Genomic DNA, 115,343 nt, shown 5'->3' on the forward strand with positions numbered 1-115,343 from the left:
CCACTGCTCGGCGCAGGTCGGCGCTACCCCCTCCGGCCCTCTGGGCCACCTCCCCCAGAGGGGGAGGATCAAGAACGCGAAAAGGGCGCCGGCCCGCCAAGACCGACGCCCCTCCTCGCCGCCGCCGGGGGGGATCGGCGGCGAAGGCCGGGCGCGTCAAAGGGGGCCGACGCGCCCGGTATTCTTGAAAAACTAGAACCGCTTGCGGACGCCCAGGTAGTAGGAGCGACCCAGCACGTCGTAGTTCTGGGCGTCGTAGTTGCCCTCGGTGTCGCCCACCTGCGGCGGGGCCTTGTCGAACAGGTTGTTGACCCCGAAGCGCAGGTCGGTGTCCCACGGCAGCTTGACGCGGCCGTTGAAGTCGAAGGCGTTGTAGGAGACGACGCCGCGCGAGGTGCTGGTCGGGGTGACCACCTTGGCGGAGTTGTCCATGGCGTCGATCCAGCGCCAGCGCAGGCCCACGCTCGCCGGACCCCAGGTGTAGGTGGTCGAGGTGACCGACTTCCACTTCGGGTGGGCCGTGCCCGCGGTGCTTTCGACGCCCGTGCCGATGGTGCCGACATAGTCGTAGACCGCGGCCCCCGGCAGGCTCTGGATCTTGAACTTGTCGGTGTAGCCCAGGGCCACGTTGACCGACAGCGAACCGGGGATCTTGTCCAGCAGGGTGTCGGCGAAGTCGAAGCTCCAGTCGACCTGCACGTCGACGCCGGTGGTCTGGAACTGGCCCAGGTTCAGCAGCGGCTGCACCGGGTTGGTCGGCACGCCGCTGGCCGAATTGCGGGTCAGCAGCGAGCAGTAGTAGTTGCTCGGGTCATAGGTCGGGTTGGCGCCGCCCGAGTTGAAGCAGAACTGGAAGGCGTTGACGATCGACAGGCTGCCGATCGCGTCCTTCACCTTGATGTCGTACCAGTCGATCGAGGCGGTGATCCGGCTGAGCAGCGGCCCTTCGAACGGCGAGCGCAGCACGGCGCCGAACGAGTAGGTGTCGGCCGTTTCTTCCTGCAGGTCGGGGTTGCCGCCGGTCAGGGCGAAGACCTGGGCGGTGCCCAGCTGGTAGCTGTCGATGATCGCCGTCGGCACGCCCTGCGCCAGGCAGAGGGTGCGGACCGCCGCGGCGTTGGCGCCGGTGCGGTAGGACGAGCGGACGTCGCAGGGGTCGCCGTTGGTGGTGGTCGACGAGGCCGTGCCGATGGCCACCGAACCCGTCGAGACCGGAGCGTACAATTCGCCGACGCTGGGGGCGCGGATGGCGCGGTTGTAGCCGCCGCGCAGGCGCACCGGCTCGATGATCTTCCAGTCGAAGTCGGCCTTGTAGGTCTGCACCCCGCCCACCGAGCTGTAGTCGGAATAGCGGTAGCCGAGGTCGAGGTTGAACTCCTGGATGAAGGGCAGATCCTTGACGATCGGGACCAGCAGCTCGCCGTAGACCTCGTAGGTGTCGACCGAGCCCGAGGCGTCGCGCAGCACGCTGTAGCCGAGGATGTCGCTGGTGCCGTCGGGCTGGTTCAGCTGGCTGTCGGGCTTGAAGGTGTATTCGTTCGAGCGGTAGTCGGTACCGGCGGCGAACTTCACCGCGCCGGCCGGCAGGTCGAACAGCGTACCCGAGACGTTCAGCTCGACCATGCGCTGCTCGAGGCTGTTCTGGTTCAGCGTGCGGCGCGACATGTAGCGCACGCACTCGCCCGACGGGGTCAGGTTGCCGAAGGGGTTCCAGCCGCCGGCGCAGTATTCCGTGCCGCCGGTCGGGCTGTTGAGCAGGCGCGAGATGGCGCTGGCGCTGGCCCCGCCGGTCTGCTCGTTGTCGAACTTGGCGCGGCTGAACGAGACGTAGCCGTCCCAGGTCCAGTCGCGGAAGCCGGTGTCGCCCGACAGGCCGTTGGTGAACTGGAAGACGTCGTAGCTGTACTTCTGGACGCGCGGACCCAGGATATCGAGGGCCTTGTAGAAGGTGAAGGCGGCGTTCGGGGTCGGGCGCGAGGCCAGGATGGCCTTGAAGTCGTTGGGGATGAACGGGTTCGTCACCGGCACGGTCAGGCCGTAGACGTTCGAGGCCAGGGTCGGGTTCGACACGCCCACCGAGGTGTAGTCGGTGAAGGTGAACTGCGAGAAGAACCGCAGATTGTCGGTCAGGTTATAGTCGACCTTGGCGAAGACGGCGTAGCGGTCGAGGTCCGACTGCATCGAGCTGCCGTTGTAGCCGAAGTTGACCTGCTGCGAGGTGCCCGAGGCGTTGGCGTTGACGATGTAGGCGTTGTCGGTCTGCGGGTCGCGGAAGTTCAGGACCGGCACGCCCGAGGTCGAGAACAGGGTCTGGTCGGTGTTGAAGCCGAGCTGGCCGGTGTAGCGGCCGGCGCTGTTGCCGGTCAGGGCCGCGGTGCCGTAGGTCCCCTGGAACAGGCTGTTGATCGAGGCCAGGGTCGGCAGGTTGGCGCCGAACAGCACCGTGCCCTGCGGGATGGTCGACAGGCCCGGCGCCGAGGTGCGGAAGATGTAGTAGTCGCGGGCGCTCTGCAGGGCCCGGTCGCGGTTGGTGTAGTCGAACGACAGCACCGCCCGGCCCTTGCCGTCGGCGAAGGACGAGCCGCCAGTCACCGAGAAGCGGAACGACTCCGCGTCGCCCTTTTCGGAAATGCCGTACTGGGCGTCGGCGGTCAGGCCCTCGAAGCTGCGCTTGAGCTTGAAGTTGACGACGCCGGCGGTGGCGTCCGAGCCGTAGGCGGTGGAGGCGCCGCCGGTGATGACCTCGACGTTCTCGATCAGGGCTTCGGGGATGATGTTGAGGTCGACCGAGCCGTCGGGGTTGGACGGCTGCAGGCGGCGGCCGTCGAGCAGGATCAGGGTGCGCTTGGCGCCCAGGCCGCGAAGGCTGGCGTAGGACTGGCCGCCGTTCAGGCCGGTGCTGGTCGAGCCGGTGTTGCCCTGGCCGAACGAGCCGGTGAACTGGGGCATCTGCGACAGGGCCTTTTCGACCGTCACCTGGCCGGTGGCCTCGATGGCCGCCGCACCGACCGTCTGGATCGGGCTGTTGGCCACATAGTCCTGACGGGCGATGCGCGAACCGGTGACGACCACGGCCTCGACGGCCTGGGGTTCTTCCGGCGCCGGCGCGGCCTCCTGGGCGTAGGCGCCGGCCGCGCCGATCATCAGGGCGCCATAGGCGCAACCGCCGGCCATCATCGCTCGCAAGGTGCTGGATCGCATCGCTTAGTCCCCTTCGTATTCGGTCACGCCCCTCGCGCTTCCGAACTTCAAGACGCAGCCTGTTGCGGAACCCACATCTTCCCGACGACATTTTGCCGTAAAGCCAAGTCACGGATTGGTAAGGAGAAAATATTTTGTCGCCGAACGTGAGGAAACGTCGTGCGACTGCGTCTTGATAGATGCGGGCCGCTTAAGTCGGCCTTCTGAACAGAGCTACGGGACCGTTATGCCGGACGTGATCCAGATCCCCGCCGAACACTTCGAGCGATTGAAGAGCCGCCTGCCCGCCATCACTCGCGAGCACCTCAACAACGTCTACGGGATCAGCGAGACCACCTGGACCAAGCTGCGCCGGGGCGAGCCGATCAAGCGGGTCACCTGGGAGCGCCTCCTGAGCCGCTACGAGCGCCTGCAAAAGGCCGCCGCTTCCTGACCACGGCGCCGCAGCGCCGCTAGTTCCTGACCGGGACCGGCCTTTTCCGGCCCCGCCGTCCGCCCTTTCCCCAAAATTCACGCACCTTGCGGACGCCTTAGCGACAGGCGGCTCGCCGGCCGCATGCGCAGAGGTTCCGCCCGATGAACAAACGCTTCGCCTATCTGATCATCGGCGCGATGGTGCTGGGGGTGCTCGTCGGCTGGGGGTGCAACCAGTTCCTCGACGCCGAGGGGGCCAAGTCGGCGGCTTCGGGTCTGAGCCTGATCACCGACATCTTCCTGCGCCTGATCAAGATGATCATCGCGCCCCTGGTGTTCACCACCCTGGTGGCCGGCATCGCCCACATGGAGGACGCCGCCGCGGTCGGCCGCATCGGCGCCAAGACCCTGGGCTGGTTCATCGGCGCCTCGGCCGTCTCCCTGCTGCTGGGCCTGCTGATGGTCCACCTGCTGCAGCCGGGCCATGGGCTGCATCTCGTGGAAGCCGCCGTCTCGTCCAAGCCGGCCGCCTCGACCGACGCCTTCACCCTGAAGGGCTTCATCACCCACCTGGTGCCGACCTCGATCTTCGACGCCATGGCCAAGAACGAGATCCTGCAGATCGTCGTCTTCTCGCTGTTCGTCGGCACCGCCGTCGCGGCCCTCGACGACAAGGCCCCGCAGGTGCTGCACCTGGTCGAGCAGTGCGCCCAGATCATGCTGAAGGTCACCGGCTTCGTCATGAAGCTGGCCCCGCTGGCGATCTTCGCGGCCCTGGCCTCGACCATCGCCACCCAGGGCCTGGCCATGCTGGGCACCTACGCCAAGTTCGTGCTGGGCTTCTACGCCACCATGGGCACGCTGTGGGTGCTGCTGTTCGCCGCCGCCTTCGTGGTGCTGGGCAAGCGCGCCATCCCGCTGTTCGGGGTGATCCGCGAGCCGGCCCTGCTGGCCTTCTCGACCGCCTCGTCGGAGGCCGCCTACCCCCGCATCCTCGACAGCCTGCCCAAGGTGGGCGTGCGCCGCCGCATCGTCTCGTTCGTCCTGCCGCTGGGCTATTCGTTCAATCTCGACGGCTCGATGCTCTACTGCACCTTCGCCACCATGTTCATCATGCAGGCCCACGGCGTGCACCTGACGATCCAGCAGCAGATCTTCATGCTGCTGCTGCTGATGGTGACCTCCAAGGGCATCGCCGGCGTGCCGCGCGCCTCGCTGGTGGTGATCATGGCCACCCTGACCTATTTCGGCCTGCCCGAGGCCTGGATCGCCCTGGTCCTGGGCGTCGACCACCTGCTCGACATGGGCCGCTCGGCCACCAACGTCGTCGGCAACTCGGTGGCCGCGGCCGTCGTGGCCAAGTGGGAGGGGGAACTGGAGGACATCCAGCCGGAGGCCGAGGTCGCGAAGGCCTGACTTCACTTCCGTAAAATCCCCGCGAAAGCGGGGACCCAGGCGTTTTCTGAAACGCGCCGCGCTCTACGATAAAAAACCTGGGCCCCCGCTTTCGCGGGGGTTTTACGGTTTGGGGGGTGGGGGTTGAGCGCCCCCAATGCTCCCAACCAAACCCGCCTCCCTCGCCCTCGTGGCGAGGGCCCATGCCGGCCGCTGCCCAGACCTCGCTCCAACGCGAAAGGTCTGAGCAGGCTGAACCATGGATCCTGGGCATAAGGCCCAGGAAGGCGAAGAGGGGCCTCGGGGCCTAGCGAACCGCCTTCCCCGTCAGCGCCTCGACCACCTTCGGATCGGCCCACTTGCCCCAGGTCGGATCCAGCAGCCCATAGGGCTCCACCGCCCCGGCCGTGCGGTTGTAGCCGCCCGACTGCGTGCCGTTCAGCGGCCACCAGGCGAAGTCGATGCCGGTGTCCCGCGCATATCCCGCCAGAGCCTGGACGAAGGTGATACGGTCGCTCTTGCACGGCTGGCCGTCGGGGCCGGGCTGGGTGCAGCCGCCCCACTCGCTCATATAGACCGGCGCGGTCCAGGGCTGGCCCGGGTCACGCACGAAGCCCCAGCGCTCGTGCGAGCGGCGGGCGAACAGGGCCGGATCGGCCAGTTCCTCGGGCTTGCGGTTCCAGGCGTAGTCGTGGGCGGCGTAGACCAGCTTCCCCGGAACCGACAGGGTCACCGGCTGATCGCGCACGCCGGTCAGGTGGTTCTGGTAGTCGATGCCGCCGACGATGATCAGCAGCCTCGGATTGACCGCCAGCACGGCCTCGGCTCCGCGCATCGAGGCCGCCCGCCAGTCGGTGCGCGGATCGCCGCCGCCCCACACCGGCTTGAGGCCCAGGGAGGGATCGGGCCGGATCTCGTTGCGCAGTTCGGCGGCGACCACGAACGGCCGGTTCGCATAGCGGGCCGTCACCGTCTTCCAGTCGGCCAGCCAGGCGCTTTCGGGATAGGCGGGCGTCCACCACAGGCCATCGCCATGGGCCTCGTCGCAGCACCAGTCGCCGCGGCTGCGATGGTTGTCGAGCACCACCATCAGCCCCTCGTGGCCGAAGGCGTCGACCACCGCGTCGAACACCTGAAGCGCCGTCTTGCCCTTCAGCTTCGGATTGGCGGCCAGGAAGCGGTCCTCGACGACCGGATTGCGCTCGACCAGCTCGTTCGACCACGGCAGGCGCACCGAGTTGAAGCCGCCGGCCTTGATCGTCCTGACGATCTTCTCGAGCGGCTGCTTGTCGAGCCCGCCGACCACGAACTCGGCCGACTCCGCGCCGAACCAGTTGACGCTGACCAGCCGCACCTTCGCGCCCTTGGCGTCGACGATGTCGGGACCCCGCGTGGAGAGCGGGTATTTGGGCGCGGCGAGCGCCGGGACAGCCAGCAATGCGCAGGCCAGGGCGGCCGCGAGGCCCCGAAGGAAAGTCGAGGGGAAAGCCGACAAGAAAACGCTCCGCCACCAGCAAGGGACGGAGCGCATTCATCCTACAAATACCTTTGGACGCAAGCGGCCCCTACTTCACCGTCTTGTCGACCGTCTCGCGGGTGACCGCGTGATAGAGCGGCCGGGACTCCGCATAGATGCGCTTGGCGATCGGCTGGCCCCATTCGCCCTGGCCCCACAGCGAGACGAACAGCGGGGCGACGAACTTGCGGCGGCCCTGGCCGGTCAGGAACTGCTCCAGCGACGGCACGGCCGGCGCGTAGCGGTTGGCGATGGCCAGCTGCAGCCAGGCGAAGCGGATCTCGCTGTTGCCCTGGGCCGACAGACCGAAGGCGGCGTCGACGGCGGCCAGTTGGGCGTTCGTCAGCTTGCGCGGCAACTGGCCGACGAAGCGGACGCGCTCGGAAGTGCCCCAGCCCTTCCAGGCCTCGACCGGCGCAACGCCGCCGTCCGCGAAAGCCTTGGCGGCGGCGTCAACCGGCTCGAAGGCCTTGGACTGCACGTGGACGGCGTTCTCGGGCAGGCCCGGCTGGTAGATCCAGCGCTGGACGTCGATCTTCTTTTCCAGCGCCGCATCGCCCTTGAACAGATTGGCCCGCAGGTCGGCGATGAAGCCCTCGGCGGTCTGCGGCTGGAAGGCGTGACGGTCGAAATAGCCGCGCAGATAGGCGTCCCAGCGCTCGCGGCCGACCTCCTTCTCGATGGTGCGCAGGAAGGCCGCGCCCTTTTCGTAGGGGATGTCGGTCATGCCGTCGTCGGGATCGCGGCCGGTCAGGTCGATGTGCAGACGGGTGTCGGGACCGGTCATGCCGCCAGCCTCCTCGATCGCCTCGTGCAGGTCGGTCCAGCCGAGATCGGCCAGCATGGCGGCCGTGTCCTTGCCGTAGAGGGCCTCCATGATCCGGTTCTCGAAATAGACCGTGAAGCCCTCGTTGAGCCAGAAGTCGGCCCAGGTGGCGTTGGTGACCAGATTGCCCGACCAGGAGTGGGCCAGCTCGTGCGCCACCAGGCTGACCAGCGAGCGGTCGCCGGCGATCACCGTCGGGGTGGCGAAGGTCAGGCGCGGGTTCTCCATGCCGCCGAACGGGAACGACGGCGGCAGCACCAAGAGGTCATAGCGGCCCCAGCGATAGGGGCCGTAGAGCTTCTCGGCGGCCTCGACCATCTTCTCGACGTCGGCGAACTCCCAGGCCGCGGCCTTCAGGGCCGAGGGCTCGGTATAGATCCCGGTGCGCGGACCCAGCGGCTGGAAGGCCAGGTCGCCGATGGCGATGGCGATCAGGTAGGGCGCGACCGGCTTGTCCATCCGGAAGCGATAGGCGCGGCCACCGGCGACGGGCTCGCCGTCGGGGGTCAGCATCTCGGCGCTCATCACCGCCTTCAGGCCCTCGGGCGCGACGATGCGGGCGGTCCAGGTCTGGCGGATGCCCGGGCTGTCCTGGGTGGGGATCCAGGTGCGGTTGAGGATCGCCTCGCCCTGGCTGAACAGGTACGGCTTGACCTTGCCGGCCGTCTGCGAGGGCGACAGCCATTGCAGGGCCGCGCCGTCGGGGGCGCTCTCATAGGCGATGACGATGCGCTTGGCGCCGGCCAGGGTGACGGTCAGCGGCGCGCCCAGATGCGGGTCGAAGGCGCCGAGGGTCCACTTCAGCGGCTTGCCCTGGGCGTTGGTGATCGACTTGATCTTCAGGCCCTTGGTGTCGAGCACGACCTCCTTGGCGCCGGGCGCGAGCTTGAGGTCGAGGGCGGCCTTGCCGACCATCTTCTTGCCCGCGAAGTCGGCCGTCAGGTCGAGATCGACGTGGGTGACGCGGGCGACCTGCGGCCTGGCGTAGGAGTGGATGTCCTTGGCGTCCGAGCGGGTGGACAGCGGGGCGATCATGGGGGCCCCCGTGGCTTTCGAGACCGGCGCCGCCGAAGCCAGGGCCGGGACGGCGACGCCGCCGAGGAGCGCGGCCGCGAGCAGGGCGCGCGAGGTGTTCGAGATCAGGGACATGAGACGATGAATCCGTGGAAGCGGAACTTTGCGCCTCTTATTCCAGATACCGGGGCCTACAGATAGTCGAGCAGGCTCATACCCGTCTTGAGCGTTCCATCCGCCCCGAACATCGAGGAAAGTTTGTCCGACAGGGTCTGCAGCGAGACCATCTTGTCGTAGAGGCCCGGGGTCCAGCCGACGGCCTCGCGCTCCTCGTCGCTCATCGAGACATATTGCGAGACGAGGTTGCGGCCGAACACCGAGGCGTCGCCCGACTGCTGGGCCGACTTCCAGTTCGAGGAGACGCCCTCGCGGTTGCGCGCGCGCACCTCGTCGGCGGCTTCCTTGACCTCGTGCTCGGAGAACTTGCCGCCCTTGTTCAACGCGATCGCCGACAGCGAGCGGTCGTCGAAGCGGGTGAAGTCGATGGTTCCGGCGTCGCCGTCGGTCGCCATGCCCTCGCCGGTCGCCAGCGAGTACTGGCGGTCCAGGGCGGTGCGGACGTCGGAGGCCACGTCGGCGATGTCGCGCGAGCGCGGATTGGAGACGACGCCGCCGTTTTCCTTGAGGTAGGCGGCGACCGGATCGTCGGCGATCCCCGTGGGCGCGGTTCCGGGCTTGGCGGTCGCCTGGCGCAGGCCCTCGACCAGGGCGGCCTTGGCGTTCTGCCAAGCCAGCGCGCCCTTCTCCTCGGTCCCGGCGGCCTCGTGGCGGGTCAGGGCGGCCTTGTAGAGGCCGGCATAGTCGCCGGTGACCCGGGCGTCGGCGGCGGGTGCGGCCAGGGCTTTGTCGAGGCCGGCCTTCAGTTGGAGGCTGGCGACCACCTGCTCCTCGATCGGGAAGCTTCCGCCCTGGTTCGAAGCGACGGCGTAGAGCGATCGGCGGTCGAGGCCGGAGACGTCGATGGTCGCCTTGCCGTCCTTCAGCGCGCTGGTGGCTTTGGCGGCCGAGAGCAGGCTGTCGAGACTCTTGCGGGCGTCGGAGACCACAGTGGCGACGCTACGGCCGTCGGAACTGGCGGCGGCCAGCGCGGCCTGCGCTTCCGCCGACAGGGTGACGCTGACGCTGGAGGCGCCGGTCTTGGCCGCTTCAGCCGCTTTTGCCTGGGCGGCGGTCGTGGTTCCCGTCTGACTGCTCGTCGCGCCCGCATAGGCGTAGGCGGCGGCGTAGCCCTGAGAGCCGATCCTGGTCATCACGCACTCGAAGTCGATTCAACTACGAGTTAACGTATCAGGTCGGATGCGATTTGAAATGTTTGGAAATCAGAAGCTTGATTGGTTAACGCCCCGCCTCATAACTCCCGTCATTCCCGCCCTTGTGGCGGGAACCCCTCTGTCAGCCGCAGGTGAGAGTGAGGCGGCGTGCTCAGCACGCCGCTTGCGCCGCCCATGCAAGCGGAACCAGGGGTTCCCGCCACAAGGGCGGGAATGACGGGAGAATAAGGGAGCTTGAGCCCCTACCCCTCGTGCCCGGGCTTCCGGGGCGTCGCCCAGGGCTCGGAGACGTCGGCCAGGGCGGCTTCCACGCAGTCGACGGAGACCCGCAGGTCGCCGCCGCCGGCGAAGGTCAGCAGGATCACGCCGCCCGGGGCTTCCTCGCCTGGCTCGAAGGCGACCGACAGCAGTTCGACCACCGCTTGCTTGGCGTCGCGGCGCAGGTTGCGGGCCTGGACGCCGGTGACGTCGCCCAGCTGCAGGGCCGAGCGCACGCGCTCGCCGCCCTTCTTCTTGCCGCCGGCTTCCCAGCGGAAGCGGTTGCAGGCCAGGGTCAGGGTGCGGGCGGCCGCGTCCCAGCGAATGTCGCCGATCTTGGCGACGGCGTCCTGCAAGGCGGCCGAGATCACCGGCAGGTCTTCAGGCTCGTGGGCCAGCAGGCGGAGGGGCGCGGCGCTCATGCTCAGAGCTCCGGCTCGCCGTCGCCCTTGATGCGGCGCACCTGGGCTCCGCAGGCGCCCAGCTTCTCTTCCAGGCGCTCGAAGCCCCGGTCGAGGTGGTAGATGCGCGACACCACGGTCTCGCCGCGAGCCACCAGGCCGGCGATCACCAGGCTGACGGAGGCGCGCAGGTCGGTGGCCATCACCTCGGCGCCTTCCAGCTGGGCGACGCCGCGCACGCGGGCCTCGCCGCCGTGCACCGAGATGTCGGCGCCCAGGCGCATCAGCTCGGGGGCGTGCATGAAGCGGTTCTCGAAGATGGTCTCGCGGATGCGGCTCTCGCCGTTCGCCGTGGTCATCAGGGCCATGAACTGGGCCTGGAGGTCGGTGGCGAAGCCGGGGAACGGCGCGGTCTCGAGATCGACGGCGTTGAGGCGCGAGCCGTTGCGCTTGACGATGACGCCGTCCTCGGTGCGCACGACGGTGGCGCCGGCCTCCTCGAGCTTGACCGACAGGCTCTCGATCAGTTCGGGACGGGCCTTGGTCAGGCGCACTTCACCGCCGGCCATGGCGGCGGCGACGGCGTAGGTGCCCATCTCGATGCGGTCGGGGATCACCGAGTGGGTCGCGCCGTTCAGGCGGGCGACGCCGGTGATGGTGATGGTGGGGGTGCCCGCGCCCTCGACCTTGGCGCCCATGGCGTTCAGGCATTCCTGCAGGTCGGCCAGTTCAGGCTCGCAGGCGGCGTTGCGGATCACCGTCACGCCGTCGGCCAGCACGGCCGCCAGCATGGCGTGCTCGGTGGCGCCCACCGAGACGATCGGGAAGACGATCTCGGCGCCCTTCAGGCCGCGCGGGGCCTGGGCGTAGACGTAGCCTTCGTGCAGGTCGATCTTGGCGCCCAGGGCCTCCAGCGCCTGGAGGTGCAGGTCCACCGGGCGCGCGCCGATGGTGCAGCCGCCGGGCAAGCTGACCTTGGCCTGGCCCGAGCGGGCGACCAGCGGGCCCAGCACGTTGAACGAGGCGCGCATCTGGCGCACCAGGTCATAGGGCGCGAAGCCGCTGGTGATCTCCGGCGCGTGCAGGATCGTCTGCTGGCCGTCGGGACCGTCGTCGCTTTCGGTGACGCTGACGCCGAGGCGCGTCAGCAGCTTGCCGAGGAATCGCGTGTCGGCCAGGCGCGGCATGTTGGTCAGCCGCAGCGGCTGATCCGTGAGCAGGCTGGCGGCCATCAGCTTGATGGCAGAGTTCTTGGCGCCGCTGACGGGGATGGTCCCGTTCAGCTGCGCGCCGCCGGTGATGGCGATGCGATCCAATGAAATTCCCTCGAACGCGCGGAAAAGCCGTCTTCCACGCGGGTCACATGTGAGGTCGCGGTTCTAACGCTTGCAAGGGGGCATGCAAGAGGCCGCGCCGATTCCTATTCCGAAGCCGATTCCGGCTTGGCCGACGCGCTGGCGGGCGCCTTGCGACGGCGGAGGTTGGTTCTCAGGGCCTGGGCCAGACGCGCCTCGCGTTCGGCTTTTTCCTTGTCCTGACTGGGGTTTGGCTTCGATGACTGACTCATGTGTCCACAGGTGAATTGCCCGCGACGTTCAGTCAACGCGATTTGGGCTTTGCAATCCCCGAAATCGTTGGCTATACGCCCCTCCTCGTCGCCGCCGTAGCTCAGTGGTAGAGCGCATCCTTGGTAAGGCTGAGGTCGGCAGTTCAATCCTGCCCGGCGGCACCACGGGGACCCAGACGGAAGTCTGGGTCCCCACCACACCCCTGAAATCGCAAAGCTTTCCCAACGCCAGACGGCGTGATCGTTCGCGCGCGCGAAGTCGCGTCCGGACGGCCGAAACCGTCCGCCGAAGCTGGAAGCGCGTCGTTTAGCCGGCCGGAATCGCCCGCCGGATCAGGAGCGGCCCGTCGGGCCGCCCCTCCCCTTCGGGTCAGAACACGATCTTGCGGAAGCCGATGCGGAACACCCGGCCCAGCGGATCGAGATAGTCGGGCTGGTAGGTCAGCGGCAGGGTCCCGTCGCTGCTGGTCACCTTGGTGCGGGCGTCGAACAGGTTGGTGACCTCGGCGGTCACCCGCGCGCCCCGCAGCCACGGATATTTCTGCACCCACTCGCGGCGCTGCGAGAGGTCGGCGAACAGGCGCAGGTTCACGGTCGCCAGGTCGCCGAACTTGTAGTCCGGCGTCAGGCCATTGCCCTTCGTGACCGTGCCGGACTCCCACTTGGCGTTGACGAAGCCGCCGACGCCGCGGCGCGAGGCCCCGACCTGCAGCTTGACCTCGTGCTCGGACTCGCCGCCGGAGCCGGAGATGGAATCCCCGTTCAGCAGGTCGAGCACCGACGAGCCGTCGCGGATCGTCACCTCGTCCTTCAGCCGCCAGGTGTGGGTCAGCGAGATGTTGATCAGGCCCTGGCCGGGCCGCATCATCACGGCCGGACGCCGTCCACCGCCCGGAGGGCCGCCAGGACCCCCGCCCGGAGGACCACCGCCCGGACCGCCCACGCCGGGCGGAGGACCGCCGCCCTCGCCCGGAGGCGGACCGCCCCCTTCTCCCGGCGGCGGGCCGCCATCGGGAGGACCGCCGTCCGGCGGGCCAAAGCCCTGGCGTGGCGGAAACTGCATCGGCTTGCCGAAGGCGCGCGAGAAGGTGAAGCCCCAGGCGGCCTCTTCCTTCACTTCGCGCGCCACGTTGATCGGCCGGGCGTCGATGCTCAGCAGGGTTTCGTCGGCGGATCGGGTGAAACGCTCGGGCAGGGCCTCCTCCAGGCCGGCGGTGACGCTGGAGAAGCTGCTGATCCCGTCCAGCACCTCGGTGCGGGTCCAGTTCAGGTTCATCTGCAGGGCGTGCCTAGAAGTCGGGGTCCAGTTGACGCCGAAGTGCAGGATGCGGCTTTCGGGCGCCTCCAGGTCGGCGTTGCCGCCGCTGGTCTGGGTGACCGACACCGTCTGGCCGGTGGCGTAGTCGAACACCGCCACGTTGGGCGTGGTCTGCGTCGGATCGTTCAGCTGCGACAGGGTCGGGGCCGTGGTCTTGGTGGTGTAGTCGCCGGTGAAGACCAGTTTCTCGACCGGCGTCCAGTTGAGGCCCGCGCCGAGCGTGCGCAAGGTCCCGAAGTCCGACACCTGCGCGGCGGCGAGATTGAGGTTGGCCGAGACCGCGCCGAGCCTTTTGCCCGCGCCCTCCCCCGCCGCGAGCAGCGGCAGGTCGAAGCTGGCCTGGACCGAGCCCTGGTCGCGCGACACCTCGCGGCTGGTGGAGACGCCTTCGACCAGGCTTTCGCTGTCGAGGCTGGAGTGATCGCCGCCAACCTTCAGCGACAGGCGCATGGCGCCGGCCGGCAGCCGCAGCAGCGAGCCGTTGGTCACCACCTCGCCCGTCACGCTCTGGGCCACCGAAGCGGCGCGGGTCGGATCCAGCACCGAGAGGTAGGAGTCGAGGTCGCCGGAAAGATCGACCGTCCCGGCGTCGATCGCCGCATCCAGCGCCGTCGTGTCCAGACCCCGGCCGGTGACCGAATTGGTCTCCACCCGCTGATAGGCTAGGCTGCCGGTCGTGGCCCAGGAGCCAACGAAGCCGTCGACCAGGGCGCCCAGATCGGCGGTCGTGGTCTTGGTGCGCTTCTGCAGCGTGTCGGGCCGATCGACATAGACGTCGTCGGCGACCTCCGGCAGGCCCAGGCGGCTGACCTGGTCCACCGACTTGAGGCCGCCGCTGAGGGTCAGGCCGACCTTGTCGGTCAGGTCGCGCTTGACCACGCCCGAAAGCTGGGCCTGGCGCAGGCGCGGCGCGAGCGTGCGGTTGGTGGTGACGCCGCCGCTTTCCGAGCGGTCGATGTCGCGCTCGTCTTCATACAGGGCCGACTGGTTCTTCAGATCGAGGCTCAGCGAGGTGCGGGCGCCGCCCTGGATGCGCAGGGCGTTGGTGCGCGAGCTGCCGACCGTGCGCCCGCCGCCCTGGGGCCGCTCGGCGTCGACCTGCTCGGACAGCGAGCGGAAGCGTTCGCGCAGGATGATGTTCACCACCCGCTGGTCGGCGCTGTAGCCATAGGCCAGGGCGGTCTGCTCGGGCAGGATCTGGAACTGCTCGATGGCCTCGGTCGGCAGGCCGCGCAGTTCCTGGAAGCCCGAGATGCGGCGACCGTTGATCAGGAACACCGGCGAGCCGCCGCGCGCGCTGGCGGTCTGGGCTTCGAGCAGCTCGATCAGCTCGTCGACCGTGGCCGCGCCGAAGGCCTGGATCTGCATCGGGTCGTAGGCGACCAGCGGCGTCTGGCCGCCCCGCGCCTCGCCGCGCTTGGCGGCCTCGACGACGACGCCGGAGACGTCGGTCGGCGTCGGGGCTGGAGCCGCGTCCGGGGCCGTCGACAGGGCGGCTGCGGCCAGAATGACAAACGGTGCGACGGCCATGGTCCCTCTTCGTCCAGGATGAGCGAAGCAGGGCTCCTAAGGCGTAAGTTGTGCAGCACCATCACTGGGCGGAAACAATCACGGCGATGCTTTAGATCGTCGTCCGGATCGTCGCCCGTCCGCCGTGGAGCCCCAGCGCGCGCCTGAAGTTCCGCCTGGCCGGCCGGTCAAGCTTAGCCATTACCGACAAGCATGCGGCAAGCTTCAGCATAAGTAAAATCGCGAAGTAATTAATGACAGTTAACGCACGATAACTTCGTACGTAGACTTCACGACACAGATAACTAGCCACCTTGTGCGCTGTCCTGCCGCATTACGCGAGTCGGGCGAGCCCTATACACATGCATTAAGCATATTGCTTAACCATAGCTATTCGGGGGCGTCGATGACGTTCGATCTCGCCCGCCAGGCCATGAGCTTGGCGGCCATCGCGACCTGCTGCCTGCTCGCCGCCCCGGCCGCCGCCCAGGTTCTGGAAATCGGCGACGAAGGCCAGGTCACGCGTTTCGACGGTCCGGCCGTCTTCAACGGCGAAACGGTCGAGGCGATCAAGGCGGCCGCGCCGCCGCCCGTCGCCGTCGTCGAGACCGTGGCCAGCGACGCCGTGCGGCGCGAGCTGCACGCCGCCGCCGCCGACTACGCCCTGGATCCCAAGCTGGTCGAGGCCGTCGCCTGGCGCGAAAGCCGCTTCCGTCCCGCCGCCCGCTCGCGCAAGGGCGCCATGGGCGTGATGCAGCTGATGCCGGCCACCGCCCGCGACCTCGGCGTCGATCCGTCGGACATGACCCAGAACATCAAGGGCGGCGCGATGTACCTGCGCCAGATGCTCAACCGCTTCGGCGGCGACGTGAAGCTGGCCCTGGCCGCCTACAACGCCGGCCCCGGCGCGGTGCTCAAGCACGGCGGCGTGCCCCCCTACGCCGAAACCCAGGCCTACGTCGCCTCGATCCTCGGCCGCATGGCCGTGATGGGTCCCGCCCTCGCCCTTCCCGCCCTCGGAGCTCCAAACTGATGCGCCCCCAATTCATGCGTAAGTTTTTGAACGCCCGCGCCGCCGCCCTGGCGACCGCTCTCGCCGCCGCCGCCAGCCAGGCCCATGCCCAGGTTTCGCAGGCCGACCCGCAAGGCTCGTCGGCCGTGCTGTCGGGCGTGCTGTGGCTGCAGGGCACGCTGATGGGCAACGTCGCCACCGCCGTGGCGGTGATGGCCGTGGCCGCCGTCGGCTTCATGATGCTGACGGGCCGGATGAACTGGCGCTACGGCGCGACCGTCATCCTGGGCTGCTTCATCCTGTTCGGCGCCACCACCATCGTCAGCGGCATCCGCTCGGCGGCGGGGGCCTAAGCCGGCATGGCCGCTCCCCTCGATCGCGACGTGGTGTTCGGGGCGCTCACCCGGCCCCAGATGTTCGCCGGCGTGACCTACAGCTACTTCGTCGTCAACGGCGTGGTCACGACCGAGCTGTTCCTGATCACCAAGTCGTTCTGGGCGTTGCTCGCCGCCCTGGTGGTCCACGCGATCGGCTATGCGGCCTGCCTGCGCGAACCGCGCATCTTCGACCTGTGGCTGGCCAAGGTCAGCCGCTGCCCCCGCGTTCCCAACTTCCGGGCCTGGCGATGCAACAGCTACCAACCGTGAATCCCAAGCCCAAAGCAGGCAAGGAAGCGTCGGCCGGCAAGCGCCTGCCCTACGCCCGCCACCTGGACGCGCGGACGATCGAGACCCGCGACGGGCTGTTGCTCCAGGTGATCCACCTGGCCGGCCTGCCGTTCGAGACGGCCGACAGCGAGACGCTGAACTACCGCAAGGCGGTGCGCGACGTGATGCTGCGCGGCCTGGCCAGCTCGCGCTTCGCCGTCTACCACCACATCATCCGCCGCGAGGCCAGGGTCGGCACGGAAGGCGAATTCTCCGACGCCTTCAGCACCCGGCTGGACGCCGAATGGAGCGAGCGCCTCGCCGGCCGCAAGCTCTATGTCAACGACCTGTTCCTGACGATCGTGCGCCGCCCGCTGCAAGGCCAGGGCGGACTGATCGACAAGGCCCTGCGCCTGGCCAAGGGCTCGGCGCAAAGCGCCGGCCAGAAGACCCAGGACCGCCGCGAACTCGACGCCGCCCGCGACAGCCTGGTCTCGGCCCTGGCGCCCTATGGCGCGCGGGTGCTGGGCCAATACGAGGGTTCGAACGGGACCTGCTCGGAGCCGCTGGAATTCCTGTCCTGCCTCTATAACGGCGAGATGCGCCCGGTGCTGGCGCCGAAAGGCGACGCGGGCGAGTACCTGCCCTATCGCCGCGTCAGCTTCGGCCACGAGACGCTGGAACTGTCGCGGGCCGGCGCCCTGGCGCGCGGCTTTTCCTCGATCGTCTCGGTCAAGGACTACCCCGCCCAGACCACGCCCGGCATGCTGGACGACCTGCTGCGCCTGCCCTGCGAGATGGTGGTGACGCAGAGCTTCGGCTTCGTCGACCGCCAGCCGACGCTGGACAAGATGAACCTCGCCCTGCGCCGCATGCGCGCGGCCGACGACGACGGCGTCAGCCTGAAAGCCGACCTGATCCGCGCCAAGGACGACGTGGTCAGCGGCCGCGCGGCCTTCGGCGAGCATCACCTGTCGGTGCTGGTGCGCGGCGAGAGCCTGGAGGGCCTGGACCAATCCACCGCCGAAGTGCTGTCGGCCTTCACCGAGATGGGCGCCATCGCCGTGCGCGAGGACGTCAATCTGGAGCCGGCCTTCTGGGCCCAGTTCCCGGGCAACTTCAAGGATATCGCTCGCCGGGCGATGATCTCGACCGCCAATTTCGCCGGCTTCGCCAGCGGCCACAACTTCCCGGTCGGCAAGGCCCTGGGCAACCACTGGGGTCCGGCGGTGACGCTGCTGGAGACCACCTCGGCCGGCCCGTACCACTTCAACTTCCACAAGGGCGACCTGGGCAACTTCACGATCATCGGCCCGTCGGGCTCGGGCAAGACCGTGGTGCTGAACTTCCTGCTGGCCCAGGCCCAGAAGTACAAGCCGCGCACCGTCTTCTTCGACAAGGACCGCGGGGCCGAGATCTTCCTGCGCGCCATCGGCGGCCGCTACGAGGTGCTGCGCCCGGGCCAGGCGACGGGCTTCAACCCTCTGGCCCTGGAAGACACGCCGGCCAACCGCCGCTTCGTCGCCGACTGGGTCGCGCGCCTCGTCAGCCAGCCCGGCGAGACCCTGACGCCGGACGACCTGGCCCGCATCAAGGACGCGGTCGACGCCAACTACGACCAGGCGCCCAAGCTGCGCCGCCTGCGGTTCTTCGCCGAGCTGTTCAAGGGCTCGCGCCGTCCGGACGCCGCCGATCTGGCCGCGCGCCTGGCGCCGTGGCACGGCGCGGGCGAGCACGCCTGGCTGTTCGATAACGCCCAGGACGGCCTGGACCTGTCGGCCGCCACCCTGGGCTTCGACATGACCCAGCTGCTGGACGACCCGGCCCTGCGCACCCCGGCCATGATGTACCTGTTCCACCGCGTGGAGCAGCGCCTGGACGGCCACCCGACCCTGATCGTCGTCGACGAGGGCTGGAAGGCGCTGGACGACGACGTCTTCGTCGCCCGGATCAAGGACTGGGAAAAGACCCTGCGCAAGCGCAACGGCCTAGTCGGCTTCGCCACCCAGAGCGCGCAAGACGCCCTGGAAAGCCGCATCGCCAGCGCCATCGTCGAGCAGGCCGCCACCCAGATCTTCATGGCCAACCCCAAGGCCCAGGCGAGGGACTACTGCGAGGGCTTCGGCCTGACCGAGCACGAGTTCGAGCTGGTCCGCAGCCTGCCCGACACCGCCCGCTGCTTCCTGATCAAGCACGGGACCGACAGCGTCGTGGCCCGCCTGAACCTGGCCGGCTCGCCCGAACTGCTGACGGTGCTGTCGGGCCGCGAGAGCACGGTGCGCCGGCTCGACGCCCTGCGCGAACATCTGGGCGACGCGCCCGAGGCCTGGATGGCCAAGCTGGTGAAGGACGCCGCATGACTCCCGTCGCTTGCCCCGCCGCCGACGCCCCGCTGGTGCAGGGCCTGATCGGCTCGGTCGACTGCCAGGTGCACGGCCTGGCCCAGGCCGGCTATGCCGCCCTGGCCTCGCCCGGCTCGCCGGTCTCGATGCTGCTGACGGTGCTGATGACCGTCTATGTCGGCTTCATGGGCTATCGCCTGGTGCTGGGCCGCGGCTCCCTGCGGATCGGCGACGCCACCATCGCCGTGGTCAAGATGGCCCTGGTCGTGGCCCTGGCCACCAACTGGGCGCTGCTGGAGACCCTGGCCTACGACGCCCTGTTCAGGGCGCCGGCCGAGTTGGGCGGCCTGCTGCTGGGCCAGCTCGGCGGCGAGGCCGGACGCACCGATCCCTATGTGCGCCTGCAATCGGCCTACGAGGTCCTGCAGCAGGCGTCGCAATATTTCGTCGCCCGCGCCGGGACGCACGACTCCGCGCTGCAGGGCGGGCCCGGCTTCGCCGCCTTCGCGGCCAATGTGGGCGGCCTCGTCATGCTGCTGACCAGCCTGGGCGCGGTGCTGGCCTGCAAGGTGGTGCTGTCGTTGCTGCTGGCCCTGGCCCCGCTGGTCGCCGGGCTGCTGCTGTTCGAAACCACCCGCGGCCTCGTCGAGGGTTGGCTGAAGGCGATGATCGCCCTGGCCCTGCTGCCGATGATCGCCACCGTCGGCCTGGCGCTGGAACTGGCGATGATGACCCCGTCGCTGAAGGCCCTGGGCGCGATGAAGACCGCCCAGCAGTTCGCCGAACTCGACATCACCCCGGCCGTGACCGTGCTGATGCTGAGCCTGGTGTTCGCCGTGGTGCTCGTCGCCGGGGCCATCGCGGTTTCGGTCATGGCCGCCGGCCTGCGCCTGCCGCGCGAACAGTCCCGCGACCAGGCGGCGCCTGCGTCGCTCGGCGCCGGCCAGACCGCCGCGCCGCTGGAGCCGCCCTCGCGCGCCGCCCACGTCGCCGCCGCGGCCACCGCCCTGGCCCGACGCGAGGAACAGGCGGCCGCCGCCTCCTCGGCCTCGAGCGCGACCATCGGACCGCGCCGCCTGACCGTGGTGTCCGACCGCTCTGCGCCCGCGCCGTCGGCCTCGCCCGCTTCGTCGACCGCCGGCGCCGCCGTCCCGCTCGGCGCCAGCTACCGCCGCCCCGCCTCTCCCCGCCTCGCCGCCTCCGGCGCCCGGAGAGACCAGTGACCCCGCTTTCCCGTTCCGGAGTTTCGCCCGTGAAGCGCCCGCTTCTCGCCCTGTCGATCGCCTGCGGCCTCGTCGCGCCCCTGGCCGCGCCGGCCCTGGCCCAGACGGCCGCCCCCACCGCAGGCACGACCGTCGCGCCCGCCGTCGTGCAGCCGCCGGCCGCCAAGCCGGTCGACCCGCGCATCCGCACCCTGACCTATGACGCGGACCAGGTGCACCGCCTGACCGGCTTCATGGGCTTCCAGACCATGCTGGAGTTCGGCCCCGACGAGCGCATCGAGAACGTCTCGATCGGCGACGCCCTGGGCTGGCAGATCACGCCCAACAAACGCGCCACCCTGCTGTTCCTCAAGCCGATCGACAACGCGCCGGCCACCAACATGACCGTGGTCACCGACCGTCGCCGCTATGTGTTCGAGTTGTCGGTGGGAGCGTCCGCCGCCGCCGGCTCCGACGCGGCCTATGTCGTGCGGTTCCGCTATCCGGCCCTGGCCCCCGAGGCGACGCCCGCCCAGCCGGCCGCGCCGGCGACCCGCAACACCGCCTACCGCGTCGAGGGCGCGAAGGCCCTGGCGCCCTCCCAGGTGTTCGACGACGGCCGCGCGACCTATCTCGCCTGGCCCCAGCAGGCCGACCTGCCGGCGATCTTCGTGATCGGCGCCGACGGCGTCGAGGGCCTGGCCAACGCCGTGGTCAAGGACGGCTACCTGGTCGTCGACCAGTTGGCGCCCCGCTTCGTCCTGCGCAGCGCCAAGGCCAGCGCCACCATCGTCAACAGCGGCTGGACCGCGCCGAGCGCGGGGAAGGCCCGATGACCCAGGACATCGATCCGCGCCAGACGCCCGAGGTCCAGGACGACCTCGCCCGGGCCGACGCCAACGCCCGCCCCGTGGTCGGCAGCAGCGGCGGCGTCTCGAACGTCGCCATCCTCGCCGGCTTCGGCGTGTTCGGGATCGCGGTGTTCGTCTGGCTGTCGAGCCATCGCGCCGACGCCCACCAGCGCCAGCCCGTCGCCCCGCCGCCGGCGGCCGCTCCCGCCGCCGCGCCCGCCGCGATGCAGGTCGCCCGGGTGGAGGCCCCGCCCGCGGCCGTGCCCGCCCCGCAGTTCACCGTCGACAACAGCGTCCCGGCCGGCGAGCCGACGATGATGCCCAACGAGTTCATCCCCCCGCCGCCGCCGCCCGCGATCGTCACGCCGGCCGGCGACGACAACGCGCGCCGCCGCGCACCGGCCCTGGTGGTCGATCTCGGCGGCGGCCCCGTCGCGGGCCCCGGCCGCCCGGCCGGCGACAAGCCCGAGGCCGGCCCCAGCGTCGAGGGCCTGGACGACTCCGCCCCCGTCAAGGCCTCGGCCATGCAGGACCTGGACGCCATCGTGCCGCAAGGCGCGGTGATCCCGGCGGTCATGGAGACGGCGATCAATTCCGACCTGCCGGGCCTGGCCCGCGCCATGGTCACCCGCGACGTCAAGAGCTTCGACGGCAAGGCCGTCCTGATCCCGCGCGGCAGCCGGGTGATCGGCCAATATAAGTCGGGCGTGGCCATGGGCGCCTCCCGCGTCTTCGTGATCTGGACCCGGGTGATCCGTCCCGACGGCGTGTCGATCCAGATCGGCTCGCCGGCCGCCGACCCGCTGGGTCGCGGCGGACTGGCCGGCAAGGTCGACCGCCACTTCTTCACCCGCTTCGGCGGCTCGATCCTGACCTCGGTGCTGAGCGCCGGCGTGGCCGCCGTCAGCAACACCCGCGCCAATTCGCAGATCTACATCGGCTCGGTGTCGGAGGCCGCCAACCTGGCCAACAGCGCCAAGACGACCCAGACCTCGCCCACCATCAAGACGCCGCAGGGCGCGCCGGTGACGATCTTCGTCGCCCGCGACCTCGACTTCTCGAGCGTGCGCGGGACCAGCGCCGGCGTCGCCGGCCGATGACCCACCAGGCGCCCATGGGGGTCTATCTGGAAGCCTACCTCGCGCCGCTGGCGCCGTGGCTGGCCGATCCGGAGGTGACCGACCTCTACGTCAACGGTCCCGGCGAGCTGTGGGTCGAGCGGCTGGGCGGCGCGGTCGCCAAGGTCGCGGCCCCCGAGCTGGACGAGACCAACCTCTGGCGCCTGGCGCGCCAGGTGGCCGCCCTGGTCCACCAGGGCGTCAGCCGCGAGCACCCCCTGCTGTCGGCCGTGCTGCCCGACGGCGCGCGGGTGCAGGTGGTGGCCCCGCCCGCGACGCGCGGCGGGATCGTCATGGCCATCCGCAAGCACGTGGTCTCGGACCTGTCGCTAGACGACTACGCCGCGGCCGGCGCCTTCGACCGCGCCACCGCGCCCCTGACCAGGCCCGACGCGGCCCTGCGCGCCCTGCTCGACGCGGGCGACGTGCGCGGCTTCCTGTCGGCCGCCGTGCGCGCGGGCAAGAACATCGTGGTCAGCGGCGGCACCTCGACCGGCAAGACAACCTTCCTCAACGCCCTGCTGAAGGAAGTGCCGCGCGACCAGCGCCTCGTCCTGATCGAGGACGCGCCCGAGATCCGCCTCGTCCACACCAACGCCGTCGGCCTGGTGGCCGCCAAGGGCGACCAGGGCCAGGCCCGGGTCGGGACCGAGGACCTGCTGCAAGCCTCGCTGCGCCTGCGGCCCGACCGCATCATCCTGGGCGAGCTGCGCGGCGCGGAGGCCTTCAGCTTCCTGCGCGCCGTCTCCAGCGGCCACCCCGGCTCGATGACCACGGTCCACGCCGACGACCCGCGCGGGGCCATCGAACAGCTGGCGCTGATGGCCCTCCAGGCCGGCGCCAACCTGCGACGCCAGGACGTGGTCGACCACGTCGAACGCGTCGTCGACGTCTTCGTCCAGCTCCATCGCCAGGACGGCGTCCGCGCCGTCCGGGAGATCGTCTTCATCGACCGATAGCGGCCGCTTCCACTCAACCTCTTTCCAGTTTCAACGCGCCCGCGCCACGGGCGTGATCGGGGACCTTTGTGCAATGCGTATGAAACTTCTGGCCTCCACGGCGGGGGCAGGCCTCGCCCTCGTGCTCTCGGCCTGCGGCGGCGGCGGTGGAGGCGGCGGCTCGTCGTCGACGCCCCAGAGCAGCGGCGGCACGACGCCGACCACCCCGCCCGCGCCGGTGGTGATCTCGGCGGCCGAGGCCGCGCGCCTGGCCAAGCAGGCTACCTTCGGCCCGACGCCCGCCCTGATCGACCAGATCGTGGCGGCCAAGAGCGCCTCGGCCTGGATCGACCAGCAGTTCGCCCTGAGCGGCAGCACCTACGCCGACATCGCCGCCAAGCCGGTGGCGACCACCTTCTGCTCGGCTCAGGGCCTGACCGGGACCGACCTCAACAACTGCAACCGCGACAACTTCGGCGCCCTGCCGATGTCGATGCGGTTCTATTCCAACGCCGTGGGCAAGGACGACCAGCTGCGCCAGCGCGTGGCCTTCGCCCTGTCGCAGATCGTCGTGGCGTCGGACCTGGAGGTGCACACCACCGCGGGCCTGGCGACCTTCAACCAGATCCTGCTGAGCAACGCGTTCGGCAACTACAAGGACATCCTGCGCGAGGTCACCCTGAATCCGTTCATGGGTAACTTCCTCGACATGGTCGACAGCAACAAGTCGGCCCCCAACGAGAACTACGCCCGCGAGCTGATGCAGCTGTTCTCGGTCGGCACGGTGCTGCTGAACGCCGACGGCACCACCAAGACCGGCGCCGACGGGGCGGTGATCGCCACCTACAGCAACGCCGAGGTCAAGGAAGTGGCCCGGGCCCTGACGGGCTGGACCTACGCCCGCCTCGACGGCGCGGCGATCAGCGACGGCACGAAGCTCGACTACTCCAAGCCGATGATCGTCAACACGGCCCGGTTCGACACCAAGTCCAAGACCTTCCTGGGCGCCACCATCGCGGCCGACGCCACGCCGCAGGCCAATGTCGACACGGTGGTCGACACCGTCTTCAACCACCCCAACACCGCCCCCTTCATCAGCAAGCGGCTGATCCAGCAGCTGGTGCTGGCCAACCCGTCGCCGGCCTATGTGGGCCGGGTGGCCGCGGCCTTCGCAGACAACGGCGCGGGCGTGCGCGGCGACATGAAGGCGGTGATCAAGGCGATCCTGACCGACACCGAGGCGCGCGGCTCGGCCGCCACCCCGGGCAAGGTCAAGGAGCCGGTGCTGTTCCTGACGGGCCTGGCGCGCGGCATGGGCCTGAAGTCGGACGGCTACGCCTTCTATTACCGCGACAACGCCCTGGGCCAGATGCCCTTCCGCGCCACCTCGGTGTTCAACTTCTACCCTTACGACTTCCCCCTGCCGCTGGGCTCGGGCGAGGCCAGCCCGGTCAGCAAGCTGATGACCACCTCGACCATGATCGCCCGCCACAACCTGGCCTGGGACTGGACCATGGCCGGCGAGGCCACGCGCACCGAGTTCAAGGTCCAGTCGACCATCACCGGCTCGACCGCCGTCGAGCTGCCGTGGACCGAGTGGGAGGCCCTGGCCGCCGACGAGGCCAGGATGCTCGACCGCATCGACCTCGTGTTCCTGAACGGCACCATGACCTCGGCCCAGCGCGGCGCGCTGTCGTCGGCCATGGCCGCCGTCAAGAACACCGACCCCGCCGTCCAGGCGCGCAAGCGGGCGCAGGTCGCCCTCTACATCGTCGCCTCGTCCCCGCAATTCCAAGTCGACCGCTGAGCCATGACCCTTTCCCGACGTGACTTCGGCCGGCTGCTCGCCGGCGCCTCCGCCACCGCCGCCCTGACCCAGATCGGCATCTCGGCCGCCATCGCCGACACCTCCAGCTATCGCGCGATGGTCGGGGTGTTCCTGTTCGGCGGCAACGACGCCTGGAACATGGTCGTGCCGACCGACAGCCGCTACGCCGCCTACGCCAGCCAGCGCGGGTCGATCGCCCTGAAGCAGGACAGCCTCGTCCCGCTGACCGGCACCGCCTTCGGCCTCAACGCCGCCATGGCTCCGCTGAAGACCGCCTGGGACGAGGGCGCGCTGAGCGTCGTGCTCAACACCGGCACCCTGTTCCAGCCGCTGACCAAGAGCCTCTACCAGACCCGCCCGGACCTGCGGCCGCTGAACCTGATGTCCCACGAGGACCAGCAGAACCAGTGGCAGGGCATGCGCACGCGCGAGAAGAACCTCGACGGCTACATGGGCCGCATCCTCGACCGCGCCGATGCGGCCGAGCTGCCGCCGCTGGTCTCGATCGCCGGCTCGCAGCTGGCCCTGCTGGGCAGCCGCAAGTCGCCGCTGATCCTGCCGTCGAGCGGCGGCATCACCCGCACCGGCTACAACGCCGCCAGCACCGACGCGGCCGTCGTGGCCCGCCAGGCGGCGCTGAACACCTTCTCGGACGCCTCGGCGTTCGGCGCGGTGACCGACCTGACCGGCCGGGGCATGTCGTCGGCCTACGCCCAGGCGGCGACGGCCAACACGATCATCAGCTCGACCACCTCGGTGGTGGACCAGTACTTCAAGAACCCGACCACCGGCGCGGCCCTGACCAGCGAGATCTCCCGTCAGCTGCTGCGGGCGGCGCGGATGATCGAGGCCCGCAACACCCTGGGCCACGCCAAGCAGACCTTCTTCGTCAGCCAGGGCGGCTACGACACCCACACCAACGAGGTCGCCGTCCACGCCTCGCTCTACGCCGACCTCGCCATGGCTCTGGCCGGCTTCTACAACGCCATGAAGGCGCTGGGCCTGGCCAACAACGTCACCGCCTTCACGATGTCGGACTTCGGGCGGGTGTTCAAAGCCAACGCCAGCGCCGGCACCGACCACGCCTGGGGCTCCAACCACCTGGTGCTCGGCGCGGGCCTGGCCTCGCGCAAGGTGCACGGCGCCTATCCCGACACCGCCTTCGGCGGCCCCGACGACGCCTATAACGACGGCCGCTGGATCCCGACCATCGCGGTCGAGGAATATGTCGGGGCCATCGCCCAGTGGTACGGCGTGTCGGCGACCGACCTGCCCTATGTCTTCCCCAACTGGGCGACCTGGAACGGCGGCGGGCGCGGTCCCGTGCTCCTGTTCGGCTAGAGCTCGGCTGGAGACCGGAAAACGACGACGCCCCGGGGCCTTTCGGCTCCGGGGCGTTTCTCTTTCAGTTCTGGGCCTGGCCTTAGAACTGGATGTTGGCGCCGAAGAAGACAGTCCGGCCGCTCTTGGTGTGGTTCCACAGGCGGTGGGCGCCCGGCTGGGTCACGTTCACGCCGGTGGTCGAGTTGTAGACGTAGAAGCTGTTGTACTGCGCCTCGCGCTCGTCGGTCAGGTTCACCCCGTCCAGCGTCAGGCGGATGCGCGGGCTGACCTGATAGAAGGCCGCCGCGTCGACATAGGTGGTGGCCTCGAAGCCGCCGCTGTCGATCGTGTAGTCCGAGCGGTAGTTCGACGACACCCGCGCGCCCCACTTCGTGGTCTCGTAGTAGAGCGTGATGTTGGTGTTGACGTCCGACAGGCCGTAGATCTGGCCCTTGAACTCCTTGCCGTTGATCTTGTTGGTGGTCTCGGAGTCGATCAGCGTCAGGTTGGCGACCATGCCCAGGTTCTTCAACGGACCGGGCAGGAAGAAGAAGTCGCTCTGGGCGCTCAGTTCCAGGCCGCTCAGCGTGGCCGAGGCGTTGTTGACCGAGCGGGTGTAGATCACCGGGGTCGAGGCGGTGACGCCCGTCACCAGGCCTTCGGCCAGGCCCGTGTCGGAATAGAGGGCGTTGGACGTCGTGCTGCTGACCAGGTTGTCGATCTTCTTGTGGAAGACGCCGGCGGTCAGCATGCCGATGCTGCCGAAGTACCATTCGGCCGACAGGTCGAACTCGTCCGAGGTGTAGGGGTCGAGGTTCGGGTTGCCGCTCGACACCGTCACCGTCGAGCCGTCGACGCTGATCGAGCCGTTCATGGCGTAGGCGGCCAGGGACGGACGGTTGATGTTCTGGGCCGCGGCGGCGCGGATCTGGAACTGGTCGGTGACCTCGAGCACGGCGTTGAAGGCCGGCAGGACGCCTGAATAGCTCTTCTTGACGGTGGTCGGGGTGTTGACGCCGCGCACGGCCATCACGCCGGTCGAGGTCAACTCGGTGTCGTAGGCGCGGGCGCCGACGTTGCCGCGCAGCGGCATGCCGGCCAGCTCGGTCTTCCAGTCCAGCTGCAGGTAGCCGGCGTTGGTGTCTTCCTGCACCGCGTAGATCGACTTGGGCGCGCCAAGGGTGCGGGTGATGTTGTAGGCCGCCAGGGCCTTGTTCCAGTCGACGATCAGCCAGGACTGGTCGTCGTGCTCGCGGAAGATCTTGTAGTAGCTGTTGACGTGGTCATCGAGCGTGCCCTTTTCCCAGGCCGTCTTGTTCACGTCGTCGTTGGTCTGGGTGTAGCCCGAGTTCTCGAAGCCGCGGAACGACACGCCGCCCTTCAGGGTGAACACGTCGTCGAACTGGTAGGAGCCGTTGAACTCGGCGTTCTTCAGCTTCGTCGTCTGGTAGGTGGCCGAGAAGTCGATCTCGTGGGCGCGGTAGTTGTTGGGATCGGTGGTGTCCCAGCCGTAGATATTCTTGGCCGTCTTGCCGCGGTAGTCGGTGATCAGGTCGCCGAAGGCCTCGGTGTAGAACTTGTCCGAGATCGGGATGTCGTAGTCCGAGGTCTCCTGACCGATGTGGCCGTCGAACTTCAGCTTGTCGGAAACCTCCCACTCGCCGGTCAGGACCAGCTGCTTGAAGGTGTTCTCGGTCTCCTGGCGACGGGTCTCGGTGGCGAACACCGTGTTGGCGACGTCGGCGTAGATGATCGTATTGTACTGGTCGTACTGGATCGAGCGCAGCACCGGAGCCGCGGTCGTCACGCCCGAGTGCGGGGTGGCCGCGCCCAGGATGGTCGAGCCGACGCTGGCGCGGGTGGCCAGGTGGTTCTCGCTGCGGTCGTTGGAGAACTTGCCGTACAGGCCGTCGAGCGTGAGGGTCACGGTCTCGACCGGACGCCATTGCAGCGCGGTGGTCACGCCCAGGCGCTCGTTGTCGGCGCCCCAGACCGACAGGCGGTTGCCGCGCTGGAAGATCAGCTCGCCGTTGGTGGCCTTCAGGGCGTCGGAAGCGCTGAGGTTGACGACGTTGGCGGCGTTGGCCTTCTGCTGGCCCGCGCCGTAGGTGTTGTAGCCCTGCTCCTCGACCTGGCGCTTGGAGTAGGCGACCGAGACCAGCACGCCGAACTTGTCGTCGAAGTTCTGGCTGAACATGCCCGCGACGCGCGGCTGGAAGTCTTCGGTGGCGCTGTTGGTGCCGCCCTGCAGCGACAGCGCCATCTTGCGGCCGTCATAGGCGAACGGCTTGGCGGTGTAGAGGCCGACGGTGCCGGCCATGCCGCCCTCGTCCTGCTCGGCCGAGAACGACTTGCGCACGTCGATCTTCGAGAACAGCTCCGAGGCGAAGATGTTGAAGTCGAAGGCCCGGTCGCGCGAGGTCTGGCCGCGGCTGTCCATCGGCGAGTCGACGTTGCCCAGCACTTCCATGCCGTTCAGCTGCACGCGGGTGTAGTCGGGGCCCAGGCCGCGCAAGGACACGCGGCGGCCTTCGCCGGCTTCGCGGTTGATGGCCACGCCCGGCAGGCGCTGCAGCGACTCGGCCAGGTTGAGGTCGGGGAACTTGGCCATGTCCTCGGCGACGATGACGTCGGCGACGATGCTGCTGTCGCGCTTCATCTGGCGGGCCACGCCCAGCGACTTGCGGAAGCCCTGGACGACGATGGCGTCGACTTCGCTGGCGTCGTCGGCCGGCGCGGTGGCGATCGGGGCGTCGGCCGCGGCCTCGGCGGCGTGGGCCGGAGCCGTCAGCATGGCGAAGGCCAGGACGGCCGAAGCGGCGCTAAGCGACAGCGCCTTCTTGGTGGTGGACATGAGACCCCCTGCAACTGGATCGCCGGAAGCCTCCAGAGAGCGGGCCACGGCGCGATGGCGGGGCGGTTAGGGCGAAATTGTGACGGCGTGTTACGAGTTCGATAACGAGCGTATGAAGCGAGCGTTTGGCGGCCGACTATCCACGATTTTATTGCGTGTCGGTCGCAGATCGGGACGGCGACACTGACGTCTAACCGTCATGCGGCGCCGCTAGAGAGGCCGCTTGTTCTGGTGGAGTGCGGCCCATGTTCGGCTTGGTGGCGGTGATGGCGATGGCGGCGGCGGCGAGCGACGCCCCGCTGCGGATGAACGATCTGACGGCCGTCGGCACCCACAATTCCTACAAGCAGGCCATCCCCGCCGACGAACTGGCGGCCATGGTCGCCGCGCGCGGCCAGCCGGTGCTGGCCATCGACTACGCCCACCGCCCCCTGGCCGAACAGCTGGACGCCGGCGCCCGGCAGCTTGAGATCGATGTCGTCAATGACCCGGCCGGTGGCCTCTACGCCAAGCCGCTGACGGCGCTGGGCCGGGGAACGGTGCTGCCGCCCCGCGTCGCCGAAGCCCTGGCCAAGCCCGGCTTCAAGACCCTGCACATGCCCGACATCGACTTCCGCAGCTCGTGCGTGACCTTCGTGGAGTGCCTGTCGCAGGTGCGCGCCTGGTCGGACGCCCATCGCGACCACGTGCCGATCCTGATCATGCTCAACGCCAAGGAAGGCGCGGCCTCCATCCCGGGCGGCGTCACGCCCCTGGCCTTCGACGAAAAGGCGTTCGACGCGCTGGACGCCGAAATCCGCAGCGTGTTCGGCCCCGACCGCCTGATCGACCCCGACCTGGTGCGCGGCAAGAAGCCGACCCTGCGCGAGGCGGTGCTGGCCGGCGGCTGGCCGACGCTGGAGGCCGCGCGCGGCAAGGTGTTCTTCGCCCTCGACGAGGGTCCCGAGAAGGTGGCGATCTATCGCGGCAAGCGCGCCTCGCTGGAAGGCCGGGCGATGTTCGTCAACACCGACGAGGCCTCGCCGGCCGCCGCCTATCTGACGCTGAACGACCCCATCGCCCAGAAGGACCGCATCGCCGCGGCCGTGAAGGCCGGCTTCATCGTCCGCACCCGCGCCGACGCCGACACCTGGGCCGCCCGCAACGGCGACGTCTCCCAGCGCACGGCCGCCCTGACCAGCGGCGCCCAGTACGTCTCGACCGACTATCTGTGGGCCGACCCGCGCCTGCCCTGGAACTACACCGCCCGCCTGCCCGGCGGCGAGGCGGCGGCCTGCAACCCCGTCCGCGCGCCCAAGGGCTGCGACGGCGCGCTGGAGCTGACGGCGGGCGCCTCGGCCACCGGCTATCTCGCCCCGGCCCAACGCCCCGACCTGACCAAGGTGCTGGCCGCTCCGCCGGCCCAGGGCTCGCCCCGCGCTATCTCTGACGCCGCGATCTTCGACGCCAGCCGATCGCTGAAGGACACCCCGCGCTGGGCGCTGGCGACCGCCGACGTCAAGGGCTCGATGTTCGACCATTTCGCCGACGCCTTGGGCGTGCGCCTGACGCCGCAGGAAGCGCCGATCCTGGCCGCCCTGCTCGAACGGGCCGGCGACGACCGCTCCGTGGTGGGAACCGCCAAGACCTTCTGGGGAACCAAGCGCCCCTATATCAGCAAGGACACGGCGCCCGTCTGCGAAGCGAAGACCGACCACCTGGCCGGCAATCCCGACTATCCGTCCGGCCACTCGGCCCATGGCGAGCACGTGGCGATGATCCTGGCCGAGGTCGCCCCCTCGCGCGCCGACGCCCTCTACGCGCGCGGCCGGGAATATGCCGAGAGCCGCTGGATCTGCGGCTCGCACACGGTCAGCGCCACCGAGGCCGGCTTGCAGGCGGGGGCCGTGATCTACGCCGCCGAGCATCGCTCGGCCGCCTTCCGCTTCGACATCGACATGGCCCGCGCCGAAGTGTCGGCCGCCCTGGCGAAGACAGGAAACAAATAGCCGAACCCAACTCGTCGAACAGCGCTTGCCAAAACGATAGTTATAGCTAGCATCCTCCTCGTACGGACATGCGGGGGGTTGTAGTGCGCAAGCTGCAAGTGTTCGCCGGGGTCGCGACTGTCGCCTTGATGGCGGTCGCGACCTCTTCCAGGGCCCAGACGGCAAGTGAAGCCGCGCCGGTCGCACTCGACGAGATCGTCGTCACGGCTCAGAAACGGGCCGAGAACCTGCAGGACGTGCCGGTCTCGGTGACCGCCATGACCGGCAAGCAGTTGCAGGACCAGAGGGTCAGCGACGTGCTGGCCCTGTCGGGCATGGCGCCGGGCCTGCAGATCAAGACCGACGACAACGCCGCCAATCCGCGGATGTTCATTCGCGGCATCGGCGTCAACGACTTCAACCCGGGCACGGCCAGCGCCGTCGGCGTCTATGTCGACGGGGTCTACATCGCCTCCCCGCTCGCCCAACTGGCCGGCTTCTACGACCTGGAGCAGGTCGAGGTGCTGCGCGGGCCGCAGGGCACGCTCTACGGCCGCAACACCACCGGCGGGGCGATCAACATCGTCACCAAGAAGCCGTCGAACAGCCCGGGCGGCGACATCGCCGTCGAGTACGGCCGGTTCAACGCCGTCAACGCCCAGGGCGGCTTCGGCGGACCGATCATCGACGACACGCTCTTCTTCCGGATCAGCGGCCTCTACGACAAGAACGACGGCTACACGACCAACCGGCTGACCGGCAACAAGGGCAACGACGCCAACCGCTGGGCGCTGCGCGCGGCCCTGCGCTGGAAGCCCGACGACAAGCTGACCGCCGACCTGTCGCTGAGCCTGAACCAGTCGCGCGGCGGCTCGATCTGGACCTACAACCGCTCGATCCTGCCCCAGACGGCCGAAGCGACCGGCGCCGACGGCTTCTGCCGGGCCGGCTTCTACACCTCGGGCCAGTGCACCAATGCGCTCGGCTACGCCAACACCAGCGGGAACCTCTACGAGGGCGACTACCGGTTCGAGGGCAAGGACATCGTCAAGCTGTTCGGGGCGACGGCCAACGTCTCCTACGACCTGGGAGACATGACCCTCTACTCGGTGACCAGCTACCAGCGCGCCGCCCGCGACGACTGGGAAGACACCGACGCCAACCCGCTGCAGGTGATCAGCGCCCGCTACATCGCCCTGCAGGAAACCGCCAGCCAGGAGTTCCGCCTGCAGTCGAACGGCGAGGGTCCGCTGCGCTGGGTGACCGGCCTCTACTGGGCCAAGGACGACCTTTCCAACGACAGCCACTACGACGTGCTGGCCGACCTGCGCAATCCGACGCCCGACAACCCGACCGGCATGGATCCGGCCGCCAGCATCGGCGTGTTCGGCTGGCCCCTGACCCTGAAGTCGCGCAGTTGGGCGGTGTTCGGACAGTTCGACTACGACCTGACCGAGCGCCTGACCTTCACCGGCGGCCTGCGCTATTCGGTCGACGACAAGAGCATCCACTATGTCAGCGACGTCGACTACGGGCTCGTCACCCTGTTCGTCCATGACGGCGACAAGAGCTTCAAGTCGCTGTCGGGGCGGCTTGGCCTGCGCTACGCCCTGACCGACGACGCCAACCTCTATGCGACCTACAATCGCGGCTACAAGAGCGGCGGCTTCTTCACCGGCCAGACCGCCGACGAGGCCGACCTCGAGCCCTATTCCGACGAGACCGTCGACGCCTTCGAGGTCGGGGCCAAGAGCGAGTTCCTCGATCGCCGCCTGCGCCTGAACGCGGCCGCGTTCTACTATGATTACAAAGACCTGCAGGTCTACACGACCATCCAGCGCGGCCTGCTGACCGTGCAGTACTTCACCAACGCCTCGGCCGCCCGGGTCTACGGCGCCGAGGCCGAGGTCGAGGCCCGGCCGGCGCGGGGCCTGTCGCTGACCCTGGGCGCTGCGCTGCTAAGCGCCGAGTATCGCGACTTCCATTCGGTGGACCAGGACTATTCGGGCAACCGCCTGCCCTCGGCCCCGAAGCTCAGCTTCAACGGCGCCGTCCGCTACGAGCATCCGCTGCCGATCGGCGACTTCACCGGCCAGCTGGACTTCACCCACCGCTCCAAGGTCTTTTTCGACACCGCCAACACCGAGCGGCTCAGCGACGAGGCCCGCACCTTCGTCAACGGCCAGGTCGGCTGGAAGCTGGACGGCGGCCGCTACGAGCTGGGCGTCTGGGGCAAGAACCTGTTCGACGAGACCAACATCCTCGACATCACCGCCATCGAGGGCCTGGGCTTCGACGCCTTCAGCATGGGACCGCCGCGCACCTACGGCGTCTATCTGCGGGCCCGCTATTGAGCGGCGAGGCCGTGGAGACCGCCAACTGGATAGGTCCGGCGCCGAGCCTGAGCGAACGGCTGGCGGTGCTGTGGATCGGCGTTGTCGGCGTGCTGTTTCCCGGCGTCGGGCCGCTGCTGCTGGGCGGGCTGGAGGCGGCCGGACGCCTCAGCGCCATGGAGATCGGCCTGGCCGGCATGGCCGAGCTGGCGGCCATGGGAGTTGGGGCGGCGCTGCTCGGCCCGGCCTTCGGCGCCAGACGCCTGAGGCCGGCGGCGATCGCCTGCGGCTGTTTCCTGGCGGCGCTGAACCTGGCCTCGACGCAGGTGGACGGCGGGCTGCTGGTGCTGGTCCGCGCCCTGGCGGGCCTGCCGGCCGGGGCGCTGATCTGGGTGGTGACCGGCATGATCGTGCGCTCGCCGCGCCCCGACCGCTGGTCGGGGATCTACCTGACCGTCCAGACCCTGATCCAGCTGGCCGTGGTGGCGACCTTGAGCGCCCTGGTCATCGACCGCTTCGGGCCGGACGGCGGCTTCGTCGTGCTGACGGGCCTGGCTGTATCGGCCGTGGCGGCGGGCTTCCTGGCCCCGCGCGCCTGGACCGCCCTGCCCCAGGCCGATGACGCCCCCAAGGGTCTGCCCAGCCCGCGCGGCTGGGTCGCCCTGCTGGCGGTGTTCTGCTTCCAGGCCTTCATCCTCGCCCTGTGGATCTACGCCGAGCCGCTGTCGCGCCAGGCCGGACACGCGCCGAAGGTGGCGGGCCTGGCCTTCTCGATCTCGCTGGCCGCCCAGGTGGCCGGCGGCTCGGCGGCGACGGCCCTGGCGGGGCGGGTGTCGTGGTTCGTGTCGCTGGCCGTGGGCGTGATCGCGGCGGCGGCCTGCCTGCTGGTGTTCGCCGCCCTGCCGCCGGCCCCGGCCTTCCTGGCCGCCTCGGGCCTGTTCGGCTTCGCCTGGCTGTTCGCCTCGCCGTTCCTGACGCCCCTGGCGATCGAGGCCGACCCCAGCCGGCGCGCCGCCCTGCTGGGTCCCGGCGCCAGCCTGCTGGGTTGCGCGACCGGACCGCTGCTGGCCGCCCTGATCGTCGGCGAACACGACGTGCGCCCGGCCGTCTGGCTGGCCGGCGGCCTGGCGCTCGTCACCCTGGCCCTGATCGCCGGTCTGCACCTGACACGAGCCAAGGAACCCCGTTGAGCGTTGGCCTCGCGCTCAAACCGCCACGCCGGAAGTGATCGCTGGGGACGAAGCGAAGTTGGCCATTGCGAGCGCGGCCGCCGTCTGATAGCCATCCGCCCTCTTCGCCGACGCAGCTTGTGTCGACCCGGTGGCCCGGTGGCGGAGTGGTGACGCAGCGGACTGCAAATCCGTGCACCCCGGTTCGATTCCGGGCCGGGCCTCCACCCTCTTCCCTTCTTCGAAAACCTCGTCGCGGGTCTCCTGCGCGACGGCGCTCTCACGCCGCCGCGCGGACCATGTCAGCCGGCGGCCGGCGCGGGCTTGAGGCGGCGCTCCAGCAGGCCGTTGAGGAAGCGGCGCGCGGGCTGCTCGATCAGATAGAAGCTGACCAGGGCCACGACGATGGCGATCGGCAGCAGGGCCAGCTTGCTGACCGCGTTGTGGCCGGCCTTGTAGAACGGCTGCTGCCACAGATAGAGCGAATAGGAATAGAGGCCCGTCCGGATCAGGATCGGGTGCTGCAGGAGGTTCAGCAGCACGGCGGGCAGGCGGTGCGCCAGGCAGAGGCTCAGCGCCACGCAGGCGGTGCCCAGGCTGTACTTCACCGGGTCGGGAACCCTGTCGAAGCTGAAGACCAGGCCCAGGGCGCCGAGCACCAGCGCCGCCCAGGGCGAGGCCAGCAGGCCCGTCGGCTCCTCGCGGAGCTTCAGGTAGAAGGCCGCCGCCAGCAGGATCGAGGCGCCGCGCACGTCGCTGCGCCAGTAGACCTCGTTGTAGCCGCCGCCGGCCAGGGTCTGCAGCAGGCCGTTGACCATCGCCGCCAGCGCCAGGCCGAAGCAGATCGTCGCCACCGGGACCTCGCCGTCGCGGCTGCGGCTCCACAGGGCCACCAGACCCAGCAGAACGTACATGTGCTCCTCGACGCACAGCGACCAGATGTGGTCGAGCGCCGGGCTGCGGCCGACCAGGCCCTGGGCGTAGTTGGCGGTGAAGGTGATGGCGCTCAGATACTGCTTCAGGTCCGGCCCCTGCCCGTTCAGCAACGGCGCGGCCAGGAACATGATCGTGCAGAACACCAGCAGCGCCGGATAGACGCGCGAGATGCGGCGCGGGAAGAAGCTGGCCAGCGGGACCTGCTTGACGAACAGGATCTCGGCCATCAGCCGGCCGCTGAGCACGAAGAACAATTCGACGCCGAAGCGTCCGAGATTGAGCCACTTGGTGGTCACGAAATGACCGACCAGAACGCTCAAGATCGCGAGTCCTCGCCAGCCATCAAGATGCTGGAGGCGATTCTCGACCGTATTCGACATGGGCCACCACACACACATTCAACGGCAGGGCATGAGCCCTCACCGTTAGGCGCAATTGCGACGGCTTTATACGTAAATCGGAAAATTTTTCGCCACGCGGCGCGCTTTTCCACAGCAAGGCGCAGAATAGCGCAGCCTTGACAGGCTGATTGCTCTTCCCAGAAGCGCACAAAAGCTCAGCAATTCCAGAAAAAGTCCTGGCGCGAGGGTGATTTCTAGTCGCCCCATTCGCGCGAGATAGGCTAATTAGGGCCCAGTGCGAAAGCTCCTCCCCGAGCGTATCGAGACATCGACATGACCGACAATGTGACTGACCAGATCGATCTGGGACGGATGGCTGGCCGTCGCGTGCTCGTCACCGGTTCGTCCGGCTTCATCGGCACGCACCTGACGCGCCGCCTGGCGGCCGCCGGCGCCGAGGTGATCGGCCTGGACCTCAAACCCCAGCGCGAGACCCTGCCGGGCGTCACCTACGTCGTCGGCGACGTGCGCGATCTGGGCGCGGCCGAGCTTCCGAAGATCGACGAGATCTTCAACCTGGCGGCCGTGCACACCACGCCGGGCCACCCCGACCACGAATATTACGACACCAACGTCAACGGCGCCCTGGAAGTGGTGCGCCTGGCCGAGCGTGACGGCGTCAAGCACATCACCTTCACCAGCTCGATCTCGATCTACGGCCCCTCCGAGGAGCGCAAGACCGAGACCAGCGCGCCCGATCCCGTCTCGGCCTACGGCAAGTCCAAGCTGATGGCCGAGAAGATCCATCGCGCCTGGCTGGGCCAGGGCACGGGCCGCTCGCTGGTGGTCGTGCGTCCGGCCGTGGTGTTCGGCGCCGGCGAGGGCGGCAACTTCGCCCGCATGGCCGGCCTGCTGAAGAAGGGCGTGTTCGTGTTCCCGGGCCGGCGCGACACCGTCAAGTCGTGCATCTATGTCGAGGACCTGCTCGACCTGGTGCTGACGGCCGGCGGCCAGGGCCAGCCCCTGATCACGCTGAACGGCAGCTATCCCGAGTGCCCGACGCTCGAGAACATCGTCACCACCCTGCAGGAGCGCTACTTCCCGAAGGCCAAGCTCATCGACGTGCCGCAGGGCGTGGTGATGGCGGCGGCCAAGGGCCTGTCGACGCTGAACGGCGTGGGCATCGGCATCCACCCCGACCGCGTGACCAAGCTGGTCCGCTCCACCCACGTCTTCCCGGGCTGGGCGGTGGACAACAAGCTGTTCCCCGAGAACGGCTTCTCGCGCGGCGTCGACCGTTGGGCCGCCGCCACGGGCCAGACCTTCGTCTGACCCGGCGCGCGACCACAGCCAGAGTATTTTTTGACGAAGCAGATACCGGTTCGTCGTCAGAAAATGCGTCAAAACGAAAGACTAGAGCTTCCGTCCTGACGCCGTCAGGACGGAAGCTCTAATAGCTCGCGGTCGTGACCGTCACCTGGGTGGTGTCGCAGGTCAGGGTCCGCGTCTTGGCGCCGCCGCACAGCACCGGCGCCTTCAGGGGCGTCGAGGCGCCGGCCGGCGGCGTCTTGCCGACGATCGCCTCGACGAGGCGATAGGAACCCGGCTTCACCGTCGCGGGCAGCGGCATCTCATGCACGACAGTGCGCATCTCGCCGTTGTCGTAGCCGTCCAGCGGCGTGGTCTGCTCGGACAGCACCGCCCCGCTGCCGTTGGCCTTGATGACCGAGTAGAGGCTCTGGGTCGCGGCGACACCGGCGGGCGCGCTCAGGCGGGACGTCACCTTCACCGACGCGACGCCGGCCGGGAGCGCGACCGAGCCGCCGCTTTCGGCGTCGCCGATGGCGGCCGCGCCGAACACCGCGCGATCCATGTCGCCGGGCGCGCTGTAGCGATAGTCCGCCGGATCGGGGGTATAGGCGCTGTCGCCGCAACGCGCCCCGGCGTCGGACGCCTCGCTGAACTGGCAGACCCGCACGTAGTCGATGCTGAGGGCCTGCGGGAAATTGGAGTCGTCGATCCCGTAGCGCCCCGCCCAGCTGCCGCCGATCGCGAAGTTGAGCAGCACGTGAGCCGGCGCCGCCAGCACGCCAGACTTGTTCAGCCAGGCATAGGGCCGGCGATAGAGCACCTTGCCGTCCAGCAGCACGGTGTAGTCGGTCGGCGTCCACACCAGCCCGAACACGCGCCAGCCGTCGCTGAGATCCTCCGTGCCGACGAAGGACTTCAGCTTGGTGTTATATTCCGGATGGGTCTCGTAATAGGTCACGGCCGAGCCGCGCGGGGTGTCCACGGCGGCCGAGTGCACCATGTTCGGCAGGTCCTCCCCGCCGTTGACCACATATTCCATGATGTCGATCTCGGGCGGCCAGCTGAGGGCGCCGGAGGCGTCGTAGTCGGAATTGAGCCAGAAGGCCGGCCAGATGCCCTTGCCCTTCGGCAGCTTCACCCGCGCTTCGTAGTAGCCGTAATAGAAGGTCTGCAGCGAGCGGATCATGCCCGACTCGTAGGCCCCCTCCCCGGTCTTGCGGGCGACCAGGTCGAGCACCCCGTCCTTGACGACATGGTTGTCGTTGTCGCGGTAGCGCTGGACCTCGTCGTTGAGCTTGTCCTGCTTTTCGTTGCCGTAGATGTAGCGGGTGGCCCAGACGCTGCGGTCCAGGGTCGACCCGTCGAAATTGTCCTCAAATACCAGCTTCCAGCCGCTCGCCAGGGCGGCGGGCGGCGCCGAGAGCATCGTCGCCGCCAGGATCAGCGCCTGCCAGCGCCGCGTTGCGGTTTTCATCGAGGGCCTCCATCGCGCCGATCGCACCAGGAGCCGTTTCCGCAAATTTCCGCGCGGGGCGTTGCAGCAAATATTGCAACGCAGGGCGTATAGCCTTCGACACTTTCTTATGGTGACGCTCGAACAGGAAGTAAATTACGGAAGCAACCAAGTGAGCCGCGATTATCGCCAGGACATACGAAGGAACAAGCGTGGCAATTTTGGATTCGAAGACCACAACAAGCACGATGTTGTGAACCAAGTACAAGCTGTAGGAATAAGATGAGAAGAAATGCGCCACCTTTTTAAGCACAAAAAGTGACACACCTTTGATATCTATCGAAAACGCAAATCCAAACAACATCATAGCCATGAAGGTGGCCGTCTGAGTGCTGTAGGCGAGGTTCGACTTGTCGAGCATCTTGCCGGCGACGCCCAGGGCCCCGACGACGAGCAGGCTGGCGAAGAAGCGGCGGCTGTATTCGCGCCCCGCCATGGCCGCCCACAGCGCGCCGAAAGCGGCGCCGATCATCCAGGTCAGGCTGAGCCCCGAACCGCCGCCCGCGAACAGGTTCCAGACGAAGACCGGCAGGGCCAGGCCCGCGGCGACGGCGGCGGTCAGCCAGTTGATCCGCTGGCGGGCGACCACCAGGAACGCGAACAGGCCCGCGACGACATAGATCCAGAACTCGATGGCCACCGTCCACAGCGGCTCGGCGGCGTTGTACGAGCGCACGTAGTAGGGCCAGACGTTCACGAACTTCGACGCCGCCTGGAACAGCGGATAGTCGTTGAGCAGGAACAGGTTGCCGAAGAAGGCGGCCACCCCCTCGTTCACGCCGCGCTGTCCCCAGCGCCCGTCGATCAGGAAGAAGTTGGCCAGCACCGCCAGGACCAGCACGGGCACGAGCGGGGTGAAGATCCGCGCGATCCGGTCGGCCAGGAAGTCGGCGAAACGCTCCTCGCCCGACCGCAGGTGGTTGAACAGGGAGGTGAAGATCAGCATGCCGCTGAGCAGGAAGAACACGACCACGCAGTAGCCGCCGAGCTCCTGGATGGGCCAGGGCAGATGGAAGACCAGGCGCGTGTGGGCCAGCACGACCAGGCTGGCGGCCAGACCGCGCGCCAAGTCCAGAAACGCCGACGAGGTCTCGCCGAGGCGGACCCTTGGCGCGGGCCTGCCCCCCGCCGTCACCGCGTCCGTCATCTGCCCACCTCTATTCTCATTCGCTCGGAAGACACGCGGCGACCGCGCGCTCATATGCCTGGACGTTCTCGCCGACCGCCGCCCTCAACGGGACGGCCGTCAGGCGACCGGACGCCCTTGTATCTAGACCCGCGCCACGGCCCGCTTCAGGAAAGCGGGACGCGCCGCCGGCACGTAGCGCCACTGGATCAGCCGCGTGGCCAAGGCCCGCGGCGTCGCCGCGATCGCCAGCACCCAGAAGAACAGGACGGCCTGGGCCGCGCTCGAATTGCCCTGAGGGCGCAAGACCGCCCCCACCGCGTCACCGATCAGCTTCAGACGGCTGTCGCCTTCGATCGGGTGGTCGCCCGGCGTCAGGGCCAGGCTCGACGCGCGCAGGGCGCAGACATTGAGGCTGCCGCGGAAGGCCTGCGGACGCACGGCGACGCCGCTGCGCTGGGCCACGCCCGCGCTGAACGCCGAGCGCTTGACCGCCCGCCGCACCTCGTTGCTGAAGCGCGAAACATTCAGCGACGCCATCGCGGCGATGTTCTTGCCGTGCACGCGGTAGGAGACCAGCGGCTTGGCGATCGTCACCACCTCGCCCAGGAACGGCGCGGTGGAGAGGAAATAGCTGTCGGTCGCCCGGTCCATGGTCAGGTCGAGGGGGAACAGCTGGTCTAGGAAGCGGCGGGTGTAGACGTTGCCCGATCCAGGCGGGGTCGGATAGGAGCCCGCCGAGGCCGCCCATTGGCGGATCTGCCCGGGCGTGGGCTTGGCGCCGTATTTCGGAAACACGTTCCCCAGGGGCTTTCCCTCGGCGTCGACGGTCTGCATCTGCACCTGGACCTTGCTGGTCTGCGGCGTCAGGACGGCCGCCACCTCGCGGATCAGCGACGGATCGACCAGGTCGTCGGAGTCGAGGAAGATGATCAGGTCGCCGGTCGCCAGGGCGTAGCCGGCGTTGCAGGCCGTGGCCGGGCCGCCGTTCTCCTTGAAGACGGGCGTCACCCGATCGGCGTAGCGCTCGATCACCTGGCGCGAGCCGTCGATAGACCCGTCGTCCACCACGATGATCTCCACGTCCGGCCAATCGAGGGCCAGGGCGCTTTCGATGGCCGCACCAACGAAGGATTCGTAGTTGTAGTTGGGGATGACGACCGAGACTTTGAGAAGCTTTTCGCCAGTCATTTCAACGATCTCCAGCTGCAACATACTCACACTGCACAACCTGGCTGGACATCACGGCCACGCATCACCCATGCAGACCCTGCGAAAAGCCCCGTTAGAGGACAAACCGGGTCAAAACAATGGCGATTGCGCCGAAGTCGACGCTTCCTCCTTTTTCAGTGAAGACTACGCCTTCTGATGGACGTCAGCTTCACCGTAACCGGCAACGCACGAATGCGCCTTCGGTTCTTCATGATGGTGTTATTATTTTTCCTTCACAAGAATAGCGCGCGAACGCGGCAGATCGATGAAGCGAACCGCCGAAGTTTTGACCAGCATCTCAGTTAACCGATGCAGGCGTCGCGTCGCCGGCCACGCATCCGCGGCGACGCCCCTGCCCGGTCGGTGACGGATCAGATGCGCGAGATCGCCCGGCGCATCAGCCGCGGGCGCGACACAGGCACATAGCGCCAGAGGATCAGCGTGCGCGACATTCGCCGGGGCGCGGCGGCGATCGCCAGGACCCACAGGAACAGCGCCAACTGGGCCTTCGCCGAATTGCCCTGAGGCGTCACCACGGACCGCATCAGGTCGCGCAGCACCACCAGGCGATTGTCGCCCTCCAGCGGATGCTGGTTCGGCGTCAGCACCAGGCTCGAGGCCCGCAGCGAACAGACGTTGAGGCTGCGGCGGAACGCGTCGGGGCGCACGGCCACGCCGTTCTGCCTGGCCAGGCTGGCGCTGAACCGCGAGCGGGTGATCGAGCGCCCGACCTCCTTGCTGAAGCGCGCCTCATGGAGTTCGGCCATCGCGCCCATGTTGCGGCCGTGCACCCGGTAGGAGACCAGCGGCTTGGCCACCGTCACCACGTCGCCCAGGAACGGCGCGGTCGACAGGGTGTGGCTGTCGGGGGCGAAGTCCATGGCCGCGTCGAGCGGGAACAGCTTGTCCAGGAACTGGCGGGTATAGACGTTCCCCGATCCCGGCGGCGTCGGATAGGAGCCGGCGAACCCGGCCCACCTGCGGATCTTCGCCGGATCCAGGCTGGCGCCGTACTTCGGAAACACGTTCGAAAGCGGCCTCCCGTGGAAGTCGATCGACTCCATCTGGACCTGCACCTTGCTCACCTTCTCGGTGACCAGGGGGAAGACTTCCTTGATCAGGTCCGGCGCGACGAGATCGTCGGAGTCCAGAAACACCACCAGACCGCCGCTGCTGACCGCATAGCCGTCGTTGGTGGCGGCGACCTGGCCGCCGTTCTCGCGATAGATGGCGGTGATCCGGTTCTCGTAGCGACCGATCACATCCTTCGAATGATCGGTCGAACCGTCGTCAACGACGATCACTTCTACATCAGGCCAGTCCAGCGCCAGGGCGCTCTCGATCGCTGCGCCGACAAACTCGGCATAGTTGTAGTTCGGTATTACTACCGAGACTTTATTCAGATTGTACAACTTGCCCCCCCGGGCAGTGCTTCCGGCTGCGCTGGCTAGGCGCTGGCCGCAACGCGACGTCTGACGAAGCTAAGGCCGAAATCGACCAGCTCCTTAACCAGCGCGCGATCTAGCACGAACAATACACCTGCGAAAGCCACCGCTCCGGCCGGGACCAAGGCGAGGGCGCGGACCACGGCCGGCAGGCTGTCGGGGAGGATCAGGCGCAGGCCGTACACCACCCCGGCCATGACCAGGGCGGCCGCCAGCGGCGCCCGGATCTGCACGAACTGGTCCTTGAAGGTCAGGCCGGTCGCGCGCTTGAGCATGCCGCCGAACAGCGGCGCGTAGATGAACTCGCAGCTCACCCACACCGCCACCGCCACGCTGGCGGAGGAAAGGTGGGTCACGAAGATGGCAGCGATCAGCCAGCTCAGCCCCACCGCATAGCCCATCATGACCATGTGCGGCCGGCCCATGGCGGTCAGGATCGGGATGATGAACAGGCGCGGGGCCTGCAGCAGCACCAGGAAGCCCAGGGCGGTGACGTAAGGCGCGGCGGCGATCCACTGGCGCCCGAACAGCAGCTCCACCACCTCGGGCGCGGTGACGCCCAGGCCCACGAAGCCGGCGTACATCACCGTGCAGGCCAGGCCCACGGCCAGGCCGTAGGCGCGGCGCAGGCGCGGCAGGTCGCTCTGCAGCCGCGACATCATCGGCAGGGTCACCTGCTGCAGGGCGGTGGCCGAGATCGACCAGAAGGTGTCGATGGTCCGGAAGGCCAGGTTCACGAAACCCGCCGTGCCCGCGCCCAGATAGATGCCGGCGAAGAAGACGAACATCCGCTTGATGGCGAAGTTGACGAACAGGGCGCTGACCGACAGCGCGCCGAACGCCGTCAGCTGCTTGAACTCGACCAGGCCGAACCGGAAGCGCGGGCGGTCCTTGCTGGCGATCCACAGCACCGCCGAGCCGAGATAGACCATCAGCAGCTGCTGGGCGACCAGCGCCCAGACGCCGGCCCCCATGAAGGCGATGGCGATGCCCACCGCCGCGCCGCTAAGGCGTCCGGCGAAGGAGCGCAGCGCCAGGGCCTTGAAGCCGAACTCGCGCCGCTGGCGGGCCACCAGGGTCGAGGTCGCGCCGGCCGCCAGGAAGCTCAGGCTCATCCAGCCCAGGATCTTGCCGGCCTCGGGCTCGTGCGTCAGCTGGCTGAACAGCGGCCCGATCGCCCAGCATCCGGCGGTCAGCAGCACGCAGATGCCCATCGAAGCGGTGAAGGCGGTGTCGAAATGGCGCTCGGTGATGTCCTTGCGCTGCACCAGGGCGTCGTGGAACGCCATGTTCGACAGGATGCCGATCAGTTCGACGACGGCCAGGACCATGGCGAACAGGCCAAACTGCGCCGGCGGCAGCAGCCGCGAATAGATGATCAGCGAAGCGAACGAGACAAGCGAAAGCCCGCCGTTCTCCAGCGCGCTCCAGAATGCGGATTTCGACGCTGTCGCGCGGTCGACGGCCATGATGTCCTCGATCGTGCCGGGCGCGCGGCTCGCGGCCGCGCCCCGGTCACTGGGTAAGGGGAGCGGGGCTCGCAGGGCCGCCGCGAAGACGCGAGAGCGCGTTGCGGAGCGGTGCGAGGACTTCCGAGCGGTTGAAGCGCAGGTTGATCAGCGGCCGGGCCAGCCCCTTCGGGCAGGCCAGCAGCAGGGTCAGCCAGGCGAAATTGGCGAGCTTCGACTTGGCGCTGGCCGGCTGGGCGGCCACCAGGCCGATCGCCGTGCGCCACAGCCCAGCGACGCTCTCGCGCTCCTGGCCCGGATAGGCGTCGTCGAGCTTGCGCGCCATCAGGCGGTAGTTGACGAAGACCAGCTCGCTGTCGAGCAGGTCGCCGGCCGGCAGGGCCGCTCCCAGCGCCTGGGCGTGGTCGCGCAGGATGTCGAACTCGGCCGCGCGGAAGGCGATGCGCCGGCCAAAGTCTGGATGCCGCTTGGCCTTGCCCTTGGCGTCCTGGCGGCTGCGGTTCTGGCCGTGCAGGCGGTACTGGCCCAGCGGGCGGGCGATGGTCGCCACCTCGCCATAGAGCGGGGCCAGGGTGTTGAGCACCCCGTCCTGCGACACCGGCGGCGTCATCGGCAGCAGCTTGTCCAGGAAGCTCCGCGCATAGGCGTTGCCCGAGGTGACCGGCCACAGATAGGTGCCGGTGCGCTCGAAGGCGGCGCGCACCTCGTCCGGGCCGTAGGGCTGCGGGAAGTTGCAGAAGCGCCGGCCCAGTTGCTCGCCGGCGCCGTCGATGATCTCCAGCTCGAACTGCGCCTTGACGGTTTCGGGGGTCCAGGCGTCGAGGATCGCCTCGAGCGCGCCGTCCAGCAGCAGGTCGTCGGCGTCGAGGAACAGCACGATGTCGGCGCTCGAGCGCGCATAGCCGATGTTCACCGCCGCCACCTTGCCGGTGTTGGCCTGGATGACCGGGATCACCTTGTCGCCATAGGCGCGGATCACCTCGGCCGAATTGTCGGTCGAGCCGTCGTCAATAACGATGATCTCGGCCGCCGGACGGCTTTGCGACAGCACGCTGTCGATCGCCGCGGCGACATAGCGCTCGTAGTTGTAGCAGGTGATGACGACGGCGACGGACGGGCTTGCCTGGGTCATGACACACCTCGCTGCGACCACCGGGGAGCGGCGGTCGCCGGTTTTGGACTCGCGGCCTTGAAGGCCGCGACGGACGGGCTGAGCACCACGATCAGCAGCAGCAGGGCGCAGAAGTCCGACTGCAGCAGCAGACCGCCCGACGCCAGCCACGCATAGAGCAGGGCCAGGCGGATCGACGGAGAAAGCGCCCTGCCCGCGAACGTCGCGAACAGGAACAGCAGGATCGCGCCCGACCCGACCAGCCCGTATTCGTAGATCAGCTTGGCCCAGGTGGGGTCGAAGATCTCGAACTTGACGTTGGCGAAGACGATGGCCCGATCGATGGTGCCCGGCCCGTGGCCCAACAGCTTGGCCCACTCCGGATAGTAGAAACCGGTCTTCAGCAGGTTCACCGGCGCGACGAAGCGGGCGTAGCCGCTGGTGCCGACGGTCGAGAACTCGTTCAGGCGGCCCAGGAAGAACCACAGGTTCAGCGCGTCGGCGAACAGCAGGAAGAACACGAACGCCGCGCCCAGCACCACGAAGGCGCGGCCCATCGCCTTCACGCCGGTGGGCGCGATCAGGCCCAGCAGCAGGATCAGGATGCCCGTGCCCGAATAGGACAGGGCCATGGCCAGGGCGAACACGCCCAGCCGCTGCAGGCGCTTGAAATAGACCAGCTCGATCAGCAGGGCGATGGCGATCAGCGCCGAGAAGCTGGACGGCTCGCGCAGGAAGAAGCCGTTCGACTTCATCACCCCGCCGGCGGCGATCACGGTGTTGTAGTTGCCGCCCGCCCGCAGGAATTCGGGCAGCAGCTGCTTGATGTCGAACAGCCACGGGGCGTGGATGGCGAATTGCAGCATGAACTGCAGCATGCCCGCGAAGGCCAGGATCATCGCCAGGTCGCCATAGCGGCGCAGGCAGAATTCCATCCACTGGCGGGCGTTGATCCGCGGATGAAGCCGCAGGACGAACGGCGCGTAGAGCACCAGCAGCAGCGACAGCGATCCCGCCGAAGCCTCGGAATTGATCGCGGTCGACACCCAGGCGGCCGCCGCCAGCACGCCGTAGAACGCCACCGACGGCAGGCTGACGATGAAGTTGCGCGTCCACAGGCCGTAGGCGGCCAGGACGTAGATCGCCACCAGGCTGAACTTCAGCGGAAACCCGCCGACCGTCAGACCAAGATTGGCCAGGAACAGGATCGAGACGAAGACCGCCGTGACGACGCCCTTGGCGTTGCGCGAAGGCGCGCCGGCCGGCGCGGCGGGCCGGGCCGCCACGCGGGGCGACGGCGCATCCATCGTGATCAGCGACATGACGACGGACCTCCTGCGAGGCTGGCGGGATCGCGACGACTGGTCATCGCGCCCCACGCGCAGCGAGGAGGGCTTCGTAGAGCGCCCGCGTCGTCTCGCCAATGCCCCGCCAGGAACTATCCTCGGCGCCGGCCGTCGGAACCGAGCGGTCGTTGGCCGCCTGCACGATCGCTCCGGCCAGGGCCTCGACGTCCTCGGGCGGCGTCAGCACGCCCGTGCGGCCGTCCTCCATGGCCTCGGCGAAGACGCCCACACGGCTGGCGATCATCCACTTGTTGAACGACCGGGTCATGTAATAGACGCCGCTGGCGTCGATGGCCCGATACGGGAACAGGAAGCAGTCGGCCTCCTCGAACAGCGAGGCCATCTCGGCTTCGCTCAGCCGGCCCAGGCGCAGTTCCACCAGGTCTTCGATCCCATAACGCGCGATGGCGTCGGTGATCGGCTGCATGTCCATGTGCGCGGCGCCGGCGACGACGAAGCGGGCCTTGCCGCGCAGGTCGGCGGCCGCGCGTCCGACGGCCTCGACCAGGATGTCGAGACCCTTGTAGGGCTTGATCTGGCCGAACAGCACGAAGACCCAGCGGCCGTCGTCCAGCCGCGGCGACACGGCCGGCGGCGGCGCGCCGACCGGCAGGGGACCGTGATCGACAACCGCGATCCGCTCGGGCGCGAGGCCCCGCGCCTCGAGCGTGCGCCGGGCCGACTGCGTGTGGACGATGACCTTGTCGGCGAGCCGGATCGGCAGGTCGAAACCCAGGTTCTGGAAGAACGAGATCTTCTCGCCGTTGAACGGGTTGGTGTCGTGCACCGTCACCACCACCGGCCGGGCGCGCTTCAGCAGCCAGATGGCCGCGGCGTCGGCCAGGGGCAGCACCGTCCACTGGAAATGGATGACGTCGAACCGGCGCGCCGCGGCCAGCACGCGCAGCAGGCCGGCCAGGTGCGACAGGGCCTTGGCCGGCGCCCGCAGGGGCCCCGGCAGGAAGTCCGGCCGATCGAAACGACGGTAGAAGACCGGCGAGGCCTCGCCGGCGGGCCGGAACGCGGCTTCGCCGGCACGCTCGGGCCGCACGGCCCAGGTCTGCGCCACGCCCGCGGCCTCGAGGCCTTCCGAAAGTCCCGTGTCGTAGGGCGCGGTGAACAGGGAGGGATCAAGCAGCAGAGCGGAAAGAGGCCGCTCCGTCATGCGGCACACGACGCCGCCACGCTCTCCTCGCCCTCGGGCGCGGGCGCGGTCCAGCGCGTCTCACGAACCTTGACGAAGCCCCACAGGAAGCCGAGCGACCAGGCCGTGTGCATCACGAAGGCCGCCGGCGCCGCCAGCAGGCCGCAGATCGAGCGGTGCTTCAGCGCCAGCATGACGCCGGTGGCGGCCAGTATGGCGGTGTAGAGCACCGGCCAGGCGGCCAGCACCGGATGGATCGCCACGCCCGCGATCAGCGAAAGCGTCGCGAACACCAGGTGGACCGGCAGGGCCAGCTGCCGCAGGCGGATCGAGGTCGGATGCCGGCGCACCGTCCGCGAGCGGCCGACGCCGTAGTTGAAGTACTGCTTCCACATGCCGCGCAGGGTGTCGCGCGGGAAGTATTCCTGGCGGATCTCGGCGTCGAGGAAGATGCGCCCGCCGACGCCGCGCAGGCGGCAGTCGTACTCGGCGTCCTCGTTGTGGCTGTAGGTCTCGTCGTAGCCGCCGACGCGGCGGAAGCTGTCGATGCGGAAGGCGGCGTGGTGGCCGTGATCGACATAGCCGCTGACGCGGCCGCCGCGGTGCGCCGATCCGCCGGTGCCCACCGGGGTGTTGGACACCCAGGCCACGGCCTTCTGCAGGCAGGCCCCGCCGGTGGAATCCATCGGGATCACCACCGAGTCCGAACGCTCGCGCTGGATGGTGGTCACCAGCTGGCGCACGAAGCCGGCGGGATAGGCGCCGTGGGCGTCGCAACGGACCAGCACGTCCATGCCGTCGCCGAAGCGCTCGACGGCCAGATTGACCGCCGCGCTCTGCAGCCGGAGCGGATTGTGCAGCAGGTGGACGTCGGCGCGCTCGGCCGCGACCGCCTCGACCAGGCTGACGGTGCCGTCGGTGCTGCCGCCGTCGGCGACGACGAACGTCGTGCGCACGTCGGCCGGCAGGTCTTCGGACAGCCGCTGCAGGATGCCGCCGATGTGGCGCGCTTCGTTCAGCGTCGGGATGACGACGAGCACGCCGCCGACCGCCGGGGCCGAGCCCCGGCGTTGGCCTTCTTCTCGCGCCGACATGGGATCAGCCCTGACCGGCGACGTCGAGAACGGGCTCTTCCACGGCCGGCGCCGAGGCGCTTCCCCGGCCGATGGAGGCGTAGGTGAACCCGGCGCGCACCATCTCTGCGGGCTTGTAGATGTTGCGCAGGTCGACGACGACCGGGGCGGCCAGCAGGCCCTTGAGGCGGACGAGGTCGAGGGCGCGGAACTGGTCCCACTCGGTGAGGATCAGCAGCACGTCGGCGCCTTGCGCGGCCTCGTAGGGACCGCCGACGAACTCGACGCCCGGCAGCAGGTGTTCGGCCTCGTGGCGGCCTTCGGGATCGAAGGCGCGGACCTTGGCGCCCCTGGCCTGCAGGGCCGGCAGGATGTCGAGGCTGGGAGCGTCGCGCATGTCGTCGGTGTTGGGCTTGAAGGTCACGCCCAGCACCCCGACGGTCTTGCCCGACAGGTCTTCGGCGCCGAGCACGGCGGCGACCTTGTCGGCCATGGCCTTCTTGCGGGCGGTGTTGACCTCGACCGTGGTCTCGATCAGCCGGGTCGGCGCGCCGTAGTCGGCGGCGGTCTTCACGAGCGCGATGGTGTCCTTGGGGAAGCACGAGCCGCCGTAGCCGGGGCCGGCGTTGAGGAACTTGCTCCCAATGCGCTTGTCCAGGCCGATGCCCTTGGCCACCTGCTGCACGTCGGCCCCGACCTTTTCGCAGAGGTCGGCCATCTCGTTGATGAAGGTGATCTTCATCGCCAGGAAGGCGTTGGCGGCGTACTTGATCAGTTCGCTGGTGCGGCGGCCGGTGAAGACGATCGGGGTCTCGTTCAGGCTCAGCGGGCGATAGAGCTCGCGCATCACCGCCTGGGCCCGCTCGTCCTCGGTGCCCACGACCACGCGGTCGGGACGCTTGAAGTCCTCGATGGCCGCGCCTTCGCGCAGGAACTCGGGGTTGGAGACCACGGCGAACTGGGCGTTCGGGGCCACGCGCTTGACGATGGCCTCGACCTCGTCGCCGGTGCCGACCGGCACGGTCGACTTGTTGACGATCACCGTGAAGCCGTCGATCAGGCCGGCGATCTCCTCGGCCGCGGCGTAGACGTAGGAGAGGTCGGCATGGCCGTCGCCGCGGCGGGTGGGCGTGCCGACGGCGATGAACACCGCGTCGGCGTCCTTGATCGCCTGGGCGCCTTCCAGGGTGAACGACAGCCGGCCTTCGCGGACGTTGCGGGCGACCAGATCGTCCAGGCCCGGCTCGAAGATCGGAATCTCGCCGGCCAGCAGCCGCGAGATCTTGCGCGGATCCTTGTCGATGCACGTCACCACGTGACCGAAGTCCGCAAAACACGCCCCAGACACCAGGCCCACATAGCCCGTGCCAATCATCGCTACGCGCATCTGTTATCCCCTGCTCATCAGAGCCCCGCCAATCGGCGGCACAAAAACATCGGTGTTCGTCATTCGACATTCCGCGCCCGAAGGCAATCGTTAGTCGGTGACAATTTGAAAAGATTTCGCCGACGGCCGAAGTTTCCGGCGCCCACTCGGCCATTAGGCACAAAGGCGCGGCGCTTTTACGGCGAATGAAAAATCTGCATGAATTTAATGTGGAAGAGACGAAAGCCACCAAAAGCGAATGCTTAAAGTCAAGCTCCAGGCATGTATTTGGCTCGCCCGTTAAGGTTACTCCCAGAACGGCGAATCGAAGACAGAAGAAACCAAACAGCTGTTGGCGTGAACGTGCAGGTCTCCCGCGCACGCCGGGAAAGACCCTCTGTTGATCAAGGGTGAATGGGCGGTCTCGCCCGGCGTTGGCTCGGGCCAGGTCGGCCTGGGCTGGGTCGGATCAGGCTTCAGCATTCACCGAGCATCCCCGCCAAGGCGGGGATGCTCGGATTTGAAGGTCGCGAACAGCCGAATGTCGATCCCCGCTAGACCGTCACCTCGTAGAACAGCGGATCCTCGACGATGTCGTCGCCCTTGACGCCGTTCTCGTCGGCGCGGACCAGGGCCTCCTTGGCCTGCTTGCGCAGGGCCTCCTCCAGCGACGGCAGGGGGATGTGGTCCCAGTGCTTCTTGCCGGCCATCACCTCGTCGACGGGGTTCAGCGCGATGCGCAGCCGCTCCATCGACAGCAGATAGTCCTTCAAGGTGGCGTTGTGGCTGCCGTGGTGGCCGACCTTGTAGACGATGGTGCGGCGCACGAGGTCCAGGCCCTCGACGTCGTCGGCCTCGCCCTCGGGCTTGGTCCACTTGACGTCCTTCCAGGACAGCCAGTTGCCGACCTGGGCGTCGGCGGCGAACAGCAGGACGTCGCGGCCGGCGTCACCTCCGCCGTCCCCCGGCCCGTCCAGCTCGATGGCCAGCACCAGGCTGGTGTTGTTGGTGTCGTTGTCGAGCTTGATGGCGAAGTCGAGCGCGCTGGAGCCCACGTCGTCGATGCCCCGCCAGCCGGACTGACCGGCCTGGTTCCAGTAGTTGTCCTGGAAGAACTTCACCTCGGCGCGGGCCACGTCGAGCGGGATCGTGAACAGCGGCGAGAACGGACGTCCCTCGATCCCCGGCGGCGGCCCGCCGCCCGGCGCGTCGAGCGCCATGTCGAAGGTCTCGGGCGCCTTCTTGCTGGGCGTCGACTTGCGGATCAGGTCGTGATCGCGCGGCGGCCCCAGCACCATGATCCGGGCCTTGGCGCCCGGCGGCCGGTAGGGGTCCTGGCCGGGCTTGCAGTAGAGAAGCTTGCCCTCCGGGGCCAGTTCGCGCGCCACCTGCACGGCGTCTTCCGTCGTGGCGCGGCCGCCCGCCGCCCCGAACGGCACGTCGTCGATCCCGAAGAAGTCCATCAGCCCGGCGATCTTCTCGCCCGCCGCCGCGTCACCGGCCGCCTGCATCTGGCCCGCCACCGCCTGCAGGGCGTCGACCGCCCCGCGCCGGCCCCGCGCGTCGAGCAGCGACTTGGCGAAGCTGTCGTCCGGATCCTCGGTCCAGGCCATCCACACTTGGCCGACCTCCAGCTTGCGGAAGATCGCCTCGGCCTGGAGGAAGCCCGAGACGTGGTCGCCGTGGGCGTGGGTCAGCACCAGCAGGTCGATGACGTTGCCGGTCTCGGCGACGACGTTCTCCATCACGGCGTTGATCTTGGCGCGGGCGTCCTTGGTGCCGAGGATGACGCCGCAGTCGATCAGGATGTTGAAATCCCGGTCGCCGTCGCGCGCCAGGCGGACGAGCAGGCAGTCGCCCAGTCCGTGGCGATACATTCTCACCTTGGCGCGGTGATCGGTCACGCTCGCCCTCCCCGTCTCAACAGCAGTCGTGAAGCATGGCGAAGGGCTCGCGGTCGCCCATGACGCCGAAATAGGCGCTGCGGACGTGGCCGGTCCCGCGCGGCGGCGGGGCGGCGGCCGTCTCGGCCCAGGCCTGGGCGAGATTGGCCACCCGCTTCCGGATCAGGTAGCGGGCCTGGTAGCTCTCCAGGTCGAACAGCACCGTGCAGCCGCCCCGGCGCGTGACGCCGCCGCTGTCGGTCCATTTCTGGGTGATCTCGACGACGATGTCGCTGACCGTGACCCCGTCAGGGCCGATCCGCCGGGCGGGCCGCACCGAGTGCACCTCGATCTTGCCGATCGTCACCTCCTCGCTGAAGGTCTCGCCGTTCTCGACATAGTCGATCTTCTGCACGCCCTCGTCGCGGTAGAGGCCGAAGGCCTTGAGCTCCAGGTCGGTGGCCCGCTCGTCGAGCGGCACCTGCACCCACGCGCCGTTCTCCCAGCGCCGGCCCGAGAGCCAGGCGTGCAGGACGCGGGCGTTGTCGCGCGACAGGTTCCAGGCCTTCTGGCGGCGGTTGCGCAGGTTCCAGCCGAGATCCAGCTTGGGCAGCAGCCGCGAGGCCGTGGTGATGACCGGCGGCGGCGCCTCCCAGACCAGGCTGCCGGGCGACAGGTGCGGCACGTTCTGCGGGAAGATCCCGCGCTTGGCGAAGCCGGCGATCAGGGCCAGGCGATAGCCGCGCACGTCGTTGGGCACCACGTCGCGGTCGGCGGTGATCATCGCCCGCAGATAGTCGCCGAAGGTGGCGTCGACCGGCGGGCAGTAGTCGAGCGCGCGGATGCAGATGTTCAGCAACTGCTCGGCCAGCTTGGCCGCCACCCGCGCCAGGGCCTTGACCAGGGGCTGGGGCAGCTGGCCCTCGGGCAGCACGCCGCTGCCGCCGGTGGCCAGCACGATCACCTCTTCCTGGCGGGCGGCGTAGAGGGTCAGGAAGGCGTCGAACACCGAGGCCACCAGCATGGCCCCGCGATCGTGCGCCTCCATCGGCAGCTCGGGCGCGGCGCCCTGCAGCTCCGACAGCTTCTCCTTCGACAGGCCGTCGACCGCCTCGCGCAGGGCCTTCTGGAACTGGCCCTCGCGGCTGGTGGCGCGGCCGAACTCGACGGCCAGCTGCACCAGCGGCCCGCCGCCGGTGAGGTCGCCTCGGCTGCGGCCGATCTGGTGCTCCAGCGCCTCGGGCAGGGTGAAGTGCTGGAACAGGGCGACGATGTCGGCGAAGGCCTCGTGCAGGGCCATGGCGTCGGGATGTGTGGATTCCCGATAGCGCGGATGCAGGCCGTCGAGCAGGGCGTGCGAGGTCTCGTGGGCGACGATGTCGTGCGACAGGCAGCTGAAGGTCATCTGCCCGGCCGGCGAGCCGCGCCAGTCGCCGCCGGCGGCGGGGAAATAGCCGAACAACAGCGCCTTGCGATCGGGGCTGTAATAGGCGTTCGCCCCCCGGAAAGCGTGCGGATAGATGCGCAGGCGCTGGACGTATTCCTCGCGCTCGCGGCGCTTTGGCGGCTTGCCGACATCGTCGGGGGCCAGGGTCGGCGCATCGCCCTCGTTCAGGCGGCGCGACGACCATTGCGCCGTGCGCCCCAGGGCCCGTTCGAAATGGCCGATGGTCTTCATCGCCACCGCATAGACCATCTGCTGGTGGAAGCGCGGGTCGGAGGGGCTCGGCGACAGGCCGTCCTGGCTGAGCAGGTGCGGATGGTTGAGGTCGACCGGCGCATAGGCCGCGTCGCTGACCGGATCGACGTCGATGACTTCCAGATATTCGCCGATCGGCCCGGGCTTGAGATTGGCGTCCCAGGGCACTTCCAGCCGGGCGACATTGATGCCGGCGGTGTCCTGCGAGGCGCTGAACGACGGATCGAAGGCGTAGACGCGCAGGCGGCGGCCGGCCGGCTCGCGCACGGTCGGGTTCAGGGCGTGGTCCAGGTGCAGCCGCTCCATGTCGCCCAGGGCGGGGGCGGGAGCGGGCGCCGGCGTTGCGGGCGCGGCCGGCGGCTGGACGGTGCGGCTGTCGGACCCGCGCAGATAGGCCTTCAGCCGGCGCGAGGCGCGGGGCTGCTCGGCCAGGGCCTCGCGCAGCTTGCGGCGACCGGTCTCGGTGTCCGGCGGCTCGGCCGGATCGGGCATGATCGCCTCGATCGCGGCCGACTGCGACAGCTGCAGGATCTCCAGCTCCAGCATCCGCTGCACGGCCGGATCGACCGGTGGTCCTCCGGCCGCGCCGAGGCCGGCGGCCAGGCGGATCAGGGCGAAGGCGGCGTCGTCGGCGGGCGCCTTCTTCAGGGAACTGAAGGCCGCCGGCTTGACGCCCAGGGCCTTGTCGGCGCGCAGCAGGCCTGCGCCGAAGGTGGCGCGCGCGCCCGGGCGGGCGCTGGAGAACAGCGCCTTGCGCACGGCCTCCACCCGCATCCAGCCTTCGGGATAGGCGTCGAGCTTGGCGCGGTTCTCGGCGATCCACAGGGCCGCGGCCGCGGCGATCTGCGGCGTGGCGCAGGAGGTGCCCTGGCCGCTCCAGTCGACCAGGTCGGCGCAGCCGCCGACGGCCCAGGGAAGATTGGGCGTGCAGGCCGCCAGCGCCGTGCCCATCTTGCTGTCGGGGCCGTAGTTGCCGGCCATCCGCCCTTGGCCGAGATCGGCATAGGGCGAGCCGTCGGCCATCACCCCGCAGGCGGCGACCACCCGGTTGAAGCGGGCCGGATAGACGACGTTGCGGGTCGGGAAGTTGTTGTCATTGTTGCCCGCCGCCGTGACGATGAAGATCCCCGCCTCGTACAGCCGGTTGACCGCCTCGGCCCAGGCCTGGGAGGCCAGCCCCCCCATGCTCATGGTGATGACGTCGATGCGGGTCTTGGGGTCGTTGCGCAGGCCGTAAACATAGTCGAGCGCCTGGGCGAAGGTGCTGGAGCGGAACAGCACCACCCGGTCGGCGATGCGGATCGGCACCACCTCGGCCCCGGGCGCGCCGCCGTACTGCTCGCTGGCCAGGATGGCGATGGTGCCCATGCCGTGGCCGTCCTGCACCCACAGGCCCTCGGAGCGGTCGCTGGCGTCGCGCGGATGGTCGCGGTCGACGAAGTTGCGCTGCAGATCGAGCCGCAGGTGCTTGGGCAGGTAGCGGTGGGTCGGGTCGTAGCCGGTGTCGATATGGGCGATGCGCGCGCCCGCGCCGGTCTGGTGGCTGGCCGGGCCGAAGCCCGAATGGTCGCCGTTGCGGAACCACAGATTGTCGCTGTCGACGTGCGGGAAGTTGCGGCGCTGCGGCGTCGGCTGGGCCCGGCAGGCCGGGGCCGCGCCCATCGTCACCTCGGGCGCGGGATAGGACCAGCGCTGCTCGAGGTCGGGCTCGGCGAAGACCGGTCCGCCGCCGCCGGCCGCCCCGAGGCCTTCGCCGCCCTGTCCGGCCAGGGCGTGGCAGAGGTCCCAGAGATTGCGCTCGTCGCCCTGCTCCAGGCTGAGCTTCTGCCATTCGGCCCCGCCTCCGCCGGCCGCGGCGAAACCCTCGCCCTCGCCGGCCGGCTGGGAGATGTGCTCGAACAGGGGCTCGGCCTTCAGCCGGACGGGAGCCGCGCCGATGCCCAGGCGCAGGCTCTGCGACTTCAGCGGCGGGGCCTTGATCAGGACGGCGGGCGTGCGATCGGTCGCCATGGCGCGCGCCTCCTTAAGGCCGCGTCATGACGTGGGCGCGGAACAGGCGCAGGTAGAACAGGAAGATGATCAGCGCCCAGGCGTAGTCGAACAGGGCGAACCACAGGAAGCCGCCGCCGCAGAACACCCAGACCGTGCCCATCCAGATCCGGCCCAGTATGCCGATCAGGTTGGGGGCGCGCTTGTGCACCGGTTCCAGCAGGCCCGGCACGTAAAGGGCCGTGACCAGGATCAGGGTCGCGCCCCAGCCGCGCGTCCAGCCCGCGACGTTCGGCGCGTCCAGGCCCACCGTCTGCGAGACGAAGTTCGGGGCGAACATGCACAGCAGGCCGACCACCAGGTGCAGGAACATGTTGAAGCCGAGCACGCCGCGATAGACGTCGCGCGCGCGCCTGGCCTGCTCATCCGACCAGCCGATGCTGAGGCCGTCGCTCATCGTCGTTCCCCCTTCAGAAAGTCAGCAGATAGGCCAACAGGTCGGCCTTCTGTTCGGGCGTCAGACCCACGCCGTAGAGGTGTCCGCCATTGCCGTTGCCGGGCAGGGCCGTGTCGTAGCAGTTGGTCCCGCGCGGGGTCGGCTGACCCGGCGTGCAGGCCGTGGTCAGGAAACCGCCGTTGACCGGGTCGATCACGTCCTGGTCGCGACCGCGCAGGAAGGCCTTGGGCCGCTCGGCCGGCGCCTTCAAGAGGTCGGTCAGGGTCGGCACCGAGCCGTTGTGCAGATAGGGCCCGCGCAGCCACAGCCCGTCGAGCGGCTGGTTGGAATAGCCGTCGGTCTTGCGGAAGTAGCGGAACTGGTAGGGCGTGCCGGCGAACATCTTGCTCAGCTGCTGCTCGCGGAACTCCTTGGTGTAGGAGTCCAGCCGCGCGCGGTCGGTGCCGATCAGGGCGATCGGCGTCACCTTGCCCAGCTTCTCGGCCATGAAGACGTAGCCGCCGGCCTCCTGCCCGCCGTGACAGGCGAAGCACTCGGCCTTGTAGATCGCCTGGCCGCGCAAGGCCGCCTGGGCGTTCAGCGGATGCGGGCTGACCGGCGCCGGAAGGTCCATCAACCAACCCGCCACGCGCCGAAGCGAGGCGTGGTCGACGGTCTTGGGCGTGACGCCCGCGCCGATGGCGGCCGACAGGTTGCGTTCCTGCAGCGAGGTGTTGTTGCCGTCCCAGTGCAGCTCCATGCCCTCGCGCGGGCGCTGGTTGAAGATCGCCGGGAAGTCGGAGACCCCGTGCACCTCGGCCTCGGTCAGGCTGGCGGCCGGCGTGCCGAACTGCAGCAGCTTGTAGGGGTTGAAGGTGTCGACGCGGCCGGCTCCCCAGGGCGACTGCCGCTCCAGCAGCGGCGCCAGGCGGCCGCGCACGCGGATCAGGCCCTCGCGGAAGCGCGGCATGACGGCGGCCTGCCAGACCAGGCGGTCGAACCAGTCCAGACGCGTTCCGGCCTTCTCCATCGGCCCGAACAGGTCGGCCGCCTCCAGCCGCTCGTCGGTGGCGGCGGTGAGCAGCAGGGAGACGAAACGGTGGAAGTCGAGATTGTTGGACGGCATGCCCGGCACGACGTGGACGACGCCGCCGTCCGAGGCCCGCCAGGTGCCGGTGTGGCAGGTGGCGCAGTTCAGCCAGACCACGTCGACGCCGTTGACCTGGCGCTTGGAGACGCCGATCGGCAGCTCCTTGCGCACGCCCTTGTCGTCGGTCTCGTAGATGAAGCCGAAGGCGGTGTAGTCGTTGCGACCCTCGAACTGCTTGGGATAGAGGGCCGGCAGGGCCTTCCACACCGCATAGGGCACGCCGCTCTGCGGTTCGGAGCCGATCGAGCCGTACTTGAAGTGGTCGACGTCGCTGGCGTAGCGCGGCGTGGCCGAGCCCGACAGCCGCAGGGCCGCGCACAGGCCAAGGCCCAGCACGATCACCGCCAGGGCGATCAGCAGCGCCACCACCGCCACGCCCAGCCGAAGCTGCCAGCGCGTTGCGGCCAGATGGGCCTCGACCGCCGTCACCGCTTTGCGCGCCGCCATCCTAGAGCTCCGAAGCCAGGGGGATGCGCATGTCGGCGCGCGGCTTGTAGACGCTCATGATCTCGTCGATCATCGCCTCGCGGGACGGGAAGCGGGCCTCCTCGTAGCAGCCCATCGGGTTCTTGGGCGCGTTGGCCAGGCACTTGTTGCAGTAGGTGCAGGGCTTTTCCGGCAGGTCGTGGCCGGCCGCCCACTGCTGGACCAGGTCCTTGTTGGCCATCAGCGAGCGGGCGATCGACACCCCGTCGACCACGCCCCCGGAGATGGCGTCGCGCACGAACGAAGCCGTCTGGAAGCCGCCCGTGCACAGCACCGGCACGCTGACCGCCGCCTTGATCGCCCGGGCCTCCTCCAGGCTGACGCCCTCGATCGGATGGCCCTTCTTCATGCGGAACCAGATCCAGTGGAAGATCGGCCGCAGCAGCGGGTAGCGGAACAGCAGGAAGTTGCGGAAGCCGTAGACGCCCGAGCTGATCATGGCGTCGTAGGTCACCGCCAGGATGTCGATCGGCAGGTCGCCCGGCGGGTTCAGCGGGTGCGGGAACAGCGAGCCGGACGAGACGTGGATGGCGTCGGCCCCGGCCGCCTCGACCCACTGGGCCACCTGCACCGTGTCGGCCAGGGTGTTGCCCTTGTGCTCCCACGGGATGACGTTGTTGCGGTCGATGGCGCTGAGCTTGACCTGCAGGTGGAAGTCGCGCCCCACCCGCGAGCGGATGGCGCCGATCACGTCGAGCAGGAAGCGGGCGCGGTTCTTCAGCGAGCCGCCATATTCGTCGGTGCGGTCGTTGATCCCCGAGCTGAGGAATTGCGTGAACAGGTAGCCGTTGGCCGCGTGCAGCTCGACCCCGTCCAGCCCCGCCTCGCGCGCCCGCCAGGCCCCTGCCGCGAAGGCGTTGATCGTGTGCTCGATGTCGCCCTTGGTCATCGCCCGGCACAGGAAGCCGTGCAGGGTTTCCCTGTTGCTGGTCGAGGTCAGGCTCGGGCGCATCTGGTTGTGCACGCCCGGCAGGTCCATCTGCCGGCCCGAGTGGCTCAGCTGCATGATGTACTTGGCGTCGAAGCTGTGCACCGCCTCGCCCAGCTTGGCCCATAGCGGGATGAACTCGTCGCGGTGGACGGTGGCGTAGCCGGCGATGATCCGGCCTTCCATCAGCACCGGCACGTAGGACGAGATGATCGCCCCCACCCCGCCCTTGGCGAACTTGCTCTCCCAGTTGATCCGCGTCTGGGTCAGCGAGCCATCTTGGTTGTCGAAGATGCCCGAGATGTTGGAGCGGAAGATCCGGTTCTTGACGGTCAGGTTGCGGAAATGCAGCGGCTGGAAGATCGGGTCGCCCGCGGCCGCCGCATCGGCGGGGGTGCGGATGATCGGACCGGCGGCGGCGCGCGGCGGCAGGACGTCGGTCATGACCGGCCTCCCTTCACGGGCGCGCTGGCCTTGGCCTCGCGCCAGACCGCGCCCAGCAGCGAGGCGGTCCAGTGGTGGGCGGGGCAGCGGCTCCAGCTGTCGGTCATGAACACGATCTGGTGGCTGGGGCTGCGATAGCGGGCCGCGTCGAGTTGGAAGAGCGTGATCGCTCCTGGCTCGACCTCGCCCCACAGGGTGCTGGCCGGGGCCTTCCACTGGCGCAGCACATTGGCCGGGGCGACGGCGCACTGGCAGATCACCGCCTCTTCGGTCAGGCTTTCGCGGGCGAAGGGCTGGCGCCACAGGCCGCGCATGATCTTCAGCCCGCGCACCAGGTTATGGACCGCGACGCCGGTGGCGTGGACGGCGGCCGGATCGTTGTCGACCGGCGCGGCCAGGGTCTTGCGGGCCCGATCGACGGCGCCGGTCAGGCCCCACCACAGGATCTGCAGCGGATTGAACGAGCGCGGCGCGGCGTCCAACGTGCGGGCGGCCTTCCAGCGATCCTTGCGGGCCGCGTAGCCGGGGGCGAACAGCTCGCCGACGGCGGCCTGGGCGGTGGGACCCAGGACCCCCTCCCCCTTCTCGCCGCGCACATAGGCGGCCAGGGTCGCGCGCTGCTCGGGCGTGCCCAGCTGGGCGTTCTGCAAGCGCTGCTCCAGCAGGGCCTGGAGGCGGGCCCGGTCCTCGGCCTCGCGCGGGGCGACGGCCGGCAGCGGGTGCGAGCCGACGCGTAGCACCTTGCGGATGCGCCCGGCCAGCAGCCGGTTGATCAGCGGCCCTTCCTTCTTGAAGTCGCGGTCGAGGCGCGGATCGGCGACGATCGCGCGGATGGCGGCCGGCTCGTCGAGGCGGATCACGTCGACGAGGCCGGGAATGCGGATCCGGCTGCTCATCCCGCCGTCCCCTTGGCCCAGGGGAAGAACATGCTGCGAGCGTCGGCGAACTGGGCGGCCAGGGCCGGAACGTGGCGCTCCATCACCTGGCGCAGGCCGTTGTCGCGCACCCAGGCGAAGCCGGCCGGGGTGTAGACCTTGGCGTTGAAGTCCTCGCCGTAGAAGCGGTCGCTCTTCAGGCGGCGGGTGGCCATCAGGATGAAGATGCGGAAGGCAGTGTCGGAGAAGCCGAAGCCCGGCGGGGTGCCGTTACGCGTGCACTGGCTTTCGGCGAGGGTGCCGACCAGCAGGTCGACCTTCTCGACGTCGCCATAGATCTCCTCCAGCTCCTTCTGCCATTCCTTGTTGTCGGTCAGCTCGGCGAAGGTCTTGGGCGCGCGCATGCTCATGTGGCGCCGGAACTCGCAGTAGCGCGGCACGCCCCGCTCGCGGTCGCGCAGGATGTCGGTGGCGGCGAGATCCGTCAGCACGTCGTTCTCGCGCTTGGGCGGCAGGCTGCGCAGGGTGTTGGGGTAGTTGTGCAGGCACAGCGCGCCCGGGTGGCTGGTGGCCAGCGAGTAGACGACGTCGTCGAAGCTGGCGTGCTCGTAGACGCTGGAGGCCTGGCCGCGGGCCACGCCGATCAGGTCGCGCTTGAGCAGCTCCCTGTCGTCCACGTGGCTGCGGAACGAATAGTCGTCCGGCATCAGCGGGTGCATGCGGTAGCAGGCCGCGAACTCCTCGGTCATCGCGTAGGGCGCGTTGTGGTGGTCGACCGGCGAGCCGGCCACCCCGAACAGGATCTCGCTTTCGCCACGCCGGCCGAAGGCCCGGTGGAAGGTCTCGCCCGCCAGGCCCCACCAGTTGGCGCGCATGGCCAGGCGCCCCTCGGGGCTGTTCATCAGGGCCGGCGTCCACTCGACGGTGTGGATCTTGGCCAGCAGGGCCGAGATCACCAGACGCGCCTTCTGGAACAGCCACTCGCCCGAGGCCTCGGGGAAGTCGATCTTCAAGCGGTCGACCACCGAGTTGTGCTCGCGCACAAAGACGGTGTGCATCACCGACAGGCCGATCCACCAGTTGCCGTTGACCCCGGCCAGTTCCAGGCCCGGAATCCTGCCGGCCTCGTCGATGGGCAGGTGGCCGTTGGGCTGCAAACCGAGCTTGCCGTCGGTCAGGAACTGGCCCGTCGTCGGGTCCGTCCGCACCTTGATCTGCCGCCGCAGCGACGAGCCGTAGATCTGCGAGGCGTCCCACCAGTGGGTCTCGACATTGGTGTAGGCCTGGGGCCGGCCCGCGTCGCCCGGACGGTCGGGGTCGCGCAGGGTCTTGAGGACCTCCATCACCCCGCCCGGCCAGCTGTCGCCCTCGGGGATCGGCACGTAGAACTTGTCTTCCGGATCGTTCTCGCCGTGGCTCAGCCAGTCGTGGACCATGAACTGCAGCCAGGCGCCCGCCAGGGCGTTCAGGTGCGGGACCGGCACGAATTCCTTGCGGGCCAGCAGCCGGTTGCTGATCACCCGCGGATTGGGGGTCATCAGGGCCGGCTCTTCCTCGCCGAAGGTGCGCTCGATCGGCATGTTGCGGCCGAAACGCGCCCCGGTCATGCCCATCCAGGGCTTGGACAGGTCGTTATAGCTGCCGTCGGCGGTGCGGGCCTCGCGCACGTCGATCCCGCCGGGCGCCGGGTCGGGCGCGGCGATCGTCGGCTCCATCTCGGTGTCGAACAGGTTTTCGTGGCGCATGTTGACGCGCAGGCCCGCCAGCGTCGGCACGGCCAGCGTGGTCGGATACTTGTGCCAGGGTTGAATCCGGCTCAGCACCCGCGCCGCGCCGCCCAGCAGACTTTCCAGTAACGAACCCGCCACTCGTCGCCCTCCCCGCAGATGGGCACGCCCCACGATTGCAACCCGGAGCTAAACACGGATTCGGTGCAACCGCGAGGGGAATATCAATGTTACGCGAAGGGGAATTTCGCGCGCGCCCGCGCCCCTGCTGGCGGACGCGCGCGAGCGCCGCCGCCAGGCTTTCCAGCGACCGTCCGTGGCCGTTCGAATTGAGGCGAAGACGCCTGACGCGTCAGCGCGGCGTCAGCCGGCGTAGTGACCGGCGTACCAGCGGGCGAAGCGCTGCAGGCCCTCGCCGACCCCGACCACGGGCTTGTAGCCCGTCAGGGCCTGAAGCTTGGAGATGTCGGCATAGGTGGCGGTGACGTCGCCCGGCTGCATGGGCAGGAACACCTTCTCCGCCTCGCGGCCGAGCGCCGCCTCCAGCGCGGCGATCATGTCCATCAGCCCGACCGGATCGTTGTCGCCGATGTTGTAGATCTCGTGGCCGCCCGGGGCCGGCGGGTTGTCGAGCACGCCGACGATGCCGTCGACGATGTCGTCGATATAGGTGAAGTCGCGGGCCATCCGTCCCTCGCCGAACACCTCGATCGGCTCGCCCTTCAGGATCTTCTGGGTGAAGCTGAAATAGGCCATGTCGGGGCGCCCCCACGGCCCATAGACCGTGAAGAAGCGCAGGCCCGCCTGCGGGAAGCCGTAGAGCCGGGCGTAGCTCTGGCTGATCAGTTCGCACGAGCGCTTGGTGGCCGCGTAGAGCGAGACCGGGGCGTCGACCGGGTCGGTCTCCTTGAAGCCCGAGCCGTTCAGGGGCCGATCGCCGTAGACGCTGCTCGACGAGGCGTAGACCAGGGCCTCGACGCCGCCGTGGCGGCAGGCTTCCAGCACCGCCAGGTGGCCGGCCAGGTTCGAGCGTTCGTAGGCGAAGGGGTTCTCGATCGAGTAACGCACGCCGGCCTGGGCTGCCAGGTGGACGACCCGCTTGATGCCCGACGACCGCACCAGCTCCAGCAGCGCCTCGTGCTCGGCGATGTCCAGGCGCACCATCGTAAAGCCCGCGCGCCCGTCGAGGCGCGCGGCGCGGGCCGCCTTCAGGGCCGGATCGTAATAGTCGTTGAACACGTCGACGCCGATCACGGTCTCGCCGCGGTCGAGCAGGCGCTCGGCCACATGCATGCCGATGAAGCCGGCCGCGCCGGTGACGAGGACAGGGCCTCCGCTCATACCGCAATCCTCGTTCGTCGGCGCCTGGCCCGGCCGACGGTAAAATCATCGGCGCTCGTCATTCGACATTCCGCGTCCAAAGGCAATCTCTAGCCCCCGGCCGCGTCCCCATCGTGGCCGATTTGCGGGAAAAGCGGCGCGAACGGAGGTTTCTCTCCGACAGGCGTGGCAGGCGTTCGGCCGCGACACCATCAGGCGAAGCCGCGGCGGCTCAGCCGGAGGGTGCTTGTGCGGGAACAGCGCTGGTTCCAGTCTCAAGGCGAAGCTGGATGCCCGCGATGCGTCATCTGTCGACGTCGCTCCCCGCTATCCCCGGCGCCGCCCGTCTCGAAATCCTCAACCGGCGGATGGAGGGCCTGCGCGCCCTGGCCGAGATCCAGTCGCTGCTGGCCAGCAGCGACGTCGGCGTCGATGACTTCATGCAGATCGTGGTCGACAGCGTGCACCGCCTGATGGCCGGGCGCGGGGCCGTGGTCGAGCTCGTCGACGGCGACCAGATGGTCTACCGCGCGGTCAGCGAAGGCTATGCCGAGCACCTGGGCCTGCGCCTGCCGCGCGCCGGCAGCCTGTCGGGCCTGTGCGTCGAACAGGCCGCCATCCTGGTGTGCGAGGACAGCGAGACCGATCCCCGCGTCGACCGCGACGCCTGCCGCCGGGTGGGCCTGCGCTCGATGGTCTGCGCGCCCCTGTTCGACGGCGAGCAGGCGGTGGGCGTGCTGAAGGCCATGGCCGGCGGGGCCGCCGCCTTCAATGTCGAGGAGATCGAACTGCTGCGCCACATGAGCCAGACGCTCGGCGCGGCCATCGCCACGCGGGCCGGGGTCAGCGACCTGCGCCGGCTGTTGCAGGAGCGGACGGCGGCGCTGGAGCGGGTGGAGCGGCGCAACCAGCGGCTGGCCCAGCTGACCCTCGATCTGGCCGACGCCAAGCACGAGGCCGAGGCGGCCAACCGCGCCAAGTCGGAGTTCCTGGCGGCGATGAGCCACGAGCTGCGCACGCCCCTGAACGGGCTGGTCGGGTTTTCGGAGCTGCTGGCCCGTGACGCGCTGTCCGGCGACGAGCGTGGGCGCTATCGCGGCTTCGTGCGCGACGCCGCCCGGGCCCTGCTGGCCATCGTCGACGACATTCTGGACCTCTCCCGCGTCGAGGCCGGCAAGCTGATGCTGGAAGACGGCGTCGTGGCTCCCGCGCGGCTGGTCGACAGCTGCGCGGCCATGGCCCGTCCCGACGCCGAGGCCAAGGGGCTGGCGCTGAGCCTTCAGATCGCGCCGGGGACGCCGGAGGCGATCGCCGGCGACCCGACCCGCCTGCGTCAGGTGCTGCTGAACCTGGTGACCAACGCCGTGAAGTTCACCGCCGGGGGAAGCGTGATCCTGTCGGTCGCGCCCGCCGGAGACGACCGCCTGCGCTTCACGGTCGCCGACACCGGCCCGGGCATCGCCCCCGAGGCGCGGGAGCGCCTGTTCCAGCCGTTCGGCCAGGTCGATTCCACCATCCATCGCCGCTATGGCGGCACGGGCCTGGGCCTGGCGATCTGCAAGCGGCTGGTCGAGCTGATGGGCGGAACGATCGACGTCGACAGCGAGGTCGGCAAGGGCTCGATCTTCTGGTTCGAGATCCCCGCCCGGCCCGCCGACCGCCCGGCCGAAGACGATCCCCCCGCCATGGCCGCCAAGGACGAGGCCCTGCGCATCCTGGTCGTCGACGACGCCGAGATGAACCGCGCCCTGGCCGAGGCGGTGCTGCGTTCGGCCGATCATGCGGTGGACTGCGCCGACGGCGGGGCGGCGGGCGTCGAGGCCGTGCGCGCGCGGGCCTACGACGTGGTGCTGATGGACGTGCGGATGCCGGGCATGGACGGTCTGGCGGCGACGCGGGCGATCCGCGCCCTGCCCTTCCCGGCCAGCGCCACGCCGATCCTGGCCCTGACGGCCAATGCGGTGAAGGCCGAGATCGACGCCTGCCTGGCCGCCGGCATGGACGGCCACGTGGCCAAGCCGATCGACATCGCCACTCTGCTGACCCGGGTGCGCGACGCGGCTCGGCTCAGCCGGCCGCGGCGCTAGATTGAAGGCTTGTCATCCCGGCCGGAGGAACGCGTCAGCGGTCCGTAGAGCCGGGACCTCCCACGTCGGCAGGTTCGGCAGCGGTGGGAGGTCCCGGCGCTCCGCTTCGCTACGGCCGGGATGACAACGTAGTTGACGGCCATTGAAGGACGAGAACCACGCGCCGCCCCAAATCCGTCTCTCCCCGCGAAGGCGGGGATGCTCGGTGACAAGAGAGACGAGGAGCCTGCCGCCCCCTCAATCCCCGATGAACCGATACCCCACGCCCGGCTCGGTCAGCAGGATCTTCGGGTGGGCCGGGTCGGCCTCCAGCTTCTGGCGCAGCTGGCCGACGAAGACGCGCAGGTACTGGGTGTCGTGCATGTGGGCCGGGCCCCAGACCGAGGTCAGCAGTTCCTTGTGGGTCAGCACCTTGCCGCGCCCCAGGGCCAGGCGGGCCAGGACTTCGTATTCGCGCGGCGAGACCTTCACCACCGCCCCGTCGCGGGTGACCAGGCGCTTTTCGAGATCGAGCTCGACGGCCCCGGCGCGGATCGGGCCAGCAGGCGCCTGGGTCGCCGCCCGCTGGCGCAGGGCCACGCGCAGCCGAGCCAGCAGCTCTCCGACCCCGAACGGCTTTTCGACATAGTCGTTGGCGCCCTTGTCGAGGGCGTCGATCTTCTCGATCTCGCGGTCGCGGGCCGACAGGATCAGGATCGGCCCGTCATAGAAGGCGCGGGCCTTTTCCAGCACCTCCTTGCCGTCCATGTCGGGCAGGCCGAGGTCCAGCACGACGGCGTCGGGCGACCACAGGGCGATGCCGCGCAGGCCCTCCTGGCCGCCGTCGGCGCGCAGCGGGTCGTAGCCGGCCGCGTCGAGCGCCGGTGCGAGGAACCGGTGGATCTGCGGCTCGTCGTCGATGACCAGGATGCGGGGGCGAAGCGCGCTCATGACCTGCTCATAGCAGATGGTGGGGCGTGGCGACGCCCTTGGGCAGGCTGATCAGCATCCGCGTGCCCTTGCCGTCGTGGATCGGGCTGGCGGCGGCGATGCGCCCGCCCATGGCCTCGACGAAACCTTTCGCGATCGCAAGGCCCAGCCCCACGCCCTGGCTGGCGCCCGGCGAGCGGTCGCTGGGATCCTGCAGGCGGCGGAACTTCTCGAACACCCGCTCCAGGTCGGCCGGCGGAATGCCCCGCCCCTCGTCCTCGATGCTGATGACCACGTGGGCGCGGTCCTCGTAGGCAGCGACCTCGATCCTGGCTCCGGCCGGGCTATAGGCGATGGCGTTCTCCAGGATGTTGACCGCCACCTGCTCCAGCAGGTTCGGGTCGGCCTGGACCAGGCTCAGCGTCTCGGGGAAGTCCCGCACCAGCACCCGGCCGTCGAGGCGGCGAGCCACGCGGTCGGCGGCGGCCGCCAGCACGTCGCGGACGTCGATCCAGTCGGTGCGCAGCTTCAGCCCGCCGCCCTCGATGCGGGTCATGTCCAGCAGGTTGGCGACGTAGCCGTTGAGGCGCTCGGCCTCTTCCTTGATGCCCAGCGCCAGGTCGGCGCGCGCCGGCGGGGCCAGCTTGTCGCCGTAGTCAATCAGGGTGGTGGCCGCCCCCAGCACCGTGGTCAGCGGCGTGCGCAGGTCGTGGCTGATGGAATTGAGCAGGGCGTTGCGGAAGCGGTCGGAGCGGCGCAGGGCCTCGGCCTCGACCGCTCCGGCGGCCAGCTCGGCGCGCTGCAAGGCCACCGCGCCCTGGTCGAGCAGGGCCAGCAGCAGGCGCTCCTCGTCGGAGCCGGAGACCACGGTCCCGGCCTCGATCCCCGCCACGCCGGCGCGGGCGCCCAGGCCCTCCAGCGGCCAGAAGGTCCAGGCGGCCTGCGGCAGGGTGCCGGTGCCGGCGCCGGCCGGTTCGCCCTTCTCCCAGGCCCAGCGGGCGGCGGCCATGGGGGCGGTTCCCAGATCCGTAAGGTCGGGCGCGCCTGCGGCGGGGGCCAGTTCGTCGCCCTCCGGCAGGAAGACCACGGCCCGCGCGCCCGAGGCGGCGGCGGCCTGTTCGGCCAGGGCCTTGGCGACGGCGGCCTTGCCCGAGGCGGCGGAAAGCGTGCGGCTGGCCGCCAGCAGGCTGGTCACCCCCGCCGCCCGCTTCTGCGAGCCGATGGCCTGGTCGCGCACGCGCCCTGCCAGCCCGCCAGTGGCCAGAGCCACGGCCCAGAACACGATCAGGGTCAGCACGTCGGTCGGCGAGCCGATGGCCAAGCTGTAGCGCGGGGCCAGGAAGAAGTAGTTGTAGACGAGGAAGGCCGCCGTCGCCGCCGCCAGGGCCGGGCGCAGGCCGTGCATCACCCCGGCCGCCAGCACGGCGGCCAGGTAGATCATCCCCAGTTCCACCCGGTCGAAGGCCGTATCGAGCGCCCAGGCGACCAGGCTGGCGGCGACCACGAAGCCGCCGCCGGTCAGGTAGGCCGGCCAGTCGAAGCGGCGCGGTCTGGGAACCGGCGGCTCGGCGCTCCCCTCCCCGCCCGCGCCGGTGACCACGTGGATCGCCTCGCCCCGCGCCTCGCGCAGCAGGGCGGCGGCCAGGGAGCGGCCGGTCAGTTCCTTCCAGCGCGAGTCCCTGGATTTGCCCCCACTTCGGCCGATCACGATCTGGGTGACGTTGTTGCGCCGCGCCCAGGCCATGACCGTGGCGACGACGTCGGTCCCGGTCAGCACGACGGTCGAGCCGCCCAGCTGCTCGGCCAGCTTCAGGGCCTCGCGGGTGCGGGCGGCGGCGGTCTCGGGCGGCGGCGGACGGTCGGGACGCTCGACATGGGCCAGGGTCCACGGCGCGTCCATCATCATGTCCGACAGCCGCCGGCCGGCCCGGACCAGCATGGAGGCCATGGCGTCGCCGCCGGCCAGGACGAGGATCCGCTCGCCCGCCGCCCACGGCCCCTCGACGCCCTTCTCGCGCATGGCCGCGACCAGCTGGTCGTCGACCGTCTGGGCCGCGCGGCGCAGGGCGAGTTCCCGCAGGGCGGTGAGGTTCTCGACCTTGAAGAAATTCTCCGACGCCAGTCGCGCGGTCTCGGGCACATAGACCTTGCCCGCCGCCATCCGCTCGCGCAGCTCGTCGGGGGTGATGTCGATCAGCTCGATGTCGTCGGCGCGGGCGAGCGCGCTGTCGGGCACCGTCTCGCGCTGGCGGGCGCCAGTGATGCGCAGCACGACGTCGACCAGGCTTTCCAGGTGCTGGACGTTCAGCGTGGTCCAGACGTCGATGCCCGCCGCCAGGATCTCCTCGACGTCCTGCCAGCGCTTGGGATGGCGCGAGCCGGGCGCGTTGGAGTGGGCGTATTCGTCGACCAGCAGGAGCTTGGGCCGCCGCTCCAGGGCCGCGTCGAGGTCGAACTCCAGATAGCTGCGGCCCCGGTTCTCGACCGGACGGCGGGGCAGAACGTCGAGCCCGCGCAGCAGGCTCTCGGTCTCGCGGCGACCGTGGGTCTCGACCACGCCGACCAGCACGTCCTGGCCCTCGGCCTTGCGGCGGCGGGCGGCGCGCAGCATCTCGTAGGTCTTGCCCACGCCCGGCGCCATGCCCAGGAACACCTTGAGGCGCCCCCGACGGGCCTTGTTGGCGGCCGCCAGAAGCGCCTCGGGGTCGGGGCGGCCCCTTTCGGGGTATGAAGAGGGGTCGCCCGCCAAGGCCTAGCCGACCATCGGGAAGCGCTCGTCCAGGGCGCGGTTGACGTCCAGCACATTGACGCGCGGCTGGCCGATGAAGCCCAGCAGCGGCGGCTTCACGGCCGCCTCGATCATCCCCAGCACCTCGCCGCGCGGGGCGTTGCGGGCGGCGGCGATGCGCGGGGCCTGCAGGCGGGCATAGGCCGGCGAGACGTCCGGATCCAGGCCCGAGCCCGAGGTCGTGACCGCGTCGGCCGGAATGACCGCGCCGTGAAACTCGGCCCGCAGGGCGGCCGCGTCGGTCTTCTCGCGCTCGATCAGCTTGTCGTTCAGCGGGCCCATGTTGGAGCCGCTGGACGCCGAGGCGTCGTAGCCGTTCCCGGCGGCCGAGGGGCGGCCGTGCAGGTACTCGGCCTTGGCGAAGGCCTGGCCGATCAGCGCGGAGCCGACCACCTGGCCATGGCGATCATGAACCAGCGAGCCGTTGGCCTGGGCCGGGAACGCGGCCTGGGCCACGCCGGTGATCGCCAGCGGATAGGCCAGGCCCAGAAGGACGGTGAACAGGCCCATCGAGACGAGGGCCGGACGAAGATGCTTCAGCATGTGGGCCTCCTCTAGAACACGGCCTTGAGCGTGGCGACGGCGCGGCTGTCGTACAGCTTGCCGAAGTCATGCTCGGACGTGTCGTGATAGCGCAAGTCGAGCGCCAGCTTGTTGGTGAAATTCCAGGTCCCGCCCAGATTCCAGGTCGTGTAGTCGCCGGGGCCGGCATAGGTCTGGCGGCCCAGGGCGGCCGAGACGCTGATGGCCTTGGCCAGCGGATAGCCGCCATTGACCTCGTAATAGGTCGCCTCTTTCGCCGTGCCGAAACCGTCGGGGCTGTAGAACACCGCGGCGCCCACCCCGCCCTTGCCGGCCGGCACGCTGGCGGCGACCTTCAGCTCGGCGTTGCCGTAGTCGGCCCCGCCCGGCGCGCCGACATAGCCGTAGTAGATGACGCCCAGATCCAGGGTCGCGGGACCCAGGGTCGGCTTGTAGCCCGCATAGAGGTCCACCTCGGCGTCGGTCTTGTCGCCGAAATCGACGTTCGAGGCCCAGGCGCCGGCGTAGAACCTGCCGGCCGAGAGGTCGGCGCCGCCGAAGACCTGCGGGTCTTCATCGGTCTGGCTGACGCCCCGGAACACGTAGTCGGAGGCCGCGCCGAGGTTGAAGGTCACGCTGGGGGCCTCGGCGCGGGCGGCGCCGGCCAGGGCGAAGACGAGGCCCGAGGCCATCAGCAGCGAAGAGAACTTGGACATTGAAAGAGCGCCTTTCACGACGCGAGGAGTTCGGCGGCCTTGGCCGCCAGGAAGACGAGCCCGATCGCCCCGAGGCCGAAAACCAGGTCCGGAACGATCGGGCGGTTCATCAGGCCAGACCCAGGGTCGAGACGATCATGTCGATCAGCTTGATGCCGACGAACGGGGCGACCAGGCCGCCCAGGCCGTAGATCAAGAGGTTGCGCGACAGCAGCTTGCCGGCGCCGATGGCGCGGTACTTCACGCCCTTCAGGGCCAGCGGGATCAGGGCCACGATCACCAGGGCGTTGAAGATCACCGCCGACAGGATGGCGCTCTGCGGGCTGTGCAGCTTCATGATGTTCAGCCCGCCCAGGGCCGGCAGGGCGACCACGAACATCGCCGGGATGATGGCGAAGTACTTGGCCACGTCGTTGGCGATCGAGAAGGTCGTCAGCGCGCCGCGGGTGATCAGCATCTGCTTTCCGACCTCGACGATCTCGATGACTTTCGTGGGGTCGCTGTCGAGATCGACCATGTTGCCGGCCTCGCGGGCCGCCTGGGCGCCGGTCTGCATGGCCACCCCGACGTCGGCCTGGGCAAGGGCGGGGGCGTCGTTGGCGCCGTCGCCGCACATGGCCACCAGCCGGCCCTTGGCCTGCTCGGCCCGGATCAGCCGCAGCTTGTCCTCGGGGGTGGCCTCGGCGAGGAAGTCGTCGACGCCGGCCTCCGAAGCGATGGCGGCGGCGGTCACCGGGTTGTCGCCGGTGATCATCACCGTGCGCAGGCCCATGCGGCGCAGGTCCGCGAACCTGGCCTTCACGCCGGGCTTCACCACGTCCTTCAGGTGGATGACGCCGACCAGGGCGCCGTCCTCGCTGACCGCCAGCGGCGTGCCGCCCGAGCGGGCGATGCGGTCGACGGCGGCGGCGACTTCGGCCGGGATGCGCTTGGGATCGATGGCCAGGCTGCGATAGACCGCGTCGACCGCGCCCTTGCGCCAGGACTGGCCGGCGAAGTCGAGGCCCGACTGGCGGGTCGCGGCGCTGAAGGCGATCGAGGTCGCGCCGGCCGGAGCCTCCAGGGCCAGGCCCTGCTGGCGGCCCAGCTCGACGATCGAGCGGCCTTCCGGCGTCTCGTCGGCCAGCGAGGCCATGACGGCGGCGCGCAGGGCCGCGTCGGGACGCACGCCGGGGGCGGCGATCACTTCGGTGGCCATGCGGTTGCCGAAGGTGATGGTGCCGGTCTTGTCGAGCAGCAGGGTGTCGACGTCGCCGGCCGCTTCGACGGCGCGGCCCGAGGTGGCCAGGACGTTGACCTTCAGCAGGCGGTCCATGCCGGCGATGCCGACGGCCGAGAGAAGCCCGCCGATCGTCGTCGGAATGAGCGTGATGAACAGCGCGCCCAGCACCAGCGGGTCCAGCGCCACGCCCGAGAACTTGCCCAGGCCCAGCAGGGTGACCACCGCGATCAGGAAGATCAGGGTCAGGCCGGCCAGCAGCACGGCCAGGGCGATCTCGTTGGGCGTCTTGCGGCGGTCGGCGCCTTCGACCATGGCGATCATGCGGTCGAGGAAGGTCGAGCCCGGCGCGGCGGTGACCCGCACCTTGATCCAGTCGGAGACGACCGTGGTGCCGCCGGTGACGGCCGAGCGGTCGCCGCCGCTTTCGCGGATCACCGGCGCGCTCTCGCCGGTGATGGCGGCCTCGTTGACGCTGGCCATGCCCTCGACGATCTCGCCGTCGGTGGGGACCACGTCGCCGGCCTCGACCAGGACGAGCTCGCCCGGGACCAGCTTGTGGGCGGGCGTCGGGATCACCGTGCCGGCCTGGTCGTCGATGATCAGCTTGGCCTTGGTGGTGACGCGGGCGGCCCGCAGGCTGTCGGCGGCGGCCTTGCCCCGGCCCTCGGCCACGCTCTCGGCAAGGTTGGCGAAGAGCACGGTGGCCCAGAGCCACAGCGAGACCTGCACGGCGAAGCCGGCCGACTGCTGGGCGACGATGGCCGCCACGGCCGAGACGCTCGACAGCAGGGCCACGATCCAGGTCGCGAAGATCACCGGATTGCCGGTCAGCTTGCGCGGGTCGAGCTTGAGGAAGGCGTCCTTGGCCGCGCGGGCCAGGATCGGAGCGGAGAGGCCGCCGGCCAGGCTGGCCGGCTTGCGCCGGCCGCCCTCGACGGCTCCATTTTCGTAGGTTGTCATGGAAGTGCGCTTTCGATCAGCGGTAAGCGATCAGTGGCTCGAGGCGACGAAGGCGAGCGCCTGGAAGTGCTCGACGATCGGCCCCAGCGCCAGAGCGGGGAAGAACTGCAGGCCACCGAGGATCAGGATCACCCCGATCAGCAGGCCGACGAAGAGACCGCCGTCGGTCGGCATGGCGCCGGCCGTGGGGGCGAGCTTGGGCTTGGCCGCCAAGGCGCCGGCGATGGCCAGCACCGCCACGATGGGAGCAAAGCGCCCGAACATCATCGCCAGGCCCAGGGTGACGTTCCACCAGGGGGCGTTGGCGGTGAGGCCGGCGAAGGCCGAACCGTTGTTGGCCGTGCCGGAGACGTAGGCGTAGAGGATCTCCGACAGGCCGTGCGGTCCGGCGTGCATCAGGCCCTTCAAGGCTTCAGGCAGGATCGCGGCGAAGGCGGCGAAGCCCAGCATGAACAGCGGAATCACCAGCACCGCCAGCATCGAGAACTGGATCTCGCGGGCCTCGATCTTCTTGCCGAGATATTCCGGCGTGCGGCCCACCATCAGCCCGGCGACGAACACCGCCAGCAGGGCCATGACGACCATGATCGCCACGCCCGAGCCGATGCCGCCGGGCAGGATCTCGCCCAGCTGCATCAGGAACATGGCTGCCCCGCCGCCCAGGGGCATCAGGCTGGAGTGCATGCCGTTGACCGAGCCGTTGGAGGCCCCGGTGGTCATGGCGGCCCAGACGGCGGTCGAGGGCGCGCCGAAGCGGACCTCCTTGCCTTCCATGTTCACCGACGTGTCGACATGCGCCGCGACCTGGGCCGGCGGGGCCTGGGTCTCGGTCACGTAGATGGCGGCCGCGCCGGCGCTGAGCAGCACCATGGCCGCCACGACCAGGGCGCGGACGTCCTTCTTGGCCAAGACGCTGCGGCCGAAGGCGAAGAAGGCGGCCCAGCCCAGCACGTTGATCGACACCGCCGTGATCAGGTTGGTCAGCGGGGTCGGGTTCTCGAACGGATGGGCGGAGTTGGCGTTGAAGACGCCGCCGCCATTGATGCCCAGCTGCTTGACGGCCAGTTGGCTGGCGGTGGCGAAGAGGGAGATCTTCTGCTCGCCGCCTTCGAGGGTGTGGGCGGTGACGCCGGCGGCCAGGGTCTGGGGCACGCCCAGGGCCACGAGCACCAGGGCGACCACCACGCACAGCGGCAGCAGCACCCACAGCGTCGTGCGGATCACGTCGCTCCAGAAGTTGCCGACGTCCTCGCCCTTGCTGGCCAGGAAGCCGCGCGCCAGGGCCGCCGCGATCGCCGCGCCGGTGGCGGCCGAGACGAAGTTCTGCACCGTCAGCACCAGCATCTGGCTCAGCGTCGACATGGTGGTCTCGCCGCCATAGCTCTGCCAGTTGGTGTTGGTCACGAAGCTGACGGCGGTGTTGAAGGCCAGGTGCGGCGAGAGGCCCGCGAAGCCCTGCGGGTTCAGCGGCAGCACGCCCTGCAGGCGCAGCACGCCATAGACGAGGAAGAAGCCGACGGCGTTGAAGGCCAGCAGGGCGCCGGCATAGCCGATCCAGGTCTGGCCCTTGCGCGGATCGACCCCGCAGGCGGCGTAGAAGAGGCGCTCGACCGGGCCGAGCACGGGGTCGAGCCAGGTGCGCTCGCCGTTCCAGACGCGCGACATGTAGACGCCCAGCGGCCAGCCGATGCCGACCGCCAGGCCAAGCGTCAGGGCGATTTCCGCCCAGCCTTGCCAGTTCATGTGAGTTTATCCGAAGAGCGTCAGAAGCGGTCCGGCCGCATCAGCGCCGTGACCATGTAGGCCGCGACGACGATCGCCCCGGCTCCCCAAAGCGCGTTCACGAACAAGGTCATGCGCGCCTCAATGCGATGGCGAACAGGCCGAAGGCCGCAAACAGCCCTCCGCCCAGCGCCAGGAAAATGATGTCAGCCACGTTCGGCCTCCTTCCAGTTGGCGCGGAAGGGACCACGGAGCCGCGTAAGGGCTCCATTCGGGAGATGTGAGCCGCGCATAAGCGCCGCATAAAGACCGGCCGCCGCGGCAAGCCATGCTGCAACGCAGCGCGTTCAAGGGTCCAGCTTGGCGAGATCAAGGTTTTCGGCAAACTTTGCCGGCAGCCTTAGAAACAAGGCGTTATCGTGACAAGCGCCCGGTTTCCGAACAACTTGGCGCCGCGCGGAAATTTACTCTTGTTTGCATCGCAAAATCGCGAAACGGTGGCAGCCGATCCAAGTCACGCGCGTTCTGGGCTCATGTCACCGCTGTTTCCAACCTTGGTCATCGTGGCCCTGCTGGCTCTGCTCATCTGGCCCAGCATCGAGCCCCGCCTGCGCCGCCGCGGACGCGGCCGCAGCCGTCGTCGCAGCTATTTCCGGGATTAAGTTCCGGGATTAGGGAGGCGATGCTCCCCTCTCCGTAAAATCCCCGCGAAAGCGGAACAACTGATCCCTCTCCCCTTGCGGAGAGGGTGGCCCCGCGGAGCGGGGTCGGGTGAGGGGTCTCTCAGAAATCAAAGCTGCGTGCGGCGGTCAGGCCGGGTGATGCGTCTCAAGTTTGAGAGACCCCTCATCCGTCGGCCTTCGGCCGCCACCTTCTCCCGCAAGGGGAGAAGGAACGCGGACGGGGATAGACGAAGCTGGATCCCCGTCGATCTCGGATCAAACCCCAACCAATCCAACCCCTTACAACTTTCTCACCGCCCTCGATCAGACGCGCTCAAACCAGCCGCATAATCACTGGGTCTCGCCGCACCGAAGGGGCGCAAGGCCAGCGACCATGCGGCGGCGGGATGCGATCGAGCGGGACTGGGGCGGATTGGGAAGATCCGTCGCGTCCGGAGACCTGGCGCTGGCCAGGCCCGCCCGCCGTCGGCTTGGGCGAGGATTACAGAGCACCCCTCTCCTCGTCGCCGCTTGAAAGGGAAACCTCGAAGGCGGTCCTGGTAAGGCGTTAAGAGCGCCGCCGCCCGGGAAGCCGGCAGCCAAACGACCGCGCGGAGCGCCTAGGCTTCGTCGAAACGGTACACACAACAACACCTCCGGGCGTCGCCCGGGCGCTCCGTTCTCCTTTATCAACTCGCAGCGAAAGCGCGAGAACGAAGCGCCGTGCTCACCCCCTCCGGCCCTTCGGGCCACCTCCTCCAGAGGGGGAGGATCCTTGCGCTCCAGATGCTCCCCCTCTGGGGGAGCTGTCGCGGAGCGACTGAGGGGGTCCGCCGCAGGCGGAACCTCCCCCTATGGGGGAGGCGGCCAAAGGCCGGTGGGGGGCCGTTTTCAGCTTTCGAGGCGTCGGATATCTCGCACCACCTCCCCCCTCCGATCGCTGCGCGATCGCCTCCCCCACAGGGGGAGGTTCCTCGCGAGCGGCCGCCACCTTCTCCCGCAAGGGGAGAAGGGCCCCACCTACGACTCCAGCTCGATGTCCCAGTAGAGGTAGTCGAGCCAGCTGGCGTGAAGGTGGCCGGGCGGGAACTTGCGGCCGCGGTCCTGGAGTTCGTGCATCGAGGGCCGGCGCGCCGTGTGGAACGGGTGCATGCCCGCCTCGCGCGGGGTGCGGCCGCCCTTGGCCAGGTTGCAGGGCGCGCAGGCGGTGACGATGTTCTCCCAGGTGGTGCGGCCGCCGCGCGAGCGGGGGATCACGTGGTCGAAGGTCAGGTCCTCGGGCGAGGCGCAGTACTGGCAGCTGAAGCTGTCGCGCAGGAACAGGTTGAAGCGGGTGAAGGCCGGCGGCCGCTCCTGCGGCACGTACTGCTTCAGCGACACCACGCTGGGCAGCTTCATCTCGAAGGACGGCGAATGGACCACGTGGTCGTAGGTCGAGACGACGTCGACGCGGTCGAGGAACACCGCCTTGATCACCTCCTGCCATGGCCAGAGGGACAGCGGATAATAGCTCAGCGGCCGATAGTCGGCGTTGAGCACGAGCGCCGGCATGCCGGACGGGGGGCGGGTCAGCACCTGCATCAGGGCCTCCCGCTCATGGAACCGACGAGGTCCCTATGGGGCTGGTACGCGGTCGGACTGAAGACGGGCCTCCTTCCTACGCAAATCAGGGAATCGCCATTCACTCCCGGACGCACAGAAAGGATGATCCCAATCGGCGACAGAACCAAGACGAAGCTTGCGAAAGTTCGCCCCCTACGCCGTCAGCGTGATCTCGCCGCGCCGAACGCCGCCATAGCAGGCCCAAAGAAGATGCGCCGCCACCCCGCGATAAGGTTTCCAGGCCTCCGCCCGGACATAGGCCGCCTTCTCGTTGGGCCTGACCTCCAGCCCGTCGGCCCAGCGCATGGCTTCCTGCAGGGCGACGTCGCCGCCGGGGAAGACGTCGATGCGGCCCTCGCAGAACATCAGGAAGGTCTCGGCCGTCCAGCGGCCCACGCCCTTGATGGCGACCAGGGCCGCCACGGCCTCGGCGTCGGGCAGGGCCTTGAGGGCGTCGAAGTCGCAGGCGCCCGTCAGGTGCGCGTCGGCGATCTCGCGCAGATAGCGCACCTTGGGCCGCGACAGGCCAAAGCCCTGGAGCGCGGGATCGTCCAGGGCCATCAGGGCGTGCGGCGTCATGTCGGGCAGGCCCGCCTGCACCCGCGCCCAGATCGAGGCGGCGGCGGCCACCGAGATCTGCTGCTCGACGATCATGCGAGCCAGACCGGCGAAGCCGCCGGGTCTAAGACGCCATTCGAAGACGGGGGTCACCGCCTCCAGGCGGCCGAACAGCGGGTCGGCCTGCGCCAGGTGGGCGCGGGCGGCGGCGATCAGGTCGGGGGTGGGAGCAGAAGCGGAGATCACGCCGGCGAGGAAGCCCTCGCCGGGGATCGCTGGCAATCCGAAACTTGCGGCGGGCTCACGACCTCAGCCGATGGCGACGATCTCGACCTCGCCGCCGGCGACCATGGCGGTGTCGCCGACGCTCTTGCCCATCAGGGCGCGGGCCAGGGGCGAGACGTAGGAGACCGAGCCCTTGGCCGGGTCGGCCTCGTCCTCGCCGACGATGCGGAAGGTCTGGGTGCGGCCGTCCTCGCGGTCGAAGGTCACCGTGTCGCCGAACTGCACGCTGGTGCGGCTCTCGTCGCGCTCGACCGGCTGGGCGGTGCCACGGCGGGCCGACCAGTAGCGCAGGTCGCGGGTGGCGCGGGCCATGGCGGTGCGATCCTCCGCGACGCCGCCGGCGGCCTGGGCCGCGGCATAGGCGGCGCGGGCGGCGGCGAACTCGGCCTCGATCATCGCCAGGCCTTCGGCCGTGACGAGATTGGGCTGGGTCGAGATCGGACGGTCGGGAAGGTCGGCGGCGAAGGCCTCGGCGTCGCCTTCCTTGGTGAAGGCCACGCTCATCGGGCGTCTCGCGGGAAATGGGGAAAGACAGTCATCAGACGGAAACCCGAGGTGTCGCGGGTCGTTCCGCCGGCTCGGCTATGGCCGAGCAGAGCGCTCCGATCAAGATGGGGATCAAGTCGAGCGGCGCACCCCGGCGGCCGTCCCCGGACAGGCCGGGACGGCCGCGACGGACATTTCGTCCTTACAGCGCGATCGCGAGCACGGCGCCGGCGACGGCGAGAGCAGCCACCAGGAAATAACCGATGGCGACGCGGTCGAAGATGCCTTCGAAGGCTTCAAAGCTACGGTTGGTCATCACACACATCCTTGAAAGTTGTTTCGCGCCGACCCCCTCGGCCAGCGTGGTCCAGCGGCGGTCTCTTGATCGGCCGATCCATCTGAACGATGATTAGATAACACGGATCTGAGCGGCGTCAAGATATCTTGACAATGTTTGGATGAATTTTCGCTACGTAAGGGATAGAGTGCCGCCCGATGACTCTCGCCTCGCCCGAAGCCGCCCGTCCCTATCACCACGGCGATCTCAGCCGCGCCCTCGTCGAGGCCGCCCGACGGATCCTCGAGACCGACGGCCCGGCGGCCCTGTCGCTGCGCGCGGTGGCTCGCGAGGCCGGGGTCAGCCCCGCCGCGCCCTACCACCACTTCAAGGACAAGGGCCAACTGCTCGACGCCGTGGCCCACGAAGGCTGGGTGGCGCTGGACGAGGCGCTGATGAAGGCCCGCCACGACAGCGAAAGCGACCGCCAGCGGATGACCAATCTGGGCGTGGCCTATGTCACCTTCGCCCGCGACAACCCGGCGCTCTATCGGGTGATGTACGACTGCTCGCGCGACAAGGACGCCCTGCCCGACCAGATGAAGGAGGAAGGGGCCTACTGCCAGGTGCGCAACACCATCGCCCACCAGGCCGGTCCCGGCGTCTCCGAGATCGACCTGGAGCTGGCGACCATCGCCGCCTGGTGCGCTGGCCATGGCCTCGCCGAAATGAGCGGCTTCAAGCAGTTCGCCGGCCTGAAGGCCATGTTGGGCGGCGAGGAAGCCTTCCTGAAGGCGGTGTTCGACCACCTGGGCATGTTCGCCAAGTTCGATCGCGGATGATCTCCTCCCCCGTGAAACGGGGGACTTGGCGCGGATGAGTTTCGCCACCCGCTTCGCCCCCTCCCCCACCGGCCATCTGCATCGCGGCCACGCCTTCTCGGCCCTGACGGCCTTCGAGGCCGCGCGCGAGGCCGGCGGCCGCTTCGTGCTGCGCATCGAGGACATCGACGCCACCCGCAGCCGGCCGGACTACGAGGCGGCGATCCTGGAGGACCTGGCCTGGCTGGGCCTTGCCTGGGAGCAGCCCGTCCGCCGCCAGTCCGAGCACCTGGCCGACTATCACGCCGCTATCGACGTCCTGCGCGCGCGGGGCCTCGTCTACCGCTGCTTCAAGACCCGCAAGGAGCTCGACATCGGCCGCGCGCCGCACGAGCCGGCGCTCGCCTATCGCGGCGCGCCCCTGCCCGCAGCCGAAGAGGCCGAGCGCCTGGCGCGCGGCGAGGCCTTCGCCTGGCGGCTGTCGCTGGACGCGGCGCAAGCGACGCTGGGCGGCTTCGAGGACCTGAGCTTCGTCGAGGAAGGCGCCGGTCCCGACGGCGAGACCGGCCTGATCAAGGCGCGTCCCGAAACCGCCGGCGACATCGTGCTGGCCCGCAAGGACGTCGGCGTCGCCTATCACCTGGCCGTGGTGCTGGACGACGCCTTGCAGGGGATCACCCACGTCATCCGCGGCCACGACCTGTTCGAGGCCGCCCACATCCAGCGTCTCTTGCAGGCGCTGCTGGACCTGCCCGTCCCGACCTACCGCCACCACGGCCTGCTGGTCGGCCCGGACGGCAAGCGCTACGCCAAGCGCGACAAGGCCCAGACCCTGCGCGAGCTGCGCGCGGCCGGGATGACGCCACGGGCGTTGCGCGCGGAGATGGGCGTCTAGCCGCCGCCCGCCTGCTCCACCAGCTGGCCCATGGCCTTCAGATAGCGGGCGAAGGCCGCCCGGCCGGTGTCGGTCAGGCGCACGCGGGTCAGGGGCTTGCGGCCGACGAAGCTCTTGTCGATCGAGACGTAATCGGCCTCCTCCAGCTTGCGCAGGTGGATGGAGAGGTTGCCCTGGGTGACCTCCAGCAGGTTTTTCAGCTCGGTGAAGTCGGCGACCTCCGCGCTGGCCAGGTAGGCGACGATGCCCAGCCGCACCCGGCCATGGATGACGTCGTCGAGCCCGCTGATGTCGAACCGTTCCGCCACGCCCGCCTCAGGCCGCCGCGCGCTGGGCTTGGCGCATCAGGAAGAAGCCGGGGACCATCATGAAGCCGAACAGGCCGATGCTGGCGATCAGCAGGTAGAGGTCCGCCCGGTCGACCAGCAGGCCCAGGGCGACGCCCGAAGCCAGCCAGCCCAGCGAGACCACCAGCATCCAGGCCCGCTTGCGCAGGGCGAAGACGGCGTACCAGACCGCGCCCTGCATCACGAACACCACCGCCGGATGGAACAGCCAGTAGCGGAAGTCGTGATTGCGGGCGGCGGCCACGGCGAAGACGATGATCAGCGCCAGATTGGCCAGGCCCGCCCCGGCGAAGGCGGCGTTGATGGCCCGGTGGGCGACCCCGCCCTTGGGCTTGCGGCGCTCGACCACGATCACGATCGTCATCAGCACCAGGAAGATCAGCGTCGGCAGCCAGGCCAGGATCAGGTTGCCCAGCCCTCCCAGCGACAGGACGCCCTTCTCCTGGGCGAAATAGACCAGGGTCTGGATCCCGTAGAGCAGGCCGGCCGATCCATAGAGGGCCCCGCCAGCGACGCCGAACCCGCCCCGCTCGGCGCCGCCCTCGGCGATGCCGCGCAGGAAGGCCAGGTCGTCCTGCACCGTCTTCAGCTTGTCGTTCATGGGCGCGGCTCCGTCACGAACATCATGCAGGGTCAAAGGATTCGTCCCAACAGCGGCATGCGGCGCAGGGCCATGGTCAGGAGCCAGCTCAGCGCCATGGCTCCGACGAACACCGCCGCGCCCTTGGCCAGGCCGCCCCAGGCTTGCGGCAGCAGCATCCAGGCCAGCCAGGAGGTGAAGACGTAGTGCAGCAGGTACATGCCGTAGGCGTTGGCCTGCAGGCTGGCGCCGATCGGACCGGTCTTGCGGGCGAAGCGCAGGAAGGTCGCCAGGGCGGCGAACGACAGGGCCGCGCAGCCCAGCGCGAACATCATGCCGCCGAGCACGTCCAGCACCGGCCGGGGCGGCGGATTGGGCGAAAAGGCGACGATCAGCACGGCCACGCCGCCGACGACCGGGACGATCGGCGCCAGTTGCCAGACCCACCAGCGCTTGGCCAGCTTGCCATCAGGATCGGTCAGGCCTTGGCCGACGCCGGCCGCGCCGACGGCGGCGCCCGCCAGGAAGTAGACGAGGTAGTGGCCGATGCGGGCGGTCTGCACCGAGAACGGCCCGACCATCGTCCAGTGGCCGAACGGCGTGGTCATCGACAGCGGCAGATAGGCCGCGAGGCTTATGGCGACGAGACCCAGGAAGAACCGGCCGGGCTTGGCCTCCGCGCCCTTGGCCAGACTCCCGAGGGCGTCGATCGCGCCAGGAGCCAGGGCGTGCAGCCCCGCGATGATCGCAGCGAAGGCCAGCAGCACCCACAGGAACCAGGCCGGGCCATCGGGCCAGAACGGCAGATGGGTCCAGGCCCGCGCGAAGGCGCCCAGCGACGGCGCGCCGCCCGACTGCAGCCAGGCGGGATAGTAGGCCAGCGGGGCCAGCAGGCCGGCGCCGATCACGAACGGAACGCCCAGGCGCAGCGCCCGCCCCTTCAGGAAACCGCCCGCGCCCTTGGCCCGCAGGCCCTGGGCTACGAACAGGCCGGAGATGAAGAACATCAGCGACATGAAGAACATGTCGTTGACCAGGGTCAGGATCCCGAACGCCCCGACCTTCTGCGGATCGACGACCGGGAAGGCCGTCCACAGGATCGGCGGGGCGTCGAACGCCTTCGGGGCCGGCGCGTAGGGGTGATAGGTCATCGCCGTGTGGTGGGCGATCACCAGCAGGGTGACGAAGGCGCGCAAGGCGCCGATCGGGGCGTTGCGACCGTCAGTGACGGTCGACCTTTCCAGGGTCTTGAGCGGCGCGTGCATGGCTTCCTCCCCCACCCGTCTCGGTGGCGAGCCGCACACTGTATCAACTAGTTTGTTTTGTAAACTAGTTAGAAAACGGCGTTCAAAGTCGCACATGTCGCTGATCGAGTTCGACGAGGCGTATCTAGGCCGCCGCCTGCGCCGCCTTGGTCGCGCGGGCTTCGCGCAGCAGGCCGATGGCCCGCAGCGCCATCTCCAGGCGCGAAACGGCGAACAGGCCCACGCCCAGCACCACGAAGCCGTCGGTCAGCAGCACGGCGTTGATGTGCCAGGCCTGGGCTTCGGATTCGAGGAAGGCCTTCAGGGCGAAGCGCACGACGAACAGGCCCAGCAGGAACAGGATCGCCGCCGGCGAGGGCTTGGTGTTGAGCTCGTGGGTGTCGGGATCGATGGCGATCGGAATCAGGCGGCCGCGCCACCAGCCGATCGTCGCGCCCACGGCGAAGATCAGGCCCAGCCACAGCCAGTCGGTCCCATGCGGCGTGAACTGCACGAACAGGAAGATCGTGGCGGCGACCATGATCGCCGGCAGGATCCACATGAACTCCAGCTTCAGCCGCCGCTCCTTGTTCATGGCGCGGAAGCGCAGGGCGAAGACGATGGCCACGACCGCCGCCGTGATCCCGTAGCTGATCAGTTTCTGGTTTCCGTGATCCACGACTGTTCCCCCAACACACACGCGGCCACGCGCCGCTTCCCCGGAGCGGATGAGCACCTCAAACCGGCGCTCTCGTCAATCGCGAGCGGGCCTGCTCCAGTAGCGATAACGATAGGCCGTCGAAAAACCGCGCGCCGCGTAGAGGGCGATGGCCGGGGCGTTGGCGGCCTCGACCTGCAGATAGGCCGTGCGCGCGCCCAGCCCCTCGGCCTCGACCAGCAGGGCGTCGAGCACCCGGCGGGCCAGACCACGGCGGCGGAAGTCCGGATCGGTGCGCATGCCGAAGATCCCCACCGCCTCGCCATCGACCGCGCAGGCGCCCAGGGCGGCGGCGCGCCCTTCGACGGCCAGACGGGCGAACCGGGCGGGGGCCGGGATGCGGGCCAGGGCCTCCAGCCGCTCGCGGGCGTCGGCCAGGTCGCCCTTGGCCGAGGCGACCAGCACCGCCTCGAAGGCCGGGTCGGGCGCGGTCGACAGGGTCACGTCCGGATCGGCGAGGCCGGCGACGGCGCCGGTCATCACCAGGGTTTCGCCGTGAGTCGCATAGCCCCGGTGGGCCAGGCGCTCGGCCAGATCGGCGGGCGCCGTCACGCCCTCGGTCAGCTTGAACCGCACCGGCAGACCGCGCGCTGCGTAGAAGGCCTCGACCGCGTCGATGGCGGCCTCGGGATCACGGTCCGGCTCGCCCAGCGGCCAGCAGGCGTTGATGCGCAACGAGAAGCCGTCGGCAGCGTTCAGCCGCCAGCCGCCCAGCCGCTCCCGCTCGCGGGCCGGCCAGGCGCCGTCGGCGATCGGTTCGAGAACGTCGGGGCTCATTTCTCTTTCAACAGGGCTTCGACCAGGCCGCGGGCCTCGGGGCTGGACCAGTCGGCCTCGCCGGCGATGCGGGCCCGCTCGCGGCCCTGCTTGTCGTAGATCACCGTGGTCGGATAGCCGATCGCGCGCGGCTGAAGGTCGAACGACAGCTTGTAGGACTTGTCGCGGAACGAGACGAGCGGCGGGTTCTTGGCCATCTCGGCCTTGATCAGGTTGACGTCGTCGTCGCGGTCCATGCTGACCGGCAACACCTTCAACGGCTGGGTGGGATAGGCGCCCGCCAGCTTGGCCAGGGTGGGCATCTCCTTCTTGCAGGGCGCGCACCAGGTGGCCCAGAGATTCATCACCACGACCTGGCCCTTGAAGTCGGCCAGGGTGTGCGGTTTTCCGGCCATGTCGGTGAAGACGGTGGCCGGCGCGCCGCGCGGCGACTTGGGCACATCCAGCTTTGCTAGGGACGCCTTCTTGAATTCCGTGAGGTCGGCGGCTTCTGCGGGTTTGAACGAAGCCTGGGCGATGACGTATAGGACGCCGACGACGCCGACGAGCATGACGGCGCCGATGGCCCATTTCAGGGGGCCGGGCTTCGGCTTGGTCACCGCACCGTTCGACTGGACTTCGCTCATATGACCGACACCGCCTCCAAAACGCCCGCCGCGAACGGCCAGGGCCAAGCCATGTGGGGCGGACGGTTCTCGGCCAAGCCGGCGGAACTGATGCAGGCGATCAACGTCTCCATCGGCTTCGACAAGCGCCTCTGGGCGCAGGACCTGGCGGGCAGCCGCGCCCACGCGCGGATGTTGATCACCCAAGGCGTCATTGCAAGCAGCGACGGCGAGGAAATCCTCGAGGGCCTGGCCAAGATCGAGGACGAACTGGCCACCGGGACCTTCCCGTTCCGCGACGAGTACGAAGACATCCACATGAACATCGAGGCGCGGCTGCGCGAGCTGATCGGCCCGACGGCCGGCCGGCTGCACACCGCCCGCTCGCGCAACGACCAGGTGGCCGTCGACTTCCGCCTGTGGGTGCGCGACGCCGCCGACCGCTCGGCCGGCCAACTGGTCGCCCTCCAGAAGGCGCTGCTGGCTCAGGCCGAGACCTATGCCGACGCCCTGATGCCGGGCTTCACCCATCTGCAACCGGCCCAGCCGGTGACCTTCGGCCACCACCTGATGGCCTATGTCGAGATGTTCGGCCGCGACGCCAGCCGCTTCCGCGACGCCCGCGCCCGGATGAACGAGTGCCCGCTGGGCGCCGCGGCCCTGGCCGGCTCGCCCTTCCCGATCGACCGCCACCAGACGGCCGCGACCCTGGGCTTCGACCGTCCGACCGCCAACTCGCTGGACAGCGTCTCCTCGCGCGACTTCGCGCTGGAAGCCCTGTCGGCCGCCTCGATCACCGCCACGCACCTGTCGCGCCTGGCCGAGGAGATCGTGCTGTGGACGACGCCGATGTTCGGCTTCATCAAGCTGACCGACGCCTTCACGACCGGCAGCTCGATCATGCCGCAGAAGAAGAACCCCGACGCCGCCGAGCTCATCCGCGCCAAGGTCGGCCGGATCCTGGGCAGCCTGACCACCCTGACCGTGGTCATGAAGGGTCTGCCGCTGGCCTATTCGAAGGACATGCAGGAAGACAAGGTCCCGACCTTCGAGGCCTTCGACGCCCTGGAACTGAGCTTGCTGGCCATGGCCGGCATGATCGCCGACCTGACGCCGAACACCGAAAAGATGGCCGCCGCAGCCGGCGCCGGTTTCTCGACCGCCACCGATCTGGCCGACTGGCTGGTGCGCGAACTGAACATGCCTTTCCGTGACGCCCACCACGTGACAGGCTCGGCCGTGAAAGCCGCCGAGACCAAGGGCGTCGATCTGTCGGACCTGTCGCTGGCCGAATTCCAGGCCATCGAACCGCGGATCACCGACGGGGTCTACGCCGTCCTCACCCCGGCCGCCTCGGCGGCCAGCCGCATGAGCTATGGCGGGACCGCCCCCGCCCAGGTCCGCGCCCAGATCGCGCGTTGGAAGGAAACCCTGGCATGATCCGTCCCGCCACGCTGCTCGCCATCGCCGCCCTGGGCCTGACCGGCGCCGCCCTCTCCGCCTGCGGCAAGCAGGCCGAGCTGGAGCGTCCCGCGCCGCTGTGGGGTCCGGAGAAGAAGGCCGCCGAAGCCTCCAAGCGCCGCGAAGCCTCGGCCCAGGCCAACCAGCCGGCCCGCCCGAACGGCACCCAGGAGAACATCGACCCGGCGTCGAGCAACCGCACGACCCGCGCCGCCCCGCTGCGCGGCGCGCCGTCCGACCCGTTCGGCGGCCCGTCCGCCGCCGGCTTCCCGTCCTCGACGCCGAACTGATCTCCCCGAAAGCATTTCTGTGAACCACTTCGAATACGGCCCCGAGGGCCTGGCCTGCGAAGGCGTCCCCCTGGCCAGGATCGCGGCCGAGGTCGGCACGCCCGTCTACGTCTATTCCCGCGCCACCCTGGAGCGGCACTTCACCGTGTTCCGCGACGCCCTCGTGCAGGCCGGCGTCGTCGATCCGCTGGTGGCCTATGCGGTGAAGGCCAATTCGAACGTGGCCGTGCTGAAGGTGCTGGGCGACCTGGGCGCCGGCGCCGACACGGTTTCGGAAGGCGAGGTCCGCCGCGCCCTGGCCGCCGGCATTCCAGGCGAGCGCATCGTGTTCTCGGGCGTGGGCAAGAAGCGCGAGGAGATCGCCTTCGCCCTCAAGGCCGGCGTCGCCGAGATCAACGTCGAGTCCGAGCCGGAGATGGAGCTGATCGCCAGCGTCGCCGCCGAGCTGGGCGTGCGGGCCAAGATCGCCTTCCGGGTCAACCCGGATGTCGCGGCCGGCGGCCACGCCAAGATCGCCACCGGCAAGTCGGAGAACAAGTTCGGCGTCTCGTTCGCCGAGGCCGCCCGCCTCTACGCCAACGCCAGCAACAACGCCGCGCTGGAGCCGATCGGGGTGGCCTGCCACATCGGCAGCCAGATCACCGACCTGGAGCCCATGCGCGCCGCGTTCACGAAGATGCGGGGCCTGGTCGAGCAACTGCTGGGCGAAGGCCTGTCGGTCGAGCGCCTGGACCTGGGCGGCGGCCTGGGCGTGCCCTATTTCAACCACCCCGAGCCCCCGCCCCCGGCCGCCTTCGCGGCCATGGTCGCCGAGGTGACCAAGGGCCTGCCGGTGAGGCTGGCCTTCGAGCCGGGCCGGGTCATCGCCGCCAACGCGGGCGTGATGGTGTCGGAAGTCATCCACGTCCACGAACGTCCGGAAGGCCGGAAGTTCCTGGTCATCGACGCGGCCATGAACGACCTGGTGCGTCCGGCCATGTACGACGCCTTCCACGACATCCGGCCGGTGCTGCCGCCCAGCAAAGGCGAAAAGAGCGGCGAGACGGTCTACGACGTGGTCGGTCCGGTCTGCGAGACCGGCGACACCTTCACCCGCGACCGCGCCCTGCCGCCGTTCGGCCCGGGCGACCTGGTGGCCTTCATGTCGGCCGGGGCCTACGGCTCGGCCATGGCCAGCGAGTACAACACCCGTCCGCTGGTCCCCGAGGTGCTGGTCGATGGCGACCGCTACGCCGTGATCCGCAAGCGTCCGAGCTATGACGAAATGCTGGCCCGGGACCTGGTTCCGGACTGGGTGTAGGCCAAAGCGGCGGCGGCAAATTCTTGCGCGTCGCCGCCCTCCCCGCTCTCCGCCCGCAAAGTCTCGCCCCCAAACGCCCTTTGGGCTAGAAGCCTCGCCATGTCGCACAACACCTTCGGTCACCTGTTCCGCGTCACCACCTGGGGCGAGAGCCACGGGCCCGCCCTCGGCTGCGTCGTCGACGGCGTGCCGCCGGGCATCCTGCTGACGGCGGAAATGATCCAGGGCTTCCTCGACAAGCGCCGGCCGGGCAACGGCAAGTTCGTCACCCAGCGCCAGGAGCCGGACGCGGTGAAGATCCTGTCGGGCGTGTTCGAGGACGAGCGCACCGGCGGCCAGCGCACGACGGGCACGCCGATCAGCCTGATGATCGAGAACACCGACCAGCGCTCCAAGGACTATGGCGAGATCGCCCAGGCCTTCCGCCCCGGTCACGCCGACTACCCCTATTTCGCCAAGTACGGCGTGCGCGACTATCGCGGCGGCGGGCGCAGCTCGGCGCGCGAGACCGCCGCGCGGGTCGCGGCCGGCGCGGTGGCGCGACTGGTGATCCCGGGCGTCACGGTGCGCGCGGCCCTCGTGCAGATCGGCCCGTACAAGATCGACCGGGCCAACTGGGACTGGGCGCAGACCGAAGAAAACCCCTACTGGTCGCCGGACGCCGCGATCATTCCGGTGTGGGAAGAGCATCTGGAGAAGATCCGCAAGGCCGGCTCCTCGACCGGCGCCGTGGTGGAAGTCGAAGCCGTCGGCGTGCCGGCCGGCTGGGGCGCGCCGCTGTACGGCAAGCTCGACGCCGAACTGGCCGCGGCCCTGATGTCGATCAACGCCGCCAAGGGCGTCGAGATCGGCGAAGGCTTCGACAGCGCCGCCCTGACCGGCGAGGACAACGCCGACATGATGCGCCTTGGCCCCAACGGCCAGCCGGAGTTCCTGTCCAACCACGCCGGCGGCGTGCTGGGCGGACTCTCCACCGGCCAGCCGGTCACGGCCCGCGTGGCCTTCAAGCCGACCTCCTCGATCCTGATCCCTCGCCAGACCCTCAACGAGGCCGGCGAGGAGATCGACCTGCGCACCAAGGGCCGCCACGATCCGTGCGTGGGCATCCGCGGCGTGCCGGTGGTGGAAGCCATGACCGCCTGCGTGCTTGCCGACGCCTTCCTGCGGCATCGCGGCCAGACCGGCGGCGGCGCGTTCCTGCCGGGCGGCGGCGGCGAGCGGGTCTAGGATCCTTCGGCGCTCCCAAGGAACCTCCCCCTGTGGGGGAGGCGATCGCGCAGCGATCGGTGGGGGGAGTTGGTGCGAGAATGGCCGGCGCCTCGAAAGCTGAGAACGTCCCCCCACCGGCCTTCGGCCGCCTCCCCCACAGGGGGAGGTTCCTGGGCGTGCGGCTTCGCTCTCACGCGGTGAACCGCTGAGTTGATGGAGAGGGCGCGGGGCGTCCGGGCCTCGCCCGGATGTGTGAGTTCTAAATACCGTTTCGACGAAGCTCTGACGCCCCGCGCGATCGTTCTATCCCTCAGGCCGGGGCGCGCGGGCCTTTTCCGCCCTTCACCCCCTTCGGCGTATGCCTTCCCCGGAACCGGGCTGTAAGCTTCGCTAGCCATCGCGTGCAGACAGAAGGCGCCGGAGCGAACCCTCGGACGGGCGGGAGCCGATACAGGCAAGCTCCCGATGGATGGATTTACGTCCCCCATCCTCATTTAAGCCGTTCGGCCCTGCTCACGCAGCTCCGGCGGCCCCGCTCGATCGCATCGCCGTCGCACGCTTCGGGCCGGATCCTTGCGCCCTCTCCCTGCGACGGGACAGCTCTGATTATGCAGCGGGTTTCAGCGCGTCTGATCCAGAGCGCTGAGAAAGTTGTAAGCGGCTGGATTGGTTGGGGTCTTTGGCGCGATCGTCGGGGATCGAGGTCGCTCTATCCCCATCCGCGATCCTTCTCCCCTTGCGGGAGAAGGTGGCGGCCGAAGGCCGACGGATGAGGGGTATCTCAGATGGGAGACGCCCCGCCCGGCCTAACCGCTGCACGCGACTTTGAGGTTTGAGAGACCCCTCACCCGACCTCCCTCCGGGAGGCCACCCTCTCCCGCAAGGGGAGAGGGACCAGGCGGCTGCGCTTTCGCGGGGATTTTACGGGAGAGGAGGCTGGCGGGAACTCTCTCACATCAGAAGGACCCGAACGTCACCCCTCCCGACGTTCCGGCCACTCTTCCGGCCGCATGATCATCGACGGGCGCAGGAAGGGCGACTGGACGCGGTCGTAGTCGGCGACGTCAAGATCTCGACACAATCTGGCAAGCAGTTCTTCGCCGCTGAGGTCGGGGACGGGCTCGCCGCGCAGCTCTCGCCACAGCGCCTGGGCCTCCTGCTTGATCATGTCTTCTCGGCGGGGCATCGGTTCAAGTCTCTAGCATTCGACCAACCAACCGCCGAACTTTAGGACTCGTTCCTGATTTTTTCGTTTACAAATCTTAATCAAGCTGCACCGCCGCATTTTTACCACGAGAACTGTCGGCCTACAGACTCGAAGACCTGAAAAGTCGGCGAGACGACAGCGACCTTGCGACGCGGAGATCGTAAACCTTTATTCGGCTAGAACCGGCGGACCCTTGTTCCGCGAGTTTCTTCCCCATGCGCGTTTCCCGCCTGCTTCTCGTTCCCGCCCTGCTGGCCGTCGCGGTCGGCGCCCAAGGGTGCCTGGCCGGCGCCGTCGCGGGCGCGGCCGTCGGCACGGCCGGCGCCGTGGTCGGCACGACGGGCAAGGTCGTGGTCGGCGCCGGCAAGGCGGTGATCCCCGGCGAAAGCAAGAAGGACCGCGAAAAGCGCGAATTCCGCGAGTGGAAGAAGGCTCAGCGCGGCTGAAGACCCCCTCCGGCCCTCCGGGCCACCTCCCCCAGAGGGGGAGGATCTTCGGAGCGCCAAGATGTTCCCCCTCTGGGGGAGCTGTCGCGAAGCGACTGAGGGGGCTCTACTCCGCCGCCTGAGGGATCTGATCGCCCACGGCCAGGCCCTCCAGATACAGCGACAGCGGCCGGATCTCGTAGGCGCCAGTCGGATTGGCCTCGCCCAGGGCGCGGGCCACGTCGAGGGCCTCGTCCATCGAGGCGCAGTCGACGATGTAGAAGCCGAGCATGGCCTCCTTGGTCTCGGCGTAGGGACCGTCCATCACGATCGGCGGCTCCTGGCCCTTGACCAGGGTCTTGGCCGAGCCGGTGAAGCCCAGGCGGCCGGCCGGTCCCAGCTTGCCCTCGGCATAGAGCCGGTCGTGAACGACCGACAGCTTTTCCATCACGGCCGCGTCCTGCGCCGGGGTCCAGTTCGAGACCAGGTCCTGATCGTTGTAGCAGAGGATGGCGTAGAGCACGGCGAGGCCTCCCGGGGCGCTTATGGGCGCAAGGGGTAGCCCGATCGGCGTTCTCTGGAAAGAGGACTCAGGCTTCGGGCGGCGGCTCTGCGACCGCTTCCGACGCATCACCTTCAGGCTCAGTCTCCGGCGTCGCGGGACGCGGACGGCCCAGGCGGACGATCTTCTCCTCGGCGTTGCGGACCATGCGGGTCTGGTCGTTGAACTGGGCCAGCTGGGCGCAAACCGTGAAGAAGGCGCCGGGCATGCGGGTGTCGATCCCCTCGCTCAGCGTAATCAGGTAGAGGCCCGCCGCCTGGATCTTGCCCAGCACCTGCAGCAGGTCGACCAGGTGGGCGGCGAAGGCGTGCAGGCTGGGGACGACCAGCAGGTCGCCGGGCCGCGCCGAGGCGATGGCCGCGTCCAGCCCCGGCTTGTGTACGGCCAGGGCATAGCAGGCGTCGTGGTGCAGCGCCTCGCAGCCGGCGGCGACGAGCTTGTCCGCCAGGGGTCCGTTGAAGGTCGCGCCCCGTACGGGCGGAACCCGGAAGTAGCCGATCATGCGCATGGGCGCTGTGTGACGAACTCCGCGCCGCCGCGCCAGAGGGCGGCGGCGTCAAAGTCGGGGATAATCGAACCTCCCCCTCTGGGGGAGGCGATCGCGCAGCGATCGGTGGGGGGAGCGATTGCGAGATCGGCCAGCGTGGCGGAAGCTGAAAACGTCCCCCCACCGGCCTTCGGCCGCCTCCCCCAGAGGGGGAGGGTCGCCTCTACAGCGTCAGCGCGCAGCTCTCGCCGATGGTCGGGCGCGACAGGACCACGCGCGACAGGCCGGGGAACTGCGGCTTCAGGCGCTCGGCGAAATAGAGGCAGATCCGCTCCAGGGTCGGGCTTTCCAGGCCGGGGCGGTCGTTGAGCAGGCCGTGGTCGAGCTCGGTCGCCACCGCCTTGAGGGCGACGTCCAGGCTTTCCAGGTCGGCGACCCAGCCGGCCGCCTGCATGGAGCCCTTCACGCTGGCCTCGACGCGGAACGAGTGGCCGTGCAGCCGGCGATAACGGTGATCGTCGGAGCCTTGCTCAATGTAGTGGGCCGCATCGAAATGCGCGGCCTTCGTGATCTCGAAGACGGGTTCGGACATGGACTTCTTTTATGACTAGGCCTGGGAGGCTCTAGCGCAACGGTCCTGTCACCAAACCGAGCGCCTTATCCGTCAGGGCAGGCCGAGATACTTGTGTGTCTGGACGCTTAAACGCCATTGAGGGTGGGAAAGGCAATAGGCGACGGCCAATTGCGTGTTTGCGTCGCGGTCCGGGCCGTCCATCGGCTGGAGATAGAAGCGCTCGAAATCCAGGCTCTCGAAGCGTTCCGGCATGGCCTTTTCCTGCGGAAACACGAGCTTCAGCTCCTGGCCGCGGGTCTGCACGACGGGCGCGTCGGCCTTGGGACTGATGCACACCCAGTCGATGCCTTCCGGCGCGATCACCGTGCCGTTGCTCTCGCAGGCGATCTGGAAGCCGCGGGCGTGCAGGGCGGTGATGGCGGCTTCGTCCAGCTGAAGCAGCGGCTCGCCGCCGGTGCAGACCACCAGCCGATCGTTGGGACCGCCGGTCCAGGCGGCCTCGACGGCAGCGGCCAGGGCGTCGGCGGTGGCGAACTTGCCGCCGCCCTCCCCGTCCGTGCCGACGAAGTCGGTGTCGCAGAAGGTGCAGACGGCCTTGTGGCGGTCCTGCTCGCGGCCGGTCCACAGGTTGCAGCCGGCGAAACGGCAGAACACGGCCGCCTTGCCCGCCTGGCCGCCTTCGCCCTGCAGGGTGAGGAAGATTTCTTTCACCGAGTAGGTCATCGAGAACCTCCCCTCTCCCCTTGCGGGAGAGGGTGGCGGTCCGGAGGACCGTCGGGTGAGGGGTTGATGGCGAGATCCGCCGCGTAGGGCGGAACGATCGGGCGCGGCGTCATCGGTTTGAGAGACCCCTCATCCGACGGCTTCGCCGCCACCTTCTCCCGCAAGGGGAGAAGGAAGCGGAAGACGACCGGCCGCGTCCCACTCGACGTAGCCCTTCTCGCGCAGCTCGCAGGCCGGGCATTCGCCGCAGCCGTGGCCCCAGGGATGCAGTTCGCCCCGTTCACCCTGGTAGCAGGTGTGGCTCTCGACCACGATCAGGTCGACCAGGTCCTCGCCGCCGAGGGTCTTGGCCAGAGCCCAGGTCTCAGCCTTGGTCAGATACATCAGGGGCGTCTCGACGCGGAAGTTCCGGTCCATGCCGAGGTTCATGGCGCTCTGCATGGCGTCCAGCGTGTCGCGGCGGCAGTCGGGATAGCCCGAGAAGTCGGTCTCGCACATGCCGCCGACCAGGGCGTCGATGCCCCGGCGGTCGGCCAGGGCCGCGGCGTAGATCAGGAACACGAGGTTGCGGCCGGGCACGAAGGTCGACGGCAGGCCGCGCTCGGTCATCTCGATGGCGCGGTCGGCGGTCAGGGCGGACTCGGCGACGGCGCCGAAGCTCTTGATATCCAGGACGTGGTCTTCGCCCAAACGGTCGGCCCAGTGCGGGAAGCGGGCGGCGACCTGGTGACGGACGGCCTGGCGGGCCTCCATCTCGATCGAATGGCGCTGGCCGTAGTCGAAGCCCAGGGTCTCGACGCGCTCATAGCGCTCGAGCGCCCAGGCCAGGCAGACGCTGGAGTCCTGGCCGCCGGAGAACAGCACCAGGGCGGCGCCCGAGGGCGCGGAAGAGATGGAAGATGCGGACATGCCGCTCCTCTACACGACCTTGCCCCCGGCTGGAACGGCGGGCCGCGGCGCGACGCCGCCAGGGCTTCAACAACCAGCGTTTTCCGACTGTACCTTTTACGGGAATGCGACAAGATACAGCGTGCGGGGGAGCAGATTTTCTCCCTGTTTTCAGCAGACCGTCACGGATGACCTTGCGTCACCCGGCGGACCGTCTTTTCTAAATTTCCAATAAGCGAGTTTTCGGCGCAACAGATGACGTTGCGTCAAGTGAAAAGCCGTAACCTATCGCCGTTTACTTACAGGCGCGGCAGTTGACAGCCAAAGAACGCAAGTATGCAATCCTGCAATGCCGAAGCAGGTCTGCCGGACACCTGCCCGCCGATCTCCGCAAAGGAGATACGACAATGAAAACGTGCGGCGACGAGGAAACAACGGGACGCGGATAGGGGCCGCCAACAAGGCGTCATCGCGTCCAGGGAGGGATTTCGAATGACGCAGACCCTGCGCTTGCGCGGCCTCTTGGCCATGAGCGCTTCCGCCGCCGTGCTGGCCGCCGTGGCCGCCCCCGCCTTCGCCCAGACGTCCGCACCGGCCAAGCCGGCCCAGGACAACGTGATCGAAGAGCTGGTGGTCACCGCCCAGAAGAAGGAGGAAGCCCTCCAGGACGTACCGATCGCGGTCTCGGCCTTCAGCCAGGACAGCCTGGAAGTCCAGAAGATCGACGGCGGCCCGAACCTTCAGCAGGCCATTCCGAACGTCAGCTTCGGCAAGAGCAACTTCACCAACAGCTTCAACTTCCAGATCCGCGGCATCGGCTCCAAGGGCGTCGGCGTCTCGGCCGACAACGGCGTCGGCGTGCACGTCAACAACGCACCCCTTCAGGCCTCCAACCTGTTCGAGGCCGAGTTCTACGACGTCGAGCGGGTGGAAGTGCTGCGCGGCCCGCAGGGCACGCTGTACGGCCGCAACGCCACCGGCGGCGTCGTCAACATCATCACCGCCAAGCCGGCCGACCAGTTCGAAGCCCTGGCCCGCGCCGAATACGGCAACTACGGCACGACCAAGCTGCGCGGGATGGTCAACATCCCGATCGTCGAGGAGAAGATGGCGCTGCGGATCGCGGCCGCCTCGGTGAAACGCGACGGCTTCGTCACCAACACCTACAACAACCACAAGGTCGATGATCGCGACCTGTGGTCCACCCGCGTCAGCCTGCAGGTCAATCCGAACGAGCGCCTGCGCGTCAACCTGATGTGGGAGCACTTCAACGAGGACGACAACCGCGCCCGCATCGGCAAGCAGCTCTGCACCAAGGATCCGGGCCCGGCCACGGTCGGCGGGGTGGCCACCGGCACGTCCCGACGATACCTGACGCAAGGGTGCTCCTCGGCCAGCCTCTACACCGACGCCGCCTACGGCACGGTCAACACTTCGGGCACGCTTTACGGCGTTCTTGGAAATCTGGTGGGCTTCACCAGCGGCGACCTCAACGCCGGCGACACGGTCAGCAAGGACCTGCGCGAGATCGAGACGCTGTTCGACCCGATCTACAAGTCCACCTCGGACGTCTACCAGTTCAACTTCGCCTACGACATCACCGACAGCCTGACCTTCACCTCGCTGACCTCGCTCAGCAACGGCAGCATCTATTCGAAGCAGGACTACTTCCGGAACATCTCGCCGGGCACGTTCAACAGCACGGCCCTGACGCCGGGCGGCTTCTTCACCGATCCGCAGACCGGCACGTCCAACACCTTCCTGACCTACGACATCTCGCGGTCGACGGCCAAGCAGCTGAGCCAGGAGTTCCGCCTGCAGTCGGCCTTCGACGGGCCGATCAACTTCAACGTCGGCGGCATCTATTTCGACTACCAGGGCATCACCGACTACCTGGTGGTCAGCAACGGCCTGACGATCTCGGCCCTGGCGCTGAACTTCCAGAACACCGGCAACCCGACCTGCAACCCGTCGACCACGGCCAACTGCATCGGCATCGACACCTCGGCCACCCCGACCGGCCAGGGCCACAACTACTATGACAACCACACGCCCTATCACCTGCGGGCCACCGCGCTGTTCGGCGAGGTCTACTGGCAGGCCAACGAGGACCTGAAGTTCACGCTGGGCCTGCGCCAGACCCAGGACAAGAAGAAGTCCGACTACTATCCGACCCCGCTGCTGACCACGGGCTACGGCCTGACCCAGGGCACGCCTTCGGCGCAGTATTCCGACTTCAAGGAACTGACCGGGCGCCTGGGCTTCGACTACAAGGCCAACCTGCCGTTCACCGACGAGAGCCTGCTCTACGCCTTCTATTCGAAGGGCTACAAGGGCGGCGGCGCCAACCCGCCGGGGGCCATCGGCCTGGCCGGCGTGGCGGCGACCTACCAGCCGGAATTCGTCAACGCCTTCGAGGTCGGGGCCAAGAACACCCTGCTGGGCGGCAGCCTGCTGCTGAACGCCACCGGCTTCTACTACGACTACCAGGGCTACCAGATCTCGAAGATCGTCAACCGCACCTCGGTGAACGAGAACATCGACGCCAAGGTCTGGGGCGTCGAACTGGAAACCCTGTGGCAGCCGATCCACGGCCTGCGCCTCAACGCCAATGTCGGCTATCTGCACACCGAGATCGGCGACGGCGTCACCTCGATCGACACCATGAACCGCACCCAGGGCGACGCGGCTCTGACCCTGGTCAAGGCCGCCCGGCCGACCGCGGCCCTGGGCAGCAACTGCGTGCTGACCACCGCGGGCGTCGCCACGGTCCTCAGCGCCGGCCTCGGCGCCACCCTGCCGCTGGCCTGCGCGGGTCCGGGCACCGGCGCCAGCAGCTACTACAGCAACCTGACCAACACCCTGCTGACCCTGGCCACGACCAGCGGCGGCGCGGGCCTGACCGCGGCCCAGGCCACGGCCGTCCAGACCATCCTGGCGGCGGCCGGCGGCCCGTCGGCCGGGGCCAGCACCCTGGTCGGCGCCCTGATGTCGAACGGCTTCACCTCGACCCAGGCCACCGGCCTGGTCACCGTGGCCCTGACGGCCAACACGATCGCCAACGGCACCGGGCTCTACAACTACGCCACCGGGGCCTCGATCGACGGCCGCGCGGCCGACCTGTCGGGCAACGAACTACCCAACTCCCCGCACTGGACCCTGTCGCTGGGCGCCCAGTACACCTGGGACCTGCCGTCCGGCTGGTCGGCCACCGTGCGCGGCGACTATTACCGCCAGAGCGAGCAGTACGCCCGCATCTACAACACCGAGTACGACCGGCTGAAGTCGTGGGAGAACGTCAACCTGACGCTCAAGATCGAGAAGCCGGAGCTGGGCCTGTCGTTCGACGCCTACGTCAAGAACCTGCTGAACGACACGCCGATCACCGACGCCTACACCACCGACGACACCTCGGGCCTGTTCACCAACGTCTACACGCTGGAACCCAGGCTGTACGGGATCAGCATCACCAAGACCTGGTGATCCGGCTGAACCAGGTTCGTTGAAAAAACGAGGGCGGCGGGTGCAAATCCGCCGCCCTTCCTGCTTTCAGGCCTGTGACTTAACGACTCTGCAAGGCCAAGTCGTCCAAGCTGTGAACTCAACGTCGTCCAGCCCCCGGCCGCATGGAAACGCTCGCCCGCCTCATCGATCGCCGTGAACCGGTCGATCCTCAGACGTCCTGCCGGACGGTGCTGGAGATCTTCGCGAGCGAACCGCGCCTGGCGGCCCTGGCGGTCACGCAAGGCCGCGAGCCGATCGGCCTGATCTATCGCGACGTCTTCGTCGGCCAGATGCTGGTCGCCGCCGAACACCTCAACGAACGCCCCGTCACCGAGGTCATGGACCCCGAGCCGCGCAGCGTGCGCGTGTCGATGGACCCCGGCGTCTTCGTCGACGCCCTGGCCCAGAGCGCCACCCCCGTCTTCCGCACCGCCTTCGTCGCCACCGACGAGCATGGCGACTATGTCGGCGTCGGGGGCCTCGCCTCGCTGCTGGCCTCGCACCGTCGCAAGCAGCGCGAAGCCCGCGAGGCCATGGGCCTGGTCGAGCGCATGGCGCACGACATCGGCCTGCACCTGGACGGCGTCCAGGCCTTCACCGACCGGCTGGAACAGCAGCGCCTGGCGCCCGACGCCGCCGCCTGCGTGCGCGCCATCAGCGACACCAGCCGCGACATGAGCGACATCCTCGGCCGCGCCATGGACCTGCACCGCGCCGCCACCGGCGGCCTGGCCCTGTCGCCCGAGCCGACCCGCCTGCGCGACCTGGCCGACGCCGTCGAGGCCCGCTGGGCGCCACGCGCGGCCGAAGGCGGCTCGACCCTGCTGTTCTCCTACGACGGCGAGCCCGAAGCCGCCGCCCTGATCGATCCCTCGCGCCTGCTGCAGGTGTTCGACGCCCTGATCGACGGCGCCCTGGCCCACGGGCGCGGCGTCATCGAGGCCAGCCTGCGGGCCCGCCTCGACGGCGACCGCCTGCGCCTGGAAGGCGACGTGCGCGACAACGCCGCCGCCGTCACCGCCGAGGAACGCCTGGCCCGCGTGTTCGACCCGCTCGGCGAAGGCCGGATGGACGACCGCGCCGAGATGGCTCTCGGCGTCGGCATGGCCCTGGCCCACCGGGTGCTGCGCGAGATGGGCGGCCAGGTGCGCGCCGAGCCCAACCGCGGCGCCGGCCTGACCCTGCGCTTCGCCCTGACCGCCCCGGTCGCCGAGGCGCTGTTCGACGACGCCGAGGAGGTGACCGTCTCGGCCCGCCCCGCCCACATCCTGATCGTCGACGACAACGCCACCAACCGCATGGTCGCCGAGGCGCTGTGCGAGATGTTCGACTGCACCTCGGAGCAGGTGACCGACGGCGTCGAGGCGGTCGAGGCCGCCCGCACCGGCCGGTTCGACCTGATCCTGATGGACATCAAGATGCCGCGCATGGACGGCGTGGCCGCCACCCGCGCCATCCGCGAACTGCCCGGCCCGGCCGGCGCGGCCCCGATCGTGGCCCTGACCGCCAACGCCGGCCCCGAGGACGTCGCCGTCTATCTGGCCGCCGGCATGCAGGACGTGGTCGAAAAGCCGATCAAGCCCGAGCGCCTGGCCGTGGTGCTGAGCGCCCTGCTCGCCGGCGAAGACGAGCAGGAAGCGGCCTGATCCGCCCTGGCTGATCAAGCTCCGCAAGACTCAACCTCTACGAAACTCAAAGACACCGAAAGTTGTCTCAAGATCTGGCTTGAGTAGAGCCCGCGACAGATCGACGCCGCTACTGGCCTGCGCGCCAAAGTAGCCCTAAGTTGTTGTGCGAGCGGGAGACGAGAGCGTCGTGTTGAATTCGGCCGAACAGCAGGCTTGGGATTTCCTGAGCAAGGCGCCGCACTACGGCGCGCCGGCCGAAGTCGAAGAGCATTTCGGCCGCGCCCTGGCGGCCTTCGGCTACGAGCGCTTCGCCGCCACCCTGGTCAACGCCGAGCGCTACGGCAAGGAGCCCCCGGCCCTGTCGCGCCAGGACTTCGAGGCCTGGGACAGCCGCTATTGGGGCGAACGCTACGTCGTCCACGACCCGTGCGTGAAGCTGCTGCTGAAATCGAGCAAGTCCTTCGCCTGGACCGACGCCAAGCCGCTGGGCGACCAGCGCGCCCATGCCATGTGGGGCGAGGCCTCCGAGTTCGGCATGAACGACGGCTATGTGGTGCGGGTGTTCGGCCCGGCCGGCCACGAGGTGCTGATCCGCATGGCCACGGGCGCGCCCGACACCGACCCGGCCGCCCGCGCCGTGGTCGAGAGCCTGGCCACGGTGTTCGGCACCATCATGCTCAAGCATTGGGAACTGCAGGACGACAATCCCGACTACGGGGTGATCTCCGAGCGCCAAGCCCAGTGCCTCTATTGGGCCAGCCGCGGCAAGACCGACTGGGAGATCGGCGCGATCCTCGAGCTCTCGCCCCGCACCGTCCACCATCACGTCGAAGCGGCCAAGAAGCGCCTGGGCGTGGTCAAGCGGCAGGAAGCGGTGATGAAGGCCGGCGAACTGGGCCTGCTGAAGGCCGAGTGACTCCACACGCGTAACGTCGATACGCGAAATTTCACAACCTTGAATATGGTTCGGTGATCTGTTAGGTCTTCGACATAGTCGTTTTGCGCCCGCGCGGAACGCTAATTTCGGTCGTGTGTGCGCCAGCGCACAGACCAATTCCCTTTAAAAACTGGAAATGCCTCACGGACTGAGGCGGCGTGCGCATAGGCCGTTTGGCCTATCGGTGATTGGGCGGATCATACTGCCTAATGCGAGCTGTCCAGAACGGGGGACAGCATCGCCATGATCCACATCGTCACCTGCGAAAATCGCCACCTCTACGGCCCCCAGCTGTGGGCCATGCATGAAGAACGTCGCAAGCAGTGCGTCGAGAAGAACGGCTGGGTCGACCTGGTCGTGCTCGACGGCGGCGAGGTCGACGACTACGACGACGCCCGCGCCATCTACCTGCTGGGCTTCGACGACGACATGCAGCTCGAGGTCGGCCTGCGCCTGCGGCCCACCGACGACCGCTGCATGCTGGCCGACAAGTTCGGCCATCTGATCGCCCCGGGCGAAAGCCCCAAGAAGGGTCAGGACGTGTGGGAGGCCAGCCGCCTTTTCACCACCGAGGCCTATCGCGCCAAGAAGGGTCCGGGCCGCGGCACGCGCGTGTTCGAAGCCTGGGCGGCGGCCATGGAGCTAGCGCTGGTCAACAACGTCACCCGCTTCGTCGGCATGATCGACATGGCGCTCTATCCGGGAATCATGAACTCGCCGATCGACACCCGGCTGGTCGGCCTGCCCCGCCCCTACGAGTACGGCGTGGTCGCCGGATCGGAAATTCTCCTGTCGCGAGAATTGCTCCAGCGGGTTCGCGAATCGATCGCCATCGAATCGACCGTGGGCTATCACGTCGATGAACTTGACCTGCGGGCCTTCGGTGATCTGGTCGCCGTGCAGCGCCAGGTGCTGCGGGCGATGACGCCTCAGATTCTTCCGGGTTCGGAGCGTGACGAAACCCTTTCCGCGGAAGCGCTTTTCCGCTTGCACGACGCAAGCGGCCAAGCTCGGCGGATCTGGAGCGATCGCGGTCAGAAATCGGAGTTTCAGCTTAACGCTTAGGCGGAGCATAAGCTCCACCTCAGCGACGTAGCGCCGCACCTGAGCTAGCTCGACTTTCGCCAACGCCCCGGTCGTGTCATTTTACACAAACAACCGTTGGAGGCGAAAAAGTTGAGTGAAGAAACCGAAGGCCGGCGACCCAACCCGGTCGATCTGCACGTCGGCGGACGAGTCCGGATGCGTCGTAAACTCCTGGGCGTGAGCCAGGAGCAGCTGGCCGATTCCCTGGGCCTGACCTTCCAGCAGGTCCAGAAATACGAGCGTGGCGCCAACCGCGTCAGCGCTTCGAAACTGTACGAAATCGCCCGCACCCTGCAGGTGCCGGTGTCCTTCTTCTTCGACGGCCTCGCCGACCCGATGAACGGCGCCGAAGAGGACGAAGTCGGTCACCACGCCGAACGCGTCGTTCAGGAATTCCTGACCACGCCGGAAGGCCTGGAACTGGCCGAGGTGTTCCCGAAGATCAACCGCGGCCGCGTCCGCCGCCAGGTGCTGGACCTCGTCCGCGCCATGGCCGAGGAAGCCGCCCGGGCCGACGCCTGATCCGAGCGATCACCGAGTAAACTGCTTAGAAGAGCCTCGCCTCCCCCCAGGCGAGGCTTTTTCTTGGTCTGTATATCAACGCCTGCATGTCAGCCGGCGTTGGCGCGGCTCTGGGCCGCCAGCCAGATGCGCTTGGCCGTCTGGGCCCCGGCGGGGGCCAGGCCGCGCAGGTCGTGGCTCTTGAGGAAGGTCAGGCCGATCTCGCGGTCCTTGCGCCAGGCCACCTTGGCGTCGTGGGCGAAGCCGCCGACCAGGTCGACCAGCTGGGCGCTCGCCGGCGGCGTCGAGCCCGACAGCATCTGCACGCGGGCTCCGCCGTCCGACATGTCCTTGATCACGCAGTCCCAGGCGAAGGCGCCGCACAGCACCTTGCCGGACCTGTTCGTGGACAGGCGCGGCGAGGTACGCCGGTCAGCCCCCGAACGTGAATCGAATATCGACATGCCTCAAGGAACGCACGGCGCGGTTAATCGGCCGTCTGTTCCAAAGGTTTTTCCGATATTTACCTAAAGCTTGAGCATACAGATCAGGCCGCGTCGCGGTTCGCGTCGGGCCGCCAGCCGTTGCTCAGCAGGTCGATGGCCATCAGGTGCGCCAGCTCCAGCACCTGCTCCTCCAGGCTGTCGAGCAGGGCCAGCCGCCGGTCGGGCGACGGGGTGTGGGCGTAGAGCGCGCACAGCACGTGCAGGCGGGCGCGGATGCTGGGCGGCTGGAAATCCGAATGCAGCAGCGAGGGCCCGGCCATCTCGGCCGCCGACACCCCGCGCCGGCCGAACGGACCGGTCGGAAGATCCTCCGACGCGTCACCGAGACCTGGCCACTGCTGCGACGGAACCGACTGCCTGGACATGACTGAACTCACGCTTTCCTGCTTGGGGTTGAACTGAAGATCAGGCCACGAGGGCCGGGGCGCCGCAGCGCATGCCGTTGGTGCGGACGTCGGCCTCGCCCAGGCCCACGCCGAGCATGCCGGTCAGGCTGTTGATCACCTGGTCGAGCGGCGCGGCCGCGGCCGCCAGCACCGGCGTCAGGGCCGTCAGCACCGCCGACTTGCCCAGGCCCAGCTGGATGCCCAGCAGATTGACGTCCAGCGTCAGGCCGGTGATCAGCGTGGCCACGGTCGTCCCGACCAGGTCGTTGGTCTTCACCGCCTTGACCGTGCGGGCCTTCACCTCGGCGCTGCTGAACACGACGTTGCGGAACGTGCCGCCGCCCAGGTCGACCTTGGACGAGCCGTCCACCGTGAACAGCGGCGCCTGGACGATGCGGCCCTTGGTCGGGGTCAGGGCCTGCTTGAAGTTCGACAGCTTGCTGGTGTCGACCTGGCCGATGGTCAGCGAGCCGACGCTGGGCTTGACCGCCAGGGTCGTGGTGCGGGCCGTGCAGTCCAGGGCGGCCAGCTTGGCCTCGCCAGAGGCCAGCTCGACCATCAGCGGCACCTTGATCTGGGCCGCACCGCCCAGCAGGCTGCCCGACCCCAGCAGCTTGGCCTCGACATAGAGCCGCGTCTGGACGGTGCGGATGACCACCGACTTGTCCTGGGTGACGGTCATGAACGGGGCGTTGTTCATCGGCTCGCCAATGGCCAGCCAGGCGTCGACGTCGGCCAGTCCCGGGATGGCGGTTCCGAGATCCAGTTGAACCTGGCGCGAGCCGTTGCTCAGCATCAGCATGGCGTTGGCCAGCTGCATGGCGTCGATGCCGACCGCCGCCCCCGCACCGCCGACCACGCGGTCCTGGCGGGCGTAGGGGCCGGCGTCGATCAGCGCGCTGAGCTTGATGCTCTGGTTGGCGTTGGTGGCCGAGGACAGCACCTTGGCCGCCGCCGAGGCGCGGGTCTGGCCGGCCGCCGACAGCACGTCCGACAGCACCGACAGGGCCTTGCTGGTCTTCACGTCGGTGGCGAGCAGGTCGTTGTAGCTGGCCGCCTTGACGCCGAGCTTGGTGTTGAGCGCGTCGAGATAGCCGAACAGTTCGACGTCGGCGCTGGCGAGGGCCTGGTAGTCCATGACCGACAGGCTGACCGAACTGCCGGTCAGGCCGGTCAGCAGGGCGTTGGCGACGCCGCCGTCGACGCTGGCCAGACGCGTGCCGATCGAGAAGCTGGCCAGATCGGCGCGGGCGGCCGTGGCCTGCCGGCGGATCGGGATCGAGGGGCGGCCCAGCAGGGCCTGGCCGAAGAACAGGTCGGCCTGGCCCTCCACCGTCACGCGGGCGGCGTCGGGCGTGGTCGCGCCGCTCTGGAAGCGCTGGGCGGCCGCCGCCTTCTGGGCGTCGTAGCGGCCCTTGGCGACCTGCACGGCCACGGTCCCGCCGACGGGGTTGACCTCGACCGTCGCGCTGGCGGCGCGATCGGCGCGGTCGAGGTCGGCCGCCGCGGCCAGGGCCGCCAGGTCGGCCACCCCCTGCAGGCGCCGAGACTGCAGATAAACCGAGCCCAGGTCGACGGCCAGGGCGGCCAGGCCGACCCCGCCGGTCAGGGCGGCGGCGGCGATGATCGCCACGCCCCCCTGGTTGTTGGAAAGAAAGCCGCGATGGGAAAGGAAACGCCGCACCATCAATACCCTCCCAGACGGACGACCGCCTGACGGGTGATCAGGCTGGACGGCATGGGAGCGATCTTGGCGAAGGCGAAGGCCACGCTGTTGGAGGCGTCGTAGGAGACCGAGATCACCGCCCGGTCGCCGCGATCGGTGACCTTGGTGGTCAACCGCGCAGCGTCGAGACCGGCGTAGTCGGTCACGCCCTCGGCGGCCGAGGCCTTGGCCAGCTGGCTCCGTTCGGTGGCGTTGAGTCCGGCCACGGCGGCCCGGGCGGCGTCGTTGGCCACCTGCTGCACCGAGTGGGCCATCCAGAAGTAGGAGCCCCAGCCGACCATGCCGATCACCATGGCGATCAGCACCGGGCACACGAGCGCGAATTCCACCAGAGCCGTCCCTTGCTGGTCGGCGCCGAACTTCCGGATCGAACGCGGCTTCCTCATCTACGCCTCCCGTACCCGGTTGGGACGAACACCCTTTGGGTTGTGAAGCGAGATTAGTTCGACCTTGGCTGTCTCCACGTTCGTACGGGTAATCCGTATTTCGCGAAGTTCACGGACATGGAACCGACGACCCGTGCGACGTTTGGCCACCCCCCAGACTGCGTTGCCCCCGTACTCAGCCGCCGGTAACTTTAGCGCGCAACTGACCAACCATTCCGAGAGTTTGCTTCAGTGAATGCGTAGCGTCCGGATTCCACGCAAATCTGGAGGGCGACATGAAGTCGCGCGACATAGCACCTGCAAGGGTGACCGCCGGAGAAATCAGCCGCAATTTCGGCCAATGGCAGGATGTGGCCCTGTCGGGGCCCGTCATTGTCACGCACCATGGCCGTCCACGGGTGGTGATGATCTCGGCCGAGCACTACGCCGCCGCCGGCCTCACCGAAGGTCCGGGCGGTCACGACAACGATTCCGAGCTGCACACGGCCGAGACCGCGCGATCGGCGATCCTGGGCCACATGAACGAGGCCTTCGTGGCCCTCGACCCCGACCTGCGCATCACCGCCGTCAATCCGGTGTTCGAGGACCTGAAGGGCTCTAGCGCCGCCCAACTGATCGGCGCGGCCTGGAACGAGGTGTTCAACGCGCCGTCCCAGGCCCTGATCGGCGAACAGTTCCGCCGCGTTCTGCGCACCGGCGAGACCCTGGAGTTCGAGTCGGAATCCACCGTCCAGGCCGGCCGCTGCTTCGGCGTGCGCGTCTTCCCCTATCCCGGCGGCGTGGCGGCCCTGTTCGTCAACCGCACGGAAGAGCGCGACCTGCGCGGCCGCCTCGACCGCGCCTCGGCCCTGGAGACGGCCCTGGCCGTGCTGCCGGGCCTGGCGACCGCCCGGCTGAACATCCGCGGCGTGCTGGCCAGCATGGACGCCGACTTCCTGACCCTGACCGGGTTTTCGGAAGCCGAACTGCGCGACTGCCGGCTCAGCGACATCGTCCGTCCCGCCGAGCGTCGCGGCCTGACCATGGCCGTCGAGCACGCCCTGCAAGGCGACCCGCCGGCCCGCCTGTCGGTGACCCTGCTGATCAAGAACGGAGCCGAGCGGACGGTCGAGCTGGGGCTGGCGACCATCCGGCGAGACGGAGCCCCCGACGGCGTGCTGATCGCGATCGCGGCCTGACCGCTATACCGTTAACTTGACCGTACGGAACAATCGCCAGCCAATGCGCTGTAAGCGCTTGTCTTTTTGATGATCACAAGGCAAACCCGAAACGTTGGTTTTCGTATACGGAAGCGGCGTCATGGCGGGCTCGCCCATTCCACATCCAGTCGACAGGCATGTCGGCGCGCTGATCCGCGCGCATCGTCGCGCGGCCGGTGTTTCACAAGAAGAGCTGGGCAAGGCGATCGGCCTGACCTTCCAGCAGGTGCAGAAGTATGAGACCGGCGAGAACCGGATCAGCGCTTCCAAACTGGTCGAGGTGGCCAGGACGCTCAACGTGCCGATCTCGGCCCTGTTCGACGGCCTCGACACGGGTCCCGACGGGGAAAACCTGATCGTGCGCTTCACGGCCCTGCGCGACGCCAGTCCGTTCATGCAGGCGGCCGTCGAGCTTCCCGACGCGATCCGGGCGGAGCTGTTCAGGCTGGCCACGGTCTACGCCGCCGAGGACGGGGCGACGTCCTGATCACAGGCCGACAACACAGCCATAGTTTACCATAACCATTTGCTCTACCTATAGTAGCCAATCCGACACATCCGGGGGGATGCGGCTATGGGCGAAGCGAAGACGATAAGGGTGCCGGCGCGAGACGGCGCCGAGATCGGCGAGGTCGCCGCCGGCGCAAGCTGGCGCTTCTCGGCCCGCGGCCGCTGGTGGGACTGGTTCGTGCCTTCGGGCGCCGGCGGCTACCGCTTCTTCCTGGCCGACATCCTGGACATCTACCCCGTGTCGAAGGGCCGGCCGTTCTTCGAGCTCACCGCCCGCGTGCGGGAACACCCCGAAACGCTCTACCCCATCGGCCGGGGCGCGACGGTCACCTTCGAGCAGGCGGGCACGGTCGAGCTCTTCGCCAACGACGTCGAAGGGTTCAACTGGAACAACAGCGGCGCCATCGAGGTCGACTACGAACCCTGCGACTGCCCCGAGCCCCTCCCCGACCACAGCCAGTACGACCGCCTGCCGGGCAAGTGGACGCTGCTGCGCGACACGCTGGACAAGACCAAGGGCGTCGGTTCCACCGCCATCCTCACCCTGGCCGCCGGCGCGGCGCTGGTCTTCGTCCAGCAGGGCCGAGACCTGGTGCGCACCGTCGCCGAGGGCGACTTCTCCGGCGACACCGCGGTGCGCCAGATCTTCTTCGCCCTGACCCTGCTGTTCCTGGCGGTGCAGACCTGGATCTGGCCCCGCCTGATCATCCTGTCGAACTACGGACGCGATCGCCAGGCCTGGACCCCCAACTGGCTGCTGCGCTGGACGCCCAGGCTGCTGGGCGTCGCGCCGTTCCTGTTCGTCATCGGGGCGTTGTTCAAGAACCCGGCCCCCAATACCGGACTGATCGCCGCCCTGGTGCTGATCGGCCTGGGCTTCTTCGCGGCGATCATCGCCCAGTACGACGCCCGCAAACGCATCAGGGCGACGGCGAACGCCAAACGCCAGACACCGCGCGAGCCGCTGCGCATCGGCCGCCTGTGGGTGATCGCCAGCTTCCTGATCAGCCTGACCGCGATGCTGTGGGCGATCTTCTTCCCCGTCGCTTTCGGCTGGACCCTGGGCGCGCCGGCCGTGGCCTTCCTCGGGGTGGGCTGCATCATCCCGGTGCTGGTCGTGATGATCCAGACCGGCGACGCCGCGCGCGTGCCGACCCTGGCCTTCCTGGTGGTCGCGGCCGCGATCTTCGGGCTGTGGATCGACAACCACCCGGTCGGCTGGCGGGCGGCCACGACGCCCTATCACGCGATCACGCAGGACCAGCGGCTGACGCTCGATCGGGCCTACGAGGATTGGGCCAAACAGGCGCCGGCCGGACCCGACGGCGCGCGCACCCTGGTGCTGGTCGCCTCGGAAGGCGGCGCGTCGCGGGCCGGCTACTGGACCGCCGAGGTCCTGGCCTCGCTGCACGAGAAGACCGGGGGCAAGCTGGCCCACAACCTCTTCGCCATCAGCTCGGTTTCCGGCGGCAGCGTCGGCGCGGTCGGCTATGCGGCGGTGCTGCAGGACCGCCCGAACCTGCAGCCGAAGGATCTGCGCGGCGCGGTCACCGACTTCGCCGGCCGGGATTTCCTCAGCCCCACCTTCGGCGGGATGCTGTTCCCCGATCTGCTGCAGCGCCTCGTGCCCGTGGCCCTGCTGCCCGACCGGGCCCAGGGCCTGGAACTGGCCTTCGAGGCCGGATGGCGCGAGCACTGCAGGGCTGTTCCGGGCTGCGACCATCCGGATCTGCTGAGCCGGAGCTTCAGCCAGTTCGGCCCGATCGACGGCGCCTGGCGGCCGCTGGTCATCATCAACGGCGCGAGCCAGGAGACCGGCCGGCGCATCCTCACCAGCCGCCTGCGCTTCAGCCCATGGGAGATCAATGCCGACGACTTCTACAACGTCGTCGATCGCGACGTTCCGGTCTCCACCGCGATCCACAACGGCGCGCGCTTCCCCTGGATCAGCCCGGCCGGAACCCTGACCCGCAAGAACGGAACCGGGTCTGGCCACATCGTCGACGGCGGCTATTTCGAAGCGGCGGGGGTCGAGGTCCTGCGCGAACTGGCGCCGGCCCTGCGGACCATCGCCGAAAAGCGCGGCGACAAGCTGCGCATCGTCTTCGTCTATATCGGCTATCGCGAGCGCACCGACGAGGCCCTGGCCAGCGCCGCCGCCCCGGCCGACGAACCGAGGGCCAACAGCTTCCTCAACGAACTGAGCGCGCCGCTGAAGGCCCTGTTCGGCAGCCGCTCGGCCCATGCCGGCCACCTGCAGCGGGAGCTCAAGCTGGAAGCCTCTGGCGATCCCCGGGACATCAACCCGATCCTCTACGCCTCGACGCCGCTGGCGCACTACGAGCCGATCCTGCTGTGCAAGCAGACGGGTCCGCGGCCCTTCGAACCGCCGATGGACTGGGCTCTGTCGGGCTGCGCCAAGGCCTATATGCGCAAGGCGGCCGGCGGGACGGCGATCGCGGAGGGCCGGCAAAGCGCCTGCCGCAAGATCCTAGACCAGCCGATCCCCTGCCAGCGCTCGCTGGACACGGCCATCGCCCGCGCGGCGCGTCAGGCGCTGGGCGGAGCGCCCGAGCCGAGAACGCCGACGGCGGTCGTCGCACAGCCTTGAATCTGATCGGCGTCGTTTCCCGAATCCGTCCTTCCCCGCGAAGGCGGGGATCCAAGCTGGCTTTCAGGATGAAGCTCGCTCTTGGGTGATCTTCCGACTCGGCTTGGATCCCCGCCTGCGCGGGGATGCTCGGTAGAAAAATGGCCGAAGTTCTTGAGCGTCGATACGCCCCGGGGCCGAGAAGACGCACGGACGCCGAGCCCGCCAGAAGCGAGCGGGGCGCATACGAAGTACAAAGCTTGTCGGGAGAAACCGTTGGTGGCTGGGGGCGGGATCGAACCGCCGACCTGTGGGTTATGAATCCACCGCTCTAACCATCTGAGCTACCCAGCCGCCGAAGCGGAGCGGGCTTATAAGCGCAAACTGACGCCGGCTTCAAGCCCGGTTTGCGATGTCATCCACAACTGCGCTGAGGCGCCGCGCGAGGCTGTCGGGACCGTAGTCGGCCAGCACCGCTTCACGGGCCTTTTCGCCAAACGCCAGCGATCCGGCGGGGTCGGCGACCAGGGCGGCCAGGGCGTCGGCCAAGGCGACGGCGTCGCCCGGCGGCAGCAGGCGGCCGCTGACGCCCTCGACGATCATCTCGTCCGGACCCGGAATGGCGCTGGCCGCGACCGGCAGGCCCACGGCCATGGCTTCGAGCAGCACCAGGGGGAAACCCTCCTGGTAGGACGGGAAGGCGAAGACGTCGCCCGTGGCCAGGAAGGCCGAGGCGTCGCGCCAGCCGACCAGGCGCACGCGGTCGGCCAGGGCGTGCTCGGCGATCAGGCCTTCCAGCTTGGCCCGCTCGTCGCCCTCGCCCGCGATCTCGACCTCGAAGGAAAGGCCCCGGTCGCGCAGAAGGGCGGCGGCGGCGATCAGCACGTCGAAGCCCTTCTTGGGATGCAGGCGGCCGGCGGCGACGATGCGTGGCGGGCGGCCAGGCTGGGCAAAGGGCGTCGCCCGCACGGTCGGGATCTTCACGGCGTTGGGCACGAAGTGCACGTGGGCGGCGGGTACGCCGCGCTCGATCGCCAGGTCGGCGAGGTGACGGCCGACGCAGATGTAGTCGGTGCGCGTGGTCTCGATGTCGAAGACCGGCTTGTGGACGCAGATCGCCAGGCGGGTCGATTTCGGGGCGGCCTTGGCGAACAGGCGCGCGGGTCGCTGGCCGTGGCTGAGGATGATGGCGGGCTTGACCGCCTTCACGATGCGGCGAGCCGCGCCCAGGGTCAGGGGGTCCCAGTCGGTGTAGGCGGGCATCGACAGTAGCGGCGGGGTGCGGCCGGCCTGGGCCTGAGCCACCTTGCTCCCCGCCCGCACCACGCCCGCGCACAGGCCGCCGCGGCGGGCCGTCCAGGTCTCGAGGATCGGCTGATAATCGAGGAACACCTGTTCCAGGCCGCCCAGACCCTTGCCCAGCATGGCGTGCAGGATGGCGGTCAAGGCGATCTCCGAAACTGACGGGAAAACAAGCGCCGGAACCTTCCCCGCGAGACCCACGCTGTCAATGCGCCGGCCGAAAATCAGGCCCGCCCCTCGCCGCCCCCTCGCCTGCCGGGAGAAAAGCCGTTTATGGTCGCCTCATGCGCTCATCCCTGATCTTCGCCGCCTCCGCCCTTCTCGCCATGGCCGCCTGCGGTCCCGGCGAGGCCCAGAACAGCGCCGCCCCGGCCGTGACCGCCGACGGCGGGCCGGTGGAGACGCGCACCGCCAACGCGCCCGACCAGAAGCCGGCCTTCGCCGGCCAGACCCGCGCGCCCCTGAAGGCCGCCGGCGTCGCCTATCAGGTGCAGGTCGTGGCCAAGGGCCTGGAGCATCCGTGGGCCATCGCCTTCCTGCCCGACGGTTCGGCCCTGGTGACCGAACGCGCCGGCCGCCTGCGCATCCTCGCCAAGGACGGAACCCTGTCGCCGGCCGTCGCCGGCCTGCCGGCGGTGGACGCCAACGGCCAGGGCGGACTGCTGGGCCTGGCGGTCGATCCGAACTACGCCCAGAACGGCCTGATCTACTGGAGCTATGCCGAGCCGCGCGACGGCGGCAACGGCACGACCGTGGCCCGCGGCAAGCTGGTTCCGGGCGCGACGCCCAAGGTCGAGACCGTCCAGGTGATCTGGCGGCAGACCCCGACCCTGGCCTCGGCCCTGCACTTCGGCGGCCGGCTGGTCTTCGCCCGCGACGGAAACCTGTTCATCACCACCGGCGAGCGCTCGATCATCGAGGGCCGGATGCAGGCCCAGCGCCTGGACGGGACCCTGGGCAAGGTGATCCGCATCAAGCCGGACGGGTCGATCCCGGCGGGCAATCCCTTCGCCGGCCAGGACGGGGCCAAGCCCGAGCTCTGGTCGATCGGCCACCGCAACCTGCAGGCCGCCGCGATCAATCCGAAGACCGGCGAGTTGTGGACCGTCGAGCACGGCGCCAAGGGCGGCGACGAGCTGAACATCCCCCGCGCCGGCAAGAACTACGGCTGGCCGACCATCACCTATGGCGAGGAATATTCCGGCAAGCCGATCGGCGACGGGATCACCGCCAAGGAAGGCCTGGAGCAGCCGATCTACTACTGGGACCCGGTGATCGCGCCGTCGGGCATGGCCTTCTACGAGGCCGACCTGTTCCCGGCCTGGAAGGGCAGCCTGCTGGTCGGCTCGCTGAAGGAGCACCACATCGCCCGTCTGACGCTGGACGGCGACAAGGTGGTGGGCGAGGAGCGCATCGCCACCGAATTCGGCGAACGCATCCGCGACGTCGTGGTCGGCCCCGACGGCGCCGTCTGGGCGGTGACCGACGAGGAAGACGGCAAGGTGCTGCGGATCGCGCCGAAGGGCTGAATTTCACCAAGGCGCGATTGACGCAGGACGACAACCTGAGACTGTGATCGCCAATCCAGTCCCGAGTCCGCATCCATGCTCGATCGCCGCCAGACCCTCGCCCTGCTCGCCGCCCTGTTCGGAGCCGCCGGGGCCAATACCGCCCTGGCCGCGGACGCCCCGACCGCCGCCCCCATCACCGCCCCCATCACCGCCAAGGTGCGGCTGCAGGGACGGCGCGTGGTCATCGATGTCCTGCTGGACGGCAAGGGTCCCTACACCTTCATCATCGACACCGGGGCGGTGATCAGCGGCATGCGGCCCGACCTTCCGGGGCAGCTGGGCCTGCGCAAGCTGCGCGACGTGCGCCTGAACCAGGGCAAGGTCTTCCCGCTCTACGCCGTCGATGACGTGGTGTTTGGCGGCGCGGTCCGGCAGTCGGGCGTCAGCCTGGCGGGCCTGACCGACGTCAAGCTGGACGGCGACGGCCTGCTGGCCGCAGGCATGCTGACCAGCTTCGACAGCGAGCTCGACTTCGAGGCCGGCCTGTGGCGGGTCTGGCCCGGCGGCCTGGCCGATCGTAGCGGCTTCACCCGCCTGGAATCGGACCTGCGCGAAAGCAACGCCGTCGCCGGCTCGCCGCGCATCGTCGCCGCCGTCGAGCTCGACGGCCAGCCGCTGCGGCCGCTGCTCGACACCGGCGCGCCTAACGCGCTGTACATGGAAAACCGGCTCGGGCGTCAGCTGGGCCTGTGGAATGACCAAACGCCCTACGCGCCAATCCGCCCGCGAGGGATCGCCGGGCCGACCAAGAACCTCTCGCGCATCGTTCGCGCCAAGCGGCTGAAGGTGGGGTCGGAAGTCTATGAGAATCCCCTGGTCGTGGTCCACGCGCCGCAGGAACTGACGTCCGGCTCGCTGATGGGCCTGCCGATCCTGCAGACGCTGAACCTGTCCTTCGACCGTGGCGACAACGCCCTGTGGGTGAAGCGCAACGGGCTGCCGGTTGCGGCGACGACCTACGCCAGATCGGGCCTGTGGGTCGATCTGGAGGGGTCGGAAGTCAGGGTCGCGGAGGTCGGCGCGGGAAGCCCCGCCGCCAAGGCCGGCGTGCAGCCCGGCGACATCGTTCGCGGCGTGAGTTCGGTGCGCGAGGCCGTGGTCATGACCAGCGGCCCGGCGGGACGCGAAGTGACCCTGCCGCTGACACGCAAGGGTCAGTCGACGGACGCCCGCTTCGCCCTGGCCGACTACCTGTAGCTAGTCGACCTCGCGCCGGGCTCGCCAGGCCTTGCGGGCCTCGGACGGCTTGCCCTTGACCAGGGCCCCGGCCGCGACGCCGGCCAGGAACGAGGCGGTGGGGTGGGCCAGGATGATGTCGGCCACCCGCTCCTCGATCGGCGCCTTGCGGTGCTTGGCCTGATGGTTCGACTGGGCCAGGGCCCAGATCGCCACCACCGCCGCGGCGATGCCGGCGACGATGGCGTGGGCCCAGGCCGTGCCGACGATCGAGGCCAGGAAGGCGAAAACCGCCATGGCCCCCGACACCGCCGCGATCGCCGCGGCCATGACCAGTCCCGCGCCTCGCACCAGGCGCGAGGTCAGCCGCTCGATGAAATCGTCCACCATCGCCCTCTCCGTGAAACAGCCTATCGGCTAACGCGCGAAGCGGGGTTTGGTGTCAGCCGGCCGACACAAGGGCGCGTGGCAGCCGAAAGTGTGAGCGGTTTTGGCGACCGCCACGGGTCAAGAAAGCAACTCGGATACGGCTTCGCCGATCGCCAACGAGCTGGTCAGGCCCGGGCTCTCGATGCCGAACAGGGCCACGAGGCCCGGCAGGCCATGCGTGTCGGCGCCGCGCAGCTGGAAGTCGGGCTGGGGCTCGTTCGGACCATGAAGCTTGGGCCGCACCCCGGCGTAGTCGGGGCTGAGGGCGCCGTCGGGCAGGCCCGGCCAGAACTTGCGGATATAGGCGGCGAAGGCGTCGGCCCGGTTCGGATCAACGGAGTAGTCGGGCGCGGGCACGTATTCGAGGTCGGGTCCGAACACTGCCTGGCCGCCCATGTCGTTGCGATAGTGGGTGCCCAGCGCCCCATGGATCGGCGGCGGATAGACCAGGCGTTGGAACGGCGCCTTGCCCATGAGCCGGAAATAGACGCCCTTGCCGTAGTGGGCGGCCGGGATCTGGTCGGCCGGAAAGCCCTCGATGCTCGCCGCCACGGCCTGGGACGACAGCCCCGGCGCGGTGACCAGCAGGCGCGTGGTCAGGGTGGTCGGTTCGGCGCCGCCGGCCCGCACGGTGAAGCCGCCGTCCTCCAGCGGGGTCGCGCCCTCGAACGGCGTGGAAAGCACCACCGCCCCGCCGGCGGCCTCGATCTCGCCCTGCAGGGCCAGCATGTAGTCGTGGCTGGCGAAGACGCCGCTTTCCGGCGACAGCAGCGCCGCGTGGGCGTTGAGGCCCGCCTCCAGCGCCCGGGCCTGCGCGCCCGTGAGCCGTTCCATGCCCTCGACGTCGTTGGCCAGGGCCTGGTCCCAGATGGCGTCGAGGCGGGCGATCTCGTCGTCGCTGGTGGCCACCACCAGCTTGCCGCACTTCTTGTAGGCGACCTTGTGGGCGTCGAGGAAGGCGTAGAGCCGCCGCCGTCCCTGCACGCACAGCCGGGCCTTCAGCGAGCCGGTCGGATAGTAGAGCCCGCCGTGGACCACCTCGGAATTGCGCGACGACACGCCCTGCCCGATGTGCCCCTCGGCCTCCAGCACGGCGACGGTCAGCCCGCGCTGGCTCAGGGCGTAACCGCAGGCCAACCCCACGGCGCCGGCGCCCACCACCACGGCGTCGAAATCGAACTCGGTCATTGAATGTTCTTCGGCAGGCGCGCGCCATGGATGACACGCTCGATGAATACGTCTTCGCCGGAAACGCGATAGAGGATGAGGTAGGGGCGAAAGGGAAGGCCGCGAACATTTGGCCCGTACAGGGGACGCAAAGGTCCCATCTCGGGCGTTTGCCGCAGGGCCTTGGCGTGCTCGATCAGTTGCTCCAGAAAGCGCCGCGCCGCCATCGGACGGTCAGCGGCGATCCAGTCGCCGATGGCCGTGAGATCCTGTTCCGCGCGACGCGAGAACCGAAGTCGCTTCAATCCCCGGCCTCGCCGAACCGTTCGCGGAGGCGCGCGAAAACAACTTCGGCGTCTTCGTAGTCGTCTTCAGCCGCCGCCTTCTCGATGGACAGACGGATCGCCTCGACATCGTCGGTGACACCGAATTCGAGACGATCGGCAAAGGCTCCGGCGGCGACGAACACCGCCTCCCCGACGCTTTCGAACACCCCCTCCTCGACAGCCGGGCGAAAGCGCTCGGCCAAGGACGGCGGGATATAATGCCTGTCTGGATGTCGAACCGGCCTGTTCATGGCTGGAAGCCTATCACGAACCTCCCGGCCCGCCATGGCTCATGGCGGGCCGGGCGCTCGCCCCTGCACCGTGCGCGGCGGCAAGGCCCGGTAGGAGGGCCTCAGCCCTCCCACTGCCCCCACAGCTTCACCGCCGTCGCCTTGGCCTTTTCGACCGCCGCCTCCTTGACGTGGCCGTAGCCGCGGATCTCGGAGGGAACCTCGGCCAGCTTCAGCGCCAGAGCCTTGCGCTCGGGACGCAGGCCGGCGACCAGGCGGTCGAGCGTGACCTCGTAGTCGGCGATCAGCCCCCGCTCCATCCGGCGCTCCTCGGTCTTGCCGAAGATGTCGAAGGCCCCGCCGCGCAGACCCTTCATGCGGGCGATCATCGGGAAGGCCAGATCCAGCATCCAGCCGCCGAAGGCGATCTTGCGCGGCTTGCCGTCCTTGCCCTTGGGGGCGATCAGCGGCGGCGACAGCCAGACCTTGGCTTTGCCGCCCTTGAAGGTTCCGGCCAGCTCCTTGGCGAAACGGCCGTCGGTGTAGAGGCGGGCGACCTCGTACTCGTCCTTGTAGGCCATCAGCTTGTAGAGGTTGGTCGCCGCCGCGCGGGTCAGCGGCAGGTCCGCCCCCTCCCCGACCATGGCGACCTCGGCATGACGCACCTTGGCGATCCGCTCGGCGTAGCGGGCGGCGTAATGGGCGTCCTGGTAGGCGACCAGGTCCTCGACGCGGCGGGCGATCAGGGCGTCCAGCGGCTCGGTCTGGGGCGTGGGGACGTCGCTCGGCTTGTCGCCGGCCGCGGCCGGGTCGAAGGCGATCTGGCGGCCCAGCTCGAAGGCCTGCAGGTTGGCGTCGGCGTCCACCCCGTTCAGCTTGATGGCCCGGTAGAGGGCGCGGCTGGAGAGCGGGATCACCCCGCGCTGCCAGGCGAAGCCGACCATGATCATGTTGGCGTAGATAGCGTCGCCGAAGCGGCTCTCGGCCAGGCGCTGGGCCGGGCAGGCGTCGAAGGCCTTGGTCGCGGCCTTGACCCGTCGGGCCATCGCCCCGCCGTCGAAGCGCACGTCACGGCTGGTGACGAAGTCGGCCGTGGGGGCGAAGTCGCTGTTGCCGAAAGCCATGGTGCGGTCCTTGGCGTAGAGCGACAGGGCCTCGGGGCTGGCGGCCACCAGCAGGTCGCAGGCGATCAGCACGTCGGCGCTGGCGGCCGGCACGCGGCCGCCGACGATGGTGTCCTCCAGTTCGCCGATCTTGACGTGGCTGAACACCGCCCCGCCCTTTTGGGCCAGGCCCGTCATATCCACGACGCTGCCGGCGCGGCCGTCGATGTGGGCGGCCATGGCCAGGATCGAGGCGACGGTGGTCACCCCGGTGCCGCCGACGCCGGTGAAGATGATCCGCCGCACGCCGTGGAATTCCTCGAACGCGGGCAGCGGCGTGGAATCGACCGACAGCGGCGCGGGCTTGACCTTCTCGCCGGCCTTCTCGGCGCCTTCCAGGGTGATGAAGGACGGGCAGAAGCCCTCCAGGCACGAATAGTCCTGATTGCAGCTGGACTGGTTGATCTTGCGCTTGCGGCCGAAGGCGGTGTCGAGCGGTTCGATCGA

The 115,343-nt window shown here is 69.0% G+C and carries 92 protein-coding genes, 3 tRNA genes and 1 pseudogene (1 of these 96 cut by a window edge); 37 read left to right on the top strand and 59 right to left on the bottom strand.

Going from position 1 to position 115,343, the window contains the following annotated elements; all coding sequences use genetic code 11:
• Window positions 1–192 precede the first annotated feature (192 nt).
• Window positions 193–3,201: a TonB-dependent receptor domain-containing protein gene (locus AC07NG_RS14470; RefSeq protein ID WP_494594737.1), complete on the bottom strand. Its 3,009-nt coding sequence runs from the start codon at window positions 3,199–3,201 to the stop codon at window positions 193–195.
• Window positions 3,202–3,427: 226 nt separating this feature from the next.
• Between AC07NG_RS14470 and AC07NG_RS14475 the strand changes: the two genes are divergently transcribed.
• Together AC07NG_RS14475 and AC07NG_RS14480 are read left to right on the top strand one after the other, a co-directional pair.
• Complete coding sequence (locus AC07NG_RS14475) at window positions 3,428–3,634, top strand: hypothetical protein (RefSeq protein ID WP_058346819.1); 207 nt, start codon at window positions 3,428–3,430, stop codon at window positions 3,632–3,634.
• A gap of 143 nt (window positions 3,635–3,777) precedes the next feature.
• Entirely contained in the window at window positions 3,778–5,031 is a 1,254-nt protein-coding gene (locus AC07NG_RS14480; protein ID WP_494594739.1) for a dicarboxylate/amino acid:cation symporter, read from the top strand.
• A 286-nt stretch (window positions 5,032–5,317) separates the two neighbouring features.
• On the opposite strand, the gene AC07NG_RS14485 is transcribed toward AC07NG_RS14480, so the two are convergent.
• The 5 genes from AC07NG_RS14485 to murA all read right to left on the bottom strand — a co-directional run bounded on the left by AC07NG_RS14485 (window position 5,318) and on the right by murA (window position 11,672).
• Window positions 5,318–6,505 carry a glycoside hydrolase family 5 protein gene (locus tag AC07NG_RS14485; RefSeq protein ID WP_494594741.1) on the bottom strand — a complete coding sequence of 396 codons (1,188 nt, stop codon included), beginning with the start codon at window positions 6,503–6,505 and terminating at the stop codon, window positions 5,318–5,320.
• 70 nt (window positions 6,506–6,575) lie between these two features.
• Window positions 6,576–8,501: a M1 family metallopeptidase gene (locus AC07NG_RS14490; protein WP_494594743.1), complete on the bottom strand. Its 1,926-nt coding sequence runs from the start codon at window positions 8,499–8,501 to the stop codon at window positions 6,576–6,578.
• A 56-nt stretch (window positions 8,502–8,557) separates the two neighbouring features.
• The gene (locus AC07NG_RS14495; protein ID WP_494594744.1) at window positions 8,558–9,676 is read right to left on the bottom strand and encodes a hypothetical protein; all 1,119 of its coding nucleotides are present in this window, start codon (window positions 9,674–9,676) and stop codon (window positions 8,558–8,560) included.
• A gap of 263 nt (window positions 9,677–9,939) precedes the next feature.
• Window positions 9,940–10,377, bottom strand: a complete 438-nt coding sequence (locus AC07NG_RS14500) for a DUF2948 family protein (protein ID WP_494594745.1) — start codon at window positions 10,375–10,377, stop codon at window positions 9,940–9,942.
• A 2-nt stretch (window positions 10,378–10,379) separates the two neighbouring features.
• Window positions 10,380–11,672 (bottom strand): UDP-N-acetylglucosamine 1-carboxyvinyltransferase, encoded by a 1,293-nt coding sequence (gene murA / locus AC07NG_RS14505; protein WP_487292323.1) that lies wholly within the window; start codon window positions 11,670–11,672, stop codon window positions 10,380–10,382.
• A 341-nt stretch (window positions 11,673–12,013) separates the two neighbouring features.
• On the opposite strand from murA, the gene AC07NG_RS14510 reads away from it, so the two are divergent.
• Window positions 12,014–12,088 (top strand) — tRNA-Thr (locus tag AC07NG_RS14510).
• Window positions 12,089–12,293: 205 nt separating this feature from the next.
• Here the strand turns inward: AC07NG_RS14510 and AC07NG_RS14515 are convergent.
• Window positions 12,294–14,771: a TonB-dependent receptor gene (locus tag AC07NG_RS14515; protein WP_494594747.1), complete on the bottom strand. Its 2,478-nt coding sequence runs from the start codon at window positions 14,769–14,771 to the stop codon at window positions 12,294–12,296.
• A gap of 385 nt (window positions 14,772–15,156) precedes the next feature.
• Here AC07NG_RS14515 and AC07NG_RS14520 point away from each other — a divergent pair, with 385 nt between their 5' ends.
• The 10 genes from AC07NG_RS14520 (at window position 15,157) to AC07NG_RS14565 (ending at window position 26,029) form a co-directional block, all read left to right on the top strand.
• Window positions 15,157–15,783 (top strand): lytic transglycosylase domain-containing protein, encoded by a 627-nt coding sequence (locus AC07NG_RS14520; protein ID WP_492853463.1) that lies wholly within the window; start codon window positions 15,157–15,159, stop codon window positions 15,781–15,783.
• A 14-nt stretch (window positions 15,784–15,797) separates the two neighbouring features.
• Complete coding sequence (locus tag AC07NG_RS14525) at window positions 15,798–16,115, top strand: TrbC/VirB2 family protein (protein WP_492853464.1); 318 nt, start codon at window positions 15,798–15,800, stop codon at window positions 16,113–16,115.
• A 6-nt stretch (window positions 16,116–16,121) separates the two neighbouring features.
• On the top strand, window positions 16,122–16,409 hold the full coding sequence (locus AC07NG_RS14530) for a VirB3 family type IV secretion system protein (protein ID WP_110121867.1): 288 nt from the start codon (window positions 16,122–16,124) through the stop codon (window positions 16,407–16,409).
• Entirely contained in the window at window positions 16,406–18,769 is a 2,364-nt protein-coding gene (locus tag AC07NG_RS14535; protein ID WP_494594749.1) for a VirB4 family type IV secretion/conjugal transfer ATPase, read from the top strand. The genes AC07NG_RS14530 and AC07NG_RS14535 overlap by 4 nt, the downstream gene beginning before the upstream one ends.
• Complete coding sequence (locus AC07NG_RS14540) at window positions 18,766–19,974, top strand: TrbL/VirB6 family protein (protein WP_494594751.1); 1,209 nt, start codon at window positions 18,766–18,768, stop codon at window positions 19,972–19,974. The genes AC07NG_RS14535 and AC07NG_RS14540 overlap by 4 nt, the downstream gene beginning before the upstream one ends.
• A gap of 29 nt (window positions 19,975–20,003) precedes the next feature.
• Window positions 20,004–20,789: a TrbG/VirB9 family P-type conjugative transfer protein gene (locus tag AC07NG_RS14545; protein WP_494594753.1), complete on the top strand. Its 786-nt coding sequence runs from the start codon at window positions 20,004–20,006 to the stop codon at window positions 20,787–20,789.
• Window positions 20,786–21,904, top strand: a complete 1,119-nt coding sequence (locus tag AC07NG_RS14550; protein ID WP_494594754.1) for a TrbI/VirB10 family protein — start codon at window positions 20,786–20,788, stop codon at window positions 21,902–21,904. The genes AC07NG_RS14545 and AC07NG_RS14550 overlap by 4 nt, the downstream gene beginning before the upstream one ends.
• On the top strand, window positions 21,901–22,881 hold the full coding sequence (virB11, locus tag AC07NG_RS14555) for a P-type DNA transfer ATPase VirB11 (RefSeq protein WP_494594756.1): 981 nt from the start codon (window positions 21,901–21,903) through the stop codon (window positions 22,879–22,881). Before AC07NG_RS14550 ends, virB11 begins: the two co-directional genes overlap by 4 nt.
• A gap of 73 nt (window positions 22,882–22,954) precedes the next feature.
• On the top strand, window positions 22,955–24,667 hold the full coding sequence (locus AC07NG_RS14560; RefSeq protein WP_494594757.1) for a DUF1800 domain-containing protein: 1,713 nt from the start codon (window positions 22,955–22,957) through the stop codon (window positions 24,665–24,667).
• Between the two features lie 3 nt (window positions 24,668–24,670).
• Window positions 24,671–26,029: a DUF1501 domain-containing protein gene (locus AC07NG_RS14565; protein WP_494594759.1), complete on the top strand. Its 1,359-nt coding sequence runs from the start codon at window positions 24,671–24,673 to the stop codon at window positions 26,027–26,029.
• 82 nt (window positions 26,030–26,111) lie between these two features.
• Here AC07NG_RS14565 and AC07NG_RS14570 read toward each other — a convergent pair whose 3' ends face one another.
• Window positions 26,112–28,865, bottom strand: coding sequence for a TonB-dependent receptor (locus AC07NG_RS14570; protein WP_494594761.1), 2,754 nt, complete (start codon window positions 28,863–28,865; stop codon window positions 26,112–26,114).
• Between the two features lie 245 nt (window positions 28,866–29,110).
• Between AC07NG_RS14570 and AC07NG_RS14575 the strand changes: the two are divergent.
• The 5 genes and pseudogenes from AC07NG_RS14575 to AC07NG_RS14595 form a co-directional block, all read left to right on the top strand.
• Window positions 29,111–30,175 (top strand): annotated as a pseudogene (locus AC07NG_RS14575) (phosphatidylinositol-specific phospholipase C1-like protein); the annotation flags it as partial.
• 198 nt (window positions 30,176–30,373) lie between these two features.
• Window positions 30,374–30,853 (top strand): phosphatase PAP2 family protein, encoded by a 480-nt coding sequence (locus AC07NG_RS14580; RefSeq protein ID WP_494594909.1) that lies wholly within the window; start codon window positions 30,374–30,376, stop codon window positions 30,851–30,853.
• Window positions 30,854–30,936: 83 nt separating this feature from the next.
• Complete coding sequence (locus AC07NG_RS14585) at window positions 30,937–33,186, top strand: TonB-dependent receptor (RefSeq protein ID WP_494594763.1); 2,250 nt, start codon at window positions 30,937–30,939, stop codon at window positions 33,184–33,186.
• A gap of 11 nt (window positions 33,187–33,197) precedes the next feature.
• Window positions 33,198–34,355, top strand: a complete 1,158-nt coding sequence (locus tag AC07NG_RS14590) for an MFS transporter (RefSeq protein ID WP_494594764.1) — start codon at window positions 33,198–33,200, stop codon at window positions 34,353–34,355.
• Between the two features lie 132 nt (window positions 34,356–34,487).
• A tRNA-Cys gene (locus AC07NG_RS14595) sits at window positions 34,488–34,561 on the top strand.
• A 75-nt stretch (window positions 34,562–34,636) separates the two neighbouring features.
• Here AC07NG_RS14595 and AC07NG_RS14600 read toward each other — a convergent pair.
• Window positions 34,637–35,668, bottom strand: a complete 1,032-nt coding sequence (locus tag AC07NG_RS14600; protein ID WP_494594765.1) for an acyltransferase family protein — start codon at window positions 35,666–35,668, stop codon at window positions 34,637–34,639.
• A gap of 276 nt (window positions 35,669–35,944) precedes the next feature.
• Here AC07NG_RS14600 and AC07NG_RS14605 point away from each other — a divergent pair, with 276 nt between their 5' ends.
• Window positions 35,945–36,943: an NAD-dependent epimerase/dehydratase family protein gene (locus AC07NG_RS14605; RefSeq protein WP_110132634.1), complete on the top strand. Its 999-nt coding sequence runs from the start codon at window positions 35,945–35,947 to the stop codon at window positions 36,941–36,943.
• 118 nt (window positions 36,944–37,061) lie between these two features.
• Here the strand turns inward: AC07NG_RS14605 and AC07NG_RS14610 are convergent, their stop codons facing one another.
• The 18 genes from AC07NG_RS14610 to AC07NG_RS14695 all read right to left on the bottom strand — a co-directional run bounded on the left by AC07NG_RS14610 (window position 37,062) and on the right by AC07NG_RS14695 (window position 62,685).
• Window positions 37,062–38,396, bottom strand: coding sequence for a glycoside hydrolase family 16 protein (locus AC07NG_RS14610; protein ID WP_494594767.1), 1,335 nt, complete (start codon window positions 38,394–38,396; stop codon window positions 37,062–37,064).
• Entirely contained in the window at window positions 38,296–39,582 is a 1,287-nt protein-coding gene (locus AC07NG_RS14615) for an acyltransferase family protein (protein WP_494594768.1), read from the bottom strand. The genes AC07NG_RS14610 and AC07NG_RS14615 overlap by 101 nt, the downstream gene beginning before the upstream one ends.
• Before the next feature lie 123 nt (window positions 39,583–39,705).
• Complete coding sequence (locus AC07NG_RS14620; RefSeq protein WP_494594770.1) at window positions 39,706–40,752, bottom strand: glycosyltransferase family 2 protein; 1,047 nt, start codon at window positions 40,750–40,752, stop codon at window positions 39,706–39,708.
• A gap of 392 nt (window positions 40,753–41,144) precedes the next feature.
• A complete protein-coding gene (locus tag AC07NG_RS14625) occupies window positions 41,145–42,185 on the bottom strand; it encodes a glycosyltransferase family 2 protein (protein WP_492853480.1) in 1,041 nt (346 codons plus the stop codon).
• Window positions 42,186–42,220: 35 nt separating this feature from the next.
• The gene (locus AC07NG_RS14630) at window positions 42,221–43,687 is read right to left on the bottom strand and encodes a lipopolysaccharide biosynthesis protein (RefSeq protein WP_494594772.1); all 1,467 of its coding nucleotides are present in this window, start codon (window positions 43,685–43,687) and stop codon (window positions 42,221–42,223) included.
• 46 nt (window positions 43,688–43,733) lie between these two features.
• Window positions 43,734–44,819: a glycosyltransferase family 2 protein gene (locus AC07NG_RS14635; RefSeq protein ID WP_494594774.1), complete on the bottom strand. Its 1,086-nt coding sequence runs from the start codon at window positions 44,817–44,819 to the stop codon at window positions 43,734–43,736.
• Window positions 44,816–46,120: a hypothetical protein gene (locus AC07NG_RS14640; protein ID WP_494594776.1), complete on the bottom strand. Its 1,305-nt coding sequence runs from the start codon at window positions 46,118–46,120 to the stop codon at window positions 44,816–44,818. Before AC07NG_RS14640 ends, AC07NG_RS14635 begins: the two co-directional genes overlap by 4 nt.
• Window positions 46,121–46,163: 43 nt before the next feature.
• A complete protein-coding gene (locus AC07NG_RS14645) occupies window positions 46,164–47,309 on the bottom strand; it encodes a glycosyltransferase (RefSeq protein ID WP_494594777.1) in 1,146 nt (381 codons plus the stop codon).
• Window positions 47,306–48,382: a glycosyltransferase family 2 protein gene (locus AC07NG_RS14650; protein ID WP_494594779.1), complete on the bottom strand. Its 1,077-nt coding sequence runs from the start codon at window positions 48,380–48,382 to the stop codon at window positions 47,306–47,308. Before AC07NG_RS14650 ends, AC07NG_RS14645 begins: the two co-directional genes overlap by 4 nt.
• A 4-nt stretch (window positions 48,383–48,386) precedes the next feature.
• The gene (locus tag AC07NG_RS14655; RefSeq protein ID WP_494594781.1) at window positions 48,387–49,748 is read right to left on the bottom strand and encodes a UDP-glucose dehydrogenase family protein; all 1,362 of its coding nucleotides are present in this window, start codon (window positions 49,746–49,748) and stop codon (window positions 48,387–48,389) included.
• 533 nt (window positions 49,749–50,281) lie between these two features.
• Window positions 50,282–51,631 carry an MBL fold metallo-hydrolase gene (locus AC07NG_RS14660; RefSeq protein ID WP_494594782.1) on the bottom strand — a complete coding sequence of 450 codons (1,350 nt, stop codon included), beginning with the start codon at window positions 51,629–51,631 and terminating at the stop codon, window positions 50,282–50,284.
• Between the two features lie 16 nt (window positions 51,632–51,647).
• Window positions 51,648–55,319, bottom strand: a complete 3,672-nt coding sequence (locus AC07NG_RS14665) for a S8 family serine peptidase (RefSeq protein ID WP_494594783.1) — start codon at window positions 55,317–55,319, stop codon at window positions 51,648–51,650.
• A gap of 13 nt (window positions 55,320–55,332) precedes the next feature.
• On the bottom strand, window positions 55,333–55,755 hold the full coding sequence (locus AC07NG_RS14670) for a hypothetical protein (protein ID WP_492853489.1): 423 nt from the start codon (window positions 55,753–55,755) through the stop codon (window positions 55,333–55,335).
• 13 nt (window positions 55,756–55,768) lie between these two features.
• Window positions 55,769–57,331: a c-type cytochrome gene (locus AC07NG_RS14675; RefSeq protein ID WP_494594784.1), complete on the bottom strand. Its 1,563-nt coding sequence runs from the start codon at window positions 57,329–57,331 to the stop codon at window positions 55,769–55,771.
• 1 nt (window position 57,332) lies between these two features.
• Window positions 57,333–58,742 carry an NADH:flavin oxidoreductase gene (locus tag AC07NG_RS14680; RefSeq protein ID WP_487288632.1) on the bottom strand — a complete coding sequence of 470 codons (1,410 nt, stop codon included), beginning with the start codon at window positions 58,740–58,742 and terminating at the stop codon, window positions 57,333–57,335.
• Window positions 58,739–59,638, bottom strand: a complete 900-nt coding sequence (locus AC07NG_RS14685) for a hypothetical protein (RefSeq protein WP_494594786.1) — start codon at window positions 59,636–59,638, stop codon at window positions 58,739–58,741. Before AC07NG_RS14685 ends, AC07NG_RS14680 begins: the two co-directional genes overlap by 4 nt.
• Window positions 59,635–61,485: a peroxidase family protein gene (locus AC07NG_RS14690; RefSeq protein WP_494594787.1), complete on the bottom strand. Its 1,851-nt coding sequence runs from the start codon at window positions 61,483–61,485 to the stop codon at window positions 59,635–59,637. The genes AC07NG_RS14685 and AC07NG_RS14690 overlap by 4 nt, the downstream gene beginning before the upstream one ends.
• A 222-nt stretch (window positions 61,486–61,707) precedes the next feature.
• Window positions 61,708–62,685 (bottom strand): NAD-dependent epimerase/dehydratase family protein, encoded by a 978-nt coding sequence (locus AC07NG_RS14695; protein WP_494594789.1) that lies wholly within the window; start codon window positions 62,683–62,685, stop codon window positions 61,708–61,710.
• Between the two features lie 278 nt (window positions 62,686–62,963).
• Between AC07NG_RS14695 and AC07NG_RS14700 the strand changes: the two genes are divergently transcribed.
• A complete protein-coding gene (locus AC07NG_RS14700) occupies window positions 62,964–64,751 on the top strand; it encodes an ATP-binding protein (protein ID WP_494594791.1) in 1,788 nt (595 codons plus the stop codon).
• A gap of 237 nt (window positions 64,752–64,988) precedes the next feature.
• On the opposite strand, the gene AC07NG_RS14705 is transcribed toward AC07NG_RS14700, so the two are convergent.
• From AC07NG_RS14705 to greA, 9 genes are all read right to left on the bottom strand, one after another.
• Window positions 64,989–65,681 (bottom strand): response regulator, encoded by a 693-nt coding sequence (locus AC07NG_RS14705; RefSeq protein ID WP_487288613.1) that lies wholly within the window; start codon window positions 65,679–65,681, stop codon window positions 64,989–64,991.
• 7 nt (window positions 65,682–65,688) lie between these two features.
• The gene (locus tag AC07NG_RS14710; RefSeq protein ID WP_494594910.1) at window positions 65,689–68,301 is read right to left on the bottom strand and encodes a DUF4118 domain-containing protein; all 2,613 of its coding nucleotides are present in this window, start codon (window positions 68,299–68,301) and stop codon (window positions 65,689–65,691) included.
• Window positions 68,302–68,412: 111 nt separating this feature from the next.
• Window positions 68,413–68,991 carry a potassium-transporting ATPase subunit KdpC gene (kdpC, locus tag AC07NG_RS14715; protein WP_494594793.1) on the bottom strand — a complete coding sequence of 193 codons (579 nt, stop codon included), beginning with the start codon at window positions 68,989–68,991 and terminating at the stop codon, window positions 68,413–68,415.
• A gap of 11 nt (window positions 68,992–69,002) precedes the next feature.
• Window positions 69,003–69,686 carry a TorF family putative porin gene (locus AC07NG_RS14720; RefSeq protein ID WP_494594795.1) on the bottom strand — a complete coding sequence of 228 codons (684 nt, stop codon included), beginning with the start codon at window positions 69,684–69,686 and terminating at the stop codon, window positions 69,003–69,005.
• 109 nt (window positions 69,687–69,795) lie between these two features.
• The gene (kdpB, locus tag AC07NG_RS14725; RefSeq protein WP_492853498.1) at window positions 69,796–71,868 is read right to left on the bottom strand and encodes a potassium-transporting ATPase subunit KdpB; all 2,073 of its coding nucleotides are present in this window, start codon (window positions 71,866–71,868) and stop codon (window positions 69,796–69,798) included.
• Window positions 71,869–71,898: 30 nt separating this feature from the next.
• The gene (gene kdpA / locus AC07NG_RS14730) at window positions 71,899–73,611 is read right to left on the bottom strand and encodes a potassium-transporting ATPase subunit KdpA (RefSeq protein ID WP_492853499.1); all 1,713 of its coding nucleotides are present in this window, start codon (window positions 73,609–73,611) and stop codon (window positions 71,899–71,901) included.
• 1,661 nt (window positions 73,612–75,272) lie between these two features.
• Window positions 75,273–75,836 (bottom strand): HNH endonuclease, encoded by a 564-nt coding sequence (locus AC07NG_RS14735; RefSeq protein ID WP_487288647.1) that lies wholly within the window; start codon window positions 75,834–75,836, stop codon window positions 75,273–75,275.
• Between the two features lie 171 nt (window positions 75,837–76,007).
• Window positions 76,008–76,694, bottom strand: a complete 687-nt coding sequence (locus AC07NG_RS14740) for a DNA-3-methyladenine glycosylase family protein (protein ID WP_492853500.1) — start codon at window positions 76,692–76,694, stop codon at window positions 76,008–76,010.
• A 27-nt stretch (window positions 76,695–76,721) separates the two neighbouring features.
• Window positions 76,722–77,201, bottom strand: a complete 480-nt coding sequence (gene greA / locus AC07NG_RS14745) for a transcription elongation factor GreA (RefSeq protein ID WP_492853501.1) — start codon at window positions 77,199–77,201, stop codon at window positions 76,722–76,724.
• A gap of 477 nt (window positions 77,202–77,678) precedes the next feature.
• On the opposite strand from greA, the gene AC07NG_RS14750 reads away from it, so the two are divergent.
• Together AC07NG_RS14750 and gluQRS are read left to right on the top strand one after the other, a co-directional pair.
• The gene (locus AC07NG_RS14750; protein WP_110117906.1) at window positions 77,679–78,302 is read left to right on the top strand and encodes a TetR/AcrR family transcriptional regulator; all 624 of its coding nucleotides are present in this window, start codon (window positions 77,679–77,681) and stop codon (window positions 78,300–78,302) included.
• Between the two features lie 34 nt (window positions 78,303–78,336).
• The gene (gene gluQRS / locus AC07NG_RS14755) at window positions 78,337–79,176 is read left to right on the top strand and encodes a tRNA glutamyl-Q(34) synthetase GluQRS (RefSeq protein WP_494594798.1); all 840 of its coding nucleotides are present in this window, start codon (window positions 78,337–78,339) and stop codon (window positions 79,174–79,176) included.
• Here the strand turns inward: gluQRS and AC07NG_RS14760 are convergent.
• The 6 genes from AC07NG_RS14760 to AC07NG_RS14785 all read right to left on the bottom strand — a co-directional run bounded on the left by AC07NG_RS14760 (window position 79,173) and on the right by AC07NG_RS14785 (window position 83,468).
• Window positions 79,173–79,484, bottom strand: coding sequence for a winged helix-turn-helix domain-containing protein (locus AC07NG_RS14760; RefSeq protein WP_494594800.1), 312 nt, complete (start codon window positions 79,482–79,484; stop codon window positions 79,173–79,175). The two genes, gluQRS and AC07NG_RS14760, sit on opposite strands and share 4 nt — an antisense overlap.
• A 7-nt stretch (window positions 79,485–79,491) precedes the next feature.
• Window positions 79,492–80,124: a hypothetical protein gene (locus AC07NG_RS14765; protein WP_487288604.1), complete on the bottom strand. Its 633-nt coding sequence runs from the start codon at window positions 80,122–80,124 to the stop codon at window positions 79,492–79,494.
• A gap of 32 nt (window positions 80,125–80,156) precedes the next feature.
• A complete protein-coding gene (locus AC07NG_RS14770; protein WP_494594801.1) occupies window positions 80,157–81,368 on the bottom strand; it encodes an acyltransferase family protein in 1,212 nt (403 codons plus the stop codon).
• A 124-nt stretch (window positions 81,369–81,492) separates the two neighbouring features.
• Window positions 81,493–82,026, bottom strand: coding sequence for a CcdC protein domain-containing protein (locus tag AC07NG_RS14775; protein WP_492853506.1), 534 nt, complete (start codon window positions 82,024–82,026; stop codon window positions 81,493–81,495).
• 75 nt (window positions 82,027–82,101) lie between these two features.
• On the bottom strand, window positions 82,102–82,842 hold the full coding sequence (locus AC07NG_RS14780; RefSeq protein WP_494594802.1) for a GNAT family N-acetyltransferase: 741 nt from the start codon (window positions 82,840–82,842) through the stop codon (window positions 82,102–82,104).
• The gene (locus AC07NG_RS14785; protein WP_492853508.1) at window positions 82,839–83,468 is read right to left on the bottom strand and encodes a TlpA family protein disulfide reductase; all 630 of its coding nucleotides are present in this window, start codon (window positions 83,466–83,468) and stop codon (window positions 82,839–82,841) included. The genes AC07NG_RS14780 and AC07NG_RS14785 overlap by 4 nt, the downstream gene beginning before the upstream one ends.
• On the opposite strand from AC07NG_RS14785, the gene argH reads away from it, so the two are divergent.
• The 4 genes from argH (at window position 83,469) to aroC (ending at window position 87,725) form a co-directional block, all read left to right on the top strand.
• A complete protein-coding gene (gene argH / locus AC07NG_RS14790) occupies window positions 83,469–84,887 on the top strand; it encodes an argininosuccinate lyase (protein WP_492853509.1) in 1,419 nt (472 codons plus the stop codon).
• The gene (locus AC07NG_RS14795; protein ID WP_199228294.1) at window positions 84,884–85,198 is read left to right on the top strand and encodes a hypothetical protein; all 315 of its coding nucleotides are present in this window, start codon (window positions 84,884–84,886) and stop codon (window positions 85,196–85,198) included. The genes argH and AC07NG_RS14795 overlap by 4 nt, the downstream gene beginning before the upstream one ends.
• Before the next feature lie 19 nt (window positions 85,199–85,217).
• Window positions 85,218–86,498: a diaminopimelate decarboxylase gene (gene lysA, locus AC07NG_RS14800; RefSeq protein ID WP_494594804.1), complete on the top strand. Its 1,281-nt coding sequence runs from the start codon at window positions 85,218–85,220 to the stop codon at window positions 86,496–86,498.
• A 99-nt stretch (window positions 86,499–86,597) separates the two neighbouring features.
• On the top strand, window positions 86,598–87,725 hold the full coding sequence (gene aroC, locus AC07NG_RS14805) for a chorismate synthase (protein WP_494594806.1): 1,128 nt from the start codon (window positions 86,598–86,600) through the stop codon (window positions 87,723–87,725).
• A gap of 955 nt (window positions 87,726–88,680) precedes the next feature.
• Here aroC and AC07NG_RS14810 read toward each other — a convergent pair.
• On the bottom strand, window positions 88,681–88,875 hold the full coding sequence (locus AC07NG_RS14810) for a hypothetical protein (RefSeq protein ID WP_233245226.1): 195 nt from the start codon (window positions 88,873–88,875) through the stop codon (window positions 88,681–88,683).
• A gap of 254 nt (window positions 88,876–89,129) precedes the next feature.
• Between AC07NG_RS14810 and AC07NG_RS14815 the strand changes: the two genes are divergently transcribed.
• The gene (locus AC07NG_RS14815) at window positions 89,130–89,360 is read left to right on the top strand and encodes a hypothetical protein (RefSeq protein ID WP_110119496.1); all 231 of its coding nucleotides are present in this window, start codon (window positions 89,130–89,132) and stop codon (window positions 89,358–89,360) included.
• A gap of 106 nt (window positions 89,361–89,466) precedes the next feature.
• Here the strand turns inward: AC07NG_RS14815 and AC07NG_RS14820 are convergent, their stop codons facing one another.
• The 5 genes from AC07NG_RS14820 to queC form a co-directional block, all read right to left on the bottom strand.
• Window positions 89,467–89,862, bottom strand: a complete 396-nt coding sequence (locus tag AC07NG_RS14820; protein ID WP_487288593.1) for a YciI family protein — start codon at window positions 89,860–89,862, stop codon at window positions 89,467–89,469.
• Window positions 89,863–89,929: 67 nt separating this feature from the next.
• Window positions 89,930–90,403 carry a recombinase family protein gene (locus tag AC07NG_RS14825; RefSeq protein WP_494594808.1) on the bottom strand — a complete coding sequence of 158 codons (474 nt, stop codon included), beginning with the start codon at window positions 90,401–90,403 and terminating at the stop codon, window positions 89,930–89,932.
• A gap of 208 nt (window positions 90,404–90,611) precedes the next feature.
• Window positions 90,612–90,980: a 6-pyruvoyl trahydropterin synthase family protein gene (locus tag AC07NG_RS14830; RefSeq protein WP_494594809.1), complete on the bottom strand. Its 369-nt coding sequence runs from the start codon at window positions 90,978–90,980 to the stop codon at window positions 90,612–90,614.
• A 72-nt stretch (window positions 90,981–91,052) separates the two neighbouring features.
• Window positions 91,053–91,685, bottom strand: coding sequence for a 7-carboxy-7-deazaguanine synthase (queE, locus tag AC07NG_RS14835; protein ID WP_494594811.1), 633 nt, complete (start codon window positions 91,683–91,685; stop codon window positions 91,053–91,055).
• A 129-nt stretch (window positions 91,686–91,814) separates the two neighbouring features.
• A complete protein-coding gene (gene queC, locus AC07NG_RS14840) occupies window positions 91,815–92,594 on the bottom strand; it encodes a 7-cyano-7-deazaguanine synthase QueC (RefSeq protein ID WP_494594813.1) in 780 nt (259 codons plus the stop codon).
• A gap of 471 nt (window positions 92,595–93,065) precedes the next feature.
• Here queC and AC07NG_RS14845 point away from each other — a divergent pair, with 471 nt between their 5' ends.
• From AC07NG_RS14845 to AC07NG_RS14865, 5 genes are all read left to right on the top strand, one after another.
• Complete coding sequence (locus AC07NG_RS14845) at window positions 93,066–96,056, top strand: TonB-dependent receptor (RefSeq protein ID WP_494594815.1); 2,991 nt, start codon at window positions 93,066–93,068, stop codon at window positions 96,054–96,056.
• 143 nt (window positions 96,057–96,199) lie between these two features.
• Complete coding sequence (locus tag AC07NG_RS14850; protein WP_492853516.1) at window positions 96,200–97,723, top strand: response regulator; 1,524 nt, start codon at window positions 96,200–96,202, stop codon at window positions 97,721–97,723.
• Window positions 97,724–97,892: 169 nt separating this feature from the next.
• A complete protein-coding gene (locus AC07NG_RS14855; RefSeq protein ID WP_487288587.1) occupies window positions 97,893–98,621 on the top strand; it encodes a helix-turn-helix transcriptional regulator in 729 nt (242 codons plus the stop codon).
• Between the two features lie 264 nt (window positions 98,622–98,885).
• A complete protein-coding gene (locus tag AC07NG_RS14860) occupies window positions 98,886–99,707 on the top strand; it encodes an acyl-homoserine-lactone synthase (RefSeq protein ID WP_492853517.1) in 822 nt (273 codons plus the stop codon).
• A gap of 111 nt (window positions 99,708–99,818) precedes the next feature.
• On the top strand, window positions 99,819–100,250 hold the full coding sequence (locus AC07NG_RS14865) for a helix-turn-helix domain-containing protein (RefSeq protein ID WP_110119520.1): 432 nt from the start codon (window positions 99,819–99,821) through the stop codon (window positions 100,248–100,250).
• Between the two features lie 89 nt (window positions 100,251–100,339).
• On the opposite strand, the gene AC07NG_RS14870 is transcribed toward AC07NG_RS14865, so the two are convergent.
• From AC07NG_RS14870 to AC07NG_RS14885, 4 genes are all read right to left on the bottom strand, one after another.
• The gene (locus tag AC07NG_RS14870; RefSeq protein WP_494594818.1) at window positions 100,340–100,693 is read right to left on the bottom strand and encodes a PilZ domain-containing protein; all 354 of its coding nucleotides are present in this window, start codon (window positions 100,691–100,693) and stop codon (window positions 100,340–100,342) included.
• Window positions 100,694–100,776: 83 nt separating this feature from the next.
• Window positions 100,777–101,100, bottom strand: coding sequence for a hypothetical protein (locus AC07NG_RS14875; protein ID WP_494594819.1), 324 nt, complete (start codon window positions 101,098–101,100; stop codon window positions 100,777–100,779).
• A 40-nt stretch (window positions 101,101–101,140) separates the two neighbouring features.
• Entirely contained in the window at window positions 101,141–102,808 is a 1,668-nt protein-coding gene (locus tag AC07NG_RS14880; protein ID WP_494594821.1) for a pilus assembly protein TadG-related protein, read from the bottom strand.
• Complete coding sequence (locus AC07NG_RS14885; protein WP_494594823.1) at window positions 102,808–103,233, bottom strand: TadE/TadG family type IV pilus assembly protein; 426 nt, start codon at window positions 103,231–103,233, stop codon at window positions 102,808–102,810. Before AC07NG_RS14885 ends, AC07NG_RS14880 begins: the two co-directional genes overlap by 1 nt.
• Window positions 103,234–103,508: 275 nt before the next feature.
• Here AC07NG_RS14885 and AC07NG_RS14890 point away from each other — a divergent pair, with 275 nt between their 5' ends.
• The 3 genes from AC07NG_RS14890 (at window position 103,509) to AC07NG_RS14900 (ending at window position 107,553) form a co-directional block, all read left to right on the top strand.
• Entirely contained in the window at window positions 103,509–104,411 is a 903-nt protein-coding gene (locus AC07NG_RS14890; RefSeq protein ID WP_487288580.1) for a PAS domain-containing protein, read from the top strand.
• A 121-nt stretch (window positions 104,412–104,532) separates the two neighbouring features.
• Window positions 104,533–104,919, top strand: coding sequence for a helix-turn-helix domain-containing protein (locus AC07NG_RS14895; protein WP_494594825.1), 387 nt, complete (start codon window positions 104,533–104,535; stop codon window positions 104,917–104,919).
• Between the two features lie 87 nt (window positions 104,920–105,006).
• The gene (locus tag AC07NG_RS14900) at window positions 105,007–107,553 is read left to right on the top strand and encodes a hypothetical protein (RefSeq protein ID WP_494594827.1); all 2,547 of its coding nucleotides are present in this window, start codon (window positions 105,007–105,009) and stop codon (window positions 107,551–107,553) included.
• A gap of 256 nt (window positions 107,554–107,809) precedes the next feature.
• Here the strand turns inward: AC07NG_RS14900 and AC07NG_RS14905 are convergent.
• Window positions 107,810–107,886, bottom strand: a tRNA-Met gene (locus AC07NG_RS14905).
• A gap of 42 nt (window positions 107,887–107,928) precedes the next feature.
• Window positions 107,929–108,978: a glycosyltransferase gene (locus AC07NG_RS14910; protein ID WP_494594829.1), complete on the bottom strand. Its 1,050-nt coding sequence runs from the start codon at window positions 108,976–108,978 to the stop codon at window positions 107,929–107,931.
• A gap of 140 nt (window positions 108,979–109,118) precedes the next feature.
• Here AC07NG_RS14910 and AC07NG_RS14915 point away from each other — a divergent pair, with 140 nt between their 5' ends.
• Both AC07NG_RS14915 and AC07NG_RS14920 read left to right on the top strand, forming a co-directional pair.
• The gene (locus tag AC07NG_RS14915; protein WP_494594830.1) at window positions 109,119–110,363 is read left to right on the top strand and encodes a PQQ-dependent sugar dehydrogenase; all 1,245 of its coding nucleotides are present in this window, start codon (window positions 109,119–109,121) and stop codon (window positions 110,361–110,363) included.
• Window positions 110,364–110,438: 75 nt separating this feature from the next.
• Complete coding sequence (locus AC07NG_RS14920) at window positions 110,439–111,602, top strand: aspartyl protease family protein (RefSeq protein ID WP_494594832.1); 1,164 nt, start codon at window positions 110,439–110,441, stop codon at window positions 111,600–111,602.
• Here AC07NG_RS14920 and AC07NG_RS14925 read toward each other — a convergent pair whose 3' ends face one another.
• The 5 genes from AC07NG_RS14925 to AC07NG_RS14945 form a co-directional block, all read right to left on the bottom strand.
• Window positions 111,603–111,971, bottom strand: a complete 369-nt coding sequence (locus AC07NG_RS14925) for a hypothetical protein (protein ID WP_110119513.1) — start codon at window positions 111,969–111,971, stop codon at window positions 111,603–111,605. It abuts the gene before it with no gap.
• 117 nt (window positions 111,972–112,088) lie between these two features.
• Window positions 112,089–113,198 (bottom strand): NAD(P)/FAD-dependent oxidoreductase, encoded by a 1,110-nt coding sequence (locus AC07NG_RS14930; RefSeq protein ID WP_494594834.1) that lies wholly within the window; start codon window positions 113,196–113,198, stop codon window positions 112,089–112,091.
• Entirely contained in the window at window positions 113,195–113,482 is a 288-nt protein-coding gene (locus AC07NG_RS14935; RefSeq protein WP_494594836.1) for a type II toxin-antitoxin system RelE/ParE family toxin, read from the bottom strand. The genes AC07NG_RS14930 and AC07NG_RS14935 overlap by 4 nt, the downstream gene beginning before the upstream one ends.
• Window positions 113,479–113,706: a hypothetical protein gene (locus AC07NG_RS14940; RefSeq protein ID WP_494594838.1), complete on the bottom strand. Its 228-nt coding sequence runs from the start codon at window positions 113,704–113,706 to the stop codon at window positions 113,479–113,481. Before AC07NG_RS14940 ends, AC07NG_RS14935 begins: the two co-directional genes overlap by 4 nt.
• Before the next feature lie 149 nt (window positions 113,707–113,855).
• Window positions 113,856–115,343 carry the end of an indolepyruvate ferredoxin oxidoreductase family protein gene (locus AC07NG_RS14945; protein ID WP_494594840.1) on the bottom strand. Its footprint extends 1,953 nt past the window's final position, so 1,488 of the gene's 3,441 nt are visible here — the last part of the coding sequence; its start codon lies off the right edge, out of view; it ends in the stop codon at window positions 113,856–113,858.

This window comes from Caulobacter sp. GW821-FHT10C03 (assembly GCF_059415485.1).

Bases quoted from the DNA above. Each gene is read 5' to 3' on its own strand.
- AC07NG_RS14480 (WP_494594739.1), top strand. From the start codon at position 3,778: ATGAACAAACGCTTCGCCTATCTGATCATCGGCGCGATGGTGCTGGGG.
- AC07NG_RS14470 (WP_494594737.1), bottom strand. From the start codon at position 3,201: ATGCGATCCAGCACCTTGCGAGCGATGATGGCCGGCGGTTGCGCCTAT.
- queE (WP_494594811.1), bottom strand. From the start codon at position 91,685: ATGACCTACTCGGTGAAAGAAATCTTCCTCACCCTGCAGGGCGAAGGC.
- AC07NG_RS14795 (WP_199228294.1), top strand. From the start codon at position 84,884: ATGATCCGTCCCGCCACGCTGCTCGCCATCGCCGCCCTGGGCCTGACC.
- AC07NG_RS14630 (WP_494594772.1), bottom strand. From the start codon at position 43,687: ATGGCCGTCGACCGCGCGACAGCGTCGAAATCCGCATTCTGGAGCGCG.
- AC07NG_RS14785 (WP_492853508.1), bottom strand. From the start codon at position 83,468: ATGAGCGAAGTCCAGTCGAACGGTGCGGTGACCAAGCCGAAGCCCGGC.
- AC07NG_RS14550 (WP_494594754.1), top strand. From the start codon at position 20,786: ATGACCCAGGACATCGATCCGCGCCAGACGCCCGAGGTCCAGGACGAC.
- kdpB (WP_492853498.1), bottom strand. From the start codon at position 71,868: ATGACAACCTACGAAAATGGAGCCGTCGAGGGCGGCCGGCGCAAGCCG.
- AC07NG_RS14580 (WP_494594909.1), top strand. From the start codon at position 30,374: ATGTTCGACCATTTCGCCGACGCCTTGGGCGTGCGCCTGACGCCGCAG.
- kdpC (WP_494594793.1), bottom strand. From the start codon at position 68,991: ATGCTGAAGCATCTTCGTCCGGCCCTCGTCTCGATGGGCCTGTTCACC.
- kdpA (WP_492853499.1), bottom strand. From the start codon at position 73,611: ATGAACTGGCAAGGCTGGGCGGAAATCGCCCTGACGCTTGGCCTGGCG.
- AC07NG_RS14665 (WP_494594783.1), bottom strand. From the start codon at position 55,319: ATGGCGACCGATCGCACGCCCGCCGTCCTGATCAAGGCCCCGCCGCTG.
- AC07NG_RS14900 (WP_494594827.1), top strand. From the start codon at position 105,007: ATGGGCGAAGCGAAGACGATAAGGGTGCCGGCGCGAGACGGCGCCGAG.
- AC07NG_RS14705 (WP_487288613.1), bottom strand. From the start codon at position 65,681: ATGAGCGCGCTTCGCCCCCGCATCCTGGTCATCGACGACGAGCCGCAG.
- argH (WP_492853509.1), top strand. From the start codon at position 83,469: ATGACCGACACCGCCTCCAAAACGCCCGCCGCGAACGGCCAGGGCCAA.
- AC07NG_RS14695 (WP_494594789.1), bottom strand. From the start codon at position 62,685: ATGAGCGGAGGCCCTGTCCTCGTCACCGGCGCGGCCGGCTTCATCGGC.
- AC07NG_RS14495 (WP_494594744.1), bottom strand. From the start codon at position 9,676: ATGACCAGGATCGGCTCTCAGGGCTACGCCGCCGCCTACGCCTATGCG.
- AC07NG_RS14635 (WP_494594774.1), bottom strand. From the start codon at position 44,819: ATGACCCAGGCAAGCCCGTCCGTCGCCGTCGTCATCACCTGCTACAAC.
- AC07NG_RS14600 (WP_494594765.1), bottom strand. From the start codon at position 35,668: ATGTGTGTGTGGTGGCCCATGTCGAATACGGTCGAGAATCGCCTCCAG.
- AC07NG_RS14500 (WP_494594745.1), bottom strand. From the start codon at position 10,377: ATGAGCGCCGCGCCCCTCCGCCTGCTGGCCCACGAGCCTGAAGACCTG.
- AC07NG_RS14860 (WP_492853517.1), top strand. From the start codon at position 98,886: ATGATCCACATCGTCACCTGCGAAAATCGCCACCTCTACGGCCCCCAG.
- AC07NG_RS14850 (WP_492853516.1), top strand. From the start codon at position 96,200: ATGGAAACGCTCGCCCGCCTCATCGATCGCCGTGAACCGGTCGATCCT.
- AC07NG_RS14720 (WP_494594795.1), bottom strand. From the start codon at position 69,686: ATGTCCAAGTTCTCTTCGCTGCTGATGGCCTCGGGCCTCGTCTTCGCC.
- AC07NG_RS14830 (WP_494594809.1), bottom strand. From the start codon at position 90,980: ATGTCCGAACCCGTCTTCGAGATCACGAAGGCCGCGCATTTCGATGCG.
- AC07NG_RS14675 (WP_494594784.1), bottom strand. From the start codon at position 57,331: ATGGCGGCGCGCAAAGCGGTGACGGCGGTCGAGGCCCATCTGGCCGCA.
- AC07NG_RS14620 (WP_494594770.1), bottom strand. From the start codon at position 40,752: ATGACTGGCGAAAAGCTTCTCAAAGTCTCGGTCGTCATCCCCAACTAC.
- AC07NG_RS14570 (WP_494594761.1), bottom strand. From the start codon at position 28,865: ATGTCCACCACCAAGAAGGCGCTGTCGCTTAGCGCCGCTTCGGCCGTC.
- AC07NG_RS14825 (WP_494594808.1), bottom strand. From the start codon at position 90,403: ATGATCGGCTACTTCCGGGTTCCGCCCGTACGGGGCGCGACCTTCAAC.
- AC07NG_RS14930 (WP_494594834.1), bottom strand. From the start codon at position 113,198: ATGACCGAGTTCGATTTCGACGCCGTGGTGGTGGGCGCCGGCGCCGTG.
- AC07NG_RS14680 (WP_487288632.1), bottom strand. From the start codon at position 58,742: ATGACCGACGTCCTGCCGCCGCGCGCCGCCGCCGGTCCGATCATCCGC.
- AC07NG_RS14685 (WP_494594786.1), bottom strand. From the start codon at position 59,638: ATGAGCAGCCGGATCCGCATTCCCGGCCTCGTCGACGTGATCCGCCTC.
- AC07NG_RS14845 (WP_494594815.1), top strand. From the start codon at position 93,066: ATGACGCAGACCCTGCGCTTGCGCGGCCTCTTGGCCATGAGCGCTTCC.
- queC (WP_494594813.1), bottom strand. From the start codon at position 92,594: ATGTCCGCATCTTCCATCTCTTCCGCGCCCTCGGGCGCCGCCCTGGTG.
- aroC (WP_494594806.1), top strand. From the start codon at position 86,598: ATGTCGCACAACACCTTCGGTCACCTGTTCCGCGTCACCACCTGGGGC.
- AC07NG_RS14925 (WP_110119513.1), bottom strand. From the start codon at position 111,971: ATGGTGGACGATTTCATCGAGCGGCTGACCTCGCGCCTGGTGCGAGGC.
- AC07NG_RS14540 (WP_494594751.1), top strand. From the start codon at position 18,766: ATGACTCCCGTCGCTTGCCCCGCCGCCGACGCCCCGCTGGTGCAGGGC.
- AC07NG_RS14565 (WP_494594759.1), top strand. From the start codon at position 24,671: ATGACCCTTTCCCGACGTGACTTCGGCCGGCTGCTCGCCGGCGCCTCC.
- AC07NG_RS14765 (WP_487288604.1), bottom strand. From the start codon at position 80,124: ATGAACGACAAGCTGAAGACGGTGCAGGACGACCTGGCCTTCCTGCGC.
- AC07NG_RS14870 (WP_494594818.1), bottom strand. From the start codon at position 100,693: ATGTCGATATTCGATTCACGTTCGGGGGCTGACCGGCGTACCTCGCCG.
- AC07NG_RS14885 (WP_494594823.1), bottom strand. From the start codon at position 103,233: ATGAGGAAGCCGCGTTCGATCCGGAAGTTCGGCGCCGACCAGCAAGGG.
- AC07NG_RS14810 (WP_233245226.1), bottom strand. From the start codon at position 88,875: ATGATCAAGCAGGAGGCCCAGGCGCTGTGGCGAGAGCTGCGCGGCGAG.
- AC07NG_RS14520 (WP_492853463.1), top strand. From the start codon at position 15,157: ATGACGTTCGATCTCGCCCGCCAGGCCATGAGCTTGGCGGCCATCGCG.
- AC07NG_RS14605 (WP_110132634.1), top strand. From the start codon at position 35,945: ATGACCGACAATGTGACTGACCAGATCGATCTGGGACGGATGGCTGGC.
- AC07NG_RS14650 (WP_494594779.1), bottom strand. From the start codon at position 48,382: ATGTCGGCGCGAGAAGAAGGCCAACGCCGGGGCTCGGCCCCGGCGGTC.
- AC07NG_RS14750 (WP_110117906.1), top strand. From the start codon at position 77,679: ATGACTCTCGCCTCGCCCGAAGCCGCCCGTCCCTATCACCACGGCGAT.
- AC07NG_RS14515 (WP_494594747.1), bottom strand. From the start codon at position 14,771: ATGGCCGTCGCACCGTTTGTCATTCTGGCCGCAGCCGCCCTGTCGACG.
- AC07NG_RS14780 (WP_494594802.1), bottom strand. From the start codon at position 82,842: ATGAGCCCCGACGTTCTCGAACCGATCGCCGACGGCGCCTGGCCGGCC.
- AC07NG_RS14490 (WP_494594743.1), bottom strand. From the start codon at position 8,501: ATGTCCCTGATCTCGAACACCTCGCGCGCCCTGCTCGCGGCCGCGCTC.
- AC07NG_RS14700 (WP_494594791.1), top strand. From the start codon at position 62,964: ATGCGTCATCTGTCGACGTCGCTCCCCGCTATCCCCGGCGCCGCCCGT.
- AC07NG_RS14530 (WP_110121867.1), top strand. From the start codon at position 16,122: ATGGCCGCTCCCCTCGATCGCGACGTGGTGTTCGGGGCGCTCACCCGG.
- AC07NG_RS14645 (WP_494594777.1), bottom strand. From the start codon at position 47,309: ATGACGGAGCGGCCTCTTTCCGCTCTGCTGCTTGATCCCTCCCTGTTC.
- AC07NG_RS14640 (WP_494594776.1), bottom strand. From the start codon at position 46,120: ATGTCGCTGATCACGATGGATGCGCCGTCGCCCCGCGTGGCGGCCCGG.
- AC07NG_RS14895 (WP_494594825.1), top strand. From the start codon at position 104,533: ATGGCGGGCTCGCCCATTCCACATCCAGTCGACAGGCATGTCGGCGCG.
- AC07NG_RS14475 (WP_058346819.1), top strand. From the start codon at position 3,428: ATGCCGGACGTGATCCAGATCCCCGCCGAACACTTCGAGCGATTGAAG.
- AC07NG_RS14920 (WP_494594832.1), top strand. From the start codon at position 110,439: ATGCTCGATCGCCGCCAGACCCTCGCCCTGCTCGCCGCCCTGTTCGGA.
- AC07NG_RS14525 (WP_492853464.1), top strand. From the start codon at position 15,798: ATGCGTAAGTTTTTGAACGCCCGCGCCGCCGCCCTGGCGACCGCTCTC.
- AC07NG_RS14915 (WP_494594830.1), top strand. From the start codon at position 109,119: ATGCGCTCATCCCTGATCTTCGCCGCCTCCGCCCTTCTCGCCATGGCC.
- AC07NG_RS14560 (WP_494594757.1), top strand. From the start codon at position 22,955: ATGCGTATGAAACTTCTGGCCTCCACGGCGGGGGCAGGCCTCGCCCTC.
- AC07NG_RS14770 (WP_494594801.1), bottom strand. From the start codon at position 81,368: ATGCACGCGCCGCTCAAGACCCTGGAAAGGTCGACCGTCACTGACGGT.
- AC07NG_RS14610 (WP_494594767.1), bottom strand. From the start codon at position 38,396: ATGAAAACCGCAACGCGGCGCTGGCAGGCGCTGATCCTGGCGGCGACG.
- AC07NG_RS14710 (WP_494594910.1), bottom strand. From the start codon at position 68,301: ATGGCGCCGGGCGTGGGCAAGACCTACGAGATGCTGCGCGCCGCCCGC.
- AC07NG_RS14670 (WP_492853489.1), bottom strand. From the start codon at position 55,755: ATGAGCGACGGCCTCAGCATCGGCTGGTCGGATGAGCAGGCCAGGCGC.
- AC07NG_RS14875 (WP_494594819.1), bottom strand. From the start codon at position 101,100: ATGTCCAGGCAGTCGGTTCCGTCGCAGCAGTGGCCAGGTCTCGGTGAC.
- gluQRS (WP_494594798.1), top strand. From the start codon at position 78,337: ATGAGTTTCGCCACCCGCTTCGCCCCCTCCCCCACCGGCCATCTGCAT.
- AC07NG_RS14815 (WP_110119496.1), top strand. From the start codon at position 89,130: ATGCGCGTTTCCCGCCTGCTTCTCGTTCCCGCCCTGCTGGCCGTCGCG.
- virB11 (WP_494594756.1), top strand. From the start codon at position 21,901: ATGACCCACCAGGCGCCCATGGGGGTCTATCTGGAAGCCTACCTCGCG.
- greA (WP_492853501.1), bottom strand. From the start codon at position 77,201: ATGAGCGTGGCCTTCACCAAGGAAGGCGACGCCGAGGCCTTCGCCGCC.
- AC07NG_RS14615 (WP_494594768.1), bottom strand. From the start codon at position 39,582: ATGACGGACGCGGTGACGGCGGGGGGCAGGCCCGCGCCAAGGGTCCGC.
- AC07NG_RS14655 (WP_494594781.1), bottom strand. From the start codon at position 49,748: ATGCGCGTAGCGATGATTGGCACGGGCTATGTGGGCCTGGTGTCTGGG.
- AC07NG_RS14890 (WP_487288580.1), top strand. From the start codon at position 103,509: ATGAAGTCGCGCGACATAGCACCTGCAAGGGTGACCGCCGGAGAAATC.
- AC07NG_RS14880 (WP_494594821.1), bottom strand. From the start codon at position 102,808: ATGGTGCGGCGTTTCCTTTCCCATCGCGGCTTTCTTTCCAACAACCAG.